Origin of the sequence: Nocardia sp. NPDC101769 (assembly GCF_044766925.1) — a bacterium.
Classification (GTDB): Bacteria; Actinomycetota; Actinomycetes; order Mycobacteriales; family Mycobacteriaceae; genus Nocardia.
The window spans coordinates 188863-304205 of record NZ_JBIWMX010000001.1; the positions used below are offsets into that span (position 1 = coordinate 188863).

General features: G+C 69.2%; 88 protein-coding genes, 1 tRNA gene and 2 pseudogenes (2 of these 91 only partly in view). 38 read left to right on the forward strand and 53 right to left on the reverse strand.

Translation table 11 applies throughout. The features are described from left to right. The 5 genes from ACIRRA_RS00690 to ACIRRA_RS00710 form a co-directional block, all read right to left on the reverse strand. Positions 1-327 carry the 5' portion of a hypothetical protein gene (locus tag ACIRRA_RS00690; protein ID WP_354830556.1) on the reverse strand. Its footprint begins 84 nt before the window's first position, so 327 of the gene's 411 nt are visible here — the first part of the coding sequence; it begins with the start codon at positions 325-327; the stop codon falls past the left edge of the window. Between the two features lie 217 nt (positions 328-544). Further along, positions 545-811: a hypothetical protein gene (locus tag ACIRRA_RS00695; RefSeq protein WP_402761235.1), complete on the reverse strand. Its 267-nt coding sequence runs from the start codon at positions 809-811 to the stop codon at positions 545-547. 108 nt (positions 812-919) lie between these two features. After that, on the reverse strand, positions 920-3085 hold the full coding sequence (locus ACIRRA_RS00700) for an MMPL family transporter (protein WP_402761238.1): 2166 nt from the start codon (positions 3083-3085) through the stop codon (positions 920-922). Positions 3086-3120: 35 nt separating this feature from the next. Beyond that, positions 3121-3699 (reverse strand): EXLDI protein, encoded by a 579-nt coding sequence (locus ACIRRA_RS00705; protein WP_402761241.1) that lies wholly within the window; start codon positions 3697-3699, stop codon positions 3121-3123. 270 nt (positions 3700-3969) lie between these two features. Continuing rightward, positions 3970-4977: a LysR family transcriptional regulator gene (locus tag ACIRRA_RS00710; protein ID WP_402761244.1), complete on the reverse strand. Its 1008-nt coding sequence runs from the start codon at positions 4975-4977 to the stop codon at positions 3970-3972. A gap of 192 nt (positions 4978-5169) precedes the next feature. Here ACIRRA_RS00710 and ACIRRA_RS00715 point away from each other — a divergent pair, with 192 nt between their 5' ends. Then, on the forward strand, positions 5170-5589 hold the full coding sequence (locus ACIRRA_RS00715; RefSeq protein ID WP_402761246.1) for a DUF5997 family protein: 420 nt from the start codon (positions 5170-5172) through the stop codon (positions 5587-5589). A gap of 59 nt (positions 5590-5648) precedes the next feature. On the opposite strand, the gene ACIRRA_RS00720 is transcribed toward ACIRRA_RS00715, so the two are convergent. Next, the gene (locus ACIRRA_RS00720; protein WP_402761249.1) at positions 5649-9023 is read right to left on the reverse strand and encodes an FAD/NAD(P)-binding protein; all 3375 of its coding nucleotides are present in this window, start codon (positions 9021-9023) and stop codon (positions 5649-5651) included. A gap of 104 nt (positions 9024-9127) precedes the next feature. Next, positions 9128-9322: pseudogene (locus ACIRRA_RS00725) on the reverse strand (MFS transporter); the annotation flags it as partial. Positions 9323-9680: 358 nt separating this feature from the next. On the opposite strand from ACIRRA_RS00725, the gene ACIRRA_RS00730 reads away from it, so the two are divergent. Continuing rightward, positions 9681-10193, forward strand: coding sequence for a hypothetical protein (locus tag ACIRRA_RS00730; RefSeq protein WP_402761252.1), 513 nt, complete (start codon positions 9681-9683; stop codon positions 10191-10193). A 159-nt stretch (positions 10194-10352) separates the two neighbouring features. Here ACIRRA_RS00730 and ACIRRA_RS00735 read toward each other — a convergent pair whose 3' ends face one another. The 13 genes from ACIRRA_RS00735 to ACIRRA_RS00795 form a co-directional block, all read right to left on the reverse strand. Further along, on the reverse strand, positions 10353-10943 hold the full coding sequence (locus ACIRRA_RS00735) for a hypothetical protein (RefSeq protein WP_356996885.1): 591 nt from the start codon (positions 10941-10943) through the stop codon (positions 10353-10355). A gap of 200 nt (positions 10944-11143) precedes the next feature. Further along, positions 11144-11440 carry a 30S ribosomal protein S17 gene (gene rpsQ / locus ACIRRA_RS00740; RefSeq protein WP_354830578.1) on the reverse strand — a complete coding sequence of 99 codons (297 nt, stop codon included), beginning with the start codon at positions 11438-11440 and terminating at the stop codon, positions 11144-11146. Continuing rightward, on the reverse strand, positions 11437-11676 hold the full coding sequence (gene rpmC, locus ACIRRA_RS00745) for a 50S ribosomal protein L29 (protein ID WP_040855205.1): 240 nt from the start codon (positions 11674-11676) through the stop codon (positions 11437-11439). Before rpmC ends, rpsQ begins: the two co-directional genes overlap by 4 nt. Continuing rightward, complete coding sequence (gene rplP / locus ACIRRA_RS00750) at positions 11676-12092, reverse strand: 50S ribosomal protein L16 (RefSeq protein WP_402761257.1); 417 nt, start codon at positions 12090-12092, stop codon at positions 11676-11678. Before rplP ends, rpmC begins: the two co-directional genes overlap by 1 nt. Positions 12093-12096: 4 nt before the next feature. After that, complete coding sequence (gene rpsC, locus ACIRRA_RS00755; protein ID WP_033091021.1) at positions 12097-12903, reverse strand: 30S ribosomal protein S3; 807 nt, start codon at positions 12901-12903, stop codon at positions 12097-12099. Then, the gene (gene rplV, locus ACIRRA_RS00760) at positions 12904-13305 is read right to left on the reverse strand and encodes a 50S ribosomal protein L22 (protein WP_040855202.1); all 402 of its coding nucleotides are present in this window, start codon (positions 13303-13305) and stop codon (positions 12904-12906) included. Continuing rightward, entirely contained in the window at positions 13302-13583 is a 282-nt protein-coding gene (gene rpsS / locus ACIRRA_RS00765) for a 30S ribosomal protein S19 (protein ID WP_019931198.1), read from the reverse strand. The genes rplV and rpsS overlap by 4 nt, the downstream gene beginning before the upstream one ends. 14 nt (positions 13584-13597) lie before the next feature. Further along, positions 13598-14428, reverse strand: coding sequence for a 50S ribosomal protein L2 (rplB, locus tag ACIRRA_RS00770; RefSeq protein ID WP_356996884.1), 831 nt, complete (start codon positions 14426-14428; stop codon positions 13598-13600). Positions 14429-14461: 33 nt separating this feature from the next. Further along, positions 14462-14767: a 50S ribosomal protein L23 gene (gene rplW, locus ACIRRA_RS00775; RefSeq protein WP_402761263.1), complete on the reverse strand. Its 306-nt coding sequence runs from the start codon at positions 14765-14767 to the stop codon at positions 14462-14464. Then, a complete protein-coding gene (gene rplD, locus ACIRRA_RS00780) occupies positions 14764-15435 on the reverse strand; it encodes a 50S ribosomal protein L4 (protein ID WP_402761266.1) in 672 nt (223 codons plus the stop codon). The genes rplW and rplD overlap by 4 nt, the downstream gene beginning before the upstream one ends. Further along, positions 15432-16097 carry a 50S ribosomal protein L3 gene (gene rplC / locus ACIRRA_RS00785; RefSeq protein ID WP_354830589.1) on the reverse strand — a complete coding sequence of 222 codons (666 nt, stop codon included), beginning with the start codon at positions 16095-16097 and terminating at the stop codon, positions 15432-15434. Before rplC ends, rplD begins: the two co-directional genes overlap by 4 nt. A 14-nt stretch (positions 16098-16111) precedes the next feature. Next, entirely contained in the window at positions 16112-16417 is a 306-nt protein-coding gene (gene rpsJ / locus ACIRRA_RS00790; protein ID WP_003938093.1) for a 30S ribosomal protein S10, read from the reverse strand. 493 nt (positions 16418-16910) lie between these two features. Beyond that, entirely contained in the window at positions 16911-17342 is a 432-nt protein-coding gene (locus ACIRRA_RS00795; protein ID WP_402761270.1) for a hypothetical protein, read from the reverse strand. 212 nt (positions 17343-17554) lie between these two features. On the opposite strand from ACIRRA_RS00795, the gene ACIRRA_RS00800 reads away from it, so the two are divergent. Together ACIRRA_RS00800 and ACIRRA_RS00805 are read left to right on the forward strand one after the other, a co-directional pair. Further along, positions 17555-18031 carry a hotdog fold domain-containing protein gene (locus ACIRRA_RS00800; protein ID WP_402761273.1) on the forward strand — a complete coding sequence of 159 codons (477 nt, stop codon included), beginning with the start codon at positions 17555-17557 and terminating at the stop codon, positions 18029-18031. 73 nt (positions 18032-18104) lie between these two features. Continuing rightward, positions 18105-18650, forward strand: a complete 546-nt coding sequence (locus ACIRRA_RS00805) for a DUF5666 domain-containing protein (RefSeq protein WP_402761276.1) — start codon at positions 18105-18107, stop codon at positions 18648-18650. A gap of 79 nt (positions 18651-18729) precedes the next feature. On the opposite strand, the gene ACIRRA_RS00810 is transcribed toward ACIRRA_RS00805, so the two are convergent. Then, the gene (locus ACIRRA_RS00810; protein WP_402761279.1) at positions 18730-19053 is read right to left on the reverse strand and encodes a hypothetical protein; all 324 of its coding nucleotides are present in this window, start codon (positions 19051-19053) and stop codon (positions 18730-18732) included. A 171-nt stretch (positions 19054-19224) separates the two neighbouring features. On the opposite strand from ACIRRA_RS00810, the gene ACIRRA_RS00815 reads away from it, so the two are divergent. Continuing rightward, a complete protein-coding gene (locus ACIRRA_RS00815) occupies positions 19225-20457 on the forward strand; it encodes a lycopene cyclase family protein (protein WP_402761282.1) in 1233 nt (410 codons plus the stop codon). Positions 20458-20460: 3 nt separating this feature from the next. Here the strand turns inward: ACIRRA_RS00815 and ACIRRA_RS00820 are convergent, their stop codons facing one another. From ACIRRA_RS00820 to ACIRRA_RS00835, 4 genes are all read right to left on the reverse strand, one after another. After that, entirely contained in the window at positions 20461-21489 is a 1029-nt protein-coding gene (locus ACIRRA_RS00820) for an SDR family oxidoreductase (RefSeq protein ID WP_402761285.1), read from the reverse strand. A gap of 69 nt (positions 21490-21558) precedes the next feature. After that, on the reverse strand, positions 21559-22422 hold the full coding sequence (locus ACIRRA_RS00825) for an ABC transporter permease (protein WP_402761288.1): 864 nt from the start codon (positions 22420-22422) through the stop codon (positions 21559-21561). Further along, complete coding sequence (locus tag ACIRRA_RS00830; RefSeq protein WP_402761291.1) at positions 22419-23231, reverse strand: ABC transporter permease; 813 nt, start codon at positions 23229-23231, stop codon at positions 22419-22421. Before ACIRRA_RS00830 ends, ACIRRA_RS00825 begins: the two co-directional genes overlap by 4 nt. Next, the gene (locus ACIRRA_RS00835) at positions 23228-24226 is read right to left on the reverse strand and encodes an ATP-binding cassette domain-containing protein (RefSeq protein WP_402761294.1); all 999 of its coding nucleotides are present in this window, start codon (positions 24224-24226) and stop codon (positions 23228-23230) included. The genes ACIRRA_RS00830 and ACIRRA_RS00835 overlap by 4 nt, the downstream gene beginning before the upstream one ends. A 355-nt stretch (positions 24227-24581) precedes the next feature. Between ACIRRA_RS00835 and ACIRRA_RS00840 the strand changes: the two genes are divergently transcribed. After that, positions 24582-26063, forward strand: coding sequence for an aldehyde dehydrogenase family protein (locus tag ACIRRA_RS00840; protein WP_402761297.1), 1482 nt, complete (start codon positions 24582-24584; stop codon positions 26061-26063). A gap of 25 nt (positions 26064-26088) precedes the next feature. Here ACIRRA_RS00840 and ACIRRA_RS00845 read toward each other — a convergent pair whose 3' ends face one another. After that, entirely contained in the window at positions 26089-27339 is a 1251-nt protein-coding gene (locus ACIRRA_RS00845) for a TetR/AcrR family transcriptional regulator (RefSeq protein WP_402761298.1), read from the reverse strand. A gap of 128 nt (positions 27340-27467) precedes the next feature. Here ACIRRA_RS00845 and ACIRRA_RS00850 point away from each other — a divergent pair, with 128 nt between their 5' ends. Continuing rightward, positions 27468-28313, forward strand: a complete 846-nt coding sequence (locus tag ACIRRA_RS00850; RefSeq protein WP_402761300.1) for an enoyl-CoA hydratase-related protein — start codon at positions 27468-27470, stop codon at positions 28311-28313. Between the two features lie 9 nt (positions 28314-28322). On the opposite strand, the gene ACIRRA_RS00855 is transcribed toward ACIRRA_RS00850, so the two are convergent. From ACIRRA_RS00855 to ACIRRA_RS00885, 7 genes and pseudogenes are all read right to left on the reverse strand, one after another. Beyond that, complete coding sequence (locus ACIRRA_RS00855) at positions 28323-29573, reverse strand: Nramp family divalent metal transporter (RefSeq protein ID WP_402761302.1); 1251 nt, start codon at positions 29571-29573, stop codon at positions 28323-28325. Positions 29574-29704: 131 nt separating this feature from the next. Next, entirely contained in the window at positions 29705-30697 is a 993-nt protein-coding gene (locus ACIRRA_RS00860) for an alpha/beta hydrolase (protein WP_402762222.1), read from the reverse strand. 147 nt (positions 30698-30844) lie between these two features. Continuing rightward, a pseudogene (locus ACIRRA_RS00865) lies at positions 30845-45694 on the reverse strand (amino acid adenylation domain-containing protein); the annotation flags it as partial. A gap of 252 nt (positions 45695-45946) precedes the next feature. After that, positions 45947-53398, reverse strand: a complete 7452-nt coding sequence (locus ACIRRA_RS00870; protein ID WP_402761305.1) for an amino acid adenylation domain-containing protein — start codon at positions 53396-53398, stop codon at positions 45947-45949. A 262-nt stretch (positions 53399-53660) separates the two neighbouring features. Then, positions 53661-61121 (reverse strand): amino acid adenylation domain-containing protein, encoded by a 7461-nt coding sequence (locus tag ACIRRA_RS00875; protein ID WP_402761308.1) that lies wholly within the window; start codon positions 61119-61121, stop codon positions 53661-53663. Between the two features lie 214 nt (positions 61122-61335). Further along, the gene (locus tag ACIRRA_RS00880) at positions 61336-62316 is read right to left on the reverse strand and encodes a LuxR C-terminal-related transcriptional regulator (protein ID WP_402761311.1); all 981 of its coding nucleotides are present in this window, start codon (positions 62314-62316) and stop codon (positions 61336-61338) included. Between the two features lie 59 nt (positions 62317-62375). Continuing rightward, on the reverse strand, positions 62376-63215 hold the full coding sequence (locus ACIRRA_RS00885) for a peptidoglycan DD-metalloendopeptidase family protein (RefSeq protein ID WP_402761313.1): 840 nt from the start codon (positions 63213-63215) through the stop codon (positions 62376-62378). 198 nt (positions 63216-63413) lie between these two features. On the opposite strand from ACIRRA_RS00885, the gene ACIRRA_RS00890 reads away from it, so the two are divergent. Beyond that, positions 63414-64457 carry a nitronate monooxygenase gene (locus ACIRRA_RS00890; protein WP_402761316.1) on the forward strand — a complete coding sequence of 348 codons (1044 nt, stop codon included), beginning with the start codon at positions 63414-63416 and terminating at the stop codon, positions 64455-64457. A 57-nt stretch (positions 64458-64514) separates the two neighbouring features. Continuing rightward, complete coding sequence (locus ACIRRA_RS00895; protein ID WP_354830660.1) at positions 64515-64907, forward strand: SCO5389 family protein; 393 nt, start codon at positions 64515-64517, stop codon at positions 64905-64907. Positions 64908-64981: 74 nt separating this feature from the next. Here ACIRRA_RS00895 and ACIRRA_RS00900 read toward each other — a convergent pair whose 3' ends face one another. Beyond that, complete coding sequence (locus ACIRRA_RS00900; protein ID WP_402761320.1) at positions 64982-66388, reverse strand: serine/threonine-protein kinase; 1407 nt, start codon at positions 66386-66388, stop codon at positions 64982-64984. 99 nt (positions 66389-66487) lie between these two features. Then, on the reverse strand, positions 66488-68107 hold the full coding sequence (locus tag ACIRRA_RS00905; protein ID WP_402761323.1) for an acyl-CoA synthetase: 1620 nt from the start codon (positions 68105-68107) through the stop codon (positions 66488-66490). A 218-nt stretch (positions 68108-68325) separates the two neighbouring features. Here ACIRRA_RS00905 and ACIRRA_RS00910 point away from each other — a divergent pair, with 218 nt between their 5' ends. Next, positions 68326-69135: a class I SAM-dependent methyltransferase gene (locus ACIRRA_RS00910; protein ID WP_402761325.1), complete on the forward strand. Its 810-nt coding sequence runs from the start codon at positions 68326-68328 to the stop codon at positions 69133-69135. A gap of 20 nt (positions 69136-69155) precedes the next feature. On the opposite strand, the gene ACIRRA_RS00915 is transcribed toward ACIRRA_RS00910, so the two are convergent. Continuing rightward, positions 69156-70091 carry a helix-turn-helix domain-containing protein gene (locus ACIRRA_RS00915; RefSeq protein WP_402761328.1) on the reverse strand — a complete coding sequence of 312 codons (936 nt, stop codon included), beginning with the start codon at positions 70089-70091 and terminating at the stop codon, positions 69156-69158. A 71-nt stretch (positions 70092-70162) separates the two neighbouring features. Here ACIRRA_RS00915 and ACIRRA_RS00920 point away from each other — a divergent pair, with 71 nt between their 5' ends. Both ACIRRA_RS00920 and ACIRRA_RS00925 read left to right on the forward strand, forming a co-directional pair. Continuing rightward, complete coding sequence (locus tag ACIRRA_RS00920; RefSeq protein WP_402761331.1) at positions 70163-70498, forward strand: cupin domain-containing protein; 336 nt, start codon at positions 70163-70165, stop codon at positions 70496-70498. 112 nt (positions 70499-70610) lie between these two features. Next, on the forward strand, positions 70611-70991 hold the full coding sequence (locus ACIRRA_RS00925) for a YybH family protein (RefSeq protein WP_402761334.1): 381 nt from the start codon (positions 70611-70613) through the stop codon (positions 70989-70991). Between the two features lie 75 nt (positions 70992-71066). On the opposite strand, the gene ACIRRA_RS00930 is transcribed toward ACIRRA_RS00925, so the two are convergent. Beyond that, entirely contained in the window at positions 71067-72704 is a 1638-nt protein-coding gene (locus ACIRRA_RS00930) for a long-chain fatty acid--CoA ligase (RefSeq protein WP_402761337.1), read from the reverse strand. Between the two features lie 543 nt (positions 72705-73247). On the opposite strand from ACIRRA_RS00930, the gene ACIRRA_RS00935 reads away from it, so the two are divergent. From ACIRRA_RS00935 to ACIRRA_RS00950, 4 genes are all read left to right on the forward strand, one after another. After that, on the forward strand, positions 73248-74717 hold the full coding sequence (locus ACIRRA_RS00935) for a flavin-containing monooxygenase (RefSeq protein WP_402761339.1): 1470 nt from the start codon (positions 73248-73250) through the stop codon (positions 74715-74717). A gap of 241 nt (positions 74718-74958) precedes the next feature. Next, positions 74959-75031: transfer RNA gene (locus ACIRRA_RS00940), tRNA-Arg, on the forward strand. Between the two features lie 81 nt (positions 75032-75112). Continuing rightward, the gene (locus ACIRRA_RS00945; protein ID WP_402761342.1) at positions 75113-76615 is read left to right on the forward strand and encodes a lipase family protein; all 1503 of its coding nucleotides are present in this window, start codon (positions 75113-75115) and stop codon (positions 76613-76615) included. A 230-nt stretch (positions 76616-76845) separates the two neighbouring features. Further along, positions 76846-78021, forward strand: coding sequence for an alkane 1-monooxygenase (locus tag ACIRRA_RS00950; RefSeq protein ID WP_402761344.1), 1176 nt, complete (start codon positions 76846-76848; stop codon positions 78019-78021). Positions 78022-78334: 313 nt separating this feature from the next. Here ACIRRA_RS00950 and ACIRRA_RS00955 read toward each other — a convergent pair whose 3' ends face one another. Beyond that, positions 78335-79888, reverse strand: coding sequence for an acyl-CoA carboxylase subunit beta (locus ACIRRA_RS00955; RefSeq protein ID WP_402761347.1), 1554 nt, complete (start codon positions 79886-79888; stop codon positions 78335-78337). A gap of 116 nt (positions 79889-80004) precedes the next feature. Beyond that, entirely contained in the window at positions 80005-80235 is a 231-nt protein-coding gene (locus ACIRRA_RS00960) for a hypothetical protein (RefSeq protein ID WP_402761350.1), read from the reverse strand. 271 nt (positions 80236-80506) lie between these two features. Here ACIRRA_RS00960 and ACIRRA_RS00965 point away from each other — a divergent pair, with 271 nt between their 5' ends. Then, positions 80507-81451: an ATP-binding cassette domain-containing protein gene (locus tag ACIRRA_RS00965; protein WP_402761353.1), complete on the forward strand. Its 945-nt coding sequence runs from the start codon at positions 80507-80509 to the stop codon at positions 81449-81451. Then, on the forward strand, positions 81448-82257 hold the full coding sequence (locus tag ACIRRA_RS00970) for an ABC transporter permease (protein WP_402761356.1): 810 nt from the start codon (positions 81448-81450) through the stop codon (positions 82255-82257). Before ACIRRA_RS00965 ends, ACIRRA_RS00970 begins: the two co-directional genes overlap by 4 nt. Here the strand turns inward: ACIRRA_RS00970 and ACIRRA_RS00975 are convergent. Next, a complete protein-coding gene (locus ACIRRA_RS00975; protein ID WP_402761358.1) occupies positions 82241-85420 on the reverse strand; it encodes a BTAD domain-containing putative transcriptional regulator in 3180 nt (1059 codons plus the stop codon). The two genes, ACIRRA_RS00970 and ACIRRA_RS00975, sit on opposite strands and share 17 nt — an antisense overlap. A gap of 128 nt (positions 85421-85548) precedes the next feature. Between ACIRRA_RS00975 and ACIRRA_RS00980 the strand changes: the two genes are divergently transcribed. The 8 genes from ACIRRA_RS00980 (at position 85549) to ACIRRA_RS01015 (ending at position 92495) form a co-directional block, all read left to right on the forward strand. Beyond that, positions 85549-86184, forward strand: a complete 636-nt coding sequence (locus ACIRRA_RS00980) for a DUF4097 family beta strand repeat-containing protein (protein ID WP_402761360.1) — start codon at positions 85549-85551, stop codon at positions 86182-86184. 349 nt (positions 86185-86533) lie between these two features. Further along, a complete protein-coding gene (locus tag ACIRRA_RS00985) occupies positions 86534-87604 on the forward strand; it encodes an FO synthase (protein ID WP_402761363.1) in 1071 nt (356 codons plus the stop codon). Then, the gene (locus ACIRRA_RS00990; RefSeq protein WP_402761366.1) at positions 87597-89087 is read left to right on the forward strand and encodes a flavin-containing monooxygenase; all 1491 of its coding nucleotides are present in this window, start codon (positions 87597-87599) and stop codon (positions 89085-89087) included. The genes ACIRRA_RS00985 and ACIRRA_RS00990 overlap by 8 nt, the downstream gene beginning before the upstream one ends. Positions 89088-89209: 122 nt before the next feature. Then, the gene (locus ACIRRA_RS00995; RefSeq protein ID WP_402761369.1) at positions 89210-89437 is read left to right on the forward strand and encodes a hypothetical protein; all 228 of its coding nucleotides are present in this window, start codon (positions 89210-89212) and stop codon (positions 89435-89437) included. A gap of 10 nt (positions 89438-89447) precedes the next feature. Then, the gene (locus tag ACIRRA_RS01000; RefSeq protein ID WP_402761372.1) at positions 89448-90359 is read left to right on the forward strand and encodes a dienelactone hydrolase family protein; all 912 of its coding nucleotides are present in this window, start codon (positions 89448-89450) and stop codon (positions 90357-90359) included. Positions 90360-90418: 59 nt separating this feature from the next. Next, a complete protein-coding gene (locus tag ACIRRA_RS01005; protein WP_402761375.1) occupies positions 90419-91303 on the forward strand; it encodes a LysR substrate-binding domain-containing protein in 885 nt (294 codons plus the stop codon). A 143-nt stretch (positions 91304-91446) separates the two neighbouring features. After that, positions 91447-91665: a 4-oxalocrotonate tautomerase DmpI gene (gene dmpI, locus ACIRRA_RS01010; protein WP_402761378.1), complete on the forward strand. Its 219-nt coding sequence runs from the start codon at positions 91447-91449 to the stop codon at positions 91663-91665. Positions 91666-91838: 173 nt separating this feature from the next. After that, positions 91839-92495, forward strand: coding sequence for a hypothetical protein (locus ACIRRA_RS01015; protein ID WP_402761380.1), 657 nt, complete (start codon positions 91839-91841; stop codon positions 92493-92495). 33 nt (positions 92496-92528) lie between these two features. Here ACIRRA_RS01015 and ACIRRA_RS01020 read toward each other — a convergent pair whose 3' ends face one another. Further along, positions 92529-92948 (reverse strand): hypothetical protein, encoded by a 420-nt coding sequence (locus ACIRRA_RS01020; protein WP_402761382.1) that lies wholly within the window; start codon positions 92946-92948, stop codon positions 92529-92531. A gap of 129 nt (positions 92949-93077) precedes the next feature. Between ACIRRA_RS01020 and ACIRRA_RS01025 the strand changes: the two genes are divergently transcribed. Then, on the forward strand, positions 93078-93254 hold the full coding sequence (locus ACIRRA_RS01025) for a hypothetical protein (RefSeq protein ID WP_402761385.1): 177 nt from the start codon (positions 93078-93080) through the stop codon (positions 93252-93254). A 110-nt stretch (positions 93255-93364) separates the two neighbouring features. Beyond that, complete coding sequence (locus tag ACIRRA_RS01030; protein ID WP_402761388.1) at positions 93365-94354, forward strand: cation diffusion facilitator family transporter; 990 nt, start codon at positions 93365-93367, stop codon at positions 94352-94354. Between the two features lie 15 nt (positions 94355-94369). On the opposite strand, the gene ACIRRA_RS01035 is transcribed toward ACIRRA_RS01030, so the two are convergent. Beyond that, positions 94370-95212: a helix-turn-helix transcriptional regulator gene (locus tag ACIRRA_RS01035; protein WP_402761390.1), complete on the reverse strand. Its 843-nt coding sequence runs from the start codon at positions 95210-95212 to the stop codon at positions 94370-94372. A 118-nt stretch (positions 95213-95330) separates the two neighbouring features. Here ACIRRA_RS01035 and ACIRRA_RS01040 point away from each other — a divergent pair, with 118 nt between their 5' ends. Beyond that, complete coding sequence (locus tag ACIRRA_RS01040; RefSeq protein WP_402761393.1) at positions 95331-96092, forward strand: SDR family oxidoreductase; 762 nt, start codon at positions 95331-95333, stop codon at positions 96090-96092. A gap of 155 nt (positions 96093-96247) precedes the next feature. After that, positions 96248-96736, forward strand: a complete 489-nt coding sequence (locus ACIRRA_RS01045) for a MarR family winged helix-turn-helix transcriptional regulator (protein WP_402761395.1) — start codon at positions 96248-96250, stop codon at positions 96734-96736. 46 nt (positions 96737-96782) lie between these two features. On the opposite strand, the gene ACIRRA_RS01050 is transcribed toward ACIRRA_RS01045, so the two are convergent. Both ACIRRA_RS01050 and ctaD read right to left on the reverse strand, forming a co-directional pair. After that, positions 96783-97682, reverse strand: a complete 900-nt coding sequence (locus tag ACIRRA_RS01050) for a zinc-binding alcohol dehydrogenase family protein (RefSeq protein ID WP_402761398.1) — start codon at positions 97680-97682, stop codon at positions 96783-96785. A gap of 183 nt (positions 97683-97865) precedes the next feature. Continuing rightward, entirely contained in the window at positions 97866-99602 is a 1737-nt protein-coding gene (gene ctaD, locus ACIRRA_RS01055; protein WP_402761401.1) for a cytochrome c oxidase subunit I, read from the reverse strand. A gap of 251 nt (positions 99603-99853) precedes the next feature. On the opposite strand from ctaD, the gene ACIRRA_RS01060 reads away from it, so the two are divergent. Continuing rightward, positions 99854-100258, forward strand: a complete 405-nt coding sequence (locus ACIRRA_RS01060; RefSeq protein ID WP_402761403.1) for a hypothetical protein — start codon at positions 99854-99856, stop codon at positions 100256-100258. Between the two features lie 12 nt (positions 100259-100270). On the opposite strand, the gene ACIRRA_RS01065 is transcribed toward ACIRRA_RS01060, so the two are convergent. Next, positions 100271-101134 carry an LLM class flavin-dependent oxidoreductase gene (locus tag ACIRRA_RS01065; protein WP_402761406.1) on the reverse strand — a complete coding sequence of 288 codons (864 nt, stop codon included), beginning with the start codon at positions 101132-101134 and terminating at the stop codon, positions 100271-100273. A 225-nt stretch (positions 101135-101359) separates the two neighbouring features. Between ACIRRA_RS01065 and ACIRRA_RS01070 the strand changes: the two genes are divergently transcribed. From ACIRRA_RS01070 to ACIRRA_RS01085, 4 genes are all read left to right on the forward strand, one after another. Then, positions 101360-102085, forward strand: a complete 726-nt coding sequence (locus ACIRRA_RS01070; RefSeq protein ID WP_402761409.1) for a hypothetical protein — start codon at positions 101360-101362, stop codon at positions 102083-102085. 159 nt (positions 102086-102244) lie between these two features. Beyond that, on the forward strand, positions 102245-103603 hold the full coding sequence (locus tag ACIRRA_RS01075) for a wax ester/triacylglycerol synthase family O-acyltransferase (RefSeq protein ID WP_402761412.1): 1359 nt from the start codon (positions 102245-102247) through the stop codon (positions 103601-103603). Positions 103604-103649: 46 nt separating this feature from the next. Then, complete coding sequence (locus tag ACIRRA_RS01080) at positions 103650-104438, forward strand: RluA family pseudouridine synthase (RefSeq protein WP_402761415.1); 789 nt, start codon at positions 103650-103652, stop codon at positions 104436-104438. A gap of 135 nt (positions 104439-104573) precedes the next feature. After that, positions 104574-105353, forward strand: coding sequence for a metallophosphoesterase (locus tag ACIRRA_RS01085; RefSeq protein WP_402761417.1), 780 nt, complete (start codon positions 104574-104576; stop codon positions 105351-105353). Here ACIRRA_RS01085 and ACIRRA_RS01090 read toward each other — a convergent pair. Further along, positions 105334-106401 carry an AraC family transcriptional regulator gene (locus tag ACIRRA_RS01090; protein WP_402761420.1) on the reverse strand — a complete coding sequence of 356 codons (1068 nt, stop codon included), beginning with the start codon at positions 106399-106401 and terminating at the stop codon, positions 105334-105336. The two genes, ACIRRA_RS01085 and ACIRRA_RS01090, sit on opposite strands and share 20 nt — an antisense overlap. A 95-nt stretch (positions 106402-106496) precedes the next feature. Between ACIRRA_RS01090 and ACIRRA_RS01095 the strand changes: the two genes are divergently transcribed. Continuing rightward, positions 106497-107951 carry a flavin-containing monooxygenase gene (locus ACIRRA_RS01095; RefSeq protein ID WP_402761423.1) on the forward strand — a complete coding sequence of 485 codons (1455 nt, stop codon included), beginning with the start codon at positions 106497-106499 and terminating at the stop codon, positions 107949-107951. 253 nt (positions 107952-108204) lie between these two features. On the opposite strand, the gene ACIRRA_RS01100 is transcribed toward ACIRRA_RS01095, so the two are convergent. Beyond that, positions 108205-108585, reverse strand: coding sequence for a hemophore-related protein (locus ACIRRA_RS01100; RefSeq protein WP_402761425.1), 381 nt, complete (start codon positions 108583-108585; stop codon positions 108205-108207). A 412-nt stretch (positions 108586-108997) separates the two neighbouring features. Between ACIRRA_RS01100 and ACIRRA_RS01105 the strand changes: the two genes are divergently transcribed. Then, the gene (locus ACIRRA_RS01105) at positions 108998-110152 is read left to right on the forward strand and encodes a lipase family protein (RefSeq protein WP_402761428.1); all 1155 of its coding nucleotides are present in this window, start codon (positions 108998-109000) and stop codon (positions 110150-110152) included. A gap of 24 nt (positions 110153-110176) precedes the next feature. On the opposite strand, the gene ACIRRA_RS01110 is transcribed toward ACIRRA_RS01105, so the two are convergent. From ACIRRA_RS01110 to ACIRRA_RS01120, 3 genes are all read right to left on the reverse strand, one after another. Further along, on the reverse strand, positions 110177-110698 hold the full coding sequence (locus ACIRRA_RS01110; RefSeq protein ID WP_402761431.1) for a TetR/AcrR family transcriptional regulator: 522 nt from the start codon (positions 110696-110698) through the stop codon (positions 110177-110179). Then, positions 110691-111116, reverse strand: a complete 426-nt coding sequence (locus ACIRRA_RS01115; RefSeq protein ID WP_402761434.1) for a DUF4260 family protein — start codon at positions 111114-111116, stop codon at positions 110691-110693. The genes ACIRRA_RS01110 and ACIRRA_RS01115 overlap by 8 nt, the downstream gene beginning before the upstream one ends. Before the next feature lie 85 nt (positions 111117-111201). Further along, positions 111202-111843: a YitT family protein gene (locus tag ACIRRA_RS01120; protein ID WP_402761436.1), complete on the reverse strand. Its 642-nt coding sequence runs from the start codon at positions 111841-111843 to the stop codon at positions 111202-111204. Between the two features lie 246 nt (positions 111844-112089). Between ACIRRA_RS01120 and ACIRRA_RS01125 the strand changes: the two genes are divergently transcribed. Beyond that, on the forward strand, positions 112090-113367 hold the full coding sequence (locus ACIRRA_RS01125; protein WP_402761439.1) for a lipase family protein: 1278 nt from the start codon (positions 112090-112092) through the stop codon (positions 113365-113367). Positions 113368-113405: 38 nt separating this feature from the next. On the opposite strand, the gene ACIRRA_RS01130 is transcribed toward ACIRRA_RS01125, so the two are convergent. From ACIRRA_RS01130 to ACIRRA_RS01140, 3 genes are all read right to left on the reverse strand, one after another. Next, positions 113406-114062 (reverse strand): ammonium transporter, encoded by a 657-nt coding sequence (locus ACIRRA_RS01130; RefSeq protein WP_402761442.1) that lies wholly within the window; start codon positions 114060-114062, stop codon positions 113406-113408. A gap of 144 nt (positions 114063-114206) precedes the next feature. Then, positions 114207-114971, reverse strand: coding sequence for an energy-coupling factor transporter transmembrane component T family protein (locus ACIRRA_RS01135; RefSeq protein WP_402761444.1), 765 nt, complete (start codon positions 114969-114971; stop codon positions 114207-114209). Further along, positions 114968-115343: the 3' end of an ABC transporter ATP-binding protein gene (locus ACIRRA_RS01140; protein WP_402762224.1), read on the reverse strand. 1703 nt of this gene lie beyond the right edge of the window; only the last 376 of its 2079 coding nucleotides appear in the window; its start codon lies beyond the right edge, outside the window; its stop codon occupies positions 114968-114970. The genes ACIRRA_RS01135 and ACIRRA_RS01140 overlap by 4 nt, the downstream gene beginning before the upstream one ends.

Here is a 115343-nt window from a genome sequence, read left to right on the forward strand (position 1 = left end):
CCAAGCCGAGCCCTGCAGGGTCGACAGGGTGTGGGTGCCCGCACTGTGCGGGGTCCACTGAATAGTGGCCTGCCCGTTGCTCGGGGTGATCGGACTGCCCGAGATGATCGCGCCATTGTCGTAGAACCAGGCCTGGATCCAGCTGTCATAGGTCGCGGTGATCTGGTACACGCAACCCATGTAGATATTGCGGGCGTTCACCGACAGGCCCGTGGGTACAGCCGAGGCGGTGGAGGCGGTCAGGCCCACGGAACAGGCCATCGCGGCGACGGCGGTGAGGCCGACGCCGGCCCGCCGGGCGATGCGCTTGCTCAGGGACACTGTCATGTCTTCAACTCCTTGGTGCCAACCCGCTTCGATGCGGTCCGGCGAACTGTATCGGTTGTCCAGTTCATTCCGTGGCACTTTTGAGAAAATACTGAAACGTGTTTCTGTCAGACCCACTCCCGGGCAGGTCAGCGCCCACACCGGGAGCGACTCCGGCGGCGATCAGGCGGGGTCCTTCCAGCCCAGATCGCGGTCCAGCAACTCGAACAACCGATCGTTATAGGGGCGGTAGAACTCGCGCACGCGCGCCAGCGACCCGGCCTCGGCCGGCGGGAACTCCAGCGGGCGGATTGCGAACCAGCACCTCCGCGTGCAACTGCGGCTCGATGGCAGGCAGGCCCAGGAACTCGTGGATGCCGCACACGGTCGCGGGCACGCCGGCGAAGAAGTCCTCGGCCGCTACCAGGTGCGCATTCTCGCGGCCGTAGGTGTCCAGCCAGCGGCGCACCGAATTGACGTAGATGCCGGCCGCCAGCATCGGCATGGTCGGCAGCATGGTCGGCGGCGGACCCGGAGGGCCCCCAGCGCCAACAAGGTTGGCCCGCTTCCCAAAGGAGAAGCGGGCCAACCTATTCGGAAAAGATTCGAAACCTCAGCGGTGTAGGTCACTCACCACATCGGGCGGCGTCCATTCCGCATCCCACTGCGGCTGCTGCTGTTGCGCATCACCGCCGTGGCCCGGCCACCAGGCGCGGCGACCGATCAGAGCGGTCACCGCGGGGGTGAAGAACATCGCCATGACGAACGCGGCGATGGCGATGCCCACCGAGATGGCGAAGCCCATCTGCGACAGCGTGTCGTTGCCCGCCAGCATCATCGAGGCGAAGGTGCCCGCCAGGATGACACCGGCAGCCGCCACCGTCGGGCCGGTATGACGCAGGGCCAGGGCGGCCGCGCGATGCGGGTCGTTGCCCTCCCGTGCCTCCTCCCGCAACCGGGCGACCATGAGGATGTTGTAGTCCGTCCCGAGGGCGACCACGAACAGGTACATGATCAGCGGCAGCGTGAAGATCAGACCCGAATCCCCCTGCAGATGCTGGAAGACCAGCACCGCCGAACCCAGCGTCGCGGCGAAGCCGAGGAACACCGAGGCCATCAGGTACCAGGGCGCCACCACGCTGCGCAGCAACAGGGCCAGCACGATCATGATCAGGATGGCCGCCACCGGGAACACCACCATGTAGTCCCGGTTCATGGCGTGCTGGAAGTCGACGAACACCGAGGTCATGCCGCCGACTACCGCCGAGGTGCCGACCGGCGCCGCCGCGTGCGCGGCATCCCGGAGCGGACCCTTCACGGTCTTCAGGGCCGCATCGGATTCCGGCTTGTCGGACAGCGTGACCTGATATTCGGCGACCGTCTTGTCGGCCGACAGCGCTGGCTGCGGACCCACCTCGCCCACACCGTGGACGCCGCGCAGTGCCGCGCCGAAGGCGTTCAGCTCGTCGGCGCTCAGCGCGCCGTGCTCGCTGCGCAGGTACACCTGCGAGGGCTGGGTGCTGCCCGCGGGCATGCCCTTGAGCAATTCCTTGCCGTAGACCACGGATTCGGAGCTGCCCGAGGTCGAACCCGAGCTCAGATCGAAGGTCGGATTGAAGCCGAAGGCGAAGACGCCCAGGGCGATCAGGACACCACCGGACGCCACGGCGAACAGGCCCGGCCGCTTGCCCAGCGCGCCACCCAAAGCCGCGAACCGCGCTCCGCTCGGCTCCACCTGCCAGGCCTTCGAGGGCCAGAAGACCTTGGTGCCCAGCAGGGAAACGATCGCGGGGATGAGCGTGAGCCCGGCCAGCAGCGCCACCGCGACCGCGATGGCCAGAGCGATACCCATGGACCGGAACATGCCCAGGGTGGACAGCGTCAGCGCGCCGAAGGCGATGATCACCGCCGCGGCCGCCGAGGTGATGGCCTCACCGACCCGGGTGACCGCGCTGACCACGGCCGTCTTGGCGTCCTCACCGGCGCGCAGGCGCTCCCGGAAGCGGAACATCAGGAAGAGTATGTAGTCGGTGCCGACTCCGAAGAGCACCACGACCAGCAGCGACTGCACCGAGCTGTCGATCTTGAGGTCGAAGGTGTTGCTGGCGATCGCGATCAGACCACTGGCCAGCGGGGACACCGCGATGAAGATGACCAGGATGGGCAGCAGCGCGATGATCGGGCTGCGGAAGATGAGCAGCAGCAACAACAGGATCAGCACCACGGTCGCCACACCGATGATGATCAAGCCCTTGGTACTGGAGTCCTGCTGATCCAGGGTCTGGGCGGCGGTGCCGGTGATGCCGGCCTTCAGGTCGGTGCCGTTCACCTGTTCCTTCAGCGCGTCCCGGAGGGACTTCACCGCGTCGGACTGGTGGGTGTCATTGGCGCTGGTGACCTTGGTCATCTGCACCGCGACCACCTCGACCGCCCGGTTCTCCGCCGGGGGCACCGCCTGGATTCCGGTGACATCCTTGATGTTCCGCTCCGACAGCTTGGTCGCGGCGGCGGCCACCGCGGTCGAGTCGGCATCGGTCATCGGGGCTCCGTCGGAGCGTTCGAAGACGATGAGCGCAGCGGGGGTATTGCTGTTGGGAAATGCCTGCTGCTGCAACTTCGCTGCCTGAATGGATTCGTAATGCGAAGGCAGGAAGTCGGATTGGTCGGTGGTGGCGGTGAGCTTCGGCGCGGTGGCGACGACCGCGACAATGGCGATCAGCCACGCGGCGATTACCAGCCACGGGAATCGGACGACGAAGCGCCCCAAGCGGGAGAACATGCGGGAGAAGTCCTTTCCGGGTTCGGCCGCGTTATTCAGATGTCGAGGACCTGCGAGGACGGGTTCTCCACCACATCGGCGACGATGCGGTAGACCTTCGCCGGAATGCGGTCGCGCAGTTCCATGAGCGAGTCCACGATCTCCAAAGTGAAGTCGCCGTAGCCATCCTCGCCCAGACCGAGGAATTCGCGCCAGTTCTTAAATCCCTTGGCCCAGTTCGTGAATACCGAAAGGTCCGACTGGTCGGAACTATGCCGGGCGGTGATGAACTCCGCCTTCCGCTCCCGCGCGGCGTTCTTCGAGGCCTGGGCGAAATCCGACCACTCGACATAGTGCCGGTGGACGACCAGCTTGCCCTTGCGGCTCAGGAAGACCTGCACGGACTCGCTGCCCTCCTTGGTCACGTGCTGAGCCTCGGCCAGCAGCCGGCCGACGAAACGCTGGGTGCGGCCGCCGCCGGGGCCGACGCGCAGGGTGATCTCGCGCATGCCCTCGGGCAGCGGGTCCGGCACCAGGTCGGCGCTGGTCGCGGCCGAAGCCTCCGCGGCCGGGGCCTCCGCGGCCGGGGCGTCCTGCGGCTCGGCGTCGTTGGACTGGTCCATCTCGAGGGCCATGGGGTGCTCCATATCATCAGTGAATGCGCATATGGACATGCGTGTACAGCACGGCGCTGTGGGTCGATACCCGCTGCGCCGCTGCACTTCTCAGGGTTCCGGACGGTGATTCCCCGCCTTCAGTCACTATAAGTAGACGTATACGTATAGCGCAACCCTGACTCGACCCTGAACTTTCTCCAGGTGCTTCCCTGAGCATCCGGGACACGAAAGGGCCCGCCTCCCGAACGGGAGGCGGGCCCTGGTGGGTCGTCCTCGCGGAGCCGCGCGTTAGCGCCCGCGCCGCTTGCCCGGCTGCTTCTTCGCACCGCCCTGCTTCGACTTCGCGACGGTCTGCGGCTTCTTCCCCCCCGACTGATCGCGCGTCCCGCCCGCCTTGGCCGCACCCGTCCGCTTCGGCGAATTCTGTTGCCGCGCCGCCTTGTCCGGCTGCTGACCGGACGGTGAACGAGAACTGCGCTGGGAGCGGCCGCGCACCACGCCCACGAACTCCTCCACCAGTTCGGTGGTGCGGTCGGCGGGCCAGGCCAGCGCGATCTCGGTCTCGGGCACATCGGTGACGGTCCGGTAGACCAGGTCCTTGCGGTGGTGCAGGCGGGCGATCGAATGCGGCACGATGGCCGCCCCGCTCACCGCGGCCACCAGCTCCATGGTCATGGCGGCGTCGTCCAGGTCGGCGGCGTCCTGCATACGCTCATCGGCCAGATCGGCCGTGGCGACCTGATCGAACAGGGCGATCGGATGATCCTTGGGGACGACCACGACCGGGACCTCGCGGTAGAGCGGAATCGCGCTCACCCCTTCGCGGTCGATGGGCAGGCGCACGAAACACATGTCGATCGCGTCCGCACGCAGGGCCTGCTCCTGCTCCTTCATCGGGATCGGCGTCAGCTCCAGCGCGACCTCGGGGAACCGCTCGCGCCAGATGCGCTCCCATTTGGTCACGGTCACGCCCGGGACGAAGCCGACGCGCAGGCGGTCCGCCGCGGCCGGCGCCGGCTCCGGCTCCGCGGCCGCGGCAGCCGCGATGAGGGCGCGGGCCTCGTCCAGCAGCACGCGCCCGTCCTCGCTCAGCTGGGTCGGCTGCGCGCCCGGCACGAACAGTCTGGTTTCGAGCTCTTCCTCCAGCTCGATGACCGTCCCGCTCAAGCGCTGCCGCGAAATACCGAGGCCACGCGCCGCCCGGGCGAAATGCAATTCCTCGGCAACCGCGACGAACCAGCGCAGGCGCGTCAGATCGATGGACTCCAACCGGCTCATGCCCTGCCCATGCGGCATGAGCGGGGGCCCTCCATGGTTACGCTCCGCTGCCTCCTCCGGGCCCTGACCTCTCATGCCGTGCCCATGCGGCATGAGCGGGGGCCCTCCATGGTTACGCTCCGCTGCCTCCTCCGGGCCCTGACCTCTCATGCCGTCCAGGCTATTGCACCGGCCAGCAGGTTCACCCCACCCGCCCGATACCCTTGATCGGTGAGCCCGGACAAGAACCCCCAGACCATGAAGCCGCTGACCGCGGCGAACAAACTCGGCATCTACCTCCCGGCAACCCCCGCGGAGTTCCGGAACTCACCCGTCACCCGCGCCCAGCTCGAGGAACTGCGCACCGATCCCCCGCAGTGGCTGATCGAGCTGCGCGCCAACGGCCCCTTCCCGCGCGATGTGGTGGCCCGCAAGCTGGGCATCTCCAACTCCGGCCTGGCCCGCGCCGGCGTCGCCGACGCCCTCACCGCGGACGAGATCGCGGCCCTGCTCGCCGACCCGCCCGAATGGCTGCTCCGCGAACGCGACAACCTCGTCGCCGTCCGCAAGGAAGCCGAGCGCGTCAAGGAGAAGGAGGCCGCCCGCCGCGCCGCCTCCAACCGCCCGCCCAAGAACCGCTTCGGCAACTGAACACGACGCCCCGGCCCGGTCATCTGCCCTGAACTCCCTTCTGCCACTGCCGAATCGGATCAGATTCGACGCAGCACCCGGTCGACCAGGTCGGGGGCTGCGCCGAGATAGTTCTCGGGGCGGAGGAGTTCGGCCAGTTCGGGTTTGGTGAGGTGCGGGGCGATATCGGGGCATTCGGCGAGGATGTCGGCCAGCGGCCGGGTGGTGGTCCGCGCCTCGAAGGAGGCGGCCTGCAGGGCCTTCTTGGCGATCGGCTTGCCGAGCAGCGGCGCCAGGCGGATCGAGAGGCGTTCGGCGACGATCTGACCCTCGGTGAGCGAGAGGTTCTCGGTCATGCGGTCGGCATCGGCCATCAGGCCCGCGGCGAGTTCGACCGCGGTGTGGGCGGCGCCCCCGACCAGGAGCAGGCATTCGCGCAGCGGCTGCCATTCCGCGTGCCAGGCGCCGGCGGGACGCTCGTCCTCGGCCAGCAGCGCGCCGAACAGCGTCGAGGCCAGCGCGGGGACCTGCAGCGCCGCCGCACGAATCATGGTGCTAAGCACCGGGTTTCGCTTCTGCGGCATGGCCGAGGATTCGCCGCGGCCCGGGGCGGCGGGCTCGAGCAGCTCGGCGGTTTCGGTGCGGGACTGGGAGATCACATCCACGGCCAGCTTGCCCAGCGTGCCGGAGGTCAGGGCCAGGGCCGCGGCCAGATCGGCGATCGGGGTGCGCGCGGTGTGCCAGGGGGTGGCGCTCACGGTGAGGGACAGTTCGGCGGCGAACTCGCGGGTGAGGCGCTCCATGATCTCGCCGGCGGGCGCCTGCGACAGCTCCGAATCCGCGCAGCGCGCGCATTCGATATAGGACGCCAAAGTGCCCGCCGCGCCGCCCAATTGGATCGGCAGCGTGCGGCGCACGCGGTCCAGGCGTTCGCGGGCGTCGAGCAGGCCCTGCATCCACACCGCCACCTTCGCGCCGAAGGTCGTCGGCACCGCGTGCATGGCGAGGGTACGGCCTGCGATCGGGGTGGTGCGGTGACGGCGGGCCAGCTCGGCCAGGGAGCCGACAATGGTGTCCAGGTCGGCGATCAGCACGGCCAGCACCCGGGCGGCGATCACCATGGTCGCGGTATCCAGAATGTCCTGGCTGGTGGAGCCGTAGTGCACGTAGTTCGCACTCACCGGATCCACATCCGCCACCGCGTCGTGCAGGCGCTCCACGAAGATCACCACCGGATTCGCGGCGCCGCGCGAGGCCTGCGCGATCTCGCGGGCGTCGAACGCGTGCTCACGCACCGCCACCACCAGATGATCGGTGACGGTGCCGGGCACCATACCCAGGCGGGCCTCAGCGCGCGCCAGCGCCAGCTCCACCTCCAGCATGGCCTCGATCCAGGCGTCGTCGCTCAGCAGGGACTCCACCGGCGTGCCCACCCCGACGGGGGCCAGCAGACCACATTCCACCGCCATCTCATGGTGCCTTTCACAGTCGTGCCCGAGTTCGGAATGCCGCTGCACCCCGCGCTGATTCGGCGGGAGCGCCGGGCCCTCGTACCGGTGGGCGGTGAGGATCTCGCGGGCGATGGCATCGCCGTCGGCCAGCGTCACCGAATTGACCCCGGGGCGCGCGCCCGCCGCCGTCACCCAGCGCACCGACTCGGTCGGCACTCCGAAGACATAGCGGCGCGGGTGGATTCGCCCGACCGTGTCCACCGGATGGTACGAACCCGGCGAGAGTGCCAGGCCGCCGGTTCGGTAGCGGCTGCCGTCCGGGGAGGCGATGACGTAGCCGCGCACTTCCTCGCGGCGCAACAGGTTGCGTAGCAACGGATCCGCGGTGCGATGCAGGTCCGGTGCGGGCATCCAGGCATCGATGAGAGTGTGTGCCGATGCCACCGAATCACCCACCAGGGGCGAATCGGCGACAAAGCACTCGTGTCTGGTGTCCGCCCGGACCCGCATGTCGGGACCGGCGACTCGCACTACACCCGCGCGAATCAGTGCCGCCAGTTCCGAAATCCGGTGCGCCGGTGGCCCGATGGACAGGAAGGCGTTCATCGGTGTGTACCAGCGATCCAGGTCGTCGCGGTAGGAGGAGCCCGCGATGCCGCCGTGGTCGACCACCAGCCGGACCTCATTGCGCAGGTCGCGCAGGACATCCAGGGCCGCCTTCACCGGGCCGTGCACATTGCCCAGGTGCGCCTGCTGCACATCGGCGTCGAGGTAGGCCAGCAGCCAGGCGTGGAAATCCGCGGGATCGGTGAAGTAGCGGCCGCCGGTGGGGTCGGCGAGCGTCCGCCAGTCCCAGCGTTCCTGCGGGGGCACGCCGAAGCGGTTCAGCAGTTCCTCGGCGTCCTCGGCGGTCGGGGCGATCAGGTAGCGGTCGCGGAACGAGGCCAGGCGGTGCGGGCTGACCCGGTCCGCGATCAGGCGGGTGTAGTAGACCGACTCGACTTCCCGCGCGATATGCGGCCAGACGTCGCGGCGAAAAGAGACGTCGCCGAATTTCCGTGCGCGGTGGCGCAATCGAGCGATGCGGTCGCCATTGAGCAGCAGTGGCTCGTAGCGGCCGGCCACCCCCTTCTGATGCTCACCGCGCGCGTGATGCGGGACGCCGCGGCGGCAGCCGGTGACGATGAGCGGCTCCCGGCCCGAGGCGACGTACTCCAGTCCGGTCTCGGACTCCGTGAACCGGCCGCCGCGGCCCGCCGTCAGCAGGGCCAGGTAGTCGAAGAAGGTGAGGCCCAGGCCGCGGATGATGACCGGGTCCCCCTCGGGAATGCGGTTCAGATCCACATCGGCGGCATTGCCGGGCGGAATGTAGGTGAGGCCCAGGCGATCCGCGGTGTCGGTGAGCGAACCGGACGCACCCGGCGGAGCTTCGGCCAGGTGGCCCTGGGTGAGCACCACCGCGTGCAGGCCGCGTAGGCGTTCGCCGGTATCGAGTTCCAGCTCCTGGAATCCGCCGGGGCCGTCGCGCATATCCACCACGGTTGCCACGATTTCGCGTACCCGCACCCAATCGGCATATCTGTCGCGAGTTCGCTCGAAGGCCCAGCGCAGGTAATGGCCGTAGAAGGCGCGTGGTGGATAGCTCTCCGGGGAAATCCGCAGGGCCACGCCGAGAGCGGCGCTGGGCAGGCTCGCGAAATTGCCGATCTTCGCCAGAAAATTCGACCATTCGTAGAGGCTGGGGCCGCGTTCCACCGGGCCCGCCATCTCGACGGTGTCGTCTGTGAATATGGTGACCTGCTCGGCGACTGTGTTCATGAGCAGGTGCGCGGGCTGGTCGGTGCGCCAGACCGACCCGGTACCGACCCGGGTCGAATCGATGAGCACCAGTTCGACCCCGGCCGAGATGCCTAACTGCCGAGCGTTGGCGCAAATGCGTTCGAAAACATTCAGACCCCGCGGTCCCACTCCAACTATGGCGATCCGTAAAACATTGTCGAGCATGCAAACTCACCGATCGCGCTCGATTAGCCGTGACCGAATCCGGGCACGTCGGCGACGTTAGCGCAGCGAGCACAAGCACTCAAGAATGGACGGTACGGTACGCCTGGTTCGTCTGGAATGTGGAAAACTGATCCGGCCACGCCCAGCGCGGCGACCGATGTGAACGTGATGCGCCAGCCGACGGTCTGGCCCACCAGGGTGCCCAGCGGCACGCCCACCACATTGGCGACGGTGAGGCCGGTGAACATCATGGCGATGGCCCCGGCCTTCTTGTCCGGCGCCACCAGATCGGCGGGCCCCCGACGTCCTCTCCCAATCCGCCACTACCCGCTCGGTCACCCGACTCGAGGACCGCGGCCTCTCGCGCGCTGCCTCTGCCCCCACGCTGTCCGCAAGTAGTCGGCTACCTGCACCGCGCAGTGAAAGGTCGATGCGCAGGTTGTCGATTTTGTTGTGCCACAACGGACTCGGCACGCCGCGCCGGCGATGGTCAGCCCCATCCCGCTGCGGGCGATGGCCTTGCGCGAACCACATTGCCCGTTTCGTCTGGTTCAGGTAGCGGCGTACCCGTGTGCCGCCGGATACGAGCGATGAGAATCGGTCTTGTCGATTCGCATCCTGGTCGGCGTCGGCCGCCCAGGCGGGAAAGGGTTTCCGATGGGTATCGCGCAGAACGACCACCGTGGTGTGACGGTTCGAGTATCGATGGCCGCCACGGGGATCGACGACGAGCGCTCGGACCGGCAGACCCCGATGCCGCGGGTGGAGCCGACCGCGATGGATGGCGTCGAATCAGCGGTGTCGGCGCGGGACAGCTCCGGAAAGGCGCCGGGCGCGAAGGTGACCGACCCCGTCACGATCGGTGCGATCGTGCTGGCGATGAGCGCATCCGGCGGGGTGTTCACCACCCTCGTGGCGGGTGACGGCACTGATCGGCCGATTCGCCCCGGCAGTGGCGCACCTTACTGTCGAGACCATCCCCGGCAACGCCGCCGGGCCGCGGCAACGACGCCGCGCAACACGAAGACGCGCCGACCGGCGGCGAGGTACCACCGCATCCTGGAAGCGCGTCACCCGCCGAGCGGGCGAGCCGAAGGAGGACGAAGAAACGACTCCGCGATCGGAGATGGGCGACCGATTCCGGACGCCTGCAACAAGTTCCGGACGTAGGTTCAGGGGATGCTTCTTGGACACGCCGGGATCGATGTCAGCGATCCGGCGGGTGCGCGGAAGTACTACGACGAGCCGCCACAAGGACACGTGAGGGCTCTGGAGACGCGAAGACCCGCTCCGGGGAAGCGGGCCTTCGAGTTCCGGCTCGACCGCGCGTCAGCAGTAGTAGCAGACGCCGTTGGCGGGGAGTTCGGTGAAGCAGGAGTTGCAGACCGCCTTGCGGGCCTCGGGTTCCGGCTTGGGAGTGGAGACCGGCCCGGCGGGAGTGACCCGGCGGGGCGCGCCACCATTGCGCGGGATCAGGGGCGGGATGCCGCCGTCGGAGGGGATGTCCGCGCCGTAGGCGGCGTAGCACTGCCAGCGGGCGTAGGCGGCATGCACTTCGAGATCGGCCGGGACGGGTAGGTGGGCCAGCTCCAGCACGTACTTGTAGCTGTCGCTGACCTTGTGGTTCTGCTTGACACACAACGCCGTCAGCGGCGGCTCGCCGGCATTGTGGCAGCGGCGGGCGACCTTGCGCAGGATGGCGTCCATCCAGGTGCGGGTGGGGGCGTCGGTACGGATGCCCGACATCTCCTGCACCCGCTCGGCCAGCTCATTGATGGTCACGAAATGGCCGTAGCCGGAGGCGCATTCGGCCAGCACCTCGTGGGCGGCCAGAGCCCACGCCACCGCCGCATCGCGGAATGTCACCGCGGTCCGGTCGTCGATCCGCCAAGCCCCGGAAGTTGTTGCAGCATCCCTCATAGCCAGACAAAACTAGCGCCTCACCGGGGCGACACGCCAATTCCGTTCGGATATACAGGGTTTCGGTTTGATCACACTCGAGCGCGGGCACGCATATAACCTATCGACCCACAGAAAAACACTCGGAAAAAGAGATAAGGCCCGCTTCCCGAATGGGAAGCGGGCCTTACGCTTACGACCGTTTCAGTCGAGGAGCAGGCTTACTTGGCCTTCTCCAGGACCTCGACCAGACGCCACCGCTTGGTGGCGGACAGCGGACGGGTCTCCATCAGCTGCACGCGGTCGCCGACACCGGCGATCTCGTTCTCGTCGTGGGCCTTCACCTTCGAGGTGGTGCGGATGATCTTGCCGTAAAGCTTGTGCTTCACGCGATCTTCCAGCTCGACCACGATGGTCTTGGTCATCTTGTCGGAGACGACGTAGCCGATGCGCACCTTGCGCTGGCCCCGCTCCTCCTGCTTGGCCGGCGTCTTGGCCGGGCCCTTGGCGTCACTCATGCCGCGTCTCCCTTGCCTTCAGGACCGGAGGCCAGGCCGAGCTCGCGCTCACGCATGACCGTGTAGATGCGCGCGATCTCGTGGCGGACCACACGCAGGCGCCGGTTGTTCTGCAACTGGCCGGTCGCCATCTGGAAGCGCAGGTTGAACAGCTCTTCCTTGGATTCGCGCAGTTTGGCGACGAGCGCGTCATTGTCGAGCTCGCGGAGCTCTGCGGCCGGATTAGCGGTAGCCATCAGAACTGCTCCTCCCTGGTCACGATCCTGCACTTCATCGGGAGCTTGTGCATCGCGCGGCGCAGGGCCTCACGAGCGGTCTCCTCGTTTGGGTAAGACAACTCGAACATGACCCGGCCGGGCTTCACGTTCGCGACCCACCACTCCGGCGAACCCTTACCGGAACCCATGCGGGTTTCGGCCGGCTTCTTGGTGAGCGGGCGGTCCGGGTAGATGTTGATCCAGACCTTGCCGCCACGCTTGATGTGGCGGGTCATCGCGATACGCGCCGACTCGATCTGACGGTTGGTGACGTAGGCCGGCTCCAGAGCCTGGATGCCGAACTCGCCGAACGCAACAGCGGTGCCACCCTTGGCCATACCGGACCGCTTCGGGTGGTGCTGCTTACGGTGCTTGACCTTGCGGGGCATCAACATAAGGTCAGCCCTCCTGATTCTCTGCCGGAGCCTCCGCCACAGCGGTGGCGGCGCGGCCGGCCTCAGTGCTGGTCGCGGTGGTGCCCTGGGCACCGCTGCGACGCGGACGGCTCGGACGCTCGCGACGCGGGCGGTCGTCACGGTCGCGGCCGGACGGGGCCACCGCGGTGACCTCACGCTTGCCGCCGACGATGTCGCCCTTGTAGATCCAGACCTTCACGCCGATACGGCCGAAGGTGGTCTTCGCCTCGTACAGGCCGTAGTCGATGTCGGCGCGCAGCGTGTGCAGCGGCACCCGACCCTCACGGTAGAACTCCGAGCGCGACATTTCCGCGCCGCCGAGACGGCCGGAGCACTGCACACGGATGCCCTTGACGTTCGGCGAACGCATGGCCGACTGGATGGCCTTGCGCATCGCGCGACGGAACGCCACACGGTTCGACAGCTGCTCGGCCACACCCTGAGCAACCAGCTGCGCATCCGACTCGGGGTTCTTCACCTCGAGGATGTTCAGCTGAACCTGCTTCTTGGTGAGCTTCTCCAGCTCGGCGCGAATGCGGTCGGCCTCGGCGCCACGACGGCCGATCACGATGCCCGGACGCGCGGTGTGGATGTCCACACGCACGCGGTCACGGGTGCGCTCGATCTCGACCTTCGAGATGCCGGCCCGCTCCATGCCGGTGGCGAGGAGCTTGCGGATCGCGACGTCTTCCTTCACGTAGTCCGCGTACTGCTTGTCCGCGTACCAACGCGACTTCCAGTCGGTGGTGATACCGAGGCGGAAGCCATGGGGATTGATCTTCTGTCCCATTTACTTTGCCCCTCCCTTCCGGCGGCTACGAGTGGCAGCGCCGGCGGTGGGCACGCTCTCGACCTCGATGGTGATGTGGCTGGTGCGCTTGCGGATCCGGAACGCGCGGCCCTGGGCACGCGGCTGGAAACGCTTCATGGTCGCGCCCTCGTCGACGTACGCGGTCGAGATGACCAGCGTCGCCGGGTTCAGGCCGAGGTTGTTCTCCGCGTTGGCGGCGGCCGAGGCCACCACCTTGGCGACCGGCTCGCTCGCGGCCTGCGGCGCGAACTTCAGGATGTTCAGCGCATCCTCGACACGGCGGCCACGGACCAGGTCCACGACGCGACGGGCCTTCATCGGCGTCACGCGAACGTGCTTGGCGGTCGCGCGCGCGGTCGGGTTCTGAGTTTCAGTGCTCATCGCCGCTTGCTCTTCCGATCTTCCTTGACGTGGCTCTTGAACGTGCGAGTCGGCGCGAATTCACCGAGCTTGTGTCCAACCATGTTCTCGGACACGAACACCGGCACGTGCTTGCGGCCGTCGTGGACCGAGAACGTGTGGCCGATGAAATCCGGGATGATGGTGGAACGACGCGACCAGGTCTTGATGACCTGCTTCGTGCCCTTCTCGTTCTGGACGTCCACCTTCTTGAGGAGGTGTTCGTCGACGAACGGGCCCTTCTTCAGGCTGCGTGGCATGTCTAACCTCCTCCTTAACGCTTCTTGCCGCGGCGGCGGACGATGAGCTTGTCGCTGGGACGGTTGGGCTTACGGGTGCGGCCCTCGGGCTTGCCCCACGGGGAGACCGGGTGGCGACCACCGGAGGTCTTACCCTCACCACCACCGTGCGGGTGGTCGACCGGGTTCATGACCACACCACGGACGGTCGGGCGAACGCCCTTCCACCGCATACGGCCGGCCTTGCCCCAGTTGATGTTCGACTGCTCGGCGTTGCCGACCTCGCCGATGGTGGCGCGGCAGCGCACGTCGACGCGACGGATCTCACCGGAGGGCATACGCAGGACGGCGTAGGCGCCTTCCTTACCCAGCAGCTGGATGGACATGCCCGCGGCACGAGCCAGCTTGGCGCCACCGCCCGGACGCAGCTCCACCGCGTGGACGGTGGTACCGGTCGGGATGGAGCGCAGCGGCAGGTTGTTGCCCGGCTTGATGTCCGCGCCGGTGCCCGACTCGATCTTCGTGCCCTGGGCGATGCCCTTGGGCGCGATGATGTAGCGCTTCTCGCCGTCGGCGAAGTGCAGCAGCGCGATGTTGGCGGTGCGGTTGGGGTCGTACTCGATGTGCGCGACCTTGGCCGGGATGCCGTCCTTGTCCAGTCGACGGAAGTCGATCAGACGGTAGGCGCGCTTGTGGCCGCCACCCTTGTGACGAGTGGTGATGCGGCCCTGCGCGTTACGGCCACCGGTCTTGGTGAGCGGACGCAGCAGCGACTTCTCGGGGGTCGAGCGGGTGATCTCGGCGAAGTCCGAGACCGAGGCACCGCGGCGACCCGGGGTTGTCGGCTTGTACTTACGGATTGCCATGAGTTCTTCTCTGCTTTCTGGAGCTCCAGCCGCTTACGCGACCGGGCCTCCGAAGATCTCGATGGGCTTGCTGTCGGCCGAGATGGTCACGAGCGCGCGCTTGGTGTCCTTGCGCTTGCCGTAACCGAAGCGGGTCCGCTTGCGCTTGCCCTGACGGTTGGCGGTGTTGACGCTCGTGACCTTCACACCGAAAACCTTCTCAACGGCGATCTTGATCTGCGTCTTGTTCGAGTCCGGGCGCACCAGGAAGGTGTAGGTGCCCTCTTCGATCAGTCCATAGGACTTCTCGGAGATCACCGGCGCGAGCAGGATGTCGCGGGGATCGGCGATGGTGCTCACTTGCTCTCCTCCTGTGCAGCTTCGGCGGGGCCGTGCACGAAGGCGTTGAGCGCCTCGACCGAGAACACGATTTCGTCGCTCTTGAGAACGTCGTAGGTGTTCAGCTGGTCCGGGGCGATCGGGTGCACGCCCTGCAGGTTCGCCACGCTCTTCCACGCGGTGACATCTTCACGGCCGACGACGACCAGGATGTTCTTCCGCTCCGACAGCTCGGCGAGGAAGGCCTTGGCCGACTTGGTCGACGGGGTCTGTCCCGCAACCAGTTCGGTGATCACGTGGATGCGCTCGTTGCGAGCCCGGTCCGACAGAGCGCCACGAAGCGCGGCGACCTTCATCTTCTTGGGCAGGCGCTGGGTGTAGTCACGCGGCTGCGGGCCGTGGACGGTGCCACCGCCGGCGAACTGCGGCGCACGGGTCGAACCCTGGCGCGCACGGCCGGTGCCCTTCTGGCGGTACGGCTTCTTGCCACCGCCGCGGACCATGCCGCGGGTCTTGGTGGCGTGCGTGCCCTGGCGAGCCGCGGCCTGCTGGGCCACGACGACCTGGTGCATCAGCGCGATGTTCGCGGTCACATCGAAGATCTCCGCGGGGAGCTCGACGGTGCCCTCGGTCTTGCCGCCAGCGGCCTTGACCGTGAGCGTCAGGTTGGTCTTGGTCTCGGTGCTCATGCCCGGGCACCACCCTTCACTGCACTCTTGACGATCACGACGCCGCCGGTGCGGCCCGGGATCGCGCCCTTGATCAGCAGCAGACCGTTCTCGGCATCCACCTTGTGGACCGAGAGGTTCTGCGTGGTGACGCGGTCGTTACCCATCCGGCCGGACATGCGCATGCCCTTGAACACGCGGCCCGGGGTGGAGCAACCACCGATGGAACCCGGACGACGGTGCACGGCCTGCGCACCGTGCGAGGCACCCTGGCCACGGAAACCGTGGCGCTTCATGGTGCCCGCGAAGCCCTTGCCCTTGGAGGTGCCGGTCACGTCGACGTAGGAGCCCGCCTCGAAGACATCGGCGTTGATCTCCTGGCCGACCTCGAAGGCCGACGCGTCGGCGACGCGCAGCTCGGCGATGTGGCGGCGGGGGGTGACACCGGCCTTGGAGAACTGGCCGGAGACCGGCTTGTTCACCTTGCGCGGGTCGATCGCGCCGTAGGCGACCTGGACGGCGGAGTAGCCGTCGCGCTCCACGGTGCGGATCTGGGTCACGACGTTCGGGCCCGCCTTGACGACGGTCACGGGAACGACGCGGTTCTTCTCGTCGAAGACCTGGGTCATGCCGAGCTTGGTGCCCAGGATGCCCGCGGCCGGACGGCTCTTGTTGTCAGTCATATTCGAAGTCCCCGTCACTGAATGTTGACGTCGACGCTGGCCGGCAGGTCGATACGCATCAGGGCGTCAACCGTCTTCGGCGTCGGGTCGAGGATGTCGATCAGCCGCTTGTGCGTACGCATCTCGAAGTGCTCGCGCGAGTCCTTGTACTTGTGCGGCGAACGGATGACGCAGTACACGTTCTTCTCGGTGGGCAACGGCACCGGGCCGACGACGCGGGCACCGGTACGGGTCACCGTCTCGACGATCTTGCGCGCAGACGCGTCGATCGCCTCATGGTCGTAGGCCTTGAGCCTGATGCGGATCTTCTGTCCCGCCACGCTGAGTGTCCTTTTCTCCGCTTACGTTGTGGTCCAAGAGCTTTCGCTCTCACACCACCCTCATTTGCACAGCCCGAACACACGAAGACGCATCAGCCACCACACGACCGGCCACCTGGGCCCGATCCATCGCCGCTGTTCATCTGTCATGGTTCATCCGGTCCACGCGGTCGGGCGTGTCGCTCCGCCGCCCATTCCTCAGCCCGGACCAAAATCCTGTAAGCCTCGGAACATTGTTCCGGACGCACCCGCGCCGCAATCCAGCGGGGTGCAAAATTGGGTCTTGCTCACCCACGACCAGCGCCGATCCAACGGAAAAGACGCAACCCGGTGTGGGCAACCCGAACAGTATGCCTCGAGTCCCGGGGCGACTTCAAATCGCCCCCTCCCCCACCCGGACCCGATGGCCCTGGTCACACCGGGTCGACGCGCCCGGCCCGGACAGCGCGATGGCCGGTGCGGAACTCGGCTCTCGCACCGGCCATTTCACGCCTCAGCGGTTGCCGAGGCCCTGGAGGTAATAGTCCCAGCCGCCGAGGTCCTGAATCAACAGGAAGTTGCCACCGTGATGCACGGCGGGGTCGACCAGGGCCAGGCCGACCTGCCCGCCAGGCGTGTCGGCGGCCTCACCGACGACCTGGGTCAGGTTGCCGTACATCTTGCCGTCGACCATCGGAATCTCCGAATAGTACGGGTCGAGGGCGATCCGGTTGTTGGCCCTGTTGATCTGGTCGATCGCCGCCGGGATCCAGGTGTTGGACAGGGCCACGGTCTCGTCGTGGTCGAGGTCAACGCCGACGTAGATGCCGCCGCCCGGATTGATGTACGGCGTGAAGGCCGCAGCCGAGCCGGCGGATGCCGTGGTGGCGAGGGCCGCCCCCGCGAGTGCGATGCCGACGGTGGCCACCGCGGTGCGAATACGCATGATTTCGAGAACTCCTAATTTCCCCGATAGCCGACCCGCGTGGCGTCGGCTCCCAGCCGCACCCCCGGCACGGCCCATCCAGATAACAAGCAACCATTCGGTTTCGCGCAGCGAGGCAGACCGTCTACCGATTCGATGACCTATTCGCGGGAGTCCGAGAGCTGGACCCGAGAGACGTTCCCGCAGAACTTACTTTTGAGTAAGATGCGGGCATGGCTAAAGAGACCGCTACGTATCGCGGGTGGAAGAAGCTTCCCGACAATCGGATCGGGCACACGTTGTTCTCCATCGGGATGGTGGCGCGGGTGCCGTATTTCGGGACGGTGCTGCCGAGCGTGGTCCGATTGGAGCCGGGGCTGTGCGAGGTGACCGCACCCAAGTGGTTCGGGATTCACAATCACCTGGGGACGTTCCACGCGATCGCGGCATGCAACCTGGCCGAGGTGGCGATGGGCATGCTGTCCGAGGCGACGGTGCCGGAGACACATCGGTGGATCCCCAAGGCGATGAACGTGCAGTATCTGGCGAAGGCGAACTCGGGACTGCGGGCCGTCGCGAAGTTACCGGAGGTTCCGGATTTCTCGCAGATCACCGAGGGGCGGGATCTGGTGGTGCCGGTGTCGATCTTCGACCGGTCGGGCCTGGAGGTCGTGCATGCCGACATCACCACCTGGGTGACGCCGAAGTAGTCACAACCAGCTGAGAGTGACTCACCAGCCGACGCCGAGGAACCTCACAGCTACCATCAATAGCGTTGCGGCCATGACAGATTCAATTCCCGCCGCAGACAGTTCCCACCCCGTTCCGGGACGGCGCAGGCCCGGTCGTGTCACCATCTCCGTGGCCGGCGCGGCGCTGGCCCTGGCGGCCGCCCTGGGCCTGGCCGCCTGCGGGTCCAGTGATCACAACTCCGCGGGCGGCGGCAATCAGCAGCAGGGGCCGGACGGACACCACGGCGACGGCCAGGATGGTCAGGGCGGCCGGGGCGTCGGCGGCAAGATCACCAGCGAGAACTCCGGATCCTGGATGATCACCAAGCAGGACGGCAGCACCGAGACCGTGACCATCTCCCCCAGCACGGAATTCGGCACCAAGGCGAAGAGCGAGACCGCAGCGCAGTTCGCGGTCGGCGATCAGATCGTGGTGCGGGGGCAGGAATCCAACGGCACCATAGCCGCGACCCGCATCTCGCACGCCCGCGAGCACGCCAATATGAATGGGACGCCGCCGAATTCGCCCGGCGCCACCCCGCCGGCCTCACCCGGCGGTACCCCGCCCGCGGCGCCGTCGCCGACACCGGCCAAGTGATCCGCTCCGTGATACCGAACGTTCGATGGCCGACAAGTCCGTTGTCCCACAACGGACTTGCCGCCTGCCGCGAGTCCGGCTATTCGCCGACCGGGGTACTCATCAGCATGACCAGGGCCGCGAAACACAGCCCGATCGGCACCACCGCCAGCACGATGCGCACCGCCCACGGCGCCCAGTAGGCGACCACCCATTGCGCGGTCACCGCGAGCAGCCCGAACAGCAGCAGATGCTGTGCGTTGTCGAGGTGCCCGAAGGTATTCGGGCAGGAGTCGCGGCCGTTGCACGAGTCGGTGGCGAACCCGCTGAGCACGAAGAGCGCGAAGTAGACGGGCAGGCCGAACCCGAACAGCACCGATGACGTGGTCGGCGGCACCCACCAATATCGCTTGCCGGTGTTCATTCCGTCTCTCCCCACCTCATCACATCCGCAGGCCACCCACCGCACGCACGATAGCAAGCGGCAATAACCGTCGAAGGATGGCGCGCGCGGCGAGGATTCGGCCGCACAGCGCGAGGGTGCGAAGTCGGAGTCGGCCTGGCGGGGCCGGGACGCGGCTGTTTGAATGCGGGTATGAGTGGCCGTGAGGTCGGCAGGGCGGCCGACGTGTGCGTGGTGGGGCTCGGTCCCACAGGGCGGGCGCTGGCGCATCGCGCCACGGCGGCGGGCATGCGGGTGGTCGCGGTGGATCCGCGGCCGACGCGGCTGTGGGCGCCGACGTTCTCGTGCTGGGTGGACGAGCTGCCGGAGTGGCTGGGGCAGGGCGCGATTGCCAGCCGCATCGAGGCCCCCGCGGTGTGGACGACCACCGAGCACCGGATTCCCCGGCCCTACTGCGTGCTGTCCAAGCAGGGCCTGTTCGACGCCCTGCCGCTGGACGACGCGACGGTCATCGCGGGCCGGGCACGCACGGTGGAGGCGCACCGGGTGGAGCTGGCCGACGGCACCGAGGTGCGCGCCGCCACCGTGTTCGACACCCGCGGCCAGGCCGCGCCGGGCGCGCGGCGCACCGCCAGCGCACACGGCATCTTCGTGGACGAGGACACCGCGGCCCCGATGGTGACCGCCGGTGAGGGCCTGCTGCTGGACTGGCGCGACGAGAACGGCGCGGGCCCGGACGAGCCGCCGTCGTTCCTGTACTCGGTGCCGCTCGGGGACGGCACGGTGATCTTCGAGGAGACCAGCCTGGGCCTGCGCTGCGGCATGCCGCAGCACGAGCTGCGGCGGCGCACCCTGAATCGGCTGGCGGCGCACGGGATTCGGCTGCGCGGTGACGAGCCGACCGAGGCCGCTCACTATCCGCTCGACGAGCTGCCCCCGAAAGCCGGTCGCGGCCGGGTGATTCCGTTCGGCTCGCGCGGCGGCATGATGCATCCGATCACCGGGTACTGCGTCGCGGATTCGCTGGCGCTGGTGGATACCGCCCTGGACGCGGTGCGCCGCGGCGACGATCCGGTCGAGGCACTGTGGCCGTGGCAGGCGCGCCTGGTCCATTGGATGCGCATGCGGGGCGTGTACGGCCTGGGCCGGCTGACGACCGCCCAGTCCATCGCCATGTTCGACGCGTTCTTCACCCGCCCGCCCCGGCAGCAGCGCGCACTGCTGTCGGCGCACGCCGACTACTCGGCGCTGGGCACGGCGCTGTTCATGACGGTCGGCACCACCCAGCCGTTCCGCTGGCGCTACGACCTGGTCGGCTGGACCAACCGGAACCGCTGGGTGGATTGGGATTACGGCCGCCCGCGCCCGCTGGACGACCTGCTGCTGCCTCGGGAGGATCTGCTACCCGGGGACACCGCGCAGTAGGGCTCAGACCCAGTTCTCGATCCAGTACTTCCAGATGATCGCGGCGTAGGCGGCCAGTGGCGGCACCTTGATATCGGTGCCGGCGAGCGCGGCCGCGGTGTGGCGGGAGTCGAAGCGGCACGACAGTTCGGTGTCCTCGATGACGTCCATGGGAATGCCGACCTGGCGGAGCACCCAGCCCATGCCGGGCACGCGCAGGGTGAGGTCGAGGGTCTGCTTGGGCATGACCTGGATGAGGTGCGGTGCCCCGGCTTCGTCGGCGAAGAGGTTGAAGACGTCGGCGACACTCTGCTCGCGCGGATCCACCAGGTGGTAGGTGGCGGGTGTGTCGCCGGGCCGGTGCGCGATGTGGTCGAGGGCGCGGGCCACGAAATCGACCGGCACCAGATTGGTTTCGCCGAGTTCGGGCGCGATCACGGGCAGGATGCGGGGCAGCTGCGCGGCCATCCGCAGCAGCCGGAAGAAGTAGTAGGGGCCGTCGATGCGGTCGATCTCGCCGGTGCGGGAATGGCCGATCACGATGGCGGGCCGGTAGATCCGCCACGGCACCGCGGTCTGCTCGCGCACATCCTGCTCGGCCCGCAGCATGGCCCGCTGGTAGGGGGTGGGCAGCAGCTGCCCGACGTCGGTCATGTCCTCGGTGAACAGGCCCTCCCGGGCTCCGGCGACGCGCACCGTCGAAACATGGTGCAGCCGTCCGGCTTCCAGCGCCGCCGCGAGCTCGGCGACCCGCCGGGTGCCGCCGCCCGCGCCGCGGGTGTCGAAGCCGGCGGCCAGGTGGAAGACGTGGTCGATCGAACCGCGGTGCGCCGCAATCCAGCCCGCGTCGATGCCGAGCCCGGGCTCGCCGAGGTCGCCGCGCACCGGGCGTACCCGGTCGGGGGCACCCCAGTCGCGCAGGCAGCGGTTGAAACGCAGCACGGAGCCTTCGCCCGGGCACACCAGGACGTGGACGTCCGCGCTGCGTTTCAGGAGTTCGGGAAGCAGAAATCGACCGATGAACCCAGTTGCCCCGGTAACCAGGTAAGTCATGGCGCCCACCTTAACGTGACGTACGTCACTCGAACTCCGGTGCGGCCCCGGGGAAACGGTCGGGCGTGTCTAGGCTCCGGTCTCGGCCGCCCGCCGGTACCCGCGGATCGCGGGGTAGGCGCACACCACGATCATGCCGACCGACCACGCCACGGTCTTCCACAGCGGTGTGGCGATCGGACCGTCGTAGGACAGTCCGCGCATGGCGTCGATGGCGGTGCTCATGGGCTGGTTCTCGACCGTCTTCTGCAGCCATACCGGGTAGGCGAACACCGGCACGAAGCCGGAGTTGAAGAACATCAGCAGCGTCTGCACGATGCCGACGACCGACACCAGCATGACGCCCTCGGTGAGCGTGGCCAGCGCCGTCACCAGGACCGCGAACCCGATGGCGAACAGGATCGGAATGGCCAGCATGGCAATCGAAGCCGCGGGCCCGTACCAGAACCGGAAGCCCAGCGCGAGGCCGACCGCCAGCACGAACAGCGAGGTGATCAGTACGCGCACGGCCTCGGCCAGCAGCCGTCCGGTGAGTCCGGCGGCGCGGTGGACCGGCATGGTGTAGAACCGCCCGAGCAGTCCGGTGGCCTTCTCCGCCTTGAAGCCGAGCGCGCTCACGATGGATCCGGACATGGCCGCCACCAGCATGACCATCGGCACGAAGCCGTAGATGGCGGGCATGCCGGTGGCCTGTTCGATGGAGTCGCCCAGCACGATCCGAAACATGATCAGCGTGGCCGCGGGGAACACGAGCGTCTGAATGGTGGTGGAGGGATCACGCATCCAGCCGATGAGCAACCGCTTACACTGGATGAAGCTCTGTTCCACCCAGATCGCGAGGGTGCGCTCGGAGCGCGGTTTCACCGTCGGCAGCGGCTGATGCCCCGCCCACGAATCCTGTTCCGCCACTTCTGCCGTGGTCGTCGTACTCATGACCGCCTCACACTCGCCCAGACCGCGAACGGCGTGAAGACGACCGCCGCGCCGACCAGCCACACCAGTGGCACCCAGAACACCTGCCACGTCACCCCGTGGTCGGCCATGTCCCGCAGCGCGAAGGAGAACTGCGAGATGGGCTGATTGCGCACGAACGGCCGCACCCACGCCGGGAATCCGGCCTCGGGCACGAAGCCGCAGGACAGCATGCCGAAGATGAGCGTCGGCAAAGTCAGCGCCTGGCTGAGGGATTCGGGGCTCTTGGTCAGCGACCCGAGCCCGTCCGCGCCGATGGCCAGTACGGTGCCGACCGCGAGCGAGAACACGCAGAACAGCACGGCCTGACCCCACCCGGCGACGAACCGGAAGCCGATCATGTGGCCCCAGCCCAGCGCCGCGGCGAGCGACACCACCGACCGCACGAAGCCCGCGGACTGCCGCGACACCAGCGGCACCATCTTGCCGATGGGCATGGTCTGCATACGGGTGTTGAGTCCGGTCATGGCCTCGAACGCGGCCAGCTGCGCGTTCGACATCATGGTGAAGGACATGGTCTGCAGCACGATGATCGGCATCACGAACTGCTCGTAGTGAATGCCCTTGACCTGCATGACGAATTTCAGCGGCAGGTAGAAGCCGAGGGTGAAGACCAGCGGGATGATCACCGCGACGATCAGTTCGCCCTTGGTGGCCATCACCCACACAATGCGTCCGGTCAGCGCCTGCCACTGCGCGAAGCTGTTGGGCCGGGCCGGGGGTACGCCGGCGAAGAGGTCGGCGGCGCGTTCGCTTTCCACTGTCGTCACGATTCCTCCGCCTCCTTGGTCCCGGAGTGCCCGGTGAGGGTGAGGAACACGTCGTCGAGCGAGGGGCGGCGCAGCCCGATGTCGGCGAGTCGCACGCCGGCGCTGTCGAGCCGGCGCAGCGCCTCCGACAGGGTGCCCGCGCCGTCCGGGGCCGGGATCGAAAGCCGGTCGCCGCCATCGAGTTCCGCGCGCACCGCCTCGGGCACCAGGTCCCCGAGCGCGTCGGCGGCGGTGGTGAGCTGTTTGGGGTCCAGCGGCACGACCTCGCAGTAGCTGCCGCCGGTCTTCTCCTTGAGAGCGTCGGCGGTGCCCTCGGCGATGACCGTGCCCTTGTCGATCACGATGATGTTGTCGCTGAGCACGTCGGCCTCTTCGAGGTACTGCGTGGTCAGCAGGACGGTGATGCCCTGGTTCTTGAGCGCGGTGACGAGATCCCAGACGCCCTGGCGGCTGCGCGGATCCAGGCCGGTGGTGGGTTCGTCGAGGAACACCACCTCGGGCCGGACCACCAGGCCGCAGGCGATGTCGACGCGGCGGCGCATGCCGCCGGAGTAGTGGCGCACCGCGCGGCGGCCCGCGCCGGTGAGGTCGAACTCCTCGAGCAGGTTGTCGGCGCGCTGCCGGGCGGCCTTGCGCGGCAGGCCCATCAGGCGGCCGAAGAGCTCGAGGTTCTCGCGACCGGAGAGGTTCTCGTCGAGGGCCGCGTACTGGCCGGTCATCATGATCGATCGGCGCACCGCGGCGGGGTCCGAGCGCACGTCGTGCCCGGCGATGCGGGCGATGCCGGAGTCTGGGCGCAGCAGGGTGGACAGGATCTTGACCGTGGTGGTCTTGCCCGCCCCGTTGGGGCCGAGTATGCCGAGGACCTGTCCGCGGGCGGCGGTGAAGCTGATCCCCTGCAGCGCGTGCACCTCGCCGAAGGACTTGCGGACGTCTTCGACGAAAACGGCCGGATCATCGGGTGCTCCGGGTTGCGGTCTGTCCAAGCTGGGCATCAACTCTCCACTATCTCTTTTCGACCCGGCGAACTTTCGGCTGGTCGGGCTGAACGATGTCGCCCCGTGTGGCGGGTCCCCACATCCCGCCGGGATAAGTCGCTACCGCCCGCCGGGATGATCCGCACCGCCGGCCGTGATGTTACCGGCGCATCCCAAATGAGGCCGTTTCTTTGCCGAAGCAGCAATCATCAAACTGTGCGCTTGGTCACAAACCGAAGGGTTCTGGCATAGCTGCAGATCCAGGCGCAGACCGGCCGGTATGCGGCGATTTCGCTACCTTGTCTCATCTGCGACTCGAACCATAGTCTGGCGTTGGCGGGGAGAGACATTCACAGGCCACGAGAGGTTGACCATGGCCGAGTCGGCGCAGCCGGCAACAGGGCGCGCCGGTGCGCGCCGATCCAAAGTGCTCACATCCTTCGACCCCCGGACCGGGGAGGTCGTCGGCGAATACGCCAGCATGGGCGCGGGTGAGCTCACCCGTACCGTCCGCTCGGCACGCAGTGCCGAACAATGGTGGGCGGCACTGGGATTCGACGCGCGCAAACGCTGGCTGCTGGACTGGAAACGCAGCCTGGCCCGCGGCACCCGCGATCTGGTCGAGCTGATCAGCAGCGAGACCGGCAAGCCGCGCATCGACGCCGCCATCGAGGTGACGCTGGCGGTGGAACATCTGGATTGGGTTGCGCGGCATGCGGAGAAGACGCTGGGCCGCACCACCCGGCTGGGCGCCGCACTGCGCCGCGAGCCGGCCGGCACCGTCGGCTACCTGCCGCTGGGCGTGGTCGGCGTGCTCGGCCCCTGGCAGAATCCCGTTCTGACACCGATGAATTCGATTGCCGGCGCGATGGCCTCGGGCAATGCGGTGGTGTTCAAGCCCAGTGAGCTGACCCCCGGCGTGGGCGCGTGGCTGGCCGACACCTGGAACCATCTGGCCCCGAATCAGCCTGTGCTGCAGGTGGTCACCGGCGACAGCGGCACCGCCGCCGCCCTGTGCCGCGCCCGCGTGGACAAGCTGGCCTACGCCGGATCCGGCGCGGGGGCGCGGGAGGTGGCCACGCTGGCCGCGCAGGCGTCCACCCCCCTGCTCGTCGAGCAGGGAGGACGCGGATCGATGGTGGTCCAGGTCGACGCCAAGCTCGATACCGCCGCGGCCGCCGCGGTGTACGGCGCCATGGCCAATTCGGGTCAGCAGCCCGCGGGCGTGCAGTGCGTGTACGTGGCCGACTCGGTGTACGAACCGTTCTTGGAGCTGGTGGCCGATCAGGCCCGGCGGCTCCGCCCGGGCGCGGACCGCCGCGCCTCCTACGGCCCGATGATCCTGGACGCCCAGATCGACGTGGTGCGCCGCCAGGTGCGCGACGCCGTCACCCGGGGCGCGCGGCTGGTGGTCGGGAGCCTGGAGTCGATTCGCGAACCGTATATCGAGCCGATCGTGCTCACCGAGGTGCCCGAGGTGAGCACCGCGGTCACCGGGGACGCCGTCGGGCCGGTGCTGGTGGTGAATCGGGTGGCCACCATGGACGAGGCGGCCGACCGGGTGAATGCCGCCGAAAAGCCGCACGCCGTCTCGGTTTTCACGCGTGACACCCGCAGCGTCCCGGAGTTCGCGGCCCGGCTGCGCAGCGAGCTCATCACGGTCAACGCGGCCCCGGTCTACGGGGTCAACGGGCCGGGCCGCATTCGCGATCCGCGCACACTGCGGGAATTCGCACGGCCGCAGACGATCACCGAGAAGCATCCGCCGGACCAGATCACCTCGGGCACCTTCGAGAAGCATCCGCGCCGTCTCCGGGTCGCCCGCGCGCTGTTCCGGATGCGGCACCGGGTCTGACGGTGGAAGTGGCTGCCGCCGGAGGCTATTCGGCGGCGGGCACGCCCAGCAGTACGGCGCGCATGAGCGCGCTCACCCGGGCCAGGTTCTCGGGCCGCCCGTCGAAGCGGATACGCCGGCCCACATCGATGACCTGGGCGATGGCCGCGTGCACCCGGAAGCGCGCCTCCACCTGATCGCCTTCGAGCAGGTTGGCCCATTCGAGCACGTTCTGCCGCTGCACCGAGCGCAGCCGATGCTGTTCGGAGGCGGGCAGATTCGAGAATTCGGAGAAGTAGACCGGCAGGATCTCGGGCATGGCGAAGGTCATGCGGGAGAACCGGTCGGCGATCCGGACCGCCGCGTCGGCGCGGCTGGTGGCCTCGGCCAGCGCCTCGTTGTTGCCGATGGCGACCCGTTCGCCGGTGCGGTGGAAGGCGGCGGCCAGCAGGTCGGCCTTGCTGGCGAAGTAGCGGTAGACGCTGGAGGCGTTGATGCCGGCGGCGGCGCCGATCTCCTCGATGCTGGCCTCGTGGTAGCCCTGCCGCCCGAAGATGCGAATGGCCTCGGTGAGCAGCTGCTCGCGCTTGGAGATGACGGGCAGGCCGCGCACCAGCGGATCGCCGGTGGCCGGGGCGGGCGCGGGCGGCAGTTCGCAGCGCAGCAGGTCCCAGCAGATCTCGGTGATCAGATTGACCAGGCGGGTGGTGGACAGGGCGGTGCGATGCGCGGTGATGGAGCCGATGGCGCTCAGCACCGCGGCCGCGCGCAGCTCGATGTCGGCGGTGGCCGCGTCGGGATACAGCTCGGCGATGGCGGCGGCCAGGGTGGCGCGCAGTTCGTTGTAGATGACGCGGATGCGGTCGCGGTCCGCGCGTTCCAGGTAGCGGCGCTCCCACCGGTACAGCCCGCCCTCGCGGCGCACATCGATGGTGTACTCGGCGATGCCGCGGATCAGCACGGTGAGTCGCGGTTCCGGTTCCAGCTCCGGATGGTCGGCGGCCTTGGCGGCATCCAGCAATTGCTGTGCCCCCATTTCCGCGGCGGCTACCAGCAGCGCGTATTTATTGGTGAAGTGGCGGTACAGCGCCGGACCGGAGATGCCGACCTCGGCCGCGATCTCGTCCACGCCGACCGGGTGGTAGCCACGTTCGGCGAACGCCCGGGCCGCTACCCGCACGATTTGGGCCTTGCGGTTCTTGGGGCGGCGGCGGGGACCGGGTTCGCTGTCCGATGGCCCGGAATTACTGTCCGGTCGCGCGGAAGCGAGGGCTGCCTCGCTGCGATCGGCGACCATACAGTTTCTCCTTCTCGACGAACTCCGGCTGTTGACAGTGCCGGACGAACCCCCCTAAGTTAACCACAATTCGCAAAGCTGAACACAGTCTGCGGCATCGCTGCCGCATATATATCTGGGGAGCGCACATGGATACCGCATCGCGCAGTGATTCCGTCAGGGGTGGCGGTGGGGCGACGGGCGGGTACATCGCGACCACTGCGGGGTACACCGCGGTTCAGGACGGGCGGGCGCTGCGCATCACCATCACCAATCCCAAACGCAAGAACGCACTCGACTATGACACCATGGCCGGCCTTGGCGATACCGTGCTCGCGGCCTCGCAGGATCCGGCCGTGCGGGTCATCGTACTGACCGGCGAGGGCGGCGACTTCTGCGCCGGCGCGGATCTGGCCGCCGCCCCGGGCGAGAAGGAACGCGGTATCACGCCCGAGATGACCATGGACGTGGCCAACCGGATGATCAAAGCGATCGTCGACTCCCCCGTTCCGGTCATCGCCCGGGTCAAGGGCGCGGCCGCCGGGGTGGGCGTGGCCTTCGCGCTGGCCGCCGATCTGGCCTACGCGTCCGAGGACGCCTACCTGCTGCTGGCCTTCGTCAATATCGGCCTGATGCCCGACGGCGGCGCGGCGGCCCTGGTAGCCGCTGCGGCCGGTCGCCCACTGGCCGCGGAGATGGCACTGCTCGGCGAGCGGCTCCCGGCGCGAAAGGCCGTGGAGCACAGCCTGATCGCGGGCGCCTACAGCGATGAGGAGCTCGACGCCAAGGTGGAGGCAGCCGTCGCCAAACTCGCACACGGCCCGCGCCGCGCCCTGGAGCTCACCAAGCGCGCCCTCAATACGGCGGCGCTGACCTCGCTGGACGCCGCCCTGGCCGCCGAGAAGGCCGGCCAGTGCGAACTGCTCGGCTCGGCCGATTTCGCCGAGGGCGCGGCCGCCATGCTGCAGAAGCGCCGGGCGGTCTTCGCCGAATAGCGCGGCGCGTCAGCCCTTTCCGGCGACGGTCAGGTAGATCAGCAGAACATTGAGCACCGAAATGATAGCCACAACGAGCCAGGCGAGGGCGGTGGTGACGCGGTGGTTGACGTTCACGCCCATGAGCCCGGCATCGCGGGTGAAACGGACCAGCGGGATAAGCGCGAACGGAATGCCGAACGACAGCACCACCTGCGAAATGATCAGGGCGCGTGTGGGATCGAGACCGAAGGCCAGCACCGCGAGGGCCGGGATCAGGGTGATAACCCGGCGGACAACCAGCGGGACGTGCCGGTGCAGCAGGCCCTGCATGATCATGGCTCCCGCATAGGCCCCTACCGAGGTGGAGGCGAGTCCGGATGCGAGCAGGCCGACCGCGAGCAACAGCCCGGCCACCGGACCGAGCACCTCCTGGACCGCGGCGTGCGCGCCCTCGATGGTGTCCACGCCCTCACGGCCACGCAGCGTGCTCGCCGCCATGAGCAGCATGGCCAGATTGACCGCACCAGCCAGCAGCATCGCCAGCCCGACGTCGTAGCGGGTGATGCGCAGCAAGCGGTTTCGAGGCGCGCCTTCCTCCGGGTGCCCGTGCCGGTCTCGGGCCATGCCCGAATGCAGGTAGACCACGTGCGGCATGACGGTCGCGCCGATCATGGCGGCGGCCAGCAGCACGCTGCCGGATCCCTCGAAGCGAGGGACCAGGCCGCCCAGTGTGCCCGAGGCCGACGGCGGTGAGATCACCACCGAGGCAAGGAATCCGATGGCGATAATGCCGAGCAGTCCGGTGATCATCCGTTCGAACGGCTTCTGGCCACGATGATTCTGGATCATCAGCAGGCCCAGCGAGACGATCCCGGTAATGACGCCACCGACCAGCAGCGGTAGACCGAACAGCAGGTTCAATGCGATCGCGCCGCCCACTACCTCGGCGAGATCGGTTGCCACGGCCACGGTTTCGGCCTGCGCCCAGTAGGCCAGCCGCACGGGGCGGCCTGCCTTCTCCCGCACCAGTTCGGGGAGGGACCGGCCGGTGACCAGGCCCAGTTTCGCGGAAAGGAACTGCACCAGCCCGGCCATGACATTGGCCATGATGATGACCCACACCAGCAGGTAGCCGTACTGCGCGCCGGCGCTGATATTGGACGCAACATTTCCCGGATCGACATACGCGATGGCGGCCACGAATGCGGGACCGAGTAAGACCGTGGCCGATCGTGCTCGCTGGAACGGGCTGCGCTGATCGGCCAAGCTGGTACTCACACACCGAGTTTACGGGTACCCGAACTTTTTGTTTAGTCCTTCCTACCAACCTGTGACCACAGCCATAACGCAAACCGGCCCGGCACCTTGGGGTGCCGGGCCGGTTTGCGTTGTCCGCGTGGACTTTCGGATCAGATGCCGAGGCCCTGGGCCAGGACCGGCCACGAGTTGATGAACTCGTCGTTCCAGTAGCCCCACGAGTGGGTGCCGGTGGCCCGGAAGTTGTAGGTGGCCGGGATGCCCAGCGAGTTCAGCTTGTTCGCCAGGTTGTGGCTGCAGAAGTTGGTGCCGGCCTCGATCACGCCGCCGATGATGATCTGGTTGGCCAGACCGTAGGCGCCGGGCAGCGCGTACGGGCCGTTGAGGGTGTCGTACACGCCGGGCAGACCGCTACCGGAGGAGATGTAGAGGTTGATGCCGCGCAGCTTGTCGGCGTTGATGACCGGATCGTGCTGGGCCCACTCGGGCGAATCCGACGGACCGTACATGTTCTCGAGCTTGCCGCCGCCCCAGGTCTCGACGGTCAGGCGCATGAACTCCTGGCCCTGCGGGTCGGCCATCTGGGCGCAGCCGGAGTAGGCGGCGACGGACTTGTACAGGTCCGGCTTGGCCTCGGCCAGGGTGAGCACGGTGGTGCCGGAGGTGGAGATGCCGGAGATGGCATTGACGCCGTTGGTGCCGAGGGCGGCGTCGATCAGCGGGGGCAGTTCCTCGCTGAAGAAGGTGGTCCACTTGTTGCGGCCGAGGACCGGATCGTCATTGTCCCAGTCCTGGTAGTAGGACCACTTGCCGCCGATGGGCTGCACGACATTGACGTTCTTGTCGCCCAGGAAGCCGTTGACGATATTGGTCTTCTTGACCCAGGAGGCGTCGTCCTGACCGCCGCCCGCGCCATTGAGCAGGTACAGGGTCGGGCGCGGCACCGAGGCGTCCGCGGGCCGCTGCACGTCGACCGGGTAGGTGGCGCCCATGGCCGCGGAGTAGACGTAGAGCCGGATGTTCCGGTCGTCCTTCATCTCGGCCTTGGTGATCTTCGAACCATCCGCCGAGACCGGATCGGCCAGCAGCTTCTTGCCGTCGATGATCGGGTCAGCGGAGGCGGTGCCGCCGCCGACGCCGGTCATCAGACCGGTGAGAACCGCCGTGGCAGCGAGGAAGGCTGCGGCTCGCAGCCCGCGCCGCCCGTTCCGGACATGTCGACGAATCAATGTTTCGCACCTTCATCTCGTGTCGAATTCAGCTGATACTACGGGTCGGTCACATCGCGGGCGTCAGCGCCCATGCTCGGCGAGTCCACCCAGCGCCTGCACCCAGCCCTCCACCAATTGCTTGACCTGGTCCAGGCCGAGCACCGTGCCCACGAAATCGAAGCGGGCGATGAGGCCGTCCTGGCTGGTGTCGACGGTGACGTCCAGATACAGGTCGTCGGCGACCGGTTCCGGGTAGACCCGGGCCGGGCGCAGGTCACGGTAGCGGAAGCCGATGCGGCCCACCGGGAGTACGGCGATCTCCGCCACCGTCTCCGGGTTCAGGTGCCGCAGCAGCCCGAAACCGACTCCCTGCGAGGGTACTTCGCGGGCCCGGTCGCGGATCTGCTCGATGACCGCGCCCGCGGTCGGGCCGCCGGCCCGCACCTCGGCGAGGTCGACGCCGTCCAGGCGCAGCGCGAACGGGTAGGTGGTGCTGAACGCGCCGACCGTCCGCAGTCCGGCCGGATCGCCGGGGGTGCGGCCGTCGGCGATCAGCCGCACCACCGAACCCAGTGTGTCGCGCAGGGTTTCGGCACCCGGGTCGAGCAGGGTGGCGGCCAGGGCGGCCAGCAGCACATCGTCGATGCTGGCGCCGTAGCGGCGTGCCACGCCGTCGACGGCCGCCGCGCCCTCGCCGGTGATGGACACCGAGACCCGGCCGCGAGCACCGGAATCGGCGTCGCCGAGCACCAGCTCCGGCGACACGCCCTCCGCGACGTCGGCGAGCTGGTCGCGCCACCAGTCCAATTCGTCGACGGTGTCGACGTCCACGGCGCGTTGAGCCAGCGCACGGGCGATGCCGAGCGGGTGGGCGTCCGCGCTGTGCGGGGTGGCGTGGCCGCCGGACCACGAGGCGGTGAGGTCCTCGATGACGGTGCGCCAGGAGGCGTCGTCCACGACCAGGCCGTTGGCGACCACGACGAGCACGGCGGCGGGTCGGTCCTGCGGGTCCTCGGCCGGGTCGGTCGCCACGTTCTCCACCAGCACGAAGCGCATGTTGTACCCCTTCTCGGGGTCCAATTCGGCTGCGGCGGCGTGGATCACGGCCTCGATGGGGTCACCGACGGCCTCCAGGTTGGGGTCGATCTGCCAGACCACCGCGGCGCCGCGCGGCTGGGCGGCCGGAATGTCGAGCGCCACCGCGTCGCCATTGCGGCGCAATCGCGCCCACAGGCCCGGATGCCGGTCCAGCAGTCCGGCGACCGAGCGGCGCACCCGGGTGCCGGAGATGCCGGCGGCGATATCGAGGGTGATGGCCCGGACCCAGACCCCGGACGGTTCCACCTCGAGCAGGCCCATGGCGCCCGCGGGCAGCGGCGAAACCTCGCCCACCGCACTGAGTCTCGGCCCCATGACCGGCTTCTGGACGGCCACGCGCAGCGGCTCGGCCAGTGCGGTCTCCCCGGGTGCGGCCGCCGCCTCGTCCTCCGGAGTGGCGGCGCGGGCCGCTCTCGCCGGTTCGGGCTCGGCATCCGGCCGGAACGCGATATCGGGCTCGGGCTCCCGGACCGACTCGGGTTCGGCAGCGTGTTCCGGATCGCGCAGCTTCACCGATCGCTCGAGATCCTCGGGCCTGATCACCGGCAGCACCGCGGTGGTGGCCCAGCCGACCTCGAGCTCCTCGAACTGCCCTGCGGCGGACGTGGATTCGTCGGTGACGGATACCGGCTCGCCGATAGCGGACACGGTGTCGTCACGGGTGACGGCCGCGGGCCGGGCCCGCAGGTCCTCAGCGGCGATGACCCGTACGTCCGCGGGGACCGCCGGGGACAGGGCGTCCCGCACCGGCTCGGCGAGTACCACGTGGGTCATCGCCTCGCGGGTGAGCAGTTCGGTGAGTTCGCCCGGCTCGTAGGCGCGGTGCTGCGCGACCACCAGGGCGGCGGCGGCGCCGAGTGGCAGCAGCGGTTCCAGCGGCGACAGGCTCGACCCGGCCGCCGCGAGATAGATCGCCCGTGCCTCGCCGTGCAGGCCGAAGGACAGGGTCCGGGTGGCGATCGCGTGCAGGTCCGCCTGCGTGAGCACCACCTCGCCGGAGCCGTCGGCCGCGCGATCGACCCAGGCCGCGTGGCCGGGCTCGACCGGGGCGCGGCGGTCCGAGTCGGCGACCGGTGCGGCCGAACGGGATTCGACATCGGCGCCGACGCGCGGATCGTCGACCACGAGCCACTGTCCGCCGGCGGCCAGCGGGGGCAGCCCGGCCGTCGCGGCGCTGAGGGTCAGGCCCTGCGTGGTCCGGCTGTCGAGTGCACCCGTGTCACCGGTGGCCGGATCCACCGGCAGCACGGTCGCACCGGTTTTGGCGACCGCCCACACCGCGAGGATGAGCGCCACCGACCGGGGCAGCGCCACGGCCACCCGGGTGCCCGAGCCCGCGCCGTGATCGATGAGAACCCGTGCGAGACGCGAGGATTCGGCGTCGAGCTGGGCATAGGTGAAGGCGCGACCGCGAATGATCACCGCCGCGCCGTCCGGATTCGCCGCGACGGCCGCGGCCATGAGATCCGGCAGGGTGCCCACCGGCTCGGCGGCAGCGACGGTATCGCCGGACAGCACAGCCGGTTCGGACCGCACAACAGGTTCGGACACTACGGCCGGTTCGGTGTCGGCGCGATCGATGAGGCCGGCCAGCACCGGTCCGATCACGGCGAGGGCTTCCGCGGTGGTCATCATCTGGTGGGTGCCGGGCACCGGGTGCTCGCCCACGGTGCCGCTGACGTACGGCCGCCAGTCGGCGGACGACTTCGACTGCGGGACACCGGCGCTCAGGAACTCGGCCCGGAACAGCTCGACACGGCCGTCGAAATGCCGCGGCCGGTACTGCGATTCGAGCTCGAGGCTGCGCACCGCGCCGCGGTAGATGCGGCGCAGGCGGTCCAGGGTGAGGACGCCGAGGTCCGGCGGCACCGCGCCGTGCAGCGCGGTGAGCGCCTCCTCGCTCAGGTTCAGCAGGTCGCCGTCGGGGAAGGCCTCGGGGCCGACGCCGATGGTGGCGAACTCGTCCAGGATCGAGGTCCGGAAGTCGGACTTCGACTCCGGGTAGGAGTCCAGGATGGCGACCAGGTCGACTCGCTGGCCGGCAGCCTGCAGCTCGGTGGCGATGGCGTAGGCCAGGATGCCGCCGAGCGAGTAGCCGAGCACCCGGTAGGGACCCTCCGGCTGGATGGCGCGCATTTCGGCGGCGTAGCGGCGGGCCACGTCGGCCAGGTCCGCCGGGTCGTAGTCGGCCTCGGTGAGGGCGGGCGACTGCAGGCCGAGCAGCGGCTGGTCCTCGGGGAGGAAGCGCGCCAGACCGGCGTAGCACCACGACATTCCGGACATGGGCGGAGCGCAGAAGATCGGCGTCCGGGTGCCCGTGGCGCGAATCGGCAGCACGACCTGAAGTCCGGCTTCGGAATTCGAGTCGAAGTCGTGTTCGCCCTCGAGCACGGCCAGGATCTGCGCGCCGAGTCCGGCCACGGTCGGCGCGGTGAAGAACCACGCCACCCGGACCTCGGCGCCGGTCAGCGTACGCAGGCGGCTCGCCACCTGGGTGGCCAGCAGTGAGTTGCCGCCGAGGGTGAAGAAGTCGTCGTCCGCGCCGACCCGCTCCAGGCCGAGCACATCGGCGAAGACCTCCGCCACGGTCTGTTCCAGGGCGGTGGCTGGGGCACGGAAGACGGCCGCCTCGAATTCGGGATCGGGCAGCGCGGCGCGGTCCAGCTTGCCGTTCACGTTCAACGGCAGGGCGTCGAGGACCACGAAGGCGGCCGGGACCATGTACGACGGCAGCGCCGCCGACAGGGCCGACTTCACCTGCGGCACCTCGAGATCCGAGCCGGACGCCACCAGGTAGGCCACCAGCCGGTCGCCGGTCTTGGCGTCGGTCTTGGCCAGCACCGCGGTCTGCGCGATCTCCGGCAGCGCCAGCAGCGCCGCCTCGATCTCGCCGAGCTCGATACGGAAGCCGCGGATCTTCACCTGGAAGTCGGTGCGGCCCCGATATTCCAGCTCGCCGGTCGAGTTCCACGCGACCAGGTCACCGGTGCGGTACATGCGCTCGCCGGTCGCGAACGGGTCGGCCACGAAGCGATCCGCGGTCAGATCCGGACGCCCGAAGTAGCCGCGCGCCAATTGCGCACCGGCGAGGTACAACTCGCCGGGCACCCCGGCGGGCACCGGCCGCAGCCGGGCGTCGAGCACGTAGACGCGGCTGTTCCATTCCGGCGCGCCGATCGGAACCGAGACGCGGTCGGCGGCGGTGACCTCGTGGCTGGTGATGGACACCGCGGCCTCGGTCGGGCCGTACAGGTTGTACAGGCCCACCGCCGGGAAGGCCGTGCGGAACCGCTGTGCGAGTGTCGCGGGCAGCGCCTCGCCGATGGCCAGCACGCGCCGCAGCGCGCCCAGTCCGGCGGCCGAATTCGATTCGGCCAGCAGAGCGTCCAGAATGGACGGCACCGTGTGCAGCACGGTCACGGCCGTGCGGGCGATGAGCGCGTTGAGGTACACGGGGTCGCGGTGGCCGTCGGGCTCGGCGATGACCAGGCGGCCGCCCGAGACGGCGGCGGACCAGAATTCCCACACCGACAGGTCGAAGGTGGACGCCGTCTTCAGCAGCACCGCGTCGTCGACGCCGAGATCGAATTCCGCGGTCTTCCACAGCAACTGGTTGACGATCGCCGTGTGCGGCACCGCCACGCCCTTGGGGCGGCCGGTCGATCCGGAGGTGAAGATGACGTAGGCGGTGTTCGCGGGCCGCAGTGGCGCGACCCGCTCGGCGTCGGTGATCGGCCCGGCCGGAACCGAATCCGTTGCCAGTTCGTCCATGCGGATCATCGGCGCGAGACCGGTCACGAAGCCGGTCCCGCTCGTGGTGAGGACGCACACCGGCGCGGCCGATTCCAGGATGTAGCCGGTGCGCTCGGCGGGCTGATCCGGATCGACGGGCACGTACGCGCCGCCCGCCGCGGTGACCGCGTACATGGCGACCACCAGGTCGGTCGAGCGCCGCAGGGCCAGCGCGACCCGGGACTCGGGGCCGACGCCCAGCGAGATCAGGTGGCGCGCCAGGCGGTTGACCCGTCGAGCGAGTTCCGCGTAGGTCAGCTCGCCCTCGCCGTCGGCGACCAGGGCGGTCCGCGCCGCATGGGCGCTCGCGGTCCGGTCGAGCAGAGACGCCAGCGTGGCGCGGGTGTCGACCTCGTGCCGGGTGTCGTTCCAGCCCTGCAGGATTCGGGTCCGCTCCGCGGTGGCGAGCAGTTCCGCCTCGCCCACCGGGGTGGCGGGTTCGGCGGCCACGCGGGTCAGCAGCCGCACGAAGCGTTCGACGAACCCTTCGACGGTGGCCCGGTCGAACAGGGCGGTCGCGTAGGTGAAGTGTCCGAGAATGCCTGCGGGCTCACCGGTTTCGCTGTAGCGGTCGGCGGCGATCAGGTGCAGGTCGAACTGCGACAGCTCGGTGTCGATGTCGAGGCCCGCGACGGTCAGCTCCGGCAGTTCCAGACCGGCCTGGCTGTGGTTCTGGAAGGACAGGCCCACCTGGAACAGCGGGTGCCGGGCGGTGGAGCGCACCGGGTTGAGCACCTCCACCAGGCGCTCGAACGGGACGTCGGCGTGCGCGAAGGCGGCGAGGTCGGTTTCGCGCTGCCGCGCGAGCAGTTCGGTGAAGCTCGCGCCCGCGTCCACCCGGGTACGGAAGACCAGGGTGTTGACGAACATGCCGATGAGGTCGTCGAGCGCCTCTTCGCCGCGGCCCGCGATCGGGGTGCCGATGGCGATGTCGTCGGTGCCCGAGAGCCGGGCCAGCAGCACGGCCAGCGCGGTGTGCACGACCATGAACAGCGTCGCGCCCTCGGCGCGCGCCAGGTCCACCAGCGCGCGGTGGGCGGCGGCGTCGATATTGAGCTCGACCTTGCCGCCGTGGAAGGACTGCACGGCCGGGCGCGGCCGGTCCGAGGGCAGGTCGAGCTGGTCGGGCAGTCCGGCCAGCGCCTGCTGCCAATAGCCGATCTGGGCCGCGGCCACCGACTGCGGGTCGTGCTCGTCGCCCAGCAGTTCGCGCTGCCAGATGGCGTAGTCGGCGTACTGCACCGGCAGCGGCTGCCAGGCCGGTTCCAGGTCCATGGACCGGGCGGCATAGGCCACCATGAGGTCCCTGGTCAGCGGGGTCACCGACGAACCGTCGCCGGAGATGTGGTGGATCACCAGGGCCAGCACGTATTCGCCCGGGGCGTCGGTGATCTCGAACAGCGCGATGCGCAGCGGCACCTCGGTGGTGACGTCGAACAGGTGCGAGGCCACCTCGAGCACCGCGCCCGGAACCTCGCGCGAGGCGACGGCGCGGACTTCGAGGACCGGCGTCGCCTGCGCGACCGGAAGCACCACCTGCACGGGGCCGTTGTCGGTCTCGGGGTAGATGGTGCGCAGGATCTCGTGGCGCGCAACCACATCCGCGACGGCCGCACGCAGCGCAGCCACATCCAGGGCGCCGGTGAGCCGGACCGCGGCGGGGATGTTGTAGGCGGCGGACTCGGTGTCGAAGCGGTTGAGGAACCACATACGCTGCTGCGCCGGGGACAGCGGAATGCGCTCCGGGCGCGGACCGGCCACCAGAGCGCGGCGGCCGGTGCCGGTGGCCGATTCGAGGGCGGCGGCCAGCGCCGCCACCGAGGGCGCGTCGAAGAGGATGCGGACCGGGACGCGGGTGTCGAGGGCCGCGCCGAGGCGGGCCACCACCTGGGTGGCGACCAGGGAGTTGCCGCCGAGGGCGAAGAAGTCGTCGTCACGGCCGACCGGATGGCCGAGACCGAGGGTCTCGGCGAAGACGGTGGCGACGGTCTGCTCGACCGGGGAGACCGGAGCGCGGAATTCGCGGGCCTCGAATTCCGGTGCGGGCAGCGCCTTCCGGTCCAGCTTGCCGTTGGCATTGACCGGCATGGCGTCCAGCACCACCAGGGCGGCGGGCACCATGTACGACGGCAGCCGGGCGCCGAGGTGGGCACGCAGTGCCTCCTGGTCGATCGGGCCGGCCGCGGGGACCAGGTAGGCGACGAGCATGTCGCCGGTGTTCTCCGCCGAGTGCAGCACCACCACCGCCTGGTCCACGGAGGCGTGCGAGGTGAGCGCGGCCTCGATCTCGCCGAGCTCGATGCGCAGGCCGCGCAGCTTCACCTGGAAGTCGGTGCGGCCCAGGTAGACCAGCTCGCCGTCGGTGTTCCACCGGACCAGGTCGCCGGTGCGGTACAGGCGCTCGCCGCGCCGGAAGGGGTTGGCCACGAAGCGATCCGCGGTCAGGTCGGGGCGGCCGAGGTAACCGCGGGCCAGCTGCGCGCCCGCCAGGTAGAGCTCGCCCACCAGGCCGGGGGCGACCGGGTGCAGGCGCGAGTCCAGCACGTAGGCGCGGGCGTTCCAGACCGGGCCGCCGATCGGCACGGCGCCGGAGACGTCGCCGGCGACCGGCGCGTAGGTGGCGTGCACGGTGAATTCGGTGGGGCCGTACAGGTTGTGCAGCTCCGCCGGGCTGATCGCGCGGAAGGCGTCGACCGCGTCGGAGGTGAACGCCTCACCGGCCACCAGCAGCGCCCGCAGCGACGTCAGCAGCGCGGGATCGGCGGCCGCCGAGAAGGCGCGCAGCATGGACGGCACGAACGAGGTGAGGGTGACCCGTTCGGCGGCGATGACGTCGGCCAGGTACAGCGGATCGCGGTGCCCGTCGGGCGTGGCGACGACCATGCGGCCGCCGGTGGCCAAGGGGCCGAACAGTTCCCACACCGACACGTCGAAGGTGGCCGGGGTCTTGAACAGCACGATGTCGTCGCCGTCGAGCGCGTATTCGGTGGTGATCCAGCGGATCTGGTTCACGGCCGCGGCGTGCTGCACCGCCACGCCCTTGGGGCGGCCGGTGGAGCCGGAGGTGAAGATGACGTACGCGGTGTTCTCCGGGCGCAGCGGCGCACGACGCTCCACGTCGATGACCGGGTGGTCGGGATATCCCGCGAGAACAGCGGTGTCGATCTCGAGCACCGGGTGTGCGCCCGCGTCGAAGGCATCGCGGGAGGTGGTGAGCACGCACACCGGTTCGGCGGTGTCGAGCACGTGCGCGATGCGCTCGGCGGGCTGGTCCGGGTCCAGCGGCACGTACGCGCCACCGGCGGCCAGCACGGCGTAGACGGCGGTCACGAAGTCCAGCGAACGCCGGATGTGCAGGGCCACCAGGGATTCCGGTCCGACGCCCTCGGCGATCAGGCGGCGGGCCAGGCGGTGGACGCGGGCGGAGAACTCGGTGTAGGTGAGCTGCTCGCCGTCGTGGACCAGGGCGATCGCGTCGGGGGTGCGCAGCGCCTGGGTCTCGAACAGCGACACCAGGGTCGCGGTGGCCGCGCGGGGCAGCCCGGCCGCGACGTCGACGGCGGTGGCGTTCCAATCCGACAGCACCCGTTGCCGTTCGTCCACGGCCAGCAGGTCGAAGTCGCCGACGGCCCGCTCCGGATGGGTGGCCGCCGCGACCAGCGTGCGGCGCAACCGCTCGGCCAGGCGATCCAGGGATTCCGGATCGAACAGGTCGGTGGCGTAGGTGAACGCGGCCGAAATGCCCTGTGCCACACCGTCGGCGGTGGTGCGCTCGACCAGCGTCAGATCCAGGTCGAACTTGGCGACCGGCACGGTCAGGTCGACGTCGGAGACGGTGACGCCGGGCAGTTCGAACACGGCCGGGGTCATGTTCTGCACGGTCAGCGACACCTGGAACAGCGGGTGCCGGGCCTGCGAGCGCGGCGGATCCAGCAGCTCCACAATGCGTTCGAACGGCGCGTCGGCGTGCTCGAAGGCAGCCAGGTCGGTCTGCCGCACGGCGGCGAGCAGTTCGGCGAAGCTGGAGTTGGGGTCGACCTCGGTGCGCAGCACCAGGGTGTTGACGAACATGCCGATCAGGTCGTCCAGCTCGGCCTCGCCACGGCCCGCGATGGGCGCGCCGATGGCGATGTCGCGGGTGCCCGACACCCGCGACAGCAGCACCGCGAAGGCGGCGTGCAGCACCATGAACAGCGTCGTATTGTGCTGCTGCGCAACCCGGTTCAGGGCGCCGTGCACGTGCGGGTCGATATCGAAGGCGTGCACCGCGCCGCGCCCGGAGGCCACCACCGGCCGGGGCCGGTCGGTGGGCAGCTCCAACTGGTCGGGCAGACCGGTGAGGGCGGAACGCCAGTAGTCGAACTGGCGGGCCAGCAGCGAGCCGGAATCGTGTTCGTCGCCGAGGCTTTCGCGCTGCCACAGCGCATAGTCGGCGTACTGCACCGGCAGCGGGGTCCAGGACGGTTCCTGCCCCTGCATGCGGCCGAAGTAGGCGGTCATCAGGTCACGGGTGAGCGGGCCGCCGGAGAAGCCGTCGCCCGCGATGTGGTGGACCACGCAGACCAGCACGTGGTCCTCGGCGTCCAGGCGCAGCAGCCGCAGCCGCAGCGGCGGGGCGGCGGTCACGTCGAAGGGCGCGAAGGCGACCTCCGAGACCACCTGCGCCACCTCGGCTTCGGTGACCGGAACCACCGGCAGCGACGGCATGGCGTCAGCCTCGTGGACGTCCAGGATCACCTGGTGGCCGACGCCCTCGTGCTCGGGATAGTAGGTGCGCAGCACCTCGTGCCGGGCGACCAGGTCGGCCACGGCGTCGCGCAGTGCGGGCACGTCCAGCGGGCCGGTGACGCGCAGCGCGATGGGCAGGTTGTAGGTGGCGGCGTCGGTGTCGAGGCGGTTGAGGAACCACATCCGCTGCTGCGCGTAGGACAGCGGCACGAGCTCCGGCCGCGGCATCGGCCGCAGCGGCGCGACGGCCGAATCATCCAGTGCGCCCATCGAATTCGCGAGTTCCGCGACGGTGGGGGCCTCGAACAGGGCGCGCACCGGCACTCGCGTGCCGACCGCGGCGCCCAGCCGCGCCACCACCCGGGTGGCATTGAGCGAGTTGCCGCCCAGCTCGAAGAAGTCGTCGTCCGCGCCCACCCGGTCCAGGTGCAGCACGGCCGCGAACACCTCGGCCACCGTGCGCTCGGCGGCGGTGGCGGGCTCGCGGTATTCGCGAGCCTGGAACTGCGGCACCGGCAGCGCCTTGCGGTCCAGCTTGCCGGAGGCGTTGAGCGGCATGGCGTCCAGCCGCACGACGGCGGAGGGCACCATGTAGGAGGGCACGGATTCGCGGGTGTGCGAGAGCAGTTCGGTGTCGGTGACCTGTGCGCCGTCCTCGAGCACCACGTACGCGACCAGGCGGTCGCCGCTCGCGCCGCGCACCAGCACGACCGCGGCCCGGTGCACGGCCGGGTGGCCGAGCAGCACGGTCTCTATCTCACCGAGCTCGATGCGCTGGCCGCGCAGCTTGACCTGGAAGTCGCTGCGGCCCAGGTACTCCAGGGCATGCGAGGCGCCGGCCGAGCCGGTGAGTTCGGCACCGCCGGCCTTGCCGGTGAGTTCGGCACCGCCGACGCTGATCCAGCGGACCACGTCACCGGTGCGGTAGAGCCGCTGCCCGTCCTCGTGAGCGACGAAGCGTTCGGCGGTGAGCGCGGGCGCGCCGAGGTAGCCGCGCGCCAATTGCACACCGGCGACATAGAGTTCGCCGGCCGCGCCGAAGGGCACCGGCCGCAGCTGCCGATCCAGCACCAGCACCCGGGTATTGGCGACGGGGCTGCCGATCGGCACGGCGACGCCGTGGGTGCGCTCGGCCGGGTGGGCGGTGACCACGGTGGCCTCGGCCGGGCCGTACCAGTTCACCAGCTCGGTATCCGGCAGCGCGGCAGCGAATTTCGTGGCGCTCTCCGCGGTGAGGGCCTCACCGGCGGCGAACACCCAGCGCAGCGAGGGGTGCCGCCGGGCCGCGCCGTCGAGGTAGGCGTCGAGCATGGACGGCACGAAATGCACGGAGGTGACGGCGTATTCGTCGATCACGCGCGCGATGTAGGCCGGGTCGCGGTGGCCGTCCGGTTCGGCCACCACCACGGCCGCACCGGTCTGCAACGGCCAGAACAACTCCCAGGTGGAGATGTCGAAGGTGATGGGCGTCTTGTGCAGCACCACGTCGCCCGCCCGGTGCGGGTAGGTGCGCTGGGCCCAGCGGAACTGGTTGGCCATCTGCCGGTGCGTGATGACCACGCCCTTGGGGCGGCCGGTGGAGCCGGAGGTGTAGATGACGTAGGCGGCATTGTCCGGGCGCACGCCCGCGGGGGCGACCTCCACGAGCGGATCCGCGCCCGCGAGCGCGTCCACGAAGAACAGCGGTACGCCGGAGGCGGTTTCGAAGTCGTCGGCCGCGCGGGTGAGCACGCACACCGGCGCGGAACCCTCGAGGACGTACTCGTTGCGCTCGGCCGGGTGATCGGGATCCACCGGCACGTACGCGCCGCCGGAACGCAGCACCGCGTAGACGGCGACCACCAGATCGATGCCGCGCCGCATGGCCACGGCCACCCGGGATTCCGCGCCGACACCGCGCAGCGTGAGCTCCTGCGCGAGACGACGGGAGCGGGCATCCAGCTCGGCGTAGGTCAGGGTGGTGCGGCCGAAGATCACGGCCGGGGCGTCCGGGGTCCGCGCCACCTGGGCGTCGAACAGCGTGAGCAGGGTCGAATCGTCGCGCAGCTCGGGCACTTCGGTGGCATTGACGGCCGCCAGCTCACGGCGCTCGCCGTCGAGCAGCGCGTCCACCGCGGCCACCCGCGCCCGCGGGTCGGCGGCGATGCGGGACAGCAGCGCCGAAAGCCGGTGCGCGATGGCCTCGGCCGCGTCCTCGGTGAAGAGGTCGCGCAGGTACTTCACGCCGAAGCCGAGGCCCTTGCCGCGCGGCTGCACCATGACGGTGAGCGGGTAGTGGGTGCCGTTCACCGCGGACGCGCCGAGAATGCCCGCGCCGTCGATGGGCGCGGCGGCGTCGTCGAGGGACTCCTCGTCCACCGGGAAGGAGGCGAACACCACGATGGAGTCGAAAAGCCCGTCGACCCCGGCGATCTCCTGGATCTCGCCCAGCCCGACGTAGTGGTGGTCGAGCAGGGCGGCCTGCTCGTCCTGCAGCGCCCGCAGCACCTCGGTGAGCGTGTTGCCCGGGGTCAGCCGCACCCGCACCGGGATGGCGTTGAGGAACAGGCCGATCATGGTCTCGATGCCCGCCAGCTGCGGCGGACGGCCGGACACGGTGGCGCCGAAGACGACATCGTCACGGTCGGTGCTGCGGCCGATGAGCAGACCCCACGCGGCCTGCACGACGGTATTGAGGGTGACGCCCGCCTCGTGCGCCACCCTGGTGAGCGCGGCGGTGTCGTCCTCGGACAGCGCGAAGGTGACTTCGCCGATGCCGGAGGTGATCTCGCGGGAGGGATCGACGGCCGCGAGCGGCGTCGGCTCGGTGAACCCGTCGAGGGTCTCGCGCCACGCCTCCCGCGCCGCGCCGTGATCGCGCCCGGCCAGCCACGCCAGGTAGTCACGGTAGGACCGCACCGCCGGGATCTGCGCCGCGTCGCCGCCGGCCGCGTACAGCAGCAGCATGTCCTGGATGAGCAGCGGCATGGACCAGCCGTCGATGAGGATGTGGTGGCTGGTGACGCACACCCGGTAGCGGTCGGCGGCCGTGCGGTACAGCGCCACCCGCAGCAGTGGCCCGGTGCTCATGTCGAAGTGGCGGGCCACGTCGAAGGCCATCAGGCGGTCGGTCTCGGCCAGCGCCTCGGCGGGCACCCGGTCGCTGAGATCCAGGTACTGCCAGGGCAGTTCGACCTCGTCGAGGACGACCTGCAGCGGATTGCCCGCACCGTCCTCGGCGAAGACCACCCGCAGGTTCACGTGCCGGTCCAGCATGGCGCGGGCGGCGGCGTGCACGCGCGGCACGTCGATCTCACCGGCCAGGTCGAGGGCGAACTGGACCATGTAGGCGTCGACGGAGGATTCGGCCAGCCGCGCGTGGAACAGCATGCCGGTCTGCAGCGGGGTGAGCGGCCACACCTCCGACAGGTTCGGGTAGCGCTCGCGCAGCCGCGCCTCGTCGTCGGCGGTCAGCTCGACCAGCGGTCCGGTGGCGAGTTCCTCGGTGGCCGCGGCGGTGTCGACCGGCACCGCGAGCTCGGCCAGCGCGGCCACGGTGCGGGCGGCGAACATCTCCCTGGGCTTGAAGCCCAGCCCCTTGGCCCGGGCCCGGGACACGATCTGGATGGCGGTGATGGAATCCACACCGAGACCGAAGAAGTCGTCGTCGAGGCCGACCCGATCCAGGCGCAGCACCTCGGCGATGACCTCGGCCACCGCCTGCTGCGCCGCCGTCTCCGGGGCCCGGTACTCGGTGACCTCGAGCTCCGGCTCGGGCAGCGCGCGGCGGTCCAGCTTGCCCGCGGGCGTCAACGGGATGGCGTCGAGGACGATGATGGCGGCGGGCACCATGTGCGCGGGCAGCGTCCGTTCGGCCAGCTCCGACAGCACCGAGGTGTCCACCGAGAAGCCCGGGGCCGCATGCACATACGAGACCAGCGCGGTGGCGCGGCCGTTCACCTCGTGACCGACGGTAACCGCGAAGTCGACCGACTCGTGCCCGGCGAGCACCGCGTCGATCTCGCCCAGCTCGATGCGCAGGCCGCGGATCTTCACCTGGAAGTCGTTGCGGCCCACATACTCCAGTTCACCGGCGGCATTGGCGCGAACCAGGTCACCGGTGCGGTAGAGCCGAGCGCCCGCGCCCCCGTCGAACGGGTTCGCGACGAAGCGGGCCGCGGTCAGTTCCGGCCGGGCGTGATACCCGCGCGCCAGCAGCGCACCGGCGATGTACAGCTCGCCCGGGGTGCCGACCGGCACCGGCCGCAGCCATTCGTCCAGCACGTACGCGCCGGCGCCGCGAATGGGGGCGCCGATGGTCACCGGCCGGTCCGGGGACAGCGGATCGGAGATATTGGTCGCGATGGTCGCCTCGGTCGGACCGTAGGCATTGTGGAAGCGGCGGCGACCGGACGGGTCGCCGGACCAGCGGCGCACCAGCTCGGCCGAAATGGCCTCGCCGCCACCGACGATGGCCTCCATGGTGGTGAGCTGATCCGGATCCAGCGAGGCCAGCACCGACGGCGTGATCAGGCCGTGGGTGACCCGCTCCCGGGCGATCAGGCGGCCCAGTTCGTCACCGCCGTACACCTCGGGCACCGCGACCACCATGGTCGCGGCCGCGCCGATGGCCATCAGCAGTTCCATGATCGAGGCGTCGAAGGACGGGGTGGCCACCTGCAGCACCCGCGACTCCGGCCCGATGCCGAAACGTTCGCGCATCTCCGCGGTCAGCGCGGCCAGGCCGGTGTGGGTGACCACCACGCCCTTGGGCAGGCCCGTCGACCCCGAGGTGTAGATGGCGTAGGCCGGATGCTCGGCCCGCAGCGGGCGCGCGCGGTCGGCATTGGTGACCGGTTCGGCCGGATAGCCCTGGGCGGCGGCCGCGATCTCCTCGGTGTCCAGCTCGAGCCAGGGCAGCGTGGTCGGCAGGCCCGAGCGGGTCTCGGCCACGGTCAGGCCCAGCACGGCCCGTGAGTCCGCGATCATGTGCTGCACGCGGTCGGCCGGATAGTTGGGGTCCACGGGCACGAAGCCGGCGCCGGTCTTGGCGACCGCCCACACCGCCATCACCGACTCCAGCGAGCGGCGGATACCGACCGCAACCAGATCCTCCGGGCCGATGCCGCGGGTGATGAGCAGGCGCGCCAGCCGGTTCGAACGCTCGTCGAGTTCGGCGTAGCTCAGCGCGGCCAGACTGCGATCGGCGTCGGCGACCGTGACGGCGAGGCCGCCCGGATTGGCCTCCACCGCGGTCGCCAGCAGCTGCGGCAGTGTCGGAATGTGGGGTCCACGGCGGGTCCGGGTGGGACGTACGCGAGCCGTGCGGGTCATGCCGCCACCGCCACGAGCTCGATCTTCCGGTCCCCGACCACCCGAATCATGCAGCTGTCCTCATCCTGTCCGTCGTTGCCCGTACCGCCGCGTGCACCGACATTGTTCATCGGGTTCACGCAGGCCGCGTTACTCGACCCTGCTGGTGGCAGGGCTGTCGATCCCCCGCGGAGGGACCGGTCACGCGCGCTTCCCCAAAGGAGTATTCAGTCCTGCGGGCGGGAGGGCCACTCCGGGCCGCTCACCAGGTGCTCATCGGGCGGTGGCGGCCCCCGGTACGGCGACGACGGTCAGACCCGACCAGCGCGCGGGGACGGGCAGCCCGTCCACCACGAGGGCGGTGAGATCGTCCAGTTCCGCGGGGTCCGGCCCGTCGAGCCGGGACCGGTCCGCGAACAGGTGGGTGACCCATTCGTCGGCGAGGGTCTCGGCGAGATCGGCTCCGGCGTCCGCCAGGACCATTGACGCCCCGACGCCGCCGGCGGCGATCGGTTCGATGAGCGCGAAGGGGTGATCCGCCAAACCAGACCAGTAGGTGCGTGATTCGAAGGTGAGCTCGGACTCGGCCCGCACCCGATCCACTATCGCCGCGACCTCGTCGTAGCTCAGCGACGCCCGGCCCGGCGCCGCGAAGGCGGTGTCATCGCCGCGCAGCGCACGAATGCGGTGCGCGTAGGTGACCGGCCGGGCCGATTCGGTGGCGACCTCGGCGGCCACCGCGGGATCGTCCAGGGCGAGCCAGTCGATGCCGGGCACGGCGACCGGTTTCCCGGTGGTCAGGCCCACCTTCACATCCAGTCCGCTGGGCGGCAGCCGGTCCAGACCGGCCAGCGGCACGACTGCCGCACCGGTCTTGAGCACGGCCCAGGTGGCCACGGCCAGGTCGGCTCCCCGCTCCAGCCGCACGGCGACGCCGGTGCCGGGCCCGCACCCTCGCCCGATCAGGAACCGGGCCAGCCGCGAGGAGCGGGCGTCGAGGTCGCGGTAGGACTCCGTCTCCTCACCCCGGACCAGGGCGGGACCATCGGGATCGTCCTCGACCGCGGCGGACAGCGACTGCGGCAGCGCCGTGCCGTGCGCGGTGGCGGTCACCGCCGGGACGGGCACGGGCAGCGCCCGGGCGCGGGCGCGCTCGGCCGGGCTCAGCAGGTCGATGTCGCCCACCGGCATATGCGGATCGGCGGCCACCGCGGCCAGGATGCGCACCAGGCGCGCGCCCAGGACCTCGATGGTGGACTCGTCGAAAAGCTCGGTGGCATAGGAGAAGACGACGGCGAGGTCACCGGGGGCGCCGTCCGCCGCGAGCGGCCCGGCCTCGACGCCGATCTGCAGGTCGAACTTGGCGGCCTCCAGCGCCGCGTCCACCCCGGAGACCGACAGCGCTCCGCCTCCCCGCGCTTCGGGCAGCTCGAGCTCGGCCACCTCGTTGTGCTGCAGCGCCAGCACCACCTGCAGCAGCGGATCGGCCTGGCCGCGGCCGGGCGCGACCGCCTCCACCACGCGCTCGAACGGCACGTCCGCGTGGGCGAAGGCCGATAGATCGGTTTCGCGGGCGGCGGCCACCAGATCGTCGAAGGAGGCGGCGGGATCGACCGTGGTGCGCAGGGTGAGGGTATTGACGAACATGCCGACCAGGCCGTCGAGCACCTGCTCGCCGCGGCCCGCGATCGGGGTGCCGACGACGATGTCCGGGCTACCCGACTGCCGCGCCAGCAGGACCCCGACGGCCGCGTGCATCACCATGAACAGTGACGCATTGTGGCGGCGCGCAATGCGATTCAACTCGGCGTGGATCTCGGCGGGCACCACGTAGTCGACCAGCGCGCCCGCCATGGACGGCGCCGGCGGGCGGGGCCGGTCCAGCGGCAGTAGCGGCCGCGCGGGCAGACCGGCGAGCTGTCCGCGCCAGTAGTCCACCTGCGCTGCGGCGACGGAGTTCTCGTCGGTGTCCGAGCCGATCACCGCGTGCTGCCACAGCGCGAAGTCCGCGTATTGCACGGGCAGCGGCGCCCAGCCGGGCGTCTCGCCCGCGGCGCGCGCCGTGTAGGCGATCATGAGATCGCGGGCCAGCGGCGCGAAGGAGGCGCCGTCCGCGGCGATGTGATGGGCGACCAGGATCAGCAGGTAGTCGTCGGGCGCGTCCCCGGTGAGCAGTCGCATGCGCACCGGAACCTGGTGCGCGACATCGAATCCGGCGTAGATGAGCTCCTGCACTCGCGCGCCGATGTCGCGGGCGCGCTCCATCTCGAGACCACCCGCCAGCGCCTCCGCGACCGAGAGCACCTCCTGATAGGGAGCGCCGCCGGGACCCGATTCCGGGTAACGGGTACGGAGCACCTCATGACGGGTCAGGACGTCCTCCGCGGCCCGTGCCAGCGCGGGCACGTCGAGGGTGCCGGTGAGGCGGATGACCATCGGAATGTTGTAGGCCGGGGACTCCGGGTCCAGCTGATTGAGCACCCACATGCGCTGCTGCGCAAGGGAAAGCGGGACGCGCGCCGGCCGCTCCCCCGCCACCAGCGGCGGACGCGCACCCGTCGCGGTGCCCGGCACGATCCGGGCGGCCAGACCGGAAACCGTTGCGGTCTCGAAGAGTTCGCGCACCGAGACGGTGGCTTCCAGCGCTTCATTGATCCGCGAGACCGCCCGGGTGGCGATGAGCGAGTTGCCGCCCAGTTCGAAGAAGTCGTCGTCCGCACCGACCCGGTCCGCGCCGAGCAGATCCGTGAAGACGCCCGCCACGATCTCTTCGATCGGGGTCGAAGGCGCGCGGAATCGCCGGGGCTCGAACACCGGGGCGGGCAGTGCCCGGCGGTCCAGCTTGCCGGAGGCATTGAGCGGGAAGGCATCCATCACCGCGATCGAGGAGGGCACCATGTAGGCCGGAAGCAGCTGTGTCAGAGCGGCTCTCACCAGCGTGGGATCGACCTCCGCGGCGGGGTCGCGGGCCACGTAGCCGACCAGCTGCTCACCGCCCTGCGCGTCGGCGCGCACCACCACGACCGACTGCGCCACGCCGGGCTGGGCCAGCAGCGCCGCCTCGATCTCGCCCAGTTCGATGCGCAGGCCGCGCAGCTTCACCTGGAAGTCGGTGCGGCCCAGGTATTCCAGTTCGCCGTCGGCACGCCACTTCACGAGATCGCCGGTCCGGTACATGCGCGCCCCGTGACCGAACGGGTCGGCGACGAACCGTTCGGCGGTCAGGTCCGGGCGGGCCACATAGCCGATGGCCAGCTGGTCACCGGCGAGATACAGTTCGCCCGCGACACCGGGGGCGACCGGCCGCAAGCGCGAATCCAGCACGTAGAGAGCGGTATTGAAGACCGGACGGCCGATTGGCACCGACACCGTATCGGCATCGGTCACCTCGTGATAGGTGACGTCGACCGCGGCCTCGGTCGGACCGTAGAGATTGTGCAGGCGGGCGGTGGTCAGCTCCCGTAGGCGCTGCGCCGTCGGCGCGGGTAGTGCCTCACCCGAGGCGAACACTGTAGTTAATTTGCCTCCGCTGCGCTCCGGCGGGTTCGCGGCGCTGGAGGTCTCGATTCTTCCCCCCTCCGCTCCTCCGCTTCGCTCCCCCGCTCCGCTCAGTCCAGAACGCGACGCGCCGCGAACCAATGGGTTGCTCTCACCCAGTGCCGCGAGGAATACCGCGAGCATGGACGGCACGAAATGCACAGTGGTGACGCCCTGTTCTGCGATCACCCGGGCCAGGTACACCGGATCGCGGTGCCCGTCCGGGGTGGCGAGCACCAGTCGCGCGCCGGTCTGCAAGGGCCAGAAGAACTCCCACACCGACACGTCGAAGGTGGCCGGAGTCTTCTGCAGCACCACATCCGCGTAGGTCAGGCGGTACTGCGCCTGCATCCAGACCAGCCGATTGACGATGGCGGCGTGGCTGACGGCCACACCCTTGGGCCGCCCGGTCGAGCCCGAGGTGAACAGGACATAGGCGGGGTGCCCCGGCCGCAGCGGACGGGTCCGTTCGGCGTCCGAGATCGGCCCGCTCGCCCACCGGGTCCGCGCCCGCTCCTCGGCCTCCTCGACGAAGAGGGCGGGAATGGCCCTGCCGTTGCCGAAGCCGTCGCGCCAGGTGGTCAGCACCAGCCGCGGCCCGGCGGTGCCGAGAATGTGCTCATTGCGGTCGAGCGGCTGTTCGGGGTCCAGCGGCAGGTAGGCGGCGCCGGTCATGAGGACCGCGTACATGGCCACCACCAGGTCGGTGGAGCGCCGGATGGCCAGGGCCACCGAGGTTTCCGGCCCGACCCCGTGACTGTCGATGAGTTCGCGGGCCAGCCGGCGGGCGCGGTCGGCCAACTCCCGATAGGTGAGGCGCTCGTCCGCGCAGACCAGTGCCACGGCGTCCGGAGTTTTGGCGACCTGCGCCTCGAACATCGAGATCAGGGTCGGCGCACTGCCGTTCGGCAGGCCGGCCGCGGCGGTGACATCGAAGCCGGTGGCGTTCCACTCGGTCAGGACGCGCTGGCGCTCCTCGGCCGCGAGCAGGTCGAGATCCCCGACGGGTGCGCCCGGGTCGGCCGCGACCAGTTCCAGCACGCGGGCGAAGCGGCGGGCGAAGGACGCGATGGTCGGCTCGTCGAAAAGGTCCAGCGCATAGGAGAATTCGGCCGCCATGCCGGTGCCGTCGCCGCGCTCGTCCACCGTCTCCTGCACGGTCAGCTGCAGGTCGAACTTGGCGAAGGGCACCTCGAGGTCGGTGCCGGAGACGGTGAGCCCGGGTAGCCGGAATTCGGCGGGCGCCAGGTTCTGGAACGAGAGCATCACCTGGAACAGCGGATTGCGCGCCTGCGAGCGGGCGGGGTCGAGCAGGTCCACCAGTCGTTCGAAGGGCACGTCGGCGTGGCCGAAGGCGCGCACGTCGGTGTCGCGCACCAGGTCCAGCAGGTCGGCGAACCCGGCGGCGGGATCGACGTCGGTGCGCAGCACGAGGGTATTGACGAACATGCCGATGAGGTCGTCCAATTCGGCCTCGCCGCGCCCGGCCACCGGCGTGCCCACGGCAATGTCCCGGGTGCCGGACAGCCGAGCCAGCAGGACCGCCAGCGCCGTGTGCACGACCATGAAGGTGGTGCCGTTGTGGCCGCGGGCCAGCCGGCGCACGGCGGCGTACACGTCGTCGGCGAGTTCGAACCGGTAGGTGCCGCCGCGATACGAGGCGACCGGCGGGCGTGGGCGATCCGACGGCAGCACCAGTTCGTCGGGTAGTTCGGCCAGCGTCTCGCGCCAGAAGGCGATCTGCCGGGCCAGCGCGGAGTTCGCGTCGTCCTCGGGGCCGAGTGCCGTGCGCTGCCACAGGGTGTAGTCGGCGTACTGCACCGGCAGCGGAGCCCAGTGCGGCGCGGCCCCGGAACTGCGGGATACGTACGCGGTCACCAGGTCCCGGGTGAGCGGGCCCATCGAGAACCCGTCGGCGGTGATGTGGTGCACCACGCCGACCAGCACCTGCTCACCGGGCCCGAGACGCAGCACCCGCAACCGGATGGGCGGGGCGGCGGTGACGTCGAAGCCCGTCCCGCCCAGTGCCATCACCCGCGTGGTCAGCTCTGCGGTATCGATGTCCTCGACCGGCAGGTCGGGTATCGCACGGGGATCGGTGAGCGGCAGCACCTGCTGATAGCCCTCGCCGTCCACCTCCGGATAGACGGTGCGCAGCACCTCGTGCCGCTCGACCAGGTCCCGGACGGCGGCGCGCATCGCCTCGAGGTCGAGTTCGCCCGAGAGCCGCACCGCGAGCGGCACATTGTCGACCGCGCTGTCGGGTGCGAAACGATTGAGGAACCACATGCGCTGCTGCGCGTAGGACAGCGGCACGCGATCGGGCCGAGGCCCGGATACCAATGCGGGGGCGGTGTTTCCGGTCGCCTCCCCGGCCAGCAGCGCGGCCAGGTCGGCGACGGTGGACGCCTCGAAGAGCACGCGGACCGGAACCCGCAGGCCCAGCGCCGTGCCGACACGGGCCACGGCCTGGGTGGCCAGCAGCGAGTTGCCGCCCAGTTCGAAGAAGTCGTCGTCGGAGCCGACGCGCAGCGGTTCGGCGCCGGGAGGGGTGAGCAGGCCGGAGAAGACCTCCGCGACAGCGGATTCGGCGGCGGTGGCGGGCTCGCGGAAGGCCCGGGTGGTGAAGACCGGCTCCGGCAGCCGCTCGCGGTCGACCTTGCCGACCGGGGTCAGCGGGATCTCGTCGAGCACCATGATGGCGGCGGGAACCATGTACGCGGGCAGGGATTCTCCCGCGAAGGCCGCCAATTCCGCGGTGTCCAAGGCGGTTCCGGGGCTCGGCAGCACATAGGTGACCAGGGCGGCGGCGCCGGTGGGCAGGGTGGTGCCCAGGGTGACCGCGAAGTCCACGCCGGGGTGCGCGGTGAGGGCGCTGTCGATCTCGCCGAGTTCGATGCGCAGACCGCGGATCTTGACCTGGAAGTCGGTGCGGCCGTGGTGTTCGAAGTTCCCGTTCTCCAGGCGTTTGACCAGGTCGCCGGTCCGATACAGCCGCTGCCCGGGTTCGCCGTAGGGTCCGGCGACGAAGCGTTCCGCGGTCAGCACGGGCCGGTTGAGATAGCCCGCGGCCAGTGCCGGCCCGGCCAGATAGAGTTCGCCGATCACGCCGGGCGGCACCGGCCGCAGGCCCGCGTCCAGCACGTACGCGCCGATGCCGGGCAGCAGGGTGCCGATGTGCGTGCCACCGCCGAGGGGCAGCGCCGCGGTACCGGTGGACAGCGCGGTGACCTCGGTCGGGCCGTATTCGATATGGAAGCCGCGGTCGGGGGTGATCCAGCGGTCCACGAGGGCGGGCGGCACCCGCTCGCCGCCGCACATGATGGCGCGCAGGTCCTGGGGGACAGCCGGATCGAGCGATTCCAGCACCGCCGGCGTGATGCAGATGTGGGTGATCCGCTCGCGGCGGAGCAGCTCGGACAGCTCGTGTCCACCGAACACGTCCGGCGGCACCACGACCAGGGTGGCGCCCGCGGTGAAGGCGTACAGCATCTCCACGATGGAGAAGTCGAAGCTCGGGGTGGTGAGCTGGGTGATGCGGGAATCCTCCGTCACCGCACGGCTTTCCCGGCGGGCGGCCAGCCCGGCCAGCCCGGAGTGGGTGATGGCCACGCCCTTGGGCTTGCCGGTCGAGCCCGAGGTGTAGATGACGTAGGCCAGGTGCTGCTCGGTCAGCGGCCGGGTGCGGTCGGCATAGGAGATCGGGTGCGCGGGCCGGGCCGCGATGCGCTCGGCCCGGGTGGGATCGTCGAGTTCGATCCAGTAGGCGGCGGTCCCCAGCCCGGCCCGGTGGGTCGCCAGGGTGACACCGAATTTCGCGCCGGAGTCGGTGAGCATGTGCTCGATCCGGTCGCCCGGATAGGTCGGGTCGACCGGCAGATAGGTGGCGCCGGTCTTCACGATGGCCCACATGGCCAGCACCGATTCCACCGAGCGCGCGATGGCCATGGCCACCACGTCACCTGGGCCGATGCCCAGGGCGATGAGTTCGCGCGCCACCCGCGAGGACTGCTCGTCGAGCTCCCGATAGGTGAGTTCGCGCTGGTCGGAAGGGTTTCCGGTGGGATTGAAGCTGATGGCGACGGCATCGCCGGCGGATTCGACTGCCGCGGTGAGCAGCTGACCGAAGAAGGGGCTGCCGGACCGGCGGCGTCTGCTCCCACGGACTGATCTACGAGTTGTATCCATCCGTGTTGTCCACCTCACACGTCCAGCCAGCCACACACGTCGAATTTCTTCGACAGCCCGGGCCGACAAGGCCGACGCGCCCGGGCGAACCGGCACAGCATAGCCGCGCACAGCAGCTACGGCGGCTCGAACTGGAGGGACTATCGGCGGCCCGGCCCCGGCGTTGCACCATGTGACCTGCACCATAGCGATTGCTGTTCGCTACTACTCGCGCCGCCGGGAGGTGGCTCCGGCGGCGCGAGCACGGCCCGCTAGCGCACGGCTACTCGGGCAGGACCAGCACGGCGGCGTCCGTCCAGCGTTCGGCGGCCGTCGTCGGCGCGTCGAGCACCACGGCCCGAAGATCCTCGAGCGGAACGGGATTCAGCTCGCCGAGGCGAACGTGGTCGGCGAAGACGTGGGTGACCCACTCGTCGCCCAGCGCTTCCGAGAGATCCGGTCCGGCCGAATCTCCCAGCACCGCTGAATCCACCAGAACCACGGAGGCTCCGACCGCGCCGGCCGCGACCACTTCGATCAGGGTCAGCGCCGAATCGGCCGCACCGTGGTGGAAGGTGCGCGACTCGAAGGTCAGGTCGAGGGCGCGGGCCCGGTCCACCGCGGCGGCCAGGCCGTCGTAGGTGAGGGTCCGGTCCAGCGCCGCGTGGGCGATATCGGTGCCGCTCAGTGCGCGAATCCGGTTGGCGTAGGTGACCGGTCGCGCCGATTCGGCGGCGATCTCGGCCGCCGTCTCGGGGTCGTCGAGCGACAGCCATTCGATGCCGCGCACGCTGCCGGGCGCAGTGCCGACGGTGATGCCGACCTTCACATCCCGGCCCGGGACTTCCGCGGCGGCGAAGGGCACCACCATGGTTCCCGCCTTCAGCACCGCCCACAGCGCGACCACCTGGTCGACGCCGCGGTCCAGGCGCAGCACCACACCGGTACCTGGGCCGCTGCCGCGGGCGATGAGCACCCGGGCCAGCCGGGAGGAGCGGGCGTCGAGTTCCTGATAGGTCAGTGCCTCGTCGCCCCACACCAGCGCCGGGCCGTCCGGGTCGTCCTCGGCGGCGGTGGTGAGCACCTGGGCCAGGGCCGCACCACGCACGCCGACTCCGGCGGGTTCCGGCGCCGGCTGCGACAGTGCCTGCACCGCAGCAGATTCCGCGGCGTCCAGCAACACGATGTCACCGACCGGAAGCTGCGGATCCGCGGCGACCGAGGTGAGCACGCGCTCGAGGGCCCGGCCGAAGGACGCCATGGACGCTGCCTCGAACAGCTCGGTGTCGTAGTTGAGGATCACGGCCAGCTCACCCGCCGCGCCCGCCACGCCGGGGCGGGGTTCCACACTGATCTGCAGATCGAACTTGGCCGTCGCCAGCTCGGTGTCGACCGCCGCCACCGTCAGCGCTCCGCCTCCCCGCGCTTCCGGCAGCTCCAGCACCGGGGTCTCGGTGTTCTGCAGCGAAAGCACCACCTGCAGGAGCGGATTCGCCGCGGCCCGGCCGGGCGCGGCGAGTTCGGCGACCCGTTCGAACGGCACGTCCGCGTGGGCAAAGGCCGACAGGTCGGTCTCGCGGGCCCGCTCGACCAGCTCGTCGAACGATGCGGCCGCGTCGACCCGGGTGCGCAGAGTGAGGGTATTGACGAACATGCCGACCAGATCGTCGAGCGCGCGCTCGCCGCGCCCGGCGACCGCCGTACCCAGGACGATGTCGGCGTTGCCCGACAGCCGCGACAGCCAGGCCGCCACCGCCGCATGCACCACCATGAACAGCGACGCATTGTGGTTGCGCGCCAGGCGATTCAGCCCCGCGTGCACCTCGGCGGGCAGGGTGAAGTCGAGCAGCGCGCCGCGCATGGCGGCCGCCGCCGGGCGCGGCCGGTCCAACGGCAGGATCGGGCGGTCCGCCAGACCGGCCAGCTGCTCACGCCAGAACGCGACCTGCGTGGCGGCGGGCGAGTCCGCGTCGTCCTCGACGCCGACGGCCGCCCGCTGCCACACCGCGTAGTCGGCGTACTGCACCGGCAGCGGCGCCCACGCCGGGGCCTCGCCGGCGGAGTGCGCGAGGTAGGCGGTCGTCAGATCGCGGGCCAGCGGGGCCATGGAGGCGCCGTCGGCCGCGATGTGGTGGGCCACCAGGACCAGCAGGTAGTCGTCCGGATCGTCGCCGGTGATCAGGCGCACCCGCACCGGAACCCGCTGGGCCACATCGAATCCGGTGCCGATCAGCTCGGCGACCCGGCCGCCGATATCGCCGGACCGCTCCACCTCAAGGCCGTGCGGCAGCACATCGGCGACCGAGAGGATTTCCTGGTAGGCCGGTGCGCCCGGCGCCGATTCGGGGTAACGCGTACGCAGCACCTCGTGGCGGGTCAGCACATCCTCGACGGCGTGCCGCAGCGCGGGCACATCGAGTGCACCGGTCAGGCGGATGACCATCGGAATGTTGTAGGCCGGGGACTCCGGATCCAGCTGATTGAGCACCCACATGCGCTGCTGTGCAAGGGAAAGCGGGACCCGCGCCGGGCGTTCTCCGGCCACCAGCGGCGGACGCGCGCCCGTCGCGGCTCCCGGCACGATACGCGCCGCCAACCCGGAAACCGTTGCGGTCTCGAAGAGTTCGCGCACGGCCACATTGGCGTCGAGGGCGGCGTTGATGCGGGCCACCGCGCGGGTGGCGATGAGCGAGTTGCCGCCCAGTTCGAAGAAGTCGTCGTCCGCGCCCACCCGGTCCGCGCCGAGCAGTTCGGCGAAGACATCGGCCACGCTCTCCTCGATCGGGGTCGAGGGCGCGCGGAAGGTCTTGGCCTCGAACACCGGGGCCGGGAGCGCCTTGCGGTCCAGCTTGCCGGAGGCATTGAGCGGGAACGCGTCGAGCACCACGATGGCATTGGGTACCATGTAGGCCGGAAGCGTCCGGGCCAGAACGGCTTTCAGCTCCTCGGCGGTGGCCTCGGCGCTCACCGCGTAGCCGACCAGCTGGTCACCGGTGTGCGCGTCCGCGCGCACCACCACGACCGACTGTGCGACACCCGGCTGCGCCAGCAGTGCCGCCTCGATCTCACCGAGTTCGATGCGCAGACCGCGCAGCTTCACCTGGAAGTCGGTGCGGCCCAGGTACTCCAGCTCACCCGCGGCATCCCACTTCACGAGATCGCCTGTGCGGTAGAGGCGTTCACCCGTACCGAACGGATCGGCCACGAAGCGATCGGCGGTCAGGTCGGGCCGCTCGACGTAGCCGCGCGCCAGCTGCACACCGGCGAGATACAGCTCGCCCGCGACACCGATGGGCACCGGGTTCAAACGTGAATCCAGCACGTAGACACGGGTATTGAAGACGGGGCGGCCGATCGGCACCGACACCGTGTCGGCAGCGGTCACCTCGTGATAGGTGACGTCGACCGCGGCCTCGGTCGGACCGTAGAGGTTGTGCAGCCGTGCACCGGTCAGCTCCCGCAGCTGCCGCGCGGTGGGCGCGGGCAACGCCTCACCGGAGGCGAACACTGTGTTCAATTTGCCTCCGCTTCGCTCCGGCGGGTTCGCGGCGCTGGAGGTCGCGTTCTTCCCTCCCTCCGCTCCTCCGCTTCGCTCCCCCGCTCCGCTCAGTCCAGAACGCGACGCGCCGCGAACCAATGGGTTGCTCTCACCCAGTGCCGCGACGAAGGCGGAGAGCATGGACGGCACGAAATGGGCAGTGGTGACACCCTGTTCCGCGATGATCTGCGCCAGGTACACCGGATCGCGATGCCCGTCCGGCTTGGCGACCACCAGGCGCGCACCGGTCTGCAAGGGCCAGAAGAACTCCCACACCGACACGTCGAAGGTGGCCGGAGTCTTCTGCAGCACCACGTCTTCCGCGGTCAGCGCGTACTCGTGCTGCATCCACACCAGGCGGTTCACGATGGCCCGGTGCTCGACGGCGACGCCCTTGGGGCGGCCGGTCGAGCCGGAGGTGAAGATGACATAGGCGGTGTGCTCCGGCAGCAGCGGCCGGACGCGCTCGGCGTCGGTGATCGGCGCGCCGCTGTGCGACCGCGCCGCAACCTCCGCCCGCTCCACCGTGACTGTCGCGACATCGCGTGCGCCGGCATCGAATTCGTCCCGCTCGGCGGTGAGCAGCAAACGCGGGCGCGCGGTGTCGAGAATGTGGCCGATGCGATCGAGCGGCTGGTCCGGGTCCAGCGGCACGTACGCGGCGCCGGCCTGCAGCACCGCGTACATGGCCACGACCAGTTCGGTCGAGCGCCGCAGGGCCAGCGCCACCAGGGATTCCGGCCCCGCGCCCTCGGCGATGAGCAGCCGTGCCAGGCGATTGGCCCGTTCGGACAGCTCGCGATAGGTGAGGGTCTCGTCCGCGAAGCTCAGCGCGACGGCGTCCGGGGTGGCCGCCGCCTGCGCCTCGAACCGCGAAACCAGGGTCGCCGCGGCGCCTTCCGGCAGTGTCGCCGCCACGTCGAAGGCGGTGGCGTTCCAGTCGCCCAGCACCCGCTGCCGCTCTCCCGCGGAGAACAGCGCGAGATCGCCGACCGGAGCGGCCGGGGCGGCGGTCACCGCGGCGAGCACCCGCTGGAAGCGGGCGGCCAGCTCGGCGACCGTGGCCGCGTCGAACAGGTCCAGGGCGTAGGAGAATTCGGCGGCCAGCCCGGTGGCGTCGCCGTGCTCGTCGTACGACTCCTGCATGGTGAGCTGCAGGTCGAACCTGGCGAACGGGATCTCGAGGTCCGCGCCGGCCACCGTGAGCCCGGGGAGTTCCAGGCGGGTGGGCGCCATGTTCTGGAAGGTCAGCATGACCTGGAACAGCGGATTGCGGGCCTGCGAGCGGGCGGGGTCCAGCAGTTCCACCAGGCGCTCGAACGGCACGTCGGCGTGGCCGAAGGCGCGCACGTCGGTCTCGCGTACCCGTGCCACCAGGTCCGCGAAGGAGGCGGCCGGGTCGATGTCGGTGCGCAGCACCAGGGTGTTGACGAACATGCCGATGAGGTCGTCGAGTTCGGCCTCGCCGCGGCCGGCCACCGGCGTGCCGATGGCGATGTCGCGGGTGCCGGAGAGCCGGGCCAGCAGCACGGCCAGCGCCGAGTGCACCACCATGAACAGGGTGGTGTTGTGCGTCTCGGCGAAATGCCGGGCGGCCGCGTAGATCTCGTCGTCGATGCGGAAGGCGTGGGTGCCGCCGCGGTAGGAGGCGACGGCGGGCCGCGGCCGATCCCAGGGCAGCACCAGCTCGTCGGGCAGGTCCGCGAGGGTGTCGCGCCAGTAGGCGATCTGGCGGGACAGCGCCGAGGCCGGGTCGTTCTCGCTGCCCAGCGATTCTCGTTGCCACACCGCGTAATCGGCGTACTGCACCGGCAGCGGGGCCCACTGCGGGGCGGCGCCGCGCATGCGCTCGGCGTAGGCGGAGACCAGGTCGCGGGCCAGCACGCCGATCGAAACACCGTCGGCGGCAATGTGATAGATCGCGGCCACCAGCACGTGCTCGTCGGGTGTGAGCCGCAGCAGGCACAGCCGCAGCGGCGGCGCGGCGGTGACGTCGAAGCCGGCGCCGACCACCTCGGCCACCCGGGCCGGGATCTCGGCGGCGTCGATGTCGACGACCGGCAGTTCGGGCAGCGCCCGCGGATCGCCGGCGGGCAACACCAGTTGGTAACCCTCGCCGTCGACCTCCGGGTAGATGGTGCGCAGGACCTCGTGGCGCGCAACCAGATCCGCGGCCGCGGCGCGCATGGCGTCCACATCGAGGGTGCCGGACAGTCGCACCGCGAGCGGCATATTGTCGACCGCGCTGTTCGGGTCGAAGCGGTTGAGGAACCACATGCGCTGCTGTGCGAACGACAGCGGCACCCGGTTCGGGCGCGGTAGCGAGCCGAGCGCCGGTCCGGCAGCGGCCGGGGCCGATTCGCCGTCGAGCCGCCGGGCCAGCTCGGCCACGGTCGAGCCCTCGAACAGCATATGGACCGGGACCCGCACACCGAGTGCGGTGCCGATGCGCGCGGCGGCCTGCGCGGCCAGCAGCGAGTTGCCGCCTAATTCGAAGAAGTCGTCGTCCGCACCCACCCGCGCGTCCGGGTTGTCCGGAATCAGCAAGGCGGCGAACACTTCCGCGACGATCTCCTCGGCGCGGGTGGCGGGGGCCCGGAACTCGCGGGCCGCGAAAACCGGTTCCGGCAGGGCATTCCGGTCCAGCTTGCCGACCGGGGTCAGCGGAATCTCGTCCAGCACCAGCAGCACGGCGGGCACCATGTAGGCGGGCAGCGATTCGCCGACGTGCGCCGCCAGCGCCGCGGTGTCCAGGGTCGCGCCCGGCCGCGGCAGCACGTACGACACCAACGCGGTCGCGCCGGAGGGCAGCGTCTTGCCCAGTGTCGCAGCGAAATCCACGTCGGGGTGCGCGCTCAGCGCATTATCGATCTCGCCCAGTTCGATGCGCAGGCCGCGGATCTTGACCTGGAAGTCGGAGCGGCCCAGATACTCGATGACGCCCAGGTTGTCGGATTCGGCGGGGGCGCGGCGCACCAGGTCGCCGGTGCGGTACAGGCGCGCGCCCGGCGTGCCCGCGGCCTCGCCGAACGGACTCGCCACGAAGCGTTCCGAGGTCAGCCCCGGCCGGCCCTTGTAACCCTGCGCCAGCGCCGGACCCGACAGGTACAGCTCGCCGACCACGCCGTCCGGCACCGGCCGCAAGCGCGAATCCAGCACGTACGCACCGACACCCGGGATCGCCGAGCCGATGGTGATCGGCTCGCCGGGCAGCAGCGGGGCGCTCGAGGTGGCGAGAATGGTCGCCTCGGTCGGGCCGTAGCCGTTGTAGAAGGAGCGTTCGGCGGTCGCCCAGCGCGACACCAGTTCCGGGCCGAACTTGTCACCCGCGACCACCACGGTGGTCAGCTCGGTCAGCCCGGCCGGATCCACCGATTCCAGTGCGCCCGGGGTGATCAGCACATGGGTGACGGCCTCACGGCCCAGCAGCTCGGCCAGTTCCACGCCGCCGAAGACCCCGGCCGGTGCGATGACGAGGGTCGCACCGGCGGTGAAGGTCAGCAGCAGTTCCAGCACCGAGACGTCGAAGCTCGGCGAACAGACGTGCAGCACACGCGAATCCGCGGTGACGGCGTAGTGCTCCCGCTCGGCGGCCACCAGCCCGGCCAGGCCGGTGTGGGTGACCACCACGCCCTTGGGCTTCCCGGTCGACCCGGAGGTGTAGATGACATAGGCCGGATGCTGCTCGGTGAGCGTGCCCGGCCGGTCGGCGTAGGAGATGGGGTGATCCGGGTGCGCGGCGATGCGCTGCGCGTGTGCCGGATCGTCCAGTTCGATCCACTCGGCTGCGGTGCCCAGCGCGGCGCGGTACTCCCGCGTCGTCAAGCCCAGCACCGCGCCGGAATCAGTGAGCAGGTGTTCGATGCGATCGGGCGGATAGGCCGGATCGACCGGCACGTAGGCAGCGCCCGTCTTGGCGATGGCCCAGACCGACAGCACCGATTCGATGGAGCGGGTGATGCCGATCGCGACCATGTCGCCGGGGCCGACGCCGCGGCCGATCAGTTCCCGGGCGAGCTGCGAGGACCCGGCATCGAGTTCGCGGTAGCTGATCTCGCGCTGGTCGGCCGGGTTTCCGGTGGGATTGAACCGGATGGCGATGTCGTCGGCGGCGGACTCGACCGCGGCGGTGAGCAACTGCCCGAAGAGTGGGCTGCCGGACCGACGCCGACGATTACCGCGAGCTGTACGGCGGGCAGTATCCATTCGCGTGCATTCACCTCTCGGGTTCATCTTTTCCGCAGGCCGAAGACACTCGGCCCGACCCACGAAAAAAGGGCGTCTTGTTCCCTGGACGCCAACGGGTGAGCGGATCAATCAATCATATCGATGCTCGCGCGCGGCCTCGAGCAGCCCGAGCACAGTGACTATCGCTGAGCAGCGGTGATTGTTGCTATGAAGTGACTTGCGCCACAGTGGTTCACAGCCAGCCGCGGCGTGTCGCCTGCACCCCGGCCTGAAACCGCGTGCTGGCGCCCAGGCGCTCGAGCAGACTCGCGGTGCGGCGCACCACCGTTCGGCGCGAGAGGCCGAGCCGGCGGGCGATGGTGTCGTCGGTGGCGCCCATGCTCATCAGGGTCAGGATCGCCTTGTCGCGCTCGTCGAGGGCTTCGGCAGGGTTCACCGAGATCGGCGTGGCCATCAGCCACAGCGAGTCGAACGTCTTGACCAGCAGGTCCAGCGTGGGCGACGGGCCGACGCGCACGCCCATGGGGTCGCCACGGCGCTCGTCGGTGTGCAGCACCAGCACCGCGCGCCGATCATCGGCGACGATCAGCTTCATGGGCGGATCGGGCAGCGTACGCGCCTGCGCCCCAATCGCATTGGTGGCCAGGACATGGCGCAGCCGCTCCGGGTCCTGGTAGATGGTCTCCTGGTACAGGGTGCGGTAACCGATGCCCGTGGTGATGCGGGAGGACTTCAGCTCGAACATCCGCTCCTCGGTCTCGACATCCGAGAGGAACGGGCCGCGCTCCACCACCTTCACGCAGGCGTGCGCGGTGTGCTGCAGGTCCTCGAAATCGGCCAGCAACTGGCGACGTTCATAGACCGCCACCACCGCGCCGTCGGCATCGGTGGTGCGGCGCACCGAGCGGAAGGTCTCGCCCAGGCGCGCGGCGGCCGACTGCATGCGCAGCATGTCCTGATTGCGGCGGCGAGTCTCGGCCTCCGACAAGGCTTCCGGCGCATGCGCGTCGAACCGCACCACGCCCTTGCCGTCGGTGAGGCGCACCGCGGCCTCGAGCTGGCACAGCGCCTCCAGCGCGGCCTCGGCCACGCGCGGCGGGATGGTCAGCCGCTCGGCCACCTCGAGCACGGTCGAGCGCGGGTGCTGCACGAGCACCGCGTAAGAGCGGCCGGGCACGGAGGCCGGGTCGAAGAGATCGTCCAGTGTCGTCACCGCACCCACCGGCGTGCGCCGGTCCGGAAAGCGTCCGGTCGAGGGTAGCGGTGAACGGTCTACTGGTCCGGTCCCCACTGCTGCTGCATGAGAACGCCCTTGCTGGCTAGCCATGGCAGCGGATCCATCTTGTTGTCGGCGGCGTCCCAGATCTCGAGGTGCAGATGGGGACCTGTGGAGTTTCCGCGGTTTCCCACGGAGGCGATGACATCGCCGGTGTTCACCCGTTGGCCGACGGTCACGTACATGTCGTTGACGTGACCGTAGACCGCGGTGGTGCCGTCGTCCTGCTTGACGCGCACCCAGAGGCCGAAGCCGGAGGCGGGGCCGGCGGAGATGACCTCGCCGCCCATGACCGAGTGGATCGGCGTGCCGATCGGGTCGGCGAAGTCGATGCCGTAATGCATTGCGCCCCAGCGCATGCCGAAGCCGGAGGTGAGCTGGCCGTCGACCGGCTTGACCACGTTCGGGCCCGGGTTCAGCTGCTGCTGGAGGTTCTTGAGGGTCTGCTCGGCCTGCTGCAGCGGCGCGGAGATCTCCGGCGGCAGGTTCTGCAGGCCGAACGGGGCCGGGTCGGGCGTGGCGGCCGCGATCGGCTGGGCCTGCGGGGTCTGCGCCGCGGGGGCGGAGTCCTTGGCCTGCTTCAGATCGAGGTCGGCCTGCTCGACCGGGGCGACGTCCTCGCCGATGGTGGCGGGCTTCTCGTCGTGCGTGGGTAGCAGCGGCGCGGCGTGCGCCAGGGCCGGGACCAGCTGCGTTCCGGTGCCGATCAGGGCGCCGGCGGCGACGGCCACACCCGCGGCGGTCTTCACTCGCTCGGCGGTGGAGGGTTCGGCCCGGTGGCGGCGGCGCGAGATGGTGCCGGTGTGGCCCACACCGGAATCACCCAGCAGATCCATGACTGTGACAGAGTTCGCGGTCGTTCGATGATGCGGCACTGCAAGTCCTAGCGCTCGGTGGGTCCGGTAACGATTCGGCATCGCTGTGATGGAAACAGTACTCGCCCGTGACCAATTCGCAACCTTTTGTGCGATAACGCCAGGTCGAGTGCTCGAACCCTTGATCACAAACCGTAACCGAAAGCGCACAATTGCGAGATGGTTCTCGACGAGTTGGATACGCCGATCGTTCTTGCCCCCATGGCGGGCGGACCGTCCACCCCCGAACTGGCCGCCGCCGTGACCGAGGCCGGCGGGCTGGGCTTCGTTGCCGCCGGATACCTGCCCGCGGGCGAACTGGCCGCGCGAATCAAGGCCACGCGGACACTGACCTCCGGAGCGTTCGGGGTCAATCTGTTCTATCCGTCCGAACCGAGTCCGACTGATCGGTTCGATACATATATACGGACGCTGGCGGCCGAGTTCCCGGTCGGCGAGGCCCGCTACGACAGCGACGACTGGGCCGCCAAGCTGGACCTGCTGATCGCCGATCCGGTGCCGGTGGTGTCCAGCACCTTCGGCTGCCCGACCGCCGGGGAGATCGCGCGCCTGCACGCGGCCGGGTCCGAGGTGTGGGTGACGGTCACGACCGTGGCCGAGGCCCGGCAAGCGGTGGCCGCGGGCGCGGACGTGCTGATCGCACAGGGCGCGGAGGCGGGCGGGCACCGCGGCGTCTTCGTCGACGATCCGGCCGAGGACCTCACCGATCCACTGGGCCTGCTGCCCCTGCTGCAACTGCTGCGCGCCGAGGTGGACACGCCCGTCGTGGCGGCGGGCGGCCTCGCGACCGGGGCGGCCGTCGCGGGCGTGCTGTGCGCGGGTGCGGCGGCGGCGCAGCTGGGCACCGCGTTCCTGCGCTGCCCCGAGGCCGGGACCGCGCCGCTGGCCCGGGAGGCCGTCACCGCCGCGACGCCGACCATGCTGACCCGCGCCTTCACCGGGCGACGGGCGCGCGGGCTGCGCAACCGGTTCATGGTGGAACACCTGGACGCTCCTGTCGCCTACCCCGAGATCCATTACGCCACGGGGCCTTTGCGGGCGGCCGCGCGAGCGGCCGGCAATGCCGACGCGGTGAATCTCTGGGCAGGTCAGGCGCATTCGCTGACTCCCGAGCTACCAGCGGGCGACCTGGTCCGCGCGCTGTCGGCGGATGCGAGAAATGCTCTGCAACGGGCACTTTCGCTGCGAATCCAGAGTTATTGACAACGTTTTCCGTTTAGAATCGGCTGACACCTTCCGCCATCCCATGAGGAGAGCGACATGTCACTCGACGTACCCACCGCACTACTCGAGCGCGCCGAACGCGGTGAAGTCAGCGACGCAGAGTTCGTCGAATGCGTCCGTAATTCGCTGCCCTACGCCTACGAGGTCGTCAGCCGGGTAGCCGCCGATCTGCGTTCCGGCACGGCGGAATACGCCGACAACACCATTCCCCCGCCGGATGAGACCGCCCGCGGCCAGCTGTTGCGCGCCATGGCCTCCGACGCCATCCGCGGCGGCCTGGAACGCCACTTCGGCATCAAGCTCGCCTTCCAGAACTGTCACCGGGTGGCGGCCTTCCCGCTCACCTCGGTCGGCGGCGACACCTACACCACTTTCATCTCCACCCGCGCCCAGCTGCTCAACCAGAGCCCGGAACTCCGGAACTGCTGAGCGCACTTCGAAACTACTGAGTGCACAGCCCGATTCGGCGCGACCGCGACCCGGTCACGCCGAATCTCCGTGTTCTAGCGCCGGCGCACCGCACGGAACTTCCGGATCTCCCGCGCCGCCAGCGCCGCGAACGCGAAGAACGGCCCGACGAAGAACAGATAGGCGACCACCGTGGTCAGCCCGTCGCCGAACCCGTCGGTAAAGGTCACCGCCACCACTCCGACGGTCATCACCGCGAAGAACAGAAGGCAGAGCGCCAGCACCACCCACCACACGGGCTGCCACGGCCGAATCCGCGGCCGCTCCACCGAATTTCCGACAATCTCGGCATATCCCGCCGCATAGGGCGATACATACCCCACGCCGCCCGGCACCTGACCCCCTGGCATTCCGGCGGCTGGAGGCATTGCGGCCGACGATATTCCGCTCGGCGGTGGTGTCATTCCGATGGGCGGTGGTGTCGCGGGCCAGGACAGGCCGCCGGGCGGGGGTGTGGCCCCGGCCGGGATGTGGTTGTAGGGCGAAGCACCAGCGTTCCGGACCGGGGGCGGCGTGTAGGCCGGGTACCGCGGCGCGGGCGCGGAGCCATAGCTCGAAACGGGTTCGCCACCATCCCATTTCGCCGTCGGGTCCGCCCGGCGGACCGCGCCGGGGCGCGGTGCCGGGGCAGATTCCAGGGCCGCGCGGGCGGCGGTGGCCAGCGCTCCCGCGCTGGGGAACCGGTGGGCCGGGTCCTTGGCGAGACCGCGGACGATGACGGCATCGAGAGCGGCGGGGACGAGTGGGTTGCGATCGCTCGGCCGGGGCGGGTCGGCGGTGAGGTGGGCGGCCATCTGCTGGACCGGATCGGTGTGGGCGAAAGGCTTCACGCCGGTGAGGATTTCGTAGAGCAGGCAGGCGAGGGAGTAGACGTCGGAGCGGAGGTCCTCGGTGCCGGAGTAGCGCTCGGGCGCCATGTAGGCCCAGGTGCCCACTGCCACACCGGTACTGGTGATAGTGGCCTGGCCGACGCCGCGGGCGATGCCGAAGTCGATGAGGTAGGCGAAGCCGTTGGGGAGGGTCAGCACGTTGGAGGGCTTCACATCCCGGTGCACCAGGCCCGCCCGGTGCGCGATGTCGAGGGCTTCGGCGATCTGGGTGATGAGGTCGACCGCGCGGTCGGGCCGGAGCGAGCCCACCTCGCGCAGGATCTCGCCCAGATCCGAGCCTTCGATCAGCGCCATGTCGATGTACAGGCGGCCGTCCAGTTCGCCGAAGGCGTGGATGGGCACCACATGCGGTCCGCGCAGCCGCGCGGCCAGCCGCGCCTCGCGTTCGAACCGCCGCCGATAGTCCTCGTCGGCGGCGAGCTCGACGGGGAGCAGCTTCAGTGCGACTTCCCGTTCGAGATGCGTGTCCTCGGCCAGCCACACCTGGCCCATGCCGCCCCGCCCGATCAGCTCGACGAGTCGATAATGGCCGAGATTGCCTGCCCCCGGCACCTGCCCTCCCCCATGCTCCACCGCGTACTGCGAGGTGCCCAGCATACGACCCCGGGCGGGGAAACACACGCTGCCGAATCCCGCCGAATCGCTGTCGGTTCAGGCCTCCTGGAGCTTGCGCTTGAGCACCTTGCCGGTCGGGTTGCGGGGTAGTTCGGCCAGGAAGACCACCTCGCGGGGGACCTTGTAGCGGGCCAGATTGGCCTTCACGAAGTCCTTGATCTCGAGCTCGGTGAGCTGGTGGCCGGCGTGGACGACCACGAAAGCCCTGAGGCGCGCACCGAATTGCTCGTCGGGGACGCCGAGGACGGCCGCCTCCCGCACCGACGGGTGGGTGCAGAGCAGCTCCTCGACCTCCACCGGGAAGACGTTCTCGCCACCGGAGACGATCATGTCGTCGTCGCGGCCGTCGATGAAAAGCCTGCCCGCGCTGTCGATGTGGCCGACATCGCCGGAGGACATGAGGCCGCGGATGATCTCCTTGTGACCGCCGCCGGTGTAGCCCTCGAACTGGATGGTGTTCCCGACGAAGATACGGCCGGTGGCCCCGGCCGGTACCCGGCGGCCCCGATCGTCGAGGATCTCCACCCGGGCCCCCAGCACCGGCCGGCCCACGCAACCGGGCTCCTCGGCCAGGTCCTCGGGCGTGGCGATGGTGGCGTAGGCGACCTCCGTCGAGCCGTACAGGTTGTAGACGACCGGCCCGAAGACCGCCGTCACCTCCCGGCACAGGTGCGCACCCAGCTGGGAGCCCGCGACGAAAATGATGCGCAGCGCGGACAGATCGTGCCCGGTGAGCGCACGGCCGCCCAGGTCGATCATGCGGGCCAGCATGACCGGGACGACGATCGCCGTGGTGGCCCGGTGCCGTGCCATGGAGTCGATGGCGGCCTGCGGGTCGAAGCGGCGGCGGATCACCAGGGTGGAGCCGAAACCGAGAGTCAGCATGGCGCAGGCGAATCCGAGCGTGTGGAACATGGGGGCGCAGCACTCGGCCACCTCGTTCACCCGGAACGGGACCTTGGACAGCAGACCGCCCAGCGGCAGCAGGGATTTCGGCTCGGTGCGCGGCGCGCCCTTGGGGGTGCCGGTGGTGCCACTGGTCAGCAGGATGATCTTGGGTTCCGCGCCGGGCGCGGGCGGCGCGGCGGGCGAGCCGGTCTCGATGAGGAATTCGAGGCTGTCCTCCCGCGGCTGCTCGGTCCAGGCCCGGTAACTGCCACGCCGGGGGCTCACCTCGTCGAGCATGTGCGCGTACTCGTCGTCGTAGACGAGCAGGTCGGTGCCCTCACGAGTGGCGACATCGCGAATCTGCGGGCCCGCGAAATCGGTATTGAGCAGGATGATCCGGGCCCCGCACTTGGCGGCGGCGAAGATCGCGTCCAGCAGGCCGCGGTGATTGCGGGCCAGGATCGCCACGCCCTCATGGGGTTTCAGGCCGCGCTCGCGCCAGGCGTTGGCCAGCCGATTCGACCGGTCCTCCAGTTCGGCGAAGGTCAGCTCGCCCAGCTCGTCGATGACCGCGACCCGCCCGCCGTACCGGGCCGCCGACAGCCGCAGCCCCGCCGCCAGCGTGCCGTAGCGCAGCATGGCCGTGGCCGCCGACAGCAGCACCACCGGTGATTCCAGCCGGGCCAGCCCGGCCTCCAGCACCAGCCGCGCCGACTCCGCCTCCAGATAGGCCCGCTCCCCCACCGACCTGATCAGCCCGAGCGTCATACGCGGCCACCCCCGGCCTGCGTGATCGGCAGTAGCTTCCTTGCCGTGACCAGCCGTGCGGCGTGCGCGCGTGTCGATTCCACCCGGACCTCCTCGTCCACCCCTGCAGATTGCGGGCATCTGCCCTCGAACCAACGGTACGGACCCGGTGCCGCGACCGGAACCACTCCGCCGCAAGCTCCGGCACTGGAGTTCGCGTCGTGCCTATAGTGGCGACCGTGACAGATCCGTTGTCGGCGAACCGGCGGAACTGGGATGCCCGGGCGGGCATTCACGCCGCCAGCAGCTTCTACCGCGATCGGGATTCCAGCTACTGGTTCGCGCCGTTCGAATGGGACGCCCTCGGCGACGTGCGCGACCTCGACGTGGTGCACCTGCAATGCCATCTGGGCACGGAGACAATCGAATTCGCGCGGCGCGGGGCCCGCGCGGTGGGCCTGGACTTCTCGACCGAATCGGTGCGGCACGCTCGCGAACTGGCCGGGGGCGCGGTCGACTACGTCTGCGCGGACGTCTACCAGGCGCGGGAAGCCCTGGGCGAGCGCACCTTCGACATCGCCTACACCGGCAAGGGCGCCCTCTGCTATCTCCCCGACCTGCCCCGCTGGGCCCGCGAAATCGCCGGCCTGCTGCGCCCGGGCGGCCTGCTCTACCTGGTGGAATTCCATCCGCTGCTGCACGCTCTCGGCCCCACCCCGCCACCCGGTGTCGACCCGGGACAGCTTGTGCTGCACGACGATTACCTCGCCGGCCGCGGCGCCCAGCGCCGCGACAGCATCCACACCTACACCGACGGCCCCGACCTCAGCACCGACACCACCGCCTACGAATGGCGTCACGGCCTCGGCGAAGTCATCAACGCCCTGCTCGCGGCGGGCCTGCGCATCACCGGCCTCACCGAGACCCACACGCTCCCGTGGCCCCGCTGGCCCCAGATGATCCGGACCGAAACCGGCTGGTGGCGGCTCCCTCCCACCGACCCCATCATCCCGGTGCTCTACGGCCTGTCCGCGGTCAAGGACGTCTAGCCCGCGGCGACACCGGACGCTCACGAGACCCGGAAGGCCCTCCGGTACCCGCCCGGAGTCGTTCCCACCTGCGCACGGAAACGGCGGCGCAGGTTCACCGCCGAGGCGAGACCGACGCGGGTCGCGATGGCGTCCACGGGCAGGTCCGTGTCCTCGAGCAGCGTGCGGGCCGCCGCCACCCGGCGCGCGAGCAACCACGCACCCGGACTCGTGCCGAGTTGATCGTCGAAGCGGCGGGCCAGCGTGCGGGGCGAGATATTGAGATGAGCGGCCATGTCGCGCACCGAGAGTGGGGAACCGAGCCGGCCCTCCACCCAATCGAGCAGGCCGTCCAGCATGTCGGAGGGCGGGGGCGTCGGCGCATATTGGGTCTGGCCGCCTTCACGGTGCGGCGGCATCACCATGTGCCGGGCGAGCAGTGCGGCGTGCGCGGCACCGTGATCGCGGCGGACCAGATGCAGGCACAGATCGATGCCCGCGCCGGCACCGGCGCTGGTGGCGACGTCGCCGTGGTCGACGTAGAGGACGTCCGGCTGCACGTGAATCCGGGGAAACTCCGCCTGCAGCTGGTCGGCGCGCGCCCAGTGCGTGGTGGCGGCCCTGCCGTCCAGTAATCCGGTGCGCGCCAGGGCGAATACCCCCTGGCAGATCGTGACGATTCGAGCACCGCGGCCGTGCGCCCGCAGCAGCGCGCGACGCACGCGATCGGAGAGCGGCGCCTCCACCGGCGTCCAGCCCGGAATTATCACAGTGTCGGTGGAGGCCAGCGCCGCAAGCCCGTGCGCCACCTCCAGCGAGTACCCGGCCGTCGTGGGCACCAGCCCCGGCGTCTCGGTGCACACCCGGAATTCGTAGTGGTTCGGCACGCCTTCCCGTTCGGTGCCGAATACCTCTGCGGCACAGCCGAGCTCGAAGGTCGACTGGACCGGCCGCACCAGAGCCGTCACGCGATGCATGGCAGAAAAATACCCTATAACGTCTTTTCCGACACTGTGCCGCCCATGCTGCGCACGGCACTGTGGTCGGCATGACTTCCGAAATCCTCACCCAGCCTGGCTACACCTCGGCCTCCGTCACGGAATCCCCTGTGCGTGAGATCTTCCCGGGCATCCGGGTGCGCACCCTCTGGACGGGGCCGAACGGCGCGAGCGCCAATGTCGTCGAGCTGGACCCGAACGCCTCCTGGCACGGTCGCGACATCCATGAGCCCGGTCCCGAAGAGGTGTACGTGGTTTCGGGCGTCTTCAACGACGGCGCGCGCGACTACCCCGCCGGGTCCTTCCTGCACGCCCCCGCCGGTTCCTGGCACGTCCCCTCGACCGTCACCGGCTGCACCCTGTTCGTCTTCTACCCGGAGGGCTAGCCGAACCGCGATTGTCCACTTCTGACCATGACACGTCGCCTTTCGACCTCGCCCCGGACCCCACCGCGCACCAGCATGGAAGGTGTCGATCCGACCACGAAAGGACCAGGTCATGGCCACCCAGATCACCGATCCCGCCCAGCTGCCAAGGGTTTTCGAGGAACGTCTGAACGCGGGCGACGTGGAGGGTGTGCTGTCGCTCTTCGCCCCGGGCGCGACCATGCGCACCACCACCGGAGCCGTCATTTCCGGCGCGGACGCCCTACGTCAGGAGATCAGCGGCACGGTCGCCGCCCGCGGACAGCTCACCAACAACAGCAAGCATCTGCTGATCGGCGGTGACACAGCATTGCTGGTCACCAACTGGACCCTGGAGATCGACGCGCCCGACGGCACGCGGGTCTCCCCTACCGGCACCACCGCGAATATCGCTCGGCAGCTCCAGAACGGGGAATGGCGATTCGCCGTCCTGAATCCGCTCGGGACGGCGTGAAGCGCTGCGGCACAGCGCACATTCCCAGCGCAGACCGGCGGGTGCGCCCTCGTGCCGAGGGCGCACCCGGGTGGGTCAGGACAGCGTGACGACGGTCAGCGAGCCGTCGGCGTGCTGGGCGCGCAGGCGCTTCTTGTCGAACTTGCCAACGCTGGTCTTGGGGACCTCGGCGATGAAGCACCAGTGCTCGGGCAGCTGCCACTTGGCGAACTTGGGCGCCAGGAAGTCCCGCAGCTCTTCGGGTTTGGCCTCGGTGCCCTCGACCAGGACGATGGCGACCAGGGGGCGCTCGTCCCACTTCGCATCCGGGATGCCGATGACGGCGGCCTCGGCCACGGCCGGGTGACCCATGACGGCGTTCTCCAGGTCCACCGACGAAATCCATTCGCCGCCGGACTTGATGACGTCCTTGGAGCGGTCGACCAGGGTGAGGTAGCCATTCGGGCTGATCTTGCCGACGTCGCCGGTGCGCAGCCAGCCGTCGTGGAACTTGTCGGGATCGACCTCGCCGCCCGATGGCGAGTAGTAGGCGCCGGTGATCCACGGGCCGCGAACTTCCAACTCGCCCAGGGCTTCTCCGTTGTTCGGCAGCACCGAACCGTCATCGCCGACCAGGCGCGCCTGCACACCGGCCGGGAAGCGGCCCTGGGTGTAGCGGTAGCTCCAGGCCTCCTCGCCCTCGGCGCCGGCGGGCGGGTGCGCCACCGAACCCAGCGGGGAGGTCTCGGTCATGCCCCAGGCGTGCAACAGCTTCACGCCGTGCCGCTCCTGGAAGGCCCGCATCATCGACGGCGGGACCGCCGCGCCGCCGACCACACAGGTGCGCAGGTGCGAGATGTCCTGCGGCTGCGCCTGCAGCCCGGCCAGCACGCCGCCCCAGATGGTCGGCACCGCGGCGGCGAAGGTCGGCTTCGCCTCGGCCATCATCTCCAGCAGCGGTGCGGGCTGCAGGAAACGGTCCGGCATGAGCACATTCGCGCCCGACATGAGCGCGGCGTACGGAATGCCCCAGGCATTGGCGTGGAACAGCGGCACGATGGCCAGCACGGTGTCGGCCGCGGTGAAGCCCATGCCGTTGGGCGAGATCACCTGCATGGCGTGCAGCCAGTTCGAGCGGTGCGAGTAGACGACGCCCTTGGGGTCGCCGGTGGTGCCGGAGGTGTAGCACATACCGGCGGCGGAACGCTCGTCGATGACCGGGTAGTCGTAGGCGTCGGACTGGGCGTCGAGCAGCTCCCGGTAGGAGTGCACGGTGACTCCCTCGGGGGCCTGCAGCGCGGCGGCATCGCCATTGGCGACGATGACGTGGCGCACCGTCTTCAGGTTCGGCAGGTACTGCGCGAACATGGGCAGCAGCGAGCCGTCCACGATGACGACCTGGTCCTCGGCGTGGTTGGCCACGTACACCAGCTGCTCGGGGAAGAGCCGGATGTTCAGCGCGTGCAGCACCGCGCCCATCGCGGGCACCGCGATGTAGGCGACCATGTGCTCGTTGTTGTTCCACATGAACGTGCCGACCCGGTCACCGACGCCGATGCCCAGGTCACGCAGGGCATTGGCGAGCCGGGCCGCGTCCTGGCCGATCTCGCGATAGGTCTGGGTGCGTAAGCCGTCGCCGGTCCAGGTGGAGACATGGCTGTCGCCCTGGAAGGTGGAGGCATAGCGCAGCAGTGTCGCGAGTGACAGCTGCTCGTCCTGCATGGTGCTCAACATTTCCCAACCGCTCCTTGCATGTACCTACTGGAGAGTGAACTGAGTCACTTGCGGCGAGCCTAGCCGATTCGGACATACACGGTTCAGGGCCCGAACTGACGGCATGGTGACCTCAGTCCGGGCCCGGTGAGCTGGCGAAATATTCGGGCTGCGGGCGGCGAACCCCACTCTCGCCGCCCGCAGCCCGCAACCGACCCGCCGCCGCCCAACACGACGACCAGCCGGCTCCGCAATCCTGATCAGCGCCGTGACCTGCTGACGACGCCCCCTGCGGCGGCGCAGAATAGCCAATCACTAACCAGGACAAGTAAATTGGAGCAAGAACTTCCGTGAATATATTGAGTGTGACACCGGGCTGTCCAGTCGAGGACGGCGTCGCAGGTCAGACGGCGCTCACTGACTCGGACAGCGGGCCGTGAGGGATGCCTTCCCATGATTGCCGGGGGTGAATCCGGGCTCACCCACCCGGCGTGACCGAAAATACGGATTCACTGTCCGGCGATGTCTGCAGGACCAGCGGGAATACGCCCTACCGTTGCCGGTATGCAGCGAGAGCCATCCATTCTGATCATCGGTGCCGGATTCGCCGGGCTGGGCATGGCGCTGGAATTGCAACGCCACGGCCTGACCAACTTCACCATCCTGGAGAAGGCCGCCGATCTCGGCGGCGTCTGGCGCGAGAACACCTACCCGGGCGCCGCCTGCGATGTGCCCTCGCCGCTGTACTCGTGGTCGTTCGAGCCGAAATCCGATTGGCCACGCCGGTTCTCGCAGCAGGCCGATATCCACGCGTACATGCGCACCGTCGCCGAGAAGCACGACCTGCCGTCCAAGATCGAGTTCGGCGCCGAGGTGGTGGATGCCGAATTCGACGAGCAGGGCGGCCTGTGGCGGGTCCGCACCGCCGACGGCGCCACCCGCCTCGCCGACGTTCTCATCCCCGCCGTCGGGCAGCTCTCCCGCCCCGCGATGCCGAACCTCCCCGGTATCGACACCTTCACGGGCGCGGCCTTCCACTCCGCCGAGTGGGATCACTCGGTCGATCTGACGGGCAAGCGGGTGGCGTGCATCGGCACGGGAGCCAGTGCCATCCAATACATTCCGGCCATCCAGCCGAAGGTCGAACACCTCACGCTGTTCCAGCGCTCGGCCGCCTGGGTGCTGCCCAAGTTCGACACCGAGTACACCCCGCTGCACCACGCGCTGTTCAAGTACGTACCCGGGACACGGCTGGCCGAGCGATTCGCCATCTGGACGTTCTTCGAGGTAATGGCGTTGGCGCTCACCGACATTCCTGCCATCAAGCACCCGGTGATCACCGTCGCGGACCGGCACCGCAACAAGCAGGTGCCCGATGAGGCGTTGCGCGCCAAGCTGACTCCGGACTACGCCGCCGGCTGCAAGCGCGGCCTGTTCTCCAACGAGTACTTCCCCGCACTGACCCGCGACAATGTCACGGTGGAGACTGCCGCCATCGAAGCGGTGACGCCCAACGGAATTCGCACCGCCGACGGAGTCGAGCATCCCGTCGACGTCATCGTCTACGGCACCGGCTTCAAGGGCACCGAGTTCCTCGCCCCCATGAATATCTATGGCCTGCAAGGCCGCAAGCTCGCCGACGAATGGTCACCGGAGGGCGCCCGCGCCTTCCTCGGCATGTCGGTCCCCGGCTTCCCCAACCTGTTCATGATGTACGGCCCGAACACCAACGTCGGCTCCGGCTCCATCATCTACATGCTGGAGTCCCAGGCCCGCTACATCCGCCAGGTCATCGACTACCTCTCCGCCCGCCCCGGCCAATTCCTCTCGCCCCGTCCCGACGCCGAACAGTCCTGGGACGACTGGCTGCAGCGCCGGCTGAAGGACACCCCCTGGAACCTCTGCTCCAGCTGGTACCGCAACGCCTCGGGCCGAATCACCAACAACTGGCCCGGCGCCACCCTCCTGTTCCGCTGGAAGACAAGCAGATTCACCGCGTCCGACTACAACGAGGGCCGGGCCACCGGGCGATAGCGACTCCCGTCCGCGGCGGCCGCGCCGAACCCGCTCCACGGTGACAGCACGAGCCGCGGTCCACCCGGCACTCCCGGGCAAGATTCGGAACCGCCGCCCCCGGGCCGGCCAACCCCGCGTCCCCGCCAATGCCCCCACTGACCAGCCCACCTCACCGCCCCCGCCCATGAATGCGGCCCCCGGCTGCCCAACCAGGTAGACTCCCCGACGTCCCGTCCGGGCCTCCCGCCCGGCACGTCCAGCCCTCGTAGCTCAGGGGATAGAGCACCGCTCTCCTAAAGCGGGTGTCGCAGGTTCGAATCCTGCCGAGGGCACACCCCTACCTACGTAAATGCTTGCTACATGTACCTCTGTGCCCAATGCGTTCCCAATCTCGCAGGGCGCACAGGTCATTCATGGACATCTCCGAGCGCTTGGCAACGCCGACACGACGGGTGATCTCGAAAAGACGCGGTCGAGTCGCGGTGGGCGGACGCGAGTTCGGCGTTTCTTCCGCTGATTCACAAGAAACCGATAGCCCTGCGTATAACCTCAATACCCGATTCGAGATGCTCTGGGTCCCTCACAATCGCAGGAAGGATCTAAAAGTGCGGAGGCGACTGCTTGGATTGGCCGCAGCTTTGGCAGGAACCCTCATCATGGTTGGAGGGGGCGCCATGAACTCGGCGCTACTCGCTAGAGCGGAACTATTCGCGGCGAGCGACGATTTCTACCTGCCGCCGCCGCTACCACCCACACCGGGAGCCATCGTGCGCGCCGAACCGGCACAGGTGGCCTTCTCCGCACCCGGAATGCCCGGCGTCATTCCGGCCGCCGCGACGCGAATGATGTACGTCAGCAGCGATACCCACGATGCGCCGACCGCGGTGGTCGGCACGTACCTGCAGCCGAGCGTGCCGTGGACCGGCCCCGGCGAGCGCCCGCTGATCGCGTACGCGGGCGGTACCAAGGGCCAGGGTAGTCAATGCGCGTCGTCGAAATTGATGACGCAGGTCGTGGAATATCAGCCTCCCACGGACATCGTGTTCGAATACGACCTGGTGGCGCTGTATACGCTGCTCTCCCGCGGAATGGCGGTGGTGGTGACCGACTACCACGGCCTCGGCACCCCCTACGTGCATGACTACCTCAACCGCAAGGCACAGGCCTACGCGCTGCTGGATGCGGCGCGCGCGGCACTGCAATTGCCCGGCACCGGCCTCAACCCCGGCACGCCGGTCGCTCTCTACGGATACTCGCAGGGCGGCATGGCCTCCGCGGGCGCGGCCGAACTGCAGTCGAGGTACGCTCCCGAGCTGAATGTACGCGGCGCCTATGTGGGCGGTCCGGTGGTCGACGACGAATACTTCATCGGATACAACGAAGGACGGGCCGCCATGGCGCAGGCTTTCGCCTGGCTTCTCAATGGCATCACCGCCGACTACCCGAAGACTCGCCCGATACTCGACGCCGAGCTCAATGACACCGGTAAGGCGATCCTGGCCGACGCTCTGGGCAAATGCGCCGTCCCGGCCAGCCTGGCCCAGGACCATCCGCACACCTCCGAATGGACCACCAGCGGCGAACCGCTCACCGCGGTCATCGATCGGAACCCCGAGCTGAAATCGGCCTTCGACGAACAGCGCATCGGCATGCTCACCCCGTCGGTGCCGATCCTCACCGCCTCGGCCATGAACGACGAGGGAGTGCCCTACGTGCCGGTGCGGGAGATGGCTGCCGGTTGGTGCGGCAGCGGCGTACCCGTCCAACTGGATTCGAACGCGGAGATCCCCACCATCTCAGGTCTGGTGGGCACCCATGTGATGGCCTTCTTTCCATCGCTGGCGGCCTCGCAGCAGTGGCTGACCGATCGGCTCGCCGGCTTGCCCGCTCCGAACAACTGCGGGGCACTGCCCTGAGCCTGTGACATTCGGTCCATGATGCCCGGGATCGGGTGCTCGAGCCGACCCGACTGCCGGGCATCGCGCATTCGAGCATCATGTCGAATTGCCCGGTCAGTCCGTATTTTCCGCAGTTCGGCCAGAAGTGGCAGCGGAAACCGCTAGCCTGTATCGACAGGTTTGGGCCCACGATTTCGGCTGTTCGTTCTCACGACCGAGTGCTTTTCTGTTCGATCACCGAGGCACACATGTCGATATTTCAGGATTCGAAGGCGCGTGACCCCAAACGGTACCTCTGGATTCTGGGGCTGATCGCTCCCTCATGCGCTGTACTGCCGTCACAATTGGTAGCCCACACGGGGCTCCCGATATTCTGGTGGATCGGTCCGGTCATCGTGCTGGTCGTGATCCCACTGCTGGATCTGTCCATAGGGGACGATGGGAGCAACCCACGCGACGAGGACTACCAGTCGTTGTCCGATGACCGGTTCTACCGATGGTGTACGTATCTCTTTCTGCCGCTACAGTTCATCGGGCTGTTCGTAGCGGGATATTTGTGGGCAAGTCCCGAGCTCAGCGTGTCCGACAAGCTCGGTTTGGCCGTGACGCTCGGGTTCATGTCGGGCATCGGTATCAATGCCGCTCATGAGCTGGGGCACCGGGTCGAGCACCTGGAACGCTGGATGGCGAAAGTCGCGCTGGCGCAATCGTGTTACGGGCATTTCTTCGTCGAACACAACCGCGGTCATCATGTGCGCGTGGCGACGCCCGAGGATCCGGCCAGCGCCCGATTCGGTGAGTCACTGTGGGAGTTTCTGCCGCGCAGCATGGTCGGAGGCTTCCGCTCGGCGCTGGATCTGGAGCGAGAACGACTATCCCGCAAACGAAGACGCTGGTTCAGTCGACACAATCAGCTGTTACAGGCGTGGTCGATGAGTGTCGCGTTGTGGGGCACCCTGATCCTGATCTTCGGCCTGGAGGTGATTCCGTTTCTGGTGTTGCAGGCGGCGCTGGGTGCGGGGCTGCTGGAAACGGTCAATTACGTCGAGCACTACGGACTGCTACGTCCGCGCCACGCCAACGGCAATTACGCACGGTGCTCCCCGCGCGACAGCTGGAACAGCGACCGCCTGGTCACGAACGTATTCCTGTTCCACCTGCAGCGCCACAGCGACCACCACGCCAATCCCGGTCGCCGCTACCAAACCTTGCGCAGCTCGCAACAGGCACCACAGCTCCCGGCCGGCTACGCCACCATGATCCTGCTCGCCGTCGTTCCCCCGCTCTGGCGTGCCGTCATGGACCATCGCGTCCTGGCCCACTACGGCGGCGATCTCTCGCTCGTGAACACCAAACCAGAACCCAGGCACCGCTTCGTGGGACCTTTGCGCCTGCGTCGAATATCGACGAAGGATAAGAGCTGATCAATGGCCGACACGCCACAACCGCGAGAGCCCCCGCACAGCCGGGACTGCCCGACGGTGTGGCGTGGCTGACGGATTCGATCGGTCGGCGTCGGAGCACCGGCATTTCCGGCGGACCGTGGCTGAGGAAGTCGTGGTGCGAGACCATCGCCAGCGCGAAACGTCGCCACCCCCACCCGCACCGAGACGTTCGGGAGCTGACGTGGCGGCGTTCGCGATCGAGCTCACGGATCCTGCTGAAGTGCTCGCGGCTTCGAATCCTGGCGACGGCACGGGAACACGGCTGTCCCGCACCAATTTTCGCGCCGTCGGGTCACATCGGGTACACCGGGTGCTTGCGGGGGTTGAACTCCGGCTTGACCGGCTTCTTGTCGCGGAGCAGGCGTAGGGCCTGGCGGATTTCCAGGCGGGTGCGGGACGGTTCGATGACGGCGTCGATGTAGCCGCGTTCGGCGGCGACCCAGGGGGTGGCGACCGTCTCGTTGTACTGGTTGATCATGAATTCGCGGGCTGCGGCGCGATGTTCCTCCGGCATCGCGGCGAACTGCCGCTTACCGAGGAGGTCGACCGCGCTTTCGGCGCCGATCACCGCGATACGGGCTGTGGGCCAGGCGAAACTGACGTCCGCGCCGACCTGCCGGGCGGCCATCATGCCGTACGCGCCACCGTAGGACTTGCGCACCACCAGGTTGATGATCGGCACCGTCGCCTCGATGATGGCGCGCGGGACACGGCCGCCGCGGATGATGACGCCGTTGGCCTCCTCCGCGAGGCCCGGCAGCACGCCGGGAGTGTCGGCGACGAACACCAGCGGGATGTTGAAGGCGTCGCAGAGCCGGATGAAGTAGGTCGACTTGTCCGAGCAGGCGGCATCGATGGAACCGCCCAGCACCAGTGGCTGATTGGCGATCACGCCGACCGGGTAGCCATCGACGCGGGCGAAGCCGGTGATCAGGTTGGGGGCGAACGCGGCGCGGATCTCGTGGAACTCGCCGTCGTCGAAGATGCGCAGCAGGATCTCGTGCATGTCGTAACCGGCGCGATCGGAATCCGGGATGATCGTGTCGAGCTCCCGATCACTGGCCGTGATCTCCGGTTCCAGACCGGGATTCACGATCGGCGGCTGTTCGACGCAGCTCGTCGGCATGAAGCTCAGGTAGTTACGGGCCCAGTCGTAGGCATCCTGCTCGGTCTCGGCCACGTGATGCAGGGTGCCGCGTTCGGCCTGTACCTTCGCGCCGCCCAACTCCTCGGCGGTGACGTCCTCGCCATTGACGGCCTTGATCACCTCCGGCCCGGTGACGAACATGTAGGAATCCTTGGTGCCGATGAGCACGTCGGTATTGATCGGCCCGTACACCGAGCCCGCGGCGCACTTGCCGAGAATGATCGACACCTGCGGCACATAGCCGGACAACTTCTCCAGCACCCGGGAGATATCACCGAACGAAGCGATGGAACCCACCGCGTCCTGGATCCGCGCGCCGCCCGAATCGTTGATCGTCACCACCGGGCACGCGTTGTCGAACGCGAATTTCAGTGCCCGCATGAACTTCTGGGCGGACGTGACACCGACCGACCCGCCGTACACGGTCTGATCGTGGGAGATCACCACCACCGGACGCCCCCCGATCAGCCCGCGGCCGGTGACCAGTCCGTCACCGTAGAGCGCGTCCGGTTGACCGGGCTGGCGAGCCAGCGCACCGGTCTCGATGAACGTCCCGCGGTCGAGCAGCATCTCCACCCGCTGCCGAACGCTCGGAATGCCTTTCGACGCCCGCTTGGCGATGCCGGCCTCACCCGCCGGCTCCGCGGCCATCTCCAGGATCTTGGCCAGTTCATCGAGCTTCGCCCGCGTACCGATCACGCTTGTTGCCACCTTCCCAAACGAACTGTTGTACCCCGCGACGGTAAGCGGTGCCGAGACAGTACGGGTCACTGAAGCAGATAAACGTGCTGAATCACAGTCCCGGCCAGCGGCCGTCAGCAGAACGGGACGCCCACGGAACCGTTGAGGCTGGTGTGGAAGAGGATGCAGACCAGGTTGTTGGCGACGGAGTAGGACCCGCTGGAGGAGCCGGTGGCGGTGCCGTCCACGGCCTGGGCCCGAGTCGGCGCGGGCGCATCAGCCTGGGCGGGGGCGGCCAGCGCGGCAGCGGGCGTGAGCAGCGCCGCGGAGACGGCGAACGCGGCGAGGGTCTTCTTCGAATTCATTTGCGACTCCATCGTTCTCGATCTTGACGGGAGCCAGTATGAGACCCGGGCCGCGGGCACCGACAGCCCCGACAGTTGGGGCCGCCGATGACGGGGGCGGGGTAAGTGAAGTTCGAATAGCTGAAGGCGGAGCGGGCCGCGTCGTCCTGCTGGCTCCGCCCAACGGCTGACAGCCCTCGTCCATCCCTTGTGAACAGGCATAACACCGTGCCAGAGGGCGTATCAGGTCGGTGTCAGGCCGGTATCAGGCCGGGTCGCGACAGTAGTCCACATGAACAGCACAGCAATCGCGGCCTCAGGGCTGCGGAAGGCCTACGGGGACAAGACGATCCTCGACGGCATTGATCTGAATATCGGTGCGGGAACGATCTTCTCGCTGCTCGGGCCGAACGGCGCGGGCAAGACGACGACGGTGAACGTGCTGACCACGCTGCTGAGGGCCGACGGCGGGACGGCCTGGGTCGCCGGGCACGACATCGCCACCGAGACCAAGGCGGTGCGGGCGGCCATCGGCGTGACCGGTCAGTTCGCGGCGGTGGATGACCTGCTGACCGGCGAAGAGAACCTGCAGCTGATGGCCGATCTGCACCGGCTGCGGGGCATGGAGCGCAAGCAGGTGGTCGACACCCTGCTGGAGCGCTTCGACCTGACCGAATCAGCGCGCAAGCAGGCGGCCACCTACTCCGGCGGCATGCGCCGCAAGCTGGACCTGGCGATGACGCTGGTCACCAAGCCGGACATCGTCTTCCTCGACGAGCCGACCACCGGACTGGACCCGCGCAGCCGGCGCACCATGTGGGAGATTGTGCGGGAGTTGACCTCCGACGGCGTGACCATCTTCCTCACCACCCAGTACCTCGAGGAGGCCGATCAACTGGCCGACCGGATCGCGGTCCTCGACGGAGGCCGCATCGTCGCCGAAGGCACCCCCGACGACCTCAAGCGCCGCGTACCCGGCAGCTACCTCCAGCTGCGGTTCACCCGCCTCACCGAACTGGAAGCCGCCGCGCGGATCCTGCCCGCCGCGACCATGGACAGCGAGGCGCTGACCCTGCAGGTGCCCGGCAACGGCGGCACGAAAACCCTGCGGGCCCTGCTGGATCGGCTCGCCGATCACGCGGTCGATGCCGCGGAGGTCTCCATCCACACCCCTGATCTCGATGACGTTTTCCTTGCCCTGACCGGGCACGCCACCACGGAGGCCGACGCACAATGAGCACCATCGTTTCCACCGGCAGCACCCCGAACCGCACCGCCGCGACCGGCGCCCTGACGGCGTCGCTGGGCGACTCGGCGATCATGTTGCGCCGCAACTTCAAACACATCGCCCGCAACCCGGTCGCGATCTTCAACGCCGCGCTGATGCCGGTGGTGATGCTGCTGATCTTCGTCTACGTGTTCGGCAGCGCCTTCAATGTCGGCGAGCACTACATCAACTACGCGACACCGGGCATGATCCTGCTGGCCATCAGCTACGGGCTCTCCGGCACCGCGGTCGCGGTGAGCTCGGACATGGCCAAGGGCGTCATCAACCGGTTCAAGGTCATGGACGTCTCCCGCGGCGCCGTGCTGACCGGGCACGTGGCGGCCACCATGCTCACCAATGTGGTCGCCATCGCGGCCGTGCTGGGAGTGGCGTTCGCCCTGGGCTTCCGGCCGCCGGCCACCGCGCTGGACTGGCTGGGCGCGCTCGGCATCGTCCTGGCCACCTCGTTCGGGGCGTCCTGGCTGACCGTCGCGCTGGGCATGGCCGCCAAGACCCCGGAGTCCGCGGGCATGTCCGTGGTGCCGCTGATCATGCTGCCCTTCGTGAGCAGCGCGATCGTCCCGGCCGGCCAGATGGGCCAGGGCGTCCGGCAGTTCGCGCAGTACCAGCCCTTCACCCCGATCATCGAGTCCCTGCGCGGGTTCCTCACCGGGCACCCGTCGGGCGGCTACACCGCCGCGGCGCTGGCCTGGTGCGCCGGGTTCGCGATCGTCGGATACCTGTGGTCCCGTGCCACTTTCACGAAGCGAGCGTGATCTCGGCCAGTTCATGCCAGACCGCCCGCGCCCCCTCCCCCGTCGCCTCGGTGAACTTCACGTCACCGAGGCGACTTCGCGTTGTCCGCTCGATCCGGGCCGCATCCGGGTGGGAATGATCCGATACGCCACGCACCGCGGTACTGGCCGCGAGCAGCCGCACCGCCTGCTCGTCCTGCTCCGCCCGCAGCGCCAGATCCGCCAGACCGACCAGCACCTTGGCCAGCAGCGGCGCGTGCCCCGCCGCCGACGCCACCCGGAAGGCCGCGGCCCGATGGTCGCGGGCCTCGTCGAGACCGTTCGAGAGATAGCCGAGCAGATCGTGGATCACCGCACTCATGAACGGCTGCTCGGATTCCCCGTCCAGCAGGGTTGTCGCGAGGCCGATCTGCCGGTGCGCCTCTTCGGGATCCGCGTTCCAGCGCGCCAATTCCGCTCGGGCCAGGGCCATTTCGGCCAGCACGATCGGCCAGCCGGTCTGATCCGCGTACCGCTGGGCCTCGGCCATGGCGGCCGCGCTCGCTGCCGCGTCGCCCAGCAGCCAGTACAGCTGCGCCTGCCGTGAGCGCATCCGGACCAGGTCCTCGATCGCGCCGACCTCGGCGACCACCGCGATCGCCTGCTCGAGATACTCACACGCACTGGCGAATTCGCCGCGCAGGGCGAGACTGTCGGCCAGCTCGGTCAGCGCGAACGAGATCCCCCAGCGCTCACCGACGGCCCGGAACTCCGCCAGCGCCAGCTCCAGCTGTTCATCGGCCTCCGGCCCGCCCTGGCCGAGCACGGTCCGCAACTTGCCCAGTTGCAGCCGGGCCAGCGCCCGCACCCACGGATCGTCGTCGCCGAGCAGCGCCTCGAAGGCGGGCAGGAACTCGTCCGGCCCCTGCAGCATCCGTTCCAGCGCGACCACGAACGCCAGCGTCGGATGACCGGTCCGGCCGGCGCCGGTCCGATCGCCGCCGGCCCGGTATGCCTTGTGGATCCATTCCTCCACATGGTGTTCGTCATTCGGGCCGGAGGTCATGAAATGCACGACGAGCCCATACACCGTGGCCCGGGTCTCGTCGTCGGCTTCGCCGGGTGTCCGTGCGGCCGCGGTGACCAGCTCCATGCCCTCGGCCTTGTGCCCGCTGAGCCACCAGTACCAGCCGGCGGCGGCGGCCAGCCCCATGGCCGCGGTCGCGTCCTCCGCAGCGAGCGCGCCGCGCATGGCGGCCGCGATATTGTCGTGCTCGGGTTCGAGCACGGCGAGCCACTCCAGCTGTTCGGCCCGGCGCAGATGCGGTTCCGCGGTCTCGGCCAGTCCGGTGAAATACGCCAGATGCGCGCGCCGCGCCGCGTCCGCCTCCCCCGCCTCCACGAGCCGGTCGCGGGCGTACTGCTTGATCGTCTCGAGCATCCGGTAGCGCGGCCCGGCGTCGCCCGCGGTGAGCAGCAGCGATTTCTCGGTCAGCGCGGTCAGCAGCTCGAGCACCTCCCACTGTTCGACCGCCGCGGGCCGCCCCTCGGATTCGCTACCGGCACAGACCTGTTCGGCCGCCTCCAGGCTCGCACCACCGGCGAACACCGAAAGTCGGCGCAGCACAGCCTGTTCGGCCTCGCTGAGCAGTTCCCAGCTCCAGTCCACGACCGCCCGCAGGGTCCGGTGCTGCGGTTGCGCGGTCCGGCTGCCGCCGGTCAGCAGCCGGAACCGATCATCGAGACGGGTGGCGAGCTGCTCGAGGGACATGGTGCGCAGGCGGGCCGCGGCCAGCTCGATCGCGAGCGGAATCCCGTCGAGCGCCCGGCACACGCGGGCCATGGTCGCCAAGGTGCGGGCATCGGCGCCGAGGTCCTGGCGCACCGCGCCGGCGCGGTCGCGCAAAAGCTGGACGGCCGGGGAGGATTCGATTGCGCCGGGGTCCGCGTCCGCGGCGGGCAGCGCCAAAGGCTCGACCTGCCAGAGCGCTTCACCGGTGATACCGAGCGGTTCGCGGCTGGTGGCGAGAATGCGCAGCCGCTGGCACTCCCCGAGCAGGCGGTGCGCGAACGCCGCCGAGGTTTCGATCACGTGCTCGCAGTTGTCCAGGATCAGCAGCATGTCGCGCTCCCGGATGGCCGCGATGAGCCGGTCCATGGGTTCCACGTTCGACCCGCCGCCCAGCAGCGCGTCCCGCAGCCCGAGCGCGGCCAGCGCCGCCTGCGCGAGGTCACCGCCCGCGCTCGCGGAGGACAGCTCCACCAGCCACGCGCCGTCCGGCAGCCCGTCGAGCAGTGCCCGCCCGGTCTCCGTGGCCAGCCTGGTCTTTCCCGAACCACCCGGACCGGTCACCGTGGTGAGCCGATGGCGGGCGACGAGGGTGCGCACCGCGGCGACGTCGGCCTGCTTGCCGACGTATCGGGTCAGTTCGGCGCGCAGGTTGGTCCGGCGGTCGTCCTCCCGCCCGCCCACCTCCCCGCGCAGCAGGGCGACGTGCAGGGCGGACAGCTCCGGCGAGGGATCCACACCCAGCTCGTCGGCGAGGGCCTCCCGGACCCGCTGGTACACGACCAGCGCCTCTGCGCCCCGGCCCGCTGCGGCGAGCGCGCGCATCAGCGACGCGGCGAGCCGTTCCCGCACGGGATGCTGGGCCACCAGATCATTCAGTTCGGTGACCAGTTCCGCGCCCCGGCCGAGCCGGAGTTCCGCGTCGTACCGATCCTCGAGCGCACCGAGGTGCAGTCCCTCGAGCCGGGCGATCACCGCGTCGAGGGCCGCGCTGTCCTGCGCTCCGATGTCCCGCATGGGCGCGCCGCGCCACAGTGCGAGGGCCTCGCGCAGCAGCTCTGCCTGGTGGAGGTCGTCGCCGCCACGAGCCTGGTCGAGGAGCTGTTCGAACCGCACGGCGTCGATGTCGCCGGGCGCCACCGTCAGCCGGTATCCGCCCGCCTGCACGTCGATCGACCCGTCCGGCAGCACCCGCCGCAATCGGGAAACCAAGGCCTGCAAGGCATTCGCCGCATCGGACGGCGTCTCCTCGCCCCAAATCCAGTCGACCAGCCGCCCTTTCGAGACGGCCCGGCCGGGTTCCAGCGCGAGCGCGATCAACAGCGACCGCAACCGGGCGCCCGGTACCTCGAGTAATCCGCCGTCGTCTGCCCGGATTTCGAGCGGCCCAAGCATTCCGATCTGCACCCGGACCATTCTGCCGTGCGCTGTCCAGCCGGGCCGAACGCGTGTCAGCGGACGTGTCAGTCCGGCGTCAGGGCGCTGTCAGCCGGGCTCGCGAAAGTAGTCACATCAGCAGCACAGACCCTCGAAGGAGAAACACCATGACCGCGTTCCAGACCCCCGAAGCCATCACCGTCGCCGTCGACGTGGCCGCCGGAAACGTCACCGTCATCGCCTCGAACCGCACCGACACCGTCGTCGAGATCCGCCCGGCCGACGCGTCCAAGAAGGAGGACGTGCGCGCCGCCGAGCAGATCCGCGCCGAGTTCGCCGCGGGCACCCTGACCGTGCAGGCCCCCAAGGGCTGGCGGAAGTTCTCCCCGCTCGCGGGCCGCGGGTCGGCCGAGGTCACCATCGAGGTGCCCGCCGGCTCTCGCGTGACCGGCTCGCTCGGCATGGGCCACCTGCTGGGCGCGGGCCCACTGGGCGAGTGCGAGCTGGAGGTCTCCGCCGGCGAGATCACCGTCGAGCGCCCGCTCGGCTCGGTCACCGCGAAGGTCGCGAAGGGTGACATCCGCATCGTCGAGGCCACCCGCGGCGTGATCGACGTGGAGACCTCCACCGGCGACCTGTCGGTCGGCATCCACCCCGGCAGCGCCGCCCGGATGGAGACCAATGCGCAGAAGGGCACCATCCAGAACCAGCTGTACCCCGTCAGCCGGCCGCAGGACATCGTCGAGGTCCACGCCCGGAACTCCTACGGCAACATCACCATCGGGCACACCACCGCCGCCTGACCCGCATGGTCGTCCACATCCCGGCTCGGGGCCGCCCACCCGGCGGCCCCGAGCTCTGCGGAGGGCGAAGCCCTCTACGACGCTCGGCAGGGCGAAGCCCTCTACGACGCTCGGCAGGGCGAAGCCCTCTACGACGCTCCGCAGGGCCAAACCCCCTACGACGCTTTCGATGTCACGCAGCGCGCCGGCATCCTGTCCCGCGACGACAGCCGGCCCTTCCGCGCCCTCCTCGCCGGCACCGAACTCCCGGCCCTGCTCGGACGCCTCCGGCCCGCCCGAATCGGAGCCGGGGTGTGCGCGGCACCGAGCGGGCCGGGACGCCCGGAGGCGCGGCGGTATCGTGGCGATCGTGGATCGTGGTGTCGCCGAGGTTGGCTTGTCCGATGCGGGCCGGGTGCGGGAGTGGCTCGCGGAAGCGGAGCGGAATCCGGCGGGCCTGCCGGACGCGGGATACATCGCGCTGCTGCACGCGGACGGCTCCGAGCTGGAGCGGTTGTGCGAGCTGGCCGACGCGCTCCGGCAGCGAACGGTCGGCGATGCCCTCACCTATGTCGTGAATCGGAATCTTGATACCGCCGTGGTCTCCGGCTCCGCGGCGCGGGAACGACTGGCCGCGCTGGTGTCGGAGGCGCACGCGCTGGGCGCGACCGAGATCTGCATGCAGGGCCCGCTGCCCGCCGACAGCGATGACGACTATCTGGCGCTGATCGCCGCCATCACCGAGACCGCTCCCCTGCACCTGCACGCCTTCCGCCCGGAGGAACTGCTCGACGGCGCCGCGCGCCGCTCGATGCCACTGGACGAATTCCTGGCACGGGCCAAGGATTCCGGCCTCGGATCGGTCCCCGGCACCGGTGCGCGCATCCTCGACGACGATGTCCGCGCCCGGTTGAAGGGTAGCCCGGACCTGCCCGTGAGCCGCTGGGTGGAGGTGATCGAGACCGCCCACCGCGCGGGCCTGACCTCCACCTCGACCATGGTCTACGGGCATGTGGAGACCCCCGCGCAGCAGGTGGCGCACCTGCGGCTGCTCGCCGACATCCAGGATCGCACCGGCGGCTTCACCGAATTCATCGCCATGCCCATGGTTCCCGTGACGGCGGCGTCCGGCTTCCTCGATCCCGTTGTGCCCGAAGCACTCCGGCGGCAGACGCGGGCGGTGCACGCCGTCGCGCGGCTGCTCCTGCACGGGCGCATCGACAATATTCAGGCCGCGTGGCCCCGGTTGGGGCTGGCGGTGGCGGTCGCCCTGCTGCGCGGCGGCGCGAACGATCTCGGCGGCCTGCTGCTCGACGGCCGGCTCGCGCCGGAGTCCGGTCCGGAGGCCGGGCTGAGCCTCACCGTCACCGATGCCGATCGGATCGCCGAGGAGCTGGGCCGCTCGCCGCGCCGCCGCACCACCGGGTACGGCCATGCCTGAGACCACGGATCCGGCCGGCGCCGAAGGACATTCGAGCCCCGAACTGGTCGACGTCCTGATCGTCGGCGCGGGTTTCGCCGGTATCGGCATGGGCATCCAGCTCGCCCGCCGGGGCCGGGACTCCTTCGTCATCATCGAGCAGGCCGACGATGTGGGCGGCACCTGGCGCGACAATCGCTATCCGGGCGTGGCCTGCGATATCCCCGCCCACCTGTATTCCTTTTCGTTCCGGCCGAATCCGCGGTGGTCGCGAGTGTTCGCCGAGGGCGCGGAGATCCACGCCTACCTGCGGTCGTGCGTCCAGCAGGAGGAGCTGGAACCGTATCTGCGGCTGAATTGCGCGCTGGAGCAGGCGGAGTGGGTCGAAGCCGAGGCGCGCTGGTTCGTCCGGACCTCCCGCGGCGACTTCTCGGCCGCCACCCTGATCATCGCCACCGGACGGCTGACCGAACCCAGGATCCCGCCGGTCGCGAAGCTGGAGAATTTCGGTGGGCGGCACTGGCATTCGGCGCGGTGGAATCCGAAGGTGTCGCTGGTCGGCAAGCGGGTCGGCCTGGTGGGCACCGGCGCGTCCGCGGTCCAGATCCTGCCGCGGCTGGCGGGCGAGGCCAGCGAGGTCGTGGTCTTCCAGCGTTCGGCGCCCTATGTGCTGCCGCGCGGGGACCGCTTCTACACCCCCGACGAGTTGTCGAGCTTCGCCGCCGATCCGCGGACCATCACCGAACTGCGCGACGAGCTGTTCGCCGAGGCCGAGCTCAGCATCGCCGCGCGGCGCCGTCGTCACCCGGAGATCGATCTGCTGCACCAGCGCGCCATGGACCATCTGGCGGCCCAGGTCCGCGATCCGCGCCTGCGGCAGCAGCTGACCCCCGACTACGAAATCGGCTGCAAGCGAATCCTTTTCTCCGACGACTACTACGCGGCCCTGCAGCTGGACACCGTCCGCCTGGAGCCGACCGAGCTGACCCGCATCGACGACGGTCTGGCCATCGCCGCGAGCGGGCACACCTACGATCTCGAGATTCTGGTCTTCGCCACCGGTTTCAACGCCACCCGGCCGTCGATCGCCAAGCACATCCGGGGCCGCACTTCACTGCTGTCCGAGCGCTGGAGCAACGGCATGGTCGCGCACGCGTCGACCACCGTCGACGGCTTCCCCAATATGTATGTGCTGGACGGCCCGAACGCGGCGCTGGGCCACAACTCCGCGATCTATGTGATCGAGACCCAGATCGACTACGTGCTCAGCGCCCTGGACCATCTCGCCTCCGGCGCGGACACAGTCCTGGAGGTCACGCCCGAGGCGGTCCGCTCCTCCATGCTCGATATCGAGGAGCGCGCCCGCGACACGGTGTGGACCCAGGGCCGCTGCACGAGCTGGTACCGCGACGAACAGACCGGTCGCGTCACACTGCTCTGGCCGGACTCCGCGGTCTCGTTCCGCCAGAGCAACGGCGCCTTCGACATTTCCGCCTACCGGTGACCCCCGCCGCTCACGCGCCGGAACGGGCCGTGACGCGACGACGGTAACCGCCGGCGGGCAGACGATTCGGTCGTTGTAGCCGCTCTCGCCGTCGAGAATATGCGCACCGCACCGGAATTCGCTTGTCCCGCAGGATGACCACCGCGGGTGCGAAATCGATCGGCACCATCACGCCGGTGGTGACCGCGACCATCGGCGGACTGATCCGCCACCGGTCCGGTCTGGTCGCCGGCAGTCCCCGGACGACCAGGGATACGGCGACCGCAGCCATGGTGGCGATCATTCAGCCATCTTGGCGGACGGCATATCCACAGCGTTTCGGCCGGGACCGGACCGGTCCGTCGGCCTAGGCTGGGGGGCATGACGCCGCTGCAGCGCTATATCGCAGAGGAAATCGCCACCGATCACGCTGAGGGCCTGCTCAGCCGCCGGGAAGCACTCCGGCGGCTCGGACTGCTCGGCATGGGAACACCGGCGGCCGTGGCGCTGCTGGCGGCCTGCGCCGACTCGGGCAAACAGTCCTCCCCCACGACCCCCGCCGCGAGCTCGTCCGCGCCATCGCCGGCCGCACCGCCCGGCACCGCGACAGCCCTGCAGCCCACCGCCATCACCTTCGCCGGACCCGAGGGCCGCACCCTGCAGGCCGCGTGGGCCGAAGCGTCCCAGCCCATGGGCGGCGTGCTGGTCATCCACGAGAACCGCGGTCTGACCGACCACATCCGTTCGGTGACAGGGCGTTTCGCGGGCGTCGGGTATTCGGCGCTCGCGGTGGATCTGCTCTCCGAGGAGGGCGGCACCGCCACCTTCACCGATCAGGCGGCCGCCACCGCCGCGCTCGGCAAGATCCCCCAGGACCGCTTCGTCGCCGATCTGCGCGCGGGCCTGACCGAGCTGCAGCGCCGTGTGCCCGGAAAGAAGCTGGGCGCCACCGGTTTCTGCTTCGGCGGCGGCCTGACCTGGCTGCTGCTCACCTCGGGCACCCCCGAACTCGCGGCCGCCACCCCCTTCTACGGCCCGTTCCCCGACGGGGGCGAGGTCACCGGATCCAAGGCCGCGGTGCTGGCCGTCTACGGCGCGCTGGACAGCCGGGTCGACGCCTCCCGCCCGGCGGCCGAGGCGGCCCTGGACAAGGCGGGGCTCCCGCACGAGAGCTTCGTGGCCGACAATGCCGACCACGCCTTCTTCAACGACACCGGCCCCCGCTACCAGCCCACCGCCGCCGCGGAGGCCTGGCGCCGGGTGCTCGAATGGTACGGCCGCTACCTGGCCTGACCCCGCCGTAACGCCGGCCTCGCCACGCCCCGCGCAGGCGCTGATGGTTCCATGGGCTCGTGGAATTGCGTCAGTTGCGGTATTTCGTGACCGTCGCCGAGGAGCTGCACTTCGGGCGAGCGGCCGAGCGCTTGCACATCGCGCAGCCCGCGGTGAGCCAGCAGGTTCGCCGGCTGGAACGGGACCTGGGCGTGCAGTTGCTGGACCGTTCACCGCGACGGGTGCGGCTGACCGAGGCGGGGTTGCGGTTCCTGCCCGCCGCGCGAGGCGTGCTGGCCGCGGCCGATCAGGCCCGGGCCAGCGTGGCCGGCCTGACGGGTGGCCGCGCGGAGGTGTTCCGGCTGGGCACGGTGACCGGACTGGGCGAGCGCCTGGACGCGGTCCTGGATGCCTTCGCCGAGCAGGCACCGCAGGTGCAGGTCGAGCTGGTGGCGCTGCCGGTGCGGGATCGGCTGGCCCGGGTGGCGGACGGCGGTCTGGACGCCGCCTTCGTGCGCTCGCCGGAACCCGGTGAGAGCCCGGAACTGGACTTCCTGCCCGCCTGGGACGATCCGCTGGTGGTGGCCCTGCCCGCCAAACACGCACTGGCGGCCCAAGATTCGGTCCGGCTGGCGGACCTGGCCACGGTGCCGCTGCGGCTGACCGAACGGCGCAACCATCCGGCGCTGGTGGATCTGGTGCTGAACGCGTGTGTGCGCGCCGGATTCGAGCCGGTGCCCGCGCCCACCTCCACCACCCTGCAGGACACGCTGGCCGCCATCGGCGCGGGTTCGCCCATGTGGACGGTGGTCTACGAATCGAATGCGCGGCAGGTGCACAACGCGCGGGTCGCCTTCCGCCCCTTCGCCGATGCGGGCCTGACCCTGCCCATCGCGCTCGCGGTGCGGGCGAATGCGGCGTCGCCGAATCTGCGCCTGCTGGGCGCTCTGCTCGCGGGCGCGTAGGGATCTCGCGGGCGCGCAGGCGATAACGATCGCTTATCACTGCGCGAACGATCTGCTCATTGGTCGCGGCGTGGATTTCCGGTGAACTGTTCCCAGGCCGCCGAACGGATCGGAGATCGGAACCGCTGGTTCCGAGATGGCCGGTGTACCAGCAGTTTTCGCGAAGGAGAACAGTCATGCCCATCGTCACCGTGCAGCAGGGCCCGCGCACCGTCGAACTGAAGCGGGACCTGGTCCGCCGCATCACCGACGCCTTCGTGGATGCCTATCAGATTCCGGCCGAGGCCGTGCAGGTGTGGATCCACGAGACGCCCGCCGACAGCTGGGGCACGGCCGGTCGCCTGACGGCCGACGGCAAGTAGCCGGTACACCGGCGGGTCGCCAGGGTGGCCGACACCGGCAATGACACAGCCGAAACCAGCTGTGGCGCACCCGAACCGACCCGCCGGTACCGTTAGATGTCGGACCCGTGACAACCTGGCATCGACTGTGCATGCTCCCAGGTAGACCCCCGTTTTGGTGATACAACGGCAGCATGACGGAGGATGTCGGCAGCGCGGCCGTACCGACAGCGGCGGGACGCTCGGTGGAATTCTGGGGCTATTGCATGTGGGGCCTCGCGGGACTGGCGATCGCCACTTCGGAGCTGGCGTCGGTCTTCGGACTGGCGAGCTGGCCGACCATCTCGAACACCATCGGGCATCTGGAGACCCAGCACTCGTTCGTGCGGCTCATCGTCGTGTCAGTGATCGTGCTGCTGGCGTATTACGCTGTCCCGCAACTGGCCACCCCGCCGGAGCCCACCCCACAGACCGTCGCCGGGCGCACCCTCACCGTGAACGGCCGTGTCACCAACCCGGATTCGCCGATCACCCTGCTCGGAACGGGGTATCTGCTGGCCGCGGTGGGCACCTTCGTCTTCGGCGTCCTGTTCGCCGCCGCGGGCCGCGGCATGCACCCGCAGTCCTATCTGGGCGCGTACGTCCTCTACGGACTCATCGCCCTGATGTGGGTCGTCGTGCCCAGCATTCTGGCCATGTTCTTCAGCCGGGATGTCCCCTTCCCCACCCTGTTTCGCACCATCGGCTATCTGGAGCGCCGCGCCCATCCGATCGCCGCGATCCTGCTGGCCGCACTCGTGGTGCTGCTCATCCACCTGGCCTTCTACCCCTGGCCCCGGGTCCAGAGTTGAGCGAGCGGCAACGCGGAACCGGTTGCCCCCGAATTATTTACGGCCGCGTAGCAGCAGAAACGCGGCATAGGCCGCGCCGGAGATGCCGATCACCACGACCACACCGATGGTTGTCAGGATTGCGTCCACCCTTGTGATTCTATGCTTTTCGGCGATCGGACGGGCGCTGTCAGCTCGAACGGTGCGGCCGCCGGCGAGTCGGTAATCTACCGCCGCGTCCTCGAAATCGACCTGGCCACCGGTGAACTCGCCTGCACGTATCAGGACTCGCCACGCGAGGCCTTCCTCACCCCGCACATGGGCGCCTGGCAACACCCCGTTCGCCGAGGCGGCCCTCGGACGCGTCTTCCAGGTGACCCCGGATCGGCGGATCTGATGGGAGTACATAGTCCCGTCGTTCACCGAGCATCCGGACAGCGACAACGTCCGGGTCTTCCCGGCTGTCTCGAACACGATCCTCCATGCCTTTCGGTATGCCGCCGCCGATATCTCCGGGCCGGCACGCCGAATCCCGGAACCGACCCCGCGCGGGCCCGGCGTGCCGCGACTGCTCTACGCCCGGAACAGGCGTATGCAGGAGTTATGGGTCGCCATCCGCAGCGGACGCCGCTCTATGGGGCGCTGATGCTGGTCGGTGTCATGCTCACCGGGCTGTGGGTCCGGGACTGGCCCTGGCTGTGGCTGCGGGCAGCCGGATTCGTCGCATTGTTCGTGATCGCGTTCGCCGGGTTCCTCATGACGTTCCGCGACCTCTCGTGAAGAGGCCGGAGCTTTCTCCTGGCAAACCACCCAAACTGGACGTGTCACAAATATTGCATACATAGCGATTCATGCATATGGTGTTCGTCGGGCACTACCGAAGGAGGGTTATGGGCGGGCACGAGCATTCACACGGGCATGACCACGCCGGACATTCACACGGCGCGACCGCCGACAGCGACAAGCGCTGGCTGGCCGGCGCGCTCGCGGTCATCGTGGCGTTCCTGCTCGGTGAGGTCGTGGTCGGCCTGGTCGCCAGTTCACTGGCGCTGCTCTCCGACGCCGCCCACATGCTCACCGACGCGGCCTCGATCGTGCTGGCGCTGTGGGCCATCCGGCTGGCGGCCCGGCCCGCCGCAGGCCGCATGACCTACGGCTGGAAGCGCGCCGAGATCCTCTCCGCCCAGGCCAATGGCCTGACCCTGCTGGGCCTGGCGGCCTGGCTGACGTACGAGGCCGTCCGCCGCCTGATCAACCCACCCGAGGTGACCGGTGGCCTGGTGCTGGCCACCGCACTGGTCGGCATCATGGTGAACGTGCTGGCCGGCTGGATGATCAGCCGCGCCAACCGGACGAGTCTCAACGTCGAGGGCGCCTACCAGCACATCCTCAATGACCTGTTCGCCTTCATCGCCACCGCGGTCGCCGGTCTGATCATCATGCTCACCGGCTTCGCCCGCGCCGACGGCATCGCCACCCTGATCGTGGTGGTGCTCATGGTGAAGGCGGGTGTGGACCTGGTCCGCGCCTCGGGCCGCATCTTCCTCGAGGCTGCGCCCGCCCACCTCGACCCGGTCGAGATCGGCCGGGAGATGGCCGAGGTGGACTGCGTCATCGAGGTGCACGACCTGCACATCTGGGAGATCACCTCCGGCACCCCGTCACTGTCGGCGCACATCCTGGTCGCGCCCGGCACCGACAGCCAGGCGGTGCGTGCCGCGGTCGCCGGCATGCTCTCCGACAAGCACCACATCGATCACAGCGTGCTCCAGGTCGACTACACCGACCACGAGGAATGCCCGGACACCGAGCACGACCACATCCCGCACTGCCAGGACGCGCACGGCCCCGTGCACCGCAGACCCATTGCCACGAACTGAGAGTCGACTGCCGGCTCAGGCGTGAACGGAGTGCGGCCCGGCGAGCCGCGACAGCGCCGCCGCGGCCGGAGACTCCGGCGCGGCGGTGTACACGACCAGCAGCTGATCGGGATCGCCCGGCAGCGCGAAGGTTTCGTAGCCGAGTTCGAGCCGCCCCACCTCGGCATGCTGAATCAGCTTGGCCCCGCGCGTCTTCTCCTTGATCGGATGCGCGGCCCACAGCCGCCGGAAGACCGCGCTGCGGGCGGAAAGTTCCTCGACCAGCGCGGCCACCCGCGGATCGTCGGGATGCAGTCCCGCATCGCGCCGCAGGAAGGCGACGGTTTCACCGGCCACCGTCTCCCAGTCGGGATAGAACGTCGACGCGGCGGAATCCAGGAACAGGTAGCGCGCCTGGTTGCGTTCCGCCGCCGGCATGCGTGAGAAGCCGGATACCAAGTCACCCAAGGCATTCCAGGCCAGCACATCCATGCGCCGCCCCAGCACGAAGGCGGGCGCGCTGAGGGCGTCGAGCACCAGCCGGACACCGGGGTGGACGGTGTCCCGGTAGACGCTGGACACGGTGGTCGGATGTGCGTCGACGGTGCCGCCCGGCCGGGCCAGCGCGTACAGGTGCAGTCGCTCCTGATCACTCAGCCGCAGCGCGCGGGCGACCGCGTCGAGCACGGCGTCCGAAACATGTTTGCCGCGGCCCTGTTCCAGGCGGATGTAGTAGTCGACGCTCACCCCCGCAAGCTGCGCCACCTCCTCGCGGCGCAGACCGGGGACCCGGCGGCGGCCGTATTCGCGCAGCCCCGCGTCCGCGGGCTGGATCCGGGAGCGGCGCGAGCGAAGGAAGTCGCCGAGATCGTTCTGCATGGGCCCAGCGTACGAATCCATCCTGGTACCGGCAGACCCAGGAAAACCGCAACCCTCGTTGCCGATGGCGCACGCTCGCAGGATGAATGCACACGCAGAAAGCGAAGGAGCATTCGAGATGAGCTACGAGAACCTGTCCGGTCGCACCGCCGTCATCGCCGGAGCCGCCAGCGGCATGGGCGAGGCCACCGCACTGCTGCTGGCCCGCAACGGAGCTCGGGTGGCACTGCTGGCGCGGCGCGCGGATCGGCTGGACACCCTGGCCGCCAAGATCGAAGCGGAGGGCGGGACCGCGCTGGTGGTACCGGTGGACGTCACCGATGCGGTGAGCGTGACCGCCGCGGCGGAGGCGGTGCACACCGCGTTCGGCCCGGTCGATCTGGTGGTGAACTCGGCGGGCGTCATGCTGCCCAACCCGATCACCGACGGCCGCGAGGACGAGTGGACCCGCATGCTGGAGACCAATGTGGCCGGGCGGCTACGCATGATCCGTGCCTTCCTGCCGGACCTGCTGGCCGCCGCGGACGCGGGCCGCACCGCCGACCTGGTCAACATCTCCTCCATCGGCGCGCACGTGGCCTTCCCCGGCTACGCGGTGTACGGGGCCACCCAGGCCGCCATCACCCAGCTGTCGGCGGCATTGCGCACCGAACTCGGCGCGCGCAAGGTGCGCGTCACCAATATCGAGCCCGGCCTCACCGACACCGAACTGGGCAGCCACATCGACAATGTGGAGCTCAGCGGCGAGCTGGACGGCATGTTCGGGTTCATGGAGTCGCTGCGCGCGGACGATATCGCCGATCTGATCGCCTACACCGCCAGCCGTCCGGCGCACGTGAACCTGCGCCAGGTGGTCGTCCTGCCGACCCAGCAGGCTTGAGCGGCCTTGGTGCCGCCCGGCGAAATCGGCCGGGCGGCAGCCACTTCCGCCGAGACACCGCGCCCCCGTATTCAACACGGTGGCGGTGCGGGCTCGGCTTCGGGCCCGGTTCAGCTGTGATAAACAGATTCCGCAGCTCGCAACGAAAGGACGGCATGGCACAGCCCGCCGATTCGTCCGGAGATCCGGTCTCGTCAGAAAAACCCACGGCCCACGTGGAATTCGAGACCATGCTGCTCGGCCGCTACTCCATTGCCGCCCGCTACCGCCGCGACGGCACCCGCCTCGACCGCAGCGCCTACGTCCTGCTCAGCCGCCTCAGCGTCGAGGGACCCATGTCCATCGGCCAGCTCACCGAGGCCTTCGGCCTCGACACCTCGACCGTCAACCGGCAGACCGCCGCCCTGCTGCGCGCCGGACTGGTCGACCGCATCCCCGACCCCATCGGCGGCATCGCCCGAAAATTCCGCATCACCGAGACGGGCGAAGGGGCCCTCGAGGCCGAGCGCCGGGCCAATACCGATGGCCTCGACCGCGTCATGGTGAACTGGTCGGCCGCCGACGTCGCCACCTTCGCGAGCTATCTCGAACGCTTCAACACCGATATCGAGCGCCTCGACGGGCGGCCCTGGCCTCGCCCCTGACGGATCGCCGGGGTCGCGCACCCGGATCCGAAGGTGCGCCCCGACTTCAGGCGATGCGCACCGCGACCCGGCCCCGATTGGCGCGGGTCTCGATGAGCTCGAGTGCGGCATCCATCCGGTCGAGCGGAAGAATGGTCTGATGCGGGCGAATTCGCCCGCACGACAGCAGGTTCCACAGTTCCGCACGCCAGCTCTCCAGCAGATCCGCCCGGGTCCTGCTGAGCAGGCCCATCGAGAAGCCGCCGACGGTCTTCAGCTCACCGAGCAGACTGCCCGCGTCGATATTTCCGCCGAAAGCACTGAAGGCGATCAGACGACCGTGCGGGCCGAGGATGTCCACGCAGCGCTGAGCCACGTCGCCGCCGACGCCATCGAGGACGATGTCCACCCGCTCGGTCCAGGCGTCCGCGTAAGTGACGACCTCGTCCGCGCCACAGCCCCGCAGGAACTCGGCCTTGTCCAGGCTGCCGACTGCCGCGATCACCCGCACCGCGCCCAGCACCCGGGCCAGCTGGACGGCCAGATGCCCGACCCCGCTGGCCGCACCGGTGACCATCACCGACTCCCCCGCGACGAACCCCGCCGTCCGCAGCAGACCCAGGGCGATGACGCCGCCCCGCACCAGCGTGAGCGCGTCGGCGGCATCCACTTCGGCGGGGATCTCGGACATCAATTGCGGTGCGGCGAGGGCATATTCGGCGTACGCCCCCTCGAAGACCACGCCGCCGACCCGCTTGCCCACCCAGTCGGCGAGGTCCGGTCCGGCCGCCACCACCGTGCCGACGATCTCACCGCCGTCGGGGCCGTTGTCCCGCTGCAGCATCCGCACCAGCCCGAGGTGGACGCCCGCCAGCTCTGTGCGCACCAGCAGCTGATCCGGGCCGGGCACGGGCTCGGCAGCGGTAACGATGACGGGGCTGCGGCCGGAGAACTGAATCTTGCGCACTGACAGTGCCTTTCGATGAGATCCGGCGCTTCCGCCGCTGTTCTATGTTGGACCTAAATTTAGTACCACTATACTTTATATGTCAAACCTAATCTTTCTCTCGGACAGAAAGAGCCTGGTCAGCACACAAAAAAGCGCGACGGCCGTCCGGAGACGGCCGCCGCGCCTGACGTGCGGAACGAGCTAGCTGGGAGCCTTCTCGAACTCCTCCACCGCGTGCTGCCTCGAACCCCACCCCACATGCGCCTCCGCGCGCATGCGCTCGATCATGTGCGGGTAGTGCAGCTCGAAGGCCGGGCGCTCGGAGCGGATGCGCGGCAGCTCGTAGAAGTTGTGCCGCGGCGGCGGGCAGGAGGTCGCCCACTCCAGGGAGTTGCCGTAGCCCCACGGGTCGTCCACGGTCACGACCTCGCCGTAGCGGTAGGACTTGAAGACGTTCCACACGAACGGCAGCACCGATGCGCCCAGAATGAACGACCCGATGGTGGAAATGGTGTTCAGCGTGGTGAATCCGTCACTGGGCAGGTAGTCGGCGTACCGGCGCGGCATGCCCTGCGCACCGAGCCAGTGCTGGACCAGGAAGGTGGCGTGGAAGCCGAGGAAGGTGGTCCAGAAGTGCCACTTGCCCAGGCGCTCGTCGAGCATGCGGCCGGTCATCTTCGGGAACCAGAAGTAGATGCCCGCATAGGTGGCGAAGGCGATGGTGCCGAAGAGCACGTAGTGGAAGTGCGCGACCACGAAGTAGGTGTCGGACACGTGGAAGTCCAGCGGCGGCGAGGCCAGGATGACACCCGACAGACCACCGAACAGGAAGGTGACGATGAACCCGACCGCGAACAGCATGGGTGTCTCGAAGGTCAACTGCCCCTTCCACATGGTGCCGATCCAGTTGAAGAACTTCACACCGGTCGGGACCGCGATGAGGAAGGTCATGAACGAGAAGTACGGCAGCAGCACCGCGCCCGTCGCGTACATGTGGTGCGCCCACACCGCGATCGACAGCGCCGCGATGGCGAAGGTCGCGTAGACCAGAGTGGTGTAGCCGAAGATCGGCTTGCGCGAGAACACCGGGATGACTTCGGAGATGATGCCGAAGAACGGCAGCGCGATGATGTACACCTCGGGGTGCCCGAAGTACCAGAACAGATGCTGGAAGAGGATGCTGCCGCCGTTCGACGGATCGTAGATGTGCCCGCCCAGGTGGCGGTCGAAGGCCAGCGCGAACAGGGCGGCGGTCAGGATCGGGAAGGCCACCAGGATGAGGAAACTCGTCACCAGGATGGTCCAGACGAACACCGGCATCCGGAACAGCGTCATGCCCGGGCAGCGCAGGCAGACCACGGTGGTGATCATATTGACGCCGCCGAGGATGGTGCCCAGACCGGAGACGGCCAGACCCAGAATCCACAGGTCGCCGCCCACCCCCGGGGCGTGTGTGATGTCCGACAGCGGCGTGTAGGCGGTCCAGCCGAAGTCGGCCGCACCGCCCGGGGTCAGGAAGCCGCCGGTGGCCACGCTCGCGCCGAACAGGTACAGCCAGTAGCTGAGCGCGTTCAGGCGCGGGAACGCCACGTCGGGCGCGCCGATCTGGAGCGGCAGCACCACATTCGCGAATCCGAACACGATGGCGGTGGCGTAGAAGAGCAGCATGATCGTGCCGTGCATGGTGAACAGCTGGTTGAACTGCTCCGTCGAGAGGAACTGCATGCCCGGCCGCGCCAGCTCGGCGCGCATGAGCAGCGCCATCAGGCCACCGATCAGGAAGAAGCTGATGGCCGTGGTCATGTACATCATCCCGAGCATCTTGGGATCGGTCGTGGTGATCACCTTGAGGATGAACGAGCCCGTGGGGCCGTGCCGCGGCGGATACGGGCGAACCGCCTCGAGATTCTGTTCGGGCTTTGGAGCAACTGCAGTCACCACATCCTCCTCGGGAGGGTTCCGTCCAGCTCTACCAATCGGGGCACAAAGAACGGCGCACAGCGTACCGACAGCAAATCGATCCTCGCCGAAAACACTCCGGTCGGAGTGAATCGCGATCGAAATGCAAGATACTGCAGGGCAACCCTTCGCGTCGATGGCGGCCGAGAACAGGTTTGGTGCGTTGTTCATTGGCAGTTCACGCCGCGCCATCACGAAATACTCACGAGGCGAGGTCCAATATCGGTGCTATGTCTCGATCACTGCGCACCCGCGTTCTCACCGTCGCCGTGGTCGGCAGCCTCGGCACCCTGCTCGCCGTGGGCGCCGCCACCAATGCCCATGGCGAACCCAAGGCCGTGATCCAGGGCCGTACCGAGGTGACCGCCCGGGTCACCGGCGAGAAGCCGGACAACAGGTGCCAGATCGCGGCGTCCGATATCAGTGGCCCGTGGGGCATCGTCGGCGCCGACGGCAGCGTCACCCTCACGCTCGGCGCGGCGCACAGCGACGCCAAGAAGCTGCGCGTCATCTGCGAGGACCCCAAGCGCGGCGACGCCAGCCTGCACACCGTCCGCTCGGACCGGGTGACCTTCGACGGACTGCTCTCCCCCATCCGCCAGATCATGAACAACCGATTCTTCGGGGCCAGGTAACCGTCTTCGGGGCTAGACACCCGGGTGACCGGCGCGGGCGGAGGCGACCGCGGACCGGACCGCGGGGACGGTCTCGGTGGCGAAATGGTGTGTGGCCCGGTCGCCGTCGGGGTCGACGGGGAGCAGGAATTCGCTGATGCCGTGGACCAGCGCCACTTCCGTGAGCTGGCCGGGCGTCATGGTGGGGTCGATGACGTAGGCGCGGCGAATCAGGGCCGGGACGCGGCCCGCACCACGGGCGGCGGCGTCGATGGCGGTCATCATGGCGGTCAGGGTGGCGGGCGGGGCGTAGCCGAAGCTGCCGAGCCAGCCGTCGGCCAGTTCACCGGTCAGGCGCAGGGCGTGGGGACCGTAGACGCCGAGCCAGATGCCGATCGGATGGGCCGGGCGCGGACCGGGTTTCGCGCCGCGCAGCGAATAGAACTCGCCGGCCAGCTGTGAGCGTTCACCCTCGCCCCACAGCGCGCGAACGACCGCGATGGCCTCACGCAGCGCGGCGAGGGCCTGGCCGGGACTGCGGCGGGTGCCGCCCATGGCCTCGATGGCGTCCCAGAACGCGCCGGCTCCCAGACCCAGTTCGACCCGGCCGCCGCTGAGCAGGTCCAGGCTGGCGGCGCTGCGGGCCAGCACCGCGGGCGGGCGCAGCGGGAGGTTCGCGACCGCGGGCATGAGGGTGAGGTTGCGGGTGAGGCCGGCCAGATAGGACAGCAGGGTCCAGGTGTCCAGGAAGGCGGGCTGATACGGATGATCCTGCACCGCCAGCACTTCCAGCCCGGACTCGTCGGCGTGACGCACCAGGCGCAGCAGCGGACGCCCGCGCGCCGCCTCGGGCGGCACGAAGATCCCGAACCGGAGCTCATGCCCGTAATCCGCCATAGCGAATATCAAGCTACCGCGCCGCCGGGGGTGCTCGGGCGAAATCGCGCGGATTCGGCACGTCGGGGGAGCGGCGGCCGCTCCAGATCGTGATCAACTGGCAACCCGATTCCATAGTCGTTGCCGGGCAAGGGAATACAATTGAGCCCGGGTCGCCCGGGTCACGACCCGGTCTTTTCGGCAGTCGGGCCGTTCGCGAGACGGCCGGGTGAAAGGACATGCGCGATGCCGGCTCACAGCACGGTGGACATCACCCTGCGGCACCTGAGGGGAGTAGATCCCTCGGCGTTGCACCACGCGCGGAACCGGTTGGCGGAGACCGGAATCGCACGGCTGGGATTTCTGCTCCCGTACCAGGTCAAACGGGCCCTCGCCGCCGAGGCGCTGACCCTGCTCGATCATCACAAACAGTGGGGCGACCTGCTGCCCGAGGGCGAGGGCCTGGCCCGGCAGCAGGTGGACCTGACCGAGCAGGAGGTGGCCGCCCACGCCTCCTGCATACCGCGGCTCTACGACTGTGAACCCTTGCGGCACAGCCTGTCCGTGGTCGCCGCCGAACCCGTCCTGCCCTGCCCCGAGGCCGGGCGCTACCGTGTCACCCGCCTGCACCACGACGACTCGGTCGGCCAATGGCATTGGGACGACTACGCTTTCGCCCTCGTCCTGGTGGTGGAGTGCCCGCCGCTGGCGGATGGCGGCTTCGTGCAGACGGTGGCGCACACCCGCCGCGACTGGGACCACGCCGACATCTACCGGACCCTGACCCGCAATCCGATCCACTCGTGGGAGTTACAGCCCGGCGACCTCTACCTGATGCGCACCGACACCACCCTGCACCGCGTGCACCCCTTCGCGCACGGCCGCCGCACCATCGTCGCCATGACCTTCGCGTCGCGGACCGACGACGAGCGGGAAATCCGGCGGCGGGCGGCCGAACTCGCGCCCCGATAGCAGAAACGCCGCGCAGAGCTGGGAGTTTGCGCCAACCGGTCGACGTGGCGTGAATCATATACAGTGATAGCCTGATCAACCTTTAACGCAGCGGGGGGCAGAGTCGCCGCACCGTATCCGCTCCGGGCAGTTGTGCCCCTCCCGGCTAAGGCGGCTCCCATGGACCTGCTCAACCCTCTCGACGCGATCTTCCTGGCCATCGAATCCCGCGAGCATCCGATGCACGTGGGCGGCCTGCAGCTGTTCGAACCGCCCGCCGATGCGAGCCCCGGCTATACCCATGAGCTGTTCGAGGCGATGGCCGCGAAAACCGAAGTCCGCACCCGATTCCGGCGCAAACCGAGCCGGCTGCTGGGCGGCTTCTCCAGCCTCGCCTGGTCCCATGCCGAGAACGTGGATCTGGGCTACCACCTGCGGCGTTCCGCGCTGCCGGGGCCCGGCGGCATGGGTGACCTGCTGGACCTCACCGAGCGCCTGCACGGCATCCTGCTGGACCGGCACCGCCCACTGTGGGAGGCCCGGCTCATCGAGGGCCTGTCCGACGGCCGCTTCGCGGTCTACGTGAAGATGCACCACGCCCTCATCGACGGCGTCTCGGCCATGCGGCTGCTGCAGCGCACTCTCACCGACGACCCGCTGGACAGCCGGCTCACCGTCCCGTGGGGCACGGCGCCGGTGCCGCGCGACGACAGCCCCGAATCCGAAAGCCCCTGGACGCAGTTGCGCCGGGCGGTGCCGCGGATCCTGCGTGCCACCGGATCGATCGCCACGCCGTTGCGGGGCGCCATCGACGGGCGGCTCACCCTGCCCATGACCGCCCCGCGCACCGTGCTCAACACCTCCATCGGCGGGGCCCGGCGCATCGCGGTGCGGTCCTGGCCGCTGGAGCGGATCAATGCCGTACGGCTGGCCACCGGGGCCACCGTCAACGACATCGTGCTGGCCATGAGCGCCGCCGCGCTGCGCGCCTATCTGCTCGAGCGTGACGCACTGCCGGACGAGCCGCTGATCGCCATGGTGCCGGTCAACATTCGCAGCTCCGCCGAATCCGATACCTCCGAGGGCAATCTGGTAGCGGCCTGCCTGACCAACCTCGGCACCCACATCGAGGATCCGGCCGCCCGGCTGGAAACCATCAGCACCTCCATGCGCGACGCCAAGCGGGTGTTCACGCAATTGCCGAAGCTGGAGGCCATGCTGCTGTCGGCCGCGCTGATGACACCGCTCGGGGTGTCGCTGCTACCGGGCTTCGAAGCGCTGCCGCGCATGCCGTTCAACCTGGTGATCTCGAATGTGCCCGGGCCGCGTAAGCCGGTCTACATGCAGGGTGCGCGTCTGGACGCCAATTACCCGCTGTCGATACCGTTCGAATCGCAGGCCATGAACATCACGCTGACCACCAATGGCGACAATCTCGATTTCGGCCTGGTCGGCTGCCGCCGCACCGTGCCGGATCTCGATCGCATGACCGATCATCTGGAGAACGGCCTGGCCGAGCTGGAGCGGGCGGTCGGCTGACGCCTCGTGGCACAGGGCCGCGCAGGGCCTCATTACGCTGGTCCGCGTGGAAACAACGTGGCCCGAACTGCGCACCGAGTGCCTGATCCTCGAGGACGAGGCGGTCCTGGCCCTGAACAAGCCGGCCGGGATCTCGGTGACGGGTGAACGCCACGACACCGACATCGTGGAAATGGCCGCGGCGCAGGGCGAGACGCTGTATCCGGTGCATCGGATCGACAAGGTCACCTCGGGTCTCGTCCTGCTGGCCAAGGAGCTGTCCGCGCACGGGCAGCTCACCCGGCAGTTCAACAAGCGCACCGCGGAGAAGGTGTACCTGGCCGTCACCGCCTCCACGGGCCTGCCCGACCGCGGCGTCATCGACCTGCCGCTGAGTGTGGGCCGCAAGAACCGGGTGCGAATCGCCGCGCCCCGCGAGAGCATTCACCGCGCGGGCGACACCTGGCTGGTCGACGAGCAGGAGGTGGCGGCGGGCAAGAGCTATCCGTCGGTCACCGAATTCACCACCCTGGCCCGCACCGGTTCCCATACCGTGCTGGCGCTGCGCCCGATCACCGGGCGGCGGCATCAAATTCGCGTGCACCTGGCTTGGATCGGTCACCCCATTGTCGGCGACCCGCTCTTCGACCGGTCCGGCGAATTTCCGCGCACGCATCTGCACTCGTGGCGTTTGACCCTGGACGCGTCCTGGCGTCCCACCGGCACACTGGAACTGGAGGCCGAGCCGGGCGCCGACTTCTGGCGTGTCGGCGACACTCCGGTCACCACCGATCCGCGGCAACTGTTGAGCAGCGCAAGCGAACTCATGACCCACACCACATCGACCGGTAACTGATACGACTTCGCTATATTGGGTGGCGGGTCTCACCGAGACCGCATCAGGGCAGGTCAATTAGCCTGAACGGGGTGACCGCGGAGCGGCGGCACAGCCGGGCGCAACGATGCGGCCCTTCACAGAAAGCGAACGCCGATGGTTCTGCTGGCTCAGCTCAGTGACACCCATTTCAATATGGGCGCACGGAATGTCGAACGCGCCGAACGGGTGATGGCCTTTCTCGCCGAGCTACCGCAGCGACCCGACGTCATCATCGTCACGGGGGACATCGCCGACGAGGGCGATGTGGAGGAGTACCAGCAGGCGCGCGCGGCCCTGACGGCCGATCTGCCCGTGCTGATCCTGCCCGGCAATCACGACGACCGCGCCAATATGCGCAGCGTGCTCTTCCCCGCCACCTCGGGCACCGGACCCATCAACCAGTCCTACCGAATCAACGGCGTGACCCTGGCCCTGCTCGACTCCAGCATCCCCGGCAAACCGGAGGGCCTGCTCGCGGACGAGACCTACGACTTCCTCACCGAGGTGCTGGCGGCCGCCCCCGACGATGAGGTGGTGCTGGTGGCCATGCATCATCCGCCGGTGCCGGTGCAGTCCACCGTCGTGGATCCCATCCGGCTCACCAATCCGGAGCGCCTGGCCGAGATCGTGGCGGGCGACGACCGCATCGCCGCCGTCCTCACCGGCCACGTGCACGCCGGGCTCATGACCCAGTTCGCGGGCAAGCCGCTGATCGTGGCGCCCAGCGTCTCCTCCACCATCGGCTGCGAATGGGAAACGGCCGCACCGGGACACGTGCCGATCGACTTCGCGCCCGACCCGTCGATGATCTTCCACTCCATCACCGACGGCCGGCTGCTGTCGATGTTCCGGCCCATCGCCATGGGCGGCTGGCTCAGCGAACCGGCGGAGTGATCGCGCCGCGCCGATAGGCCGACGGCGTAGTGCCGGTCCAGCGTTTGAAGGCGTGAATGAAGGTGGACGCCTCCGCGTAGCCGAGCCGGATCGCCACATCACTCACCGACAGCGGTGTGGCCGTGAGCATCTCCTCGGCCAGTGCGCGCCGCACCTCGTCCAGCAGCTGCCGGTAGCTGGTGCCCGCCGCGTCCAGGTGGCGGCGCAGGGTACGGGTGCTCATATTGAGATCCCTTGCCACCGAATCGATTCCGGGCGGTACCGCGAAACCGTCCAGGCCGCCGCGCGGCACCAGCAGCTCCCGCACCTCGGCGGCGATGCCGGTGCGGGCGCGACGCCGGGAGACCAGTTCGGTGCACTGCGCCAGGCACATGGCCCAGGTGTGCTCGTTGGCCTGCGGCAGCGGCTGCTCCAGGATCGCCGGATCCATGGTGAAAAGATTGTGCTCCGACTCGAAATTCGGTGTCAGCCCGTAGATTTCGGTGTAGAGGCGGAGGTCGGGCGGCGGCTCGAAGTCGAAGTCGGCGCGCAGCAGTTCGACGCGGTGACCCATCAGGTCCGACAGCATCTGGAACATGGCGGTGACGTCGCGTTCCACCAGGAAGCGGCGGACGTCGGCGGGCACCCGCTCGTCGTGGATGCGGGCCACGAATTCGCCCGGCCGCCAGCGGGCCGCCGGAATGCAGAAGGTGAAGCTGAGCTCCAGGTAGCGCAACGCGAGGGAGATGGCCTCGCCGAGGGTGGGGCTGCTGACGCAGGCGAAGCCGAAGATGCCGAAGGTGGTGATGCGGTACCGCCGGCCCACCTCCAGCCCGAGATCGGGGCGGGCGCCCAGTTCGCGCACCAGGTTCCGGATCACCGCCAGTTCGGTGTGCGCGTCGATCTGCTCGTCCGGATTGGCCAGCTGTTTCTCGCTCAGCCCGCTCCCCTGCAGCATGCGGGCGGGCGGGACTCCGTGCTCGCGCGCGAATCCGACCATGAGGGCGACACTCGCCACGCCGCGCGGGAAATTCCAGTCGCGAATCCCCGCCTCCTGCACCGTGCCCATAGCCTGATTATGGCCGAAATTCTCGATCCGGTCGCCCACCAAATCGATCGCTCGCTCCTACAGTGAGAAGGGTCTTCGATGTGAGGAGCACCACAATGCCGTCCGTCATCATCATCGGCGCCGGATTCGGCGGGCTCGGCATGGCGATCGAGTTGCAGCGCAATGGCTTCCGCGAGTTCACCATCCTGGAGAAGGCGGCCGACCTGGGCGGGGTGTGGCGGGAGAACGCCTACCCCGGGGCGGCCTGCGATGTGCCGTCACCGCTGTACTCGTTCGCGCACGAGCCCAAACCGAAGTGGCGGCAGCGGTATTCGACACGCGAGGACATCTGGGCGTACATGCGCGGGATCGCCGAGCGGCATCGGCTGCTGGACCATATCGTGTTCGGGACCGAGGTCACCGAGGCGGAGTTCGACGAGACGACCGGGCAGTGGACGGTGCGCACCGCCGACGGCGTGACGCGCACCGCGGATGTGCTGGTCCCGGCCGTCGGGCAGCTGTCGCGCCCGGCCATGCCGCCGATTCCGGGCATCGAGGTGTTCGGCGGGGAATCGTTCCATTCGGCGCTGTGGGATCACCGGGTCGAACTGGCCGGCAAGCGGGTGGCCTGCATCGGGACCGGGGCCAGCGCGATCCAGTACATTCCCGAGATCCAGCCGCAGGCCGCTCATCTGACGGTGTTCCAGCGCACCGCCGCCTGGGTGCTGCCCAAGTTCGACACCGACTACAAGCCGGTGCATCAGCGGATCCTCATCTCGATTCCGGGAATGCCGAAGGCCGAACGCCTTTCGTGGTGGCTGATCGCCGAGTTCATAGCGCTGGGGTTGGTCGAGTTCCCCGGCATCGTGCGCGCGGTCGCGCGGATCGCGAAGAAGCATCTGGAGGTGAAGGTCGCCGATCCGGAGCTGCGCGCCAAGCTCACCCCCGACTACCCCATCGGCTGCAAGCGCGGACTGTTCTCCAACGACTACTTCCCGGCCCTGACCCAGCCCAATGTGCGCGTGGAGACCACCGCCATCAGCGAGATCGTCCCCGAGGGCGTCCGCACCGCCGACGGCGTGCTGCACCAGGCCGACGTCATCATCTACGGCACCGGCTTCAAGGGCACGGAATTCCTGTGGCCCATGAAGATCCGGGGCCGCGGCGGCCGCGATCTGAGCGACGTGTGGGACGGCGGCGCCCACGCCTACCTGGGCATCACGGTCCCCGAATTCCCCAATATGTTCATGGTCTACGGCCCCAACACCAACCTCGCCGTCGGATCCATCATCTACATGATCGAATCCCAGGCCCACTACATCCGCCGCGCCCTGCAACTCCTCGGCGAACGACCGCGCACCTATCTGGAAGTCCGCCGCGAGGCCGAGCTGGCCTTCAATGACGCCCTTCAGCAGCGCCTGGCCCGCACCCCGTGGAACTTCTGCACCAGCTGGTATCGGACACCCTCCGGCCGGATCACCAACAACTGGCCCGGCACCACCCGCAGCTACCGCCGCCGCACCCGCACCCTTCGCATCCCCGACTACGCCTTCACCCCGATCGGAGGCTGATCAGCAACCGGTTGGCATATATTCACGGCATGCGCCCGGGCCTCCGCACCGCCCGGCATCTGATCGAGGTGATCTCCAAGGATCCCGCGTGGTCGCGAAATTCCTCGCCCACCAAGTCATCTCAACCGCGGTAGGGAGCACGGTGCCGGCAGCGGATACCGAGCGATCCGCTTCGGCCTCTCCCGCCGGCACCGTTACCTTCCCGATTCCTCGGCTTCACCGCTCAATGAGAATCAGAAGGGAAAACCGCTGGTCAGTACTGGTGGCAGCTGTCGGCAACCTGGCGCAGGTGCGAGCCGAAGTCCGAGCTGATGTCGGTGGGCGCGTTCAGCTGCTGCTGTTCGGCGAGCAGGGCCTGGAAGGCGAGACGCCGCTGCGCGGTCGGCTGGTCGTAGGCCATCTGGAACACGGCCTTGCGCGCCGGTGCGGCATCGAGCTGCGCTGCGGTATCGGGATCCACCTGATGGAAGGCGGCGTCGATCTGGTCGAACGAGCAACTCGAGCTCAGCAACGGGTCGAGATCGTTCATCGGATCGGCGCCCGCCACTCCCGCACCGGACAGCGCCGCACCGACGGCGAATCCGGCAATCGTCACTGCAATCACGCCTGCATACCGCGCACTGATCAACCTCATGTGAGACCAACCTTTCGAAGTAGCTGGATCTGTGGATGACAACCGGCCCTCGGCCGGGCCGGACCGAAGGGTAGCCGAGGGCCGCGGGGGCCGGAGAGCTGGACTCCAGCCTCCACCCACCCTGCTGGACAAACGCCGCACAACACCTTTGTCGCCACGCGCGAGTCATCGTTGACCGCGAGTACCAGGCCACATAGCTTGTTCTCCGATGCGCCGGAATTCTTGCCGGCGTAAGCAGTGGTCCGTGGTATCCGGAGCGTCGGCCGATACACACTGGAGGCCTTTTTTGAAGCGCGATGCCGCACGGTTCGGGAAACGCACGAATGGATCGACCAAGCGATCGAGAACAATCCGATACAGGTGGCGCGCCGGACTCATCGGCGCAGTCACTCTGCTGACGACGGTAGTAGCGGTGCCCAGCGCCCGCGCCGATATCCCCTTCCCCGACAACGATCCGTTCTACGCGGCGCCCGCCAACCTGGGAAATGTGGCGAACGGGTCGATTCTCAACTCCCGGCCGATCACGGTGTTCGGGCAGTCGCTGCTGCCGGTGGCGGGCTGGCAGGTCCAATACCGAACCACCGGCTCCAGCGGCGAGGCCGCCGCCGATATGGCAACGGTGTTGTTGCCCAATACCCCGTGGAACGGGCCGGGTGACCGCCCGCTGCTGGCGTTCCAGGTCGCCGAGGACAGTCTCGGAACACGGTGCGCGCCATCGTTCGCGCTGCGCGGCGGACGCGGCTTCTCCATCATCACCACCCTGCTGGATGTCCCGTTCCTGACTCAGGCGCTGTGGCGCGGCTGGGCGGTGGTGATATCCGACTACCAGGGCCCGCAGTCCCGCTTCTTCGACGGCGTCAACTCCGGCCGGGCCGTGCTGGACGGCGTGCGTGCCGCCAAATCCTTTGCCCCACTGGGCCTTACCACGAACAGCGCGCTCGGTGCCTGGGGCTACTCGGGCGGCGCCTTCGCCACCCTGTGGGCCATGCAGATGCGGTCGAGCTACGCACCCGAGCTCCGGTTCGCGGGCGTGACCTCCGGAGGCGTACCCGTCGACATCCCCTCCATGATGCGCGGGGTGGACGGCGGTTTCCAGGCCGGGCTCGCCGTGCTCATCCTGATCGCCCTGGCGCGCAACGATTTCGGCACCGGATTGGCCAAACTACTCAATGACAACGGCCGCACGCTCCTGGCCCGAGAGGCCACGTCATGCGCCGGCGACCTGGTGCTCCACCACACCATGCGACATCTCGACGAGTACTCGACCGCACCGAATCTCGTCGACAGCCAACCGTTCAAGGACGCCGCCATCCGTCAGGAACTGGGCGGCCAGGCCCCCGATACCCCGCTGTACCTCTACCACAGCAATGCCGACGACGTCATCCCGGCGGGAGGCTTCAGCGCCCTCGTCGACCGCTACTGCGCCCTCGGCGCAAACCTGACCGCCATCCACTCACAGATACCGGGCCACAACCCCGCAGCAGTCGTGGAATCCCTGGGAGCCATGAACTTCCTGTCCGACCGCTTCGCCGGCAAACCGATGCCCCCCGGCTGCAGCGTGCGCTGAGGCGCTGATTGCGGGGATCGGCCGCTACTCACCGAAGGCGGCGAGGCCGGCTTGCCAGGCGGCCCCGAGGCCGGCGTCGCCGGGAAAGCGGCCGTCGATTTCGAGGCTCACCATGCCGTGGGCGAAGGCCCAGAGGGCGCGGGCTCGGGCCTGGTCGCCGCCGACCGCTGCGACCAGTGGCTGCGCGGCGCGCTCTTCGAGGTCCGGGGGGAGCAGGTCTCGGCGCAGGGGACGGTAGTTCATGAGGCGGTAGACGTGCGGGTGGGACAGGGCATAGTCGCGGTACGCCGCGGCGACGCCCGGGAGACCCTGTGACGCGGCCTTTTCCAGGGCCTGCGCCACCTCGGTGAAAGCCTGGGCCACCACCAGGGTTTCGAGGGCGGTCTTGTCGGGGACGTGTTTGTAGAGGGAGGGGGCCTTGATGCCCAGTGCCTCGGCGACGTTTCGCATGGTCAAGGCCTCGGGACCCTGGGCGTCCAATAGCGCGCGAGCGGCGGCGGCGATCTGCCGCTGCCGCTCGGTGAGCGTTCCGGTCGGGTCAGGCACGGAGGAATCCGTCCGCGGTGCGCAGGCCGTAGCCGGCGATGCGATCGATGCCGATGTGCAGCATCCAGGCCAGGAGGAAGGTGAACAGGGCCGGGATCTGCAGGGGGGCAATGGCGTACGCCGCGGCCAGGGCCAGGGGGATCCAGGCGCGGTGGGCGGCGTTGTAGAAGGGGACGGCCCGGCGGGGCAATTGACCCTGCTGCACAGGGCCTTTCGCGCCGATGGCGGCGAAGAAGGTGAGGTCGGGGGCGATGAGGCCGGCCGTCAGGGCCAGCCAGGAGCCGGTGCCGTGGTTGACGCCCTCGAAGATGGCGAATGCGGCGAGGAAGACGGTCCAGGTGATCCATCCGGCCTTGCGGACGAGGGCCGGGACACGGTGATCGGTGGTGGCCGGCAGGTTGGCGGCGATGGTGGTCATCGGACCCTCCGAGGCTTCTAGCTGGAGCTAACGTTGTTAGCCATTACATTAGGCTAACGCCGTTAGCCCGTCAACCCCAGATGGCTCAGGCAGCCATCGGCTCGGCCTCCGGGGCGGGTGAACCGGCCGGTTCCGCGGAATGGAAGCCCGGCAGGAACCGGTCCACGAACGGGATCATCACCTGGATCAGCGGTCCGATGGCGAACGCGTACACCACCGTGCCCACTCCGACGCTGCCACCGAGGATCCAACCGACGGACAACACCGTCGCCTCCAGCCCTGTCCTGATGACCCACACCGGCTTGCCGGTGCGCCGAACCAGGCCAGTCATCAGGCCATCACGCGGACCGGGCCCCATGCCCGCGCCGATATAGAGCACCGTCGCAATCGCATTGAGCATCACCGCCGCACCCATGGCCGCGATCCGGATCGGCAACGCGTGCAACTCCGGCAGCAACCACAGCCCCGCGTCCACCGAGACGCCGATGACCACGACATTGCTGACCGTGCCCAGACCCGGCCACTGCCGCAGGGGAATCCAGGCCAGCAATACCGCCGCGCCCGTAATCGCCACGACCGTACCGAAACTCAGCGGCACCTGATCGGCCACGCCCTGGTGGAACACATCCCACGGATCCAGGCCGAGCGCGGCGCGGATCATCACGGCCATGGAGAAGCCGTACAGCCAGAGTCCGACGTACAGGGCGATGAGGCGGCGCAACAACATTGACCGAGCATGGCGACAACTGGCATGAAACCGGTAGAGCCAGTTCCGAAGATCTGGACTCCGAGCTGGATATATCTTTTCGTACGAGAAACCGCGCAACGCCGTAGTTACGACGCGCGGAGACGCCGTTGACCGCGAGGACCGGCCCGACGTAATTTTGGTTCTCCGATGCGCCGGAGTTCTCATCGGCGCGAACAGCGGGTCCGTGATGTCTGGAGCGTCGGATGATTCGACGCTGGAGGCGTTATGCGGCGGGACTACGCATGGCTCGGGGTGCGGACGCGCGGATTCACGGGGTGTTCGCCCAAGGTTCGACACTGGTGGCGCGCCGGGCTGATCGGGGCGGTGACGCTGCTGGCGGCGGTGGTGGCGGCGCCCGGCACTCACGCCGACATCCCCTATCCCGACAATGATCCGTTCTACGCGGCGCCGATCAACCTGGGAGAGTTCATAAACGGGGCAATCCTCAACTCCAGGCCGATCGCCGTCTTCGGGCTGCCGCTCCCGGTGGCGGGCTGGCAGGTGCAGTACCGCACCACCGATTCCGCCGGGGAGGCCGCCGCCGACGTGGCCACCGTCATGACGCCGCTCACGCCCTGGACCGGTCCCGGCGACCGCCCGCTGCTGTCGTATCAGATCGCCGAGGACAGCCTCGGAACCCGTTGCGCCCCATCGTTCGCGCTGCGCGGCGGGCGCGACTTCTCCATTGCCACCACCCTGCTGGACGTGCCGTTCCTGGCCGAGGCGCTGCGCCGTGGCTGGGCCCTGGTGGTGTCGGACTACGAGGGCTCGCAGTCCCGCTTCTTCGACGGCGTGAACTCCGGCCGGGCCGTGCTGGACGGCGTGCGCGCCGCCAAATCCTTTGCACCACTGGGTATCACGGACGCCAGTCCGCTCGGAGCCTGGGGCTACTCGGGCGGCGCCTTCGCCACCCTGTGGGCCATGCAGCTGCGGGCGAGCTACGCGCCCGAGATATGGTTCGCCGGCGTGACCTCCGGTGGCGTGCCCGCCGATATCCCCGCCATCGCCCGCAGTGTGGACGGCAGCTATCAGGCGGGGCTCGCGGTGCTGATCCTGCTCGCTTTGGCGCGCAACGATTCCGGCTCCGGGCTGGCGGACGCGCTCGATGACAACGGTCGTGCGCTGCTGGCGCAGGAGGCGACCTCCTGTGGCGGCGATCTGGTGGTCCACCACTTCTTCCAGCACGCCGACGACTACTCGACCGTCCCGGACATCCTTGGCAGCCAAGCCTTCCGGGCCGCCGCCGACCATCAGGAGCTGGGCGGCTGGGCGCCGGACGTGCCGCTCTACCTGTACCACAGCAACAACGACGACGTGATTCCGTCGGTGGGCTTCAGCGCCCTCGTGGACCGCTACTGCGCGCTGGGCGCGAACCTCACCGCCATACACTCGGCGATACCGGGCCACAATCCGGCGGCTGCCGGAGAAGCCTTGGGGGCCATGGACTTTCTGTCGGATCGCTTCAACGGCGATCCGGTGGACGCCGGGTGCACCGTGCGCTGACGATCGTCCGCAGCCGTCGGTGCACCCGCGTCGGATCGTTACCGATCGCCGGGCTGGGCCCACTTCGTGGTGCCGGGCGCCGCGTTCAGCGTGTTGATCAGGTCGATGCCGGCGATGAGCAGGGCGGGCCCGCCGACCACCAGGGTGCCGATGACCGCGCCGACAGCCGCGGCGACCGGTACGGTCGCCAAACCGAAAGCGCCACCGAGGAATCCGATCGCGCCGACTGCCGCGCCCACCGCCAGGCCCAGGAAACTGCCGATGGCCGTGCCGATGCCGAACTGGGTGCTGAACGCATCCATGGCGTGCTGGTTCTCGTTCGTCGAGGCCACCGGGTGCAGTACCGGCGTGGCCGCCGCGACGTCCTTGACCGCGGTCAGGGACAGGGTGGCACCGTCATCGCTGACGGCGCCCGGCACCGGGTAGCTCAGGCCGTCCTGTTCGAAGGCCAGCGGCAGGCTGAGGACGGTCGCGCCCGCGGAGTCCTTGATGTTCACCGCTCCCCCGGCCAGCTCGAAGCTGCCGTTGGTGAGGGTGGTGACGACGGTATTGCCGACCAACTGGGTCTGGTAACCGATATCGGGCACCGCCGGATCCGCGTGTGCCACACCGGCTCCGGCGATGGCGACAGCCGTGACAACCGGCGCGGCGATAGCGGTGATCTTGCGCAGCATCATGGGTCTTCCAATCTTCATCAGGTGTTCGTGGCAACACACGGCTCAGTTGAAAGAATTCCCCCTTTGCGACTGCGAGCCCGTGCTGCATCAGCAACGCGTTCTACTGACAGACACGGTAGCGCGGGGCACCGACACCCAGAATTATTTTCGGCTCGGGTGTTGTTAGAGAAGCAGTTCGACGCCGATACCCAAGGCGCACACCAGAGCCACCACCAGCAGCGCCACCGCATCGGCGCGCCCCGGCGACCCCGGGCGGGCGGTCAGCTCGCCGGTGCCGCCGCGGGTGGTGATGGCCTCGCCGAGTTCGCCCGCCCGCCGGCTCGAGACCGCCATGCTCGCGGTCAGAATATCGACCAGCGGGTTCTCCGACGCGCGATGCAGCAGCGAATCCTTGGGCCGCAGTTTGCGAGCCGCGCGCAGGATGCGCATCTCCTCCAGCAGCAGCGGCAGGCCGCGCAGGGTCAGCGCGACCACCACCGCCCACTCGTCCACCGGAATCGCGTGCCGGACTCCGTGGCGTGTCCAGCCGATGCGCTTCAGCGGCGCACCCAGTCGGGCCAGCGCGGGCGCCACCTCACCCATCGGCGTGGTCCAGGCGACCAGGAACGACGCACCCAGCAGCAGGAAGCCGAACAGGATCACCTGCGCGTACCGCAGCAGCGCCGACGCGCCGACGGGCGCGTTGATGGCCGCCCCGATGAGCACGCCCGCCCAGATCCACCACGGGAGGCGGGGCAGCGTGCCCAGCGGCAGCTTCGCCAGCAGGAACACCGCCACCAGGAACAGCGTCGCGACACCGAGCAGGCCCCAGGTCGGGATGAACATGAGCAGTACGCTGACGGCGAAGACGCCGATTATCTTGGTACCGGCCCAGAGTCGATGCACGGGGCTGTCGACGGGGACCTCGCGGAGGACGACACTGCTCATCGGACACCTCCGGTGAAATCCTGAATTCGGTTGTCGTGCACTGTGTTGGAACCGTTCTCGACGAGGCGGCCGTCGCGCAGGTGGACGGTGCGGTCGCACACCGCGGCCATGTCGGACACGTCGTGCGAGATGACGATGAGGGTCAGGCCCGAATCCCGGAGCCGGGCAAGCAGTTCCACCACTCCGGCGCGGCCCTCCGGATCGAGCCCGGCCAGTGGCTCGTCGAGCACCACGACCTGGGGGTGGCTCGCCACGATCGCCGCCAGCACCACCCGCTTGGCCTGCCCGCCGCTGAGCTCCTCGACCGAGCGCGAGGCCAGCGCGCGGTCCAGCCCCACGGAGTCGAGGGCACGTGCGACCGCGTAACTGCCG

Bases quoted from the DNA above. Each gene is read 5' to 3' on its own strand.
- ACIRRA_RS00710 (WP_402761244.1), bottom strand. From the start codon at position 4,977: ATGCCGCATGGGCAGGGCATGAGCCGGTTGGAGTCCATCGATCTGACG.
- ACIRRA_RS00965 (WP_402761353.1), top strand. From the start codon at position 80,507: ATGAACAGCACAGCAATCGCGGCCTCAGGGCTGCGGAAGGCCTACGGG.
- ACIRRA_RS00920 (WP_402761331.1), top strand. From the start codon at position 70,163: ATGACTTCCGAAATCCTCACCCAGCCTGGCTACACCTCGGCCTCCGTC.
- ACIRRA_RS01025 (WP_402761385.1), top strand. From the start codon at position 93,078: ATGGGTCGCCATCCGCAGCGGACGCCGCTCTATGGGGCGCTGATGCTG.
- ACIRRA_RS01030 (WP_402761388.1), top strand. From the start codon at position 93,365: ATGGGCGGGCACGAGCATTCACACGGGCATGACCACGCCGGACATTCA.
- ACIRRA_RS00915 (WP_402761328.1), bottom strand. From the start codon at position 70,091: ATGCATCGCGTGACGGCTCTGGTGCGGCCGGTCCAGTCGACCTTCGAG.
- rpsC (WP_033091021.1), bottom strand. From the start codon at position 12,903: ATGGGACAGAAGATCAATCCCCATGGCTTCCGCCTCGGTATCACCACC.
- ACIRRA_RS01095 (WP_402761423.1), top strand. From the start codon at position 106,497: ATGCCGTCCGTCATCATCATCGGCGCCGGATTCGGCGGGCTCGGCATG.
- rplV (WP_040855202.1), bottom strand. From the start codon at position 13,305: ATGAGCACTGAAACTCAGAACCCGACCGCGCGCGCGACCGCCAAGCAC.
- ACIRRA_RS00980 (WP_402761360.1), top strand. From the start codon at position 85,549: ATGACCGCGTTCCAGACCCCCGAAGCCATCACCGTCGCCGTCGACGTG.
- ACIRRA_RS01100 (WP_402761425.1), bottom strand. From the start codon at position 108,585: ATGAGGTTGATCAGTGCGCGGTATGCAGGCGTGATTGCAGTGACGATT.
- ACIRRA_RS00845 (WP_402761298.1), bottom strand. From the start codon at position 27,339: ATGGTCGCCGATCGCAGCGAGGCAGCCCTCGCTTCCGCGCGACCGGAC.
- ACIRRA_RS00860 (WP_402762222.1), bottom strand. From the start codon at position 30,697: ATGACCGGCGTCGGCGGCGGCACCGCCTCCGCTGACCCGATCATCGAC.
- ACIRRA_RS00705 (WP_402761241.1), bottom strand. From the start codon at position 3,699: ATGGCCCTCGAGATGGACCAGTCCAACGACGCCGAGCCGCAGGACGCC.
- ACIRRA_RS00970 (WP_402761356.1), top strand. From the start codon at position 81,448: ATGAGCACCATCGTTTCCACCGGCAGCACCCCGAACCGCACCGCCGCG.
- ACIRRA_RS01045 (WP_402761395.1), top strand. From the start codon at position 96,248: ATGGCACAGCCCGCCGATTCGTCCGGAGATCCGGTCTCGTCAGAAAAA.
- ACIRRA_RS01065 (WP_402761406.1), bottom strand. From the start codon at position 101,134: ATGGCGGATTACGGGCATGAGCTCCGGTTCGGGATCTTCGTGCCGCCC.
- ACIRRA_RS00930 (WP_402761337.1), bottom strand. From the start codon at position 72,704: ATGTTGAGCACCATGCAGGACGAGCAGCTGTCACTCGCGACACTGCTG.
- ACIRRA_RS01135 (WP_402761444.1), bottom strand. From the start codon at position 114,971: ATGAGCAGTGTCGTCCTCCGCGAGGTCCCCGTCGACAGCCCCGTGCAT.
- ACIRRA_RS00925 (WP_402761334.1), top strand. From the start codon at position 70,611: ATGGCCACCCAGATCACCGATCCCGCCCAGCTGCCAAGGGTTTTCGAG.
- ACIRRA_RS01115 (WP_402761434.1), bottom strand. From the start codon at position 111,116: ATGACCACCATCGCCGCCAACCTGCCGGCCACCACCGATCACCGTGTC.
- ACIRRA_RS00700 (WP_402761238.1), bottom strand. From the start codon at position 3,085: ATGTTCTCCCGCTTGGGGCGCTTCGTCGTCCGATTCCCGTGGCTGGTA.
- ACIRRA_RS01120 (WP_402761436.1), bottom strand. From the start codon at position 111,843: ATGTTGTTGCGCCGCCTCATCGCCCTGTACGTCGGACTCTGGCTGTAC.
- ACIRRA_RS00890 (WP_402761316.1), top strand. From the start codon at position 63,414: ATGGTTCTCGACGAGTTGGATACGCCGATCGTTCTTGCCCCCATGGCG.
- rpmC (WP_040855205.1), bottom strand. From the start codon at position 11,676: ATGGCTACCGCTAATCCGGCCGCAGAGCTCCGCGAGCTCGACAATGAC.
- ACIRRA_RS00840 (WP_402761297.1), top strand. From the start codon at position 24,582: ATGGCCGAGTCGGCGCAGCCGGCAACAGGGCGCGCCGGTGCGCGCCGA.
- ACIRRA_RS01125 (WP_402761439.1), top strand. From the start codon at position 112,090: ATGCGGCGGGACTACGCATGGCTCGGGGTGCGGACGCGCGGATTCACG.
- ACIRRA_RS01015 (WP_402761380.1), top strand. From the start codon at position 91,839: ATGACGGAGGATGTCGGCAGCGCGGCCGTACCGACAGCGGCGGGACGC.
- ACIRRA_RS00875 (WP_402761308.1), bottom strand. From the start codon at position 61,121: ATGGATACTGCCCGCCGTACAGCTCGCGGTAATCGTCGGCGTCGGTCC.
- ACIRRA_RS00815 (WP_402761282.1), top strand. From the start codon at position 19,225: ATGAGTGGCCGTGAGGTCGGCAGGGCGGCCGACGTGTGCGTGGTGGGG.
- ACIRRA_RS01060 (WP_402761403.1), top strand. From the start codon at position 99,854: ATGTCTCGATCACTGCGCACCCGCGTTCTCACCGTCGCCGTGGTCGGC.
- ACIRRA_RS01000 (WP_402761372.1), top strand. From the start codon at position 89,448: ATGACGCCGCTGCAGCGCTATATCGCAGAGGAAATCGCCACCGATCAC.
- ACIRRA_RS00950 (WP_402761344.1), top strand. From the start codon at position 76,846: ATGTCGATATTTCAGGATTCGAAGGCGCGTGACCCCAAACGGTACCTC.
- ACIRRA_RS01070 (WP_402761409.1), top strand. From the start codon at position 101,360: ATGCCGGCTCACAGCACGGTGGACATCACCCTGCGGCACCTGAGGGGA.
- ACIRRA_RS00730 (WP_402761252.1), top strand. From the start codon at position 9,681: ATGGGTATCGCGCAGAACGACCACCGTGGTGTGACGGTTCGAGTATCG.
- ACIRRA_RS00850 (WP_402761300.1), top strand. From the start codon at position 27,468: ATGGATACCGCATCGCGCAGTGATTCCGTCAGGGGTGGCGGTGGGGCG.
- ACIRRA_RS01085 (WP_402761417.1), top strand. From the start codon at position 104,574: ATGGTTCTGCTGGCTCAGCTCAGTGACACCCATTTCAATATGGGCGCA.
- ACIRRA_RS00990 (WP_402761366.1), top strand. From the start codon at position 87,597: ATGCCTGAGACCACGGATCCGGCCGGCGCCGAAGGACATTCGAGCCCC.
- ACIRRA_RS00695 (WP_402761235.1), bottom strand. From the start codon at position 811: ATGCCGATGCTGGCGGCCGGCATCTACGTCAATTCGGTGCGCCGCTGG.
- ACIRRA_RS00735 (WP_356996885.1), bottom strand. From the start codon at position 10,943: ATGAGGGATGCTGCAACAACTTCCGGGGCTTGGCGGATCGACGACCGG.
- ACIRRA_RS00820 (WP_402761285.1), bottom strand. From the start codon at position 21,489: ATGACTTACCTGGTTACCGGGGCAACTGGGTTCATCGGTCGATTTCTG.
- ACIRRA_RS00885 (WP_402761313.1), bottom strand. From the start codon at position 63,215: ATGGATCTGCTGGGTGATTCCGGTGTGGGCCACACCGGCACCATCTCG.
- ACIRRA_RS00720 (WP_402761249.1), bottom strand. From the start codon at position 9,023: ATGCTCGACAATGTTTTACGGATCGCCATAGTTGGAGTGGGACCGCGG.
- ACIRRA_RS00895 (WP_354830660.1), top strand. From the start codon at position 64,515: ATGTCACTCGACGTACCCACCGCACTACTCGAGCGCGCCGAACGCGGT.
- rpsS (WP_019931198.1), bottom strand. From the start codon at position 13,583: ATGCCACGCAGCCTGAAGAAGGGCCCGTTCGTCGACGAACACCTCCTC.
- rplD (WP_402761266.1), bottom strand. From the start codon at position 15,435: ATGAGCACCGAGACCAAGACCAACCTGACGCTCACGGTCAAGGCCGCT.
- ACIRRA_RS00935 (WP_402761339.1), top strand. From the start codon at position 73,248: ATGCAGCGAGAGCCATCCATTCTGATCATCGGTGCCGGATTCGCCGGG.
- ACIRRA_RS00800 (WP_402761273.1), top strand. From the start codon at position 17,555: ATGGCTAAAGAGACCGCTACGTATCGCGGGTGGAAGAAGCTTCCCGAC.
- ACIRRA_RS00945 (WP_402761342.1), top strand. From the start codon at position 75,113: ATGGACATCTCCGAGCGCTTGGCAACGCCGACACGACGGGTGATCTCG.
- ACIRRA_RS01075 (WP_402761412.1), top strand. From the start codon at position 102,245: ATGGACCTGCTCAACCCTCTCGACGCGATCTTCCTGGCCATCGAATCC.
- ACIRRA_RS00805 (WP_402761276.1), top strand. From the start codon at position 18,105: ATGACAGATTCAATTCCCGCCGCAGACAGTTCCCACCCCGTTCCGGGA.
- ACIRRA_RS00960 (WP_402761350.1), bottom strand. From the start codon at position 80,235: ATGAATTCGAAGAAGACCCTCGCCGCGTTCGCCGTCTCCGCGGCGCTG.
- rplP (WP_402761257.1), bottom strand. From the start codon at position 12,092: ATGTTGATGCCCCGCAAGGTCAAGCACCGTAAGCAGCACCACCCGAAG.
- rpsQ (WP_354830578.1), bottom strand. From the start codon at position 11,440: ATGAGTGACGCCAAGGGCCCGGCCAAGACGCCGGCCAAGCAGGAGGAG.
- ACIRRA_RS01035 (WP_402761390.1), bottom strand. From the start codon at position 95,212: ATGCAGAACGATCTCGGCGACTTCCTTCGCTCGCGCCGCTCCCGGATC.
- ACIRRA_RS00870 (WP_402761305.1), bottom strand. From the start codon at position 53,398: ATGGATACAACTCGTAGATCAGTCCGTGGGAGCAGACGCCGCCGGTCC.
- rplC (WP_354830589.1), bottom strand. From the start codon at position 16,097: ATGACTGACAACAAGAGCCGTCCGGCCGCGGGCATCCTGGGCACCAAG.
- ACIRRA_RS00795 (WP_402761270.1), bottom strand. From the start codon at position 17,342: ATGCGTATTCGCACCGCGGTGGCCACCGTCGGCATCGCACTCGCGGGG.
- ACIRRA_RS01090 (WP_402761420.1), bottom strand. From the start codon at position 106,401: ATGGGCACGGTGCAGGAGGCGGGGATTCGCGACTGGAATTTCCCGCGC.
- ACIRRA_RS00825 (WP_402761288.1), bottom strand. From the start codon at position 22,422: ATGAGTACGACGACCACGGCAGAAGTGGCGGAACAGGATTCGTGGGCG.
- ACIRRA_RS00905 (WP_402761323.1), bottom strand. From the start codon at position 68,107: ATGACGCTCGGGCTGATCAGGTCGGTGGGGGAGCGGGCCTATCTGGAG.
- ACIRRA_RS01040 (WP_402761393.1), top strand. From the start codon at position 95,331: ATGAGCTACGAGAACCTGTCCGGTCGCACCGCCGTCATCGCCGGAGCC.
- ACIRRA_RS00975 (WP_402761358.1), bottom strand. From the start codon at position 85,420: ATGGTCCGGGTGCAGATCGGAATGCTTGGGCCGCTCGAAATCCGGGCA.
- rplB (WP_356996884.1), bottom strand. From the start codon at position 14,428: ATGGCAATCCGTAAGTACAAGCCGACAACCCCGGGTCGCCGCGGTGCC.
- ACIRRA_RS00835 (WP_402761294.1), bottom strand. From the start codon at position 24,226: ATGCCCAGCTTGGACAGACCGCAACCCGGAGCACCCGATGATCCGGCC.
- ACIRRA_RS01130 (WP_402761442.1), bottom strand. From the start codon at position 114,062: ATGAAGATTGGAAGACCCATGATGCTGCGCAAGATCACCGCTATCGCC.
- ACIRRA_RS00810 (WP_402761279.1), bottom strand. From the start codon at position 19,053: ATGAACACCGGCAAGCGATATTGGTGGGTGCCGCCGACCACGTCATCG.